This is a genomic window from Ruegeria sp. BC5, assembly GCF_056539205.1.
Genome location: NZ_JBQFUN010000009.1, coordinates 55,360 through 161,396, shown reverse-complemented (window position 1 = coordinate 161,396; position 106,037 = coordinate 55,360). Strand labels below are relative to the sequence as shown.

Genomic DNA, 106,037 nt, shown 5'->3' with positions numbered 1-106,037 from the left:
ACGCGCCGGAGCGATCACACCCGTGCCCGGTGGCGTCGGACCGATGACCATCGCCTGCCTGCTGGCCAACACACTGACCGCCTGCTGCCGCACCAATGCCTTGCCAGAGCCCGAAGGCCTGACAGCCTGATCTCAGGGAAAATAAATTTGAACAAATGGACCGAAGAGCAAACGCTTTTTGGTCCATTTGCTTTCTGAAGATTGAATTAAGTTTCAAGGGCCGGGTTTGAATGTCCGGTAAATTGGTGATAAGTAAGCTATTCCAGCCGGTTACGAGAGATTGGTGAAAGCCGTGTGGTGTTGGGCTGGAACCTGTAGTCTTGTTTGTTGAGTATGTATGACCGAAGTGCCCAGACCAATTCTGGCCGAATTCACGTTACGCCGAGTGATTGCAGGCGTTGGTTTCCCACCTTTGTTGGCCAGTGCGTTCCAGCCTTTTCCGGCCATCTACCTGACCTATCCCCAGCGGCTTGTTTTCTGGATCGGTGTACTGGGATTGGCCCTGTGCGTGACCTGGATTGTCACACGCGTGAGCCGGAAATTTTTCGCAGAAGCCCAATTCAGCTGGCGTGACATTGCGCTGGTTTTCTTCATTCTGGTTTTGTTCGTGCCATCTATGTGGCTTATGTCATATTTGCTGTTCTCTGCCGGGGGGCTACAGGCGCCGGATGTTCTGGCGGTGGCCCCTTATGGTGCCCTGTTTGCAACCGGGCTGGTCCTGGTGCGCGGGTATAGTCACGTTGATGAGCCGGTGCAGGATCAGATCGCGCCACCCTCGCCACGTCTGACCAAGCGTTTGCCAGAGTCGTTTTCCGGTCAGATCTATCGACTGACAGTCCGCGACCATGCGGTTGATGTTGTGACTTCAGCGGGGACATTCACCATCCGATCCCGCCTGACTGATGCGATCGCCGAGATGGAACCGGTACCCGGCCACTGTACGCATCGTTCCCATTGGGTGGCAGACGATGCCATTGTCGGGGTTGAAAAGCTGGACGGAAAAACCTTCTTGCGTCTGAAGAACACCGATCTGGTTCCGATTAGCCGAAAATACAAACCGGGGTTAGAGCTAGACGGCCTTATCTAAGCCACTCTATCTGGGCATTGGAATGACCCGAGGATGCGATCCGGTGAGTATGGCTATGGCCTGATCATCCATCAAAGCGTCCAGTGTATGATCCGTACTGTGTAACCCGCCAGTATATGTGCCGTAGGCCGGTAGGATCAGCCGCGTCTTGTCCACCAAAAAGGCGGGCCGGGTGATGGTTCGACCCCGCGCGTTCAGACGTGCTTTGGGGTGGTAGTGGCCTGACACCTCGGCTTGCGCTGGTGCCTGCGCGATATGGCGGAAAGTCAGCGGGGCAATCTTACACTCGGACAGATGCGTACCGCCCAGATCAATCGGGCCAGGGTCGTGATTACCCTCGATCCAGATCCAGCGCCGACCAGCCTGCAGGGCCGTGATATCACGCTGTTCAGCCGCTTGCATTGCAACCGAAGCTTCCAGATCGTCGAAGCTGTCGCCCAGGCAGATCACGGTGGCAGGATTGGTTCTGGCAATATCCACAGCAAGCCGGGTCAGGGTTTCTTGACTGTCATAAGGCGGCAGACTCGGGCCGCCCCGCCGAGCGATGCGCTCAGACTTGCCCAGATGCAGGTCGGATACGCACAGCAATTGCTGATCCGGCCACCACAGGGCCCCTGATCCTAATGCCTTCAGAGTCTGCCCCGCAAATGAAAACGCCACTTCGTTCATGATGCGTTCTTTGCGTGTTTCACCTCCGGACGCAAGCCGTATCAATCAGGTGTTAACCCCGCCGCCTTCAACAGACGTGCGCTTTCTTCTGCCAATAGCCGTTCTTCGGCCGCGCCCTTGACCGGAACCTTGCCGACCTCAAGAAACAAAGGGGCGGCAAGAGGCGATACGCGATCCAGCCGCAGCAGATCAATACGGTCTCCGATCCGGGCGATCATCGCTTCGATCCGCCCGAAATCCACCAGCCCGCGCATGGCCTCTTCGCGGGTGATCTGCATCAACAAATGATCCGGGTCGTATTTCAACAAGGTGTCATAAAGGATATCCGACGAGAACGTCGCCTGACGACCGCTTTTGCGCTGACCGCCCATGTTCCGTTCGATCAGCCCAGCAATCGTGGCCGAGGCGCGAAAGGTCCGTTTCATCACGGCATTTCCGGCCAACCAAGTCTCAAGCCCGTCACGCAGGGCATCCAGTTGAAACAGGGGCCGCGGGTCGGTCACTGCATCCAGCCCCCAGATTAGTGTGGCATAATCGGTTGCGACAAAACCCAGCGGGGCGAGTCCGGTTTCCTCCATACGTTTGGTCAGCAATAGGCCCAGCGTCTGCTGTGCGTTGCGGCCAGCGAAACCGTAGACGCACAGATTCTCGCGCCCGTCATTCGGAAAGCTTTCGATCAGCAGCCGGTCGCGTTGAGGCAGGCGAGACATGTCGCGCTGCAGAGACAGCCAGTCGGCAGTGTGTTTAGGCAGTTGCGGCCAATCCGGCTGGGCAAACATCCGCAGAATCCGGTCGCTTAACTGCGTCGAGGTGGCGAATTTCGTGCCCGCAAAAACAGCAACTTTTGGTTTTCTGTCCGCACGGCGGCTGACCTCAACCACCATCTCGCGCAGGCCCTCATAGCGGACAATCTGCCCCCCGATCAGAAAGGTATCTCCGGGCGTTAGCGAGGCGGCAAAGGCCTCTTCCACTTCACCCAGCGGTTTGCCTCCGCGGTTGCGTTTCAAACGTACCTTCAGCGTGTCGGTGTCCTGAATGGTGCCCAAGTTCATGCGGATACGCTGCGCTGCGCGCGGGTCGCGCAGCTGCATTTGTCTGTCTGCGCGCTGTTGCAAGCGCTGCCAGCGATCATAGGCGCGTAGGGCGTAACCTCCGGTCGCGCAGAATTCCAGACAGGCGTCGAATTCATCGCGTGACAGACGCGCGTATGGCCCCGCTGTGGTCATTTCCGTAAAAAGCGCGCTGGCGTCGAACGGGCCTGCCGAAGCCGCTATCAAGATATGCTGGCATAGCACATCGCGGGGGCCAGAGCCGCGCGGTTCACCGTCCAGATCATGCGCTCTGGCGGCCTCAAGTGCCGCGACGCATTCCACCACCTCAAAGCGGTTGGCAGGTACCAGCAGGGCCTTGGAGGGCGCGTTGTAGCGGTGGTTTGCCCGCCCGATCCGTTGCACCAATCGTTTGACATTTTTAGGCGCACCAATTTGGATCACAAGGTCCACGTCACCCCAATCGATGCCAAGGTCCAGGCTGCCGGTACATACTATGGCGCGCAGGTCGCCCCGCACCATGGCGGCCTCGACCCGCTCGCGTTGCTGCCGGTCCAGACTGCCGTGGTGAATGCCGATGGGCAGGCCGTCATCGTTGGCAAGCCACAGATTGTGAAAGAAAATTTCGGCCTGCGCGCGGGTGTTGTGGAAAATCAGCGTCGTCTTGTGTTGCTTGATCTGCTCGAGCACCGCCGGGATCGAATAAGCAGCGCCACCACCGGACCAGGGGGGCATTTCCTGCGTTTCCAGCATGCGGATATCCGGATCAGGTCCTGGGTCGGCCTGCACAATCTGACAAGGGTCCGGGTGCCGGGCCAGAAAGCGCGCGATGGCCTGCGGGTCCTCGACCGTAGCTGAAAGACCGACCCGGCGCAGGTCAGGGCACAGGGTTTGCAGCCGCGCCAAGGCCAGCATCAGCTGATCTCCTCGCTTGCTTTCGGCCAATGCGTGGATTTCGTCGACAATCACCCGTTGCACCCCCGCAAACATCCGAGGTGCGTCTTCGTATGAGGTCAGCAGGGCCAAGCTTTCAGGGGTGGTCAGCAAAATATGGGGTGGGTCTACACGCTGCCGCTTTTTCTGCGTGGCCGAGGTGTCGCCGGTGCGGTCTTCGATCCGAATGGGAAGGCCAATCTCATCGGCAGGGCCGCGCAGGTTGCGGCGGATATCAGCGGCCAGTGCCTTGAGCGGAGACACATAAATCGTGTGCAACCCCTCATGCGTGCCATCTGCAAGTTCCGCCAATGTCGGCAAAAACCCGGCCATTGTCTTGCCGCCCCCGGTCGGCGCGATCAGCAACGTGGCCGGGTCCAAGGCCCGGTTGAACATATCTTGTTGATGGGGGTGAATGGACCAGCCCTTGGCGGCAAACCAAGATGTGATCCGGGCGGGAATCTGCGTCATACGCGCAGATTACCCGGCCCTTTACCGAAATGGCACGGCGTTATTTGACGATGGTCTCGTCCTTGACGAACATGTTGGACCATGCGCGGTCGATCAGGTCAGGGCTCATCTGATAAGGGATGCCCTCAAACTCGCAGATCGAGATCATCTGGTCGATCAGGAAGATCGGCTGATAATTCGCATAGATATTGTTGATGGTCGGGTATTTAACCTTCAACAGATGGACCAGAGCAGCCTCGTCAAGCGGCATGCCGCGTTTGCGCGCCACCATGGCAAAGATTTTCAGGAAGTTCTCCTGGTTCGGGCCGTCGATCTTGATCTTGAAGAAGATCCGGCGCAGGGCCGCTTGGTCGAAGATTTCATTCGGGTGGAAGTTGGTCGAGAAGATGACCAGCGTGTCGAAGGGAACTTCGAACTTTTCACCCGACTGCAGGCCAAGGATATCCTTGTTCTCTTCCAGCGGAACAATCCAACGGTTAATCAGGGCCTGCGGTGGTTCCTGCTGACGGCCAAGGTCGTCCACGATGAAGATACCGCCGGTCGATTTCAACTGCAAAGGGGCCTGATAGGTTCGCGCTGTGGGGTTATAAACCAGATCCAGCATACCCAGCGTCAATTCACCACCTGTAACCACGGTTGGACGTTCGCACTGAACATAGCGTGTGTCGAACCGTTTGCGGCGGCGCAGGCTGTTGGGATCGTCTGGCTCCTGTTCAATCGCAGTATGAACGATCGGGTCATAAACCGTAATCACCTGACCGGCATATTCGATGGCGAAAGGCACATAGACATTATCGCCCAGTGCATCGCGAATCCCGTTTGAAATGGAGGATTTACCGTTGCCCGGAGGGCCATACATCAGGACCGAGCGACCGGCGCTGACCGCCGGGCCCAATTGATCCAGCAGGCTGTCGGGCAGAACCAAGTGGCCCATTGCGCCAATCAGCTGGTCGCGGGTCACCTGAATGTTGCGGATCGACTGGCGTTTCACCTGTTCGCGGTAGACGTCCAGCGGTACGGGCATGGCGCCGAAATATTCTGACTGGCTCAACGCGTCCAGTGCGCGGGCCTTGCCGGCATCAGTCAGCTGATAACCCATCTCATTGCCGCTGTTGGCATTCAGGGTGCCGGTGGCCTCGATCAGTTTTTGCTCGCGGGCCATGTCGATCAGTTCCTGCGTGACGGAGCCCGGCAGACAAATCGCCACGGCGATCTCGGACACGGTGTCTACATTCTTGCGAAAGATCGTTTTCAACATGATGTCGCGCATCATGACGATGGGCAGTCTCATTTCGCCCAAACCCTTTGGGGCAGGGGGGGCCATTACCGAAGTTGTCTGCATATTCATGAGCGTCGCCCGTCTATCCAGTATTCACGCCAATGGCCCCAAAAAGGGCCGCTTAGGGGAAATCTGGCCCGGCTTTGTGGCAGTACCAAGGCGGCGACAAGGCGCGTTAATGATAGTTTACGAGCCGTAAACAGTGCCTAAGATCAGGTAAATAGCCAGGCTGCCACCAAGAGGCAGGCCCATTGGAAAGTGCTTCTTCCTGTTCCAGCTTTCCCAATTTGGCGCAACGTTGCGCAACGCGGTATGCATGGCCAGTCGATGCGTGACAAAGGCAGCAAGCGTGGTGGCTGCCAGAATAAAAATCACCAGAACCCAATCCCCAGACCAGACAAAAGGTGAGGCGGCGGCCATGAACTTGGCATCCCCGGCACCCAAAACGCCAGCGGCATTAAACAGAATACCCAAGATCAGCACGGTCACAATATGCAGCAAGTGCCAGACATAAGGGGGAAGTGTCACCGAGAACGACCAGATCGTTAGTGAGGTCCACTGGGTGGACCACGGGGGCAGCACAAACAACCCGACAATGGCGAAAATGACGGCCAGCGCAACAACGGCGTGGTTCTTGATCAGCATGTCCCGCAAGTCTGTGAACGCCACGTAAAAGCAGATCGGCAGAACAAACGGAAGAAACCACAGCGCAGCAAACGCGGGAATACTCATCAATCAGGCATCCTCAAGCGCGCGCAGCGAGCGGACAGCCTCGTCAAAATGCTGTGGATGGGTGGCAATGGCTTCGCGGAACAGGTTTTTGGCTGTCGCCACATCCCCTTGCTTGACCGCAGAGATACCCATCGTGTTCAGCAGCCTGGCGCGTTCCACCTGTGTCATGGGAACAACCGGCAGGCTGTAATTTCCTTGCGCAGCCCGGGCCAGAACCAGATTGTTCTTGGCGGTGAACAGGGATTTGTCCTGACGGATCGCCTCGGTAAACAGGCGTTCGGCTTCGGCAAACTGGCCGCGTGTCAGCTTGGAATAACCCCAATTGTTCATGACACCACCGGGGCGCGTGGTCAGGCCGACCGCGGTTTCATAAAAGTGGTCTGCGCGTTTCCAATCCTGTTTGGAGTCTGCGACCACCGCTTCAAGCCGATACCGTTTGAAGGTTTCATAAGTGGGTGGAATGGTATCCAGAACCGATCTGGCCTGCCCCCAATTGCCGGCACGGACAAGCGCGTCAGCATATTCGAGCTTGTCGACGCTTCCGGCGCCTTTCATCGTCGTCACCTTTTTCCAGGCGGCGACGGCTTCGGTCGACCGTTTCGCACGAGACAAGGAAATCGCCAGTCCCCGCTGCAGGTCGATCCGACCCGGATTTTTGGCGGCGGCGCCTTGAAAGTAGGTGACCGCCTCATTTGGATCGGCGGCGGTCAGCAAGACCTCGTTCAGGTTGGTCTCGTCAATGACGTTGACCTCCTGATAGGTACGCTCGACCTTTTCTTCCTCGGTTTCTTTTTCGCAGGCAGAAAGGATCAGCCCGCACATCACGATTGGCGCAATCAAGAATTGTTGGCGCATTTTTTGCGTCCCTTACTGCTCTTGCCTGTTTTACGGGAGCTTGCGCAGCTTGAATTGCCCGTCGCCTTGCTGCTCCAACGTATATTCTTGTTCTTCTGCCGTAGTATTAACAGGATTTTCCATTTTTGCGAGCGCTAAGCGCAGATTGTCCCGGATTGCGTCACTTTCGCCATTGTCCAGCGCAAAGGCCCGCTTGAAAACCTGCGCGGCCTCGGGATATTCGCCCTTTTCGACCAGCACCACGCCTAGATTGTTCCAAGCAACTGGCCAGTCAGGATTGTCCTTGACGGCCCGTCGCAGTAGGGTTTCGGCCTGTCCTAGACGTCTGAGTCCCAGATTGGCCGTGCCCATCGCCGTCAGGATTTGTGTTGTCATCCCCTGATCCAATGCGGCGCGGGCAAAAGAATCCAGCGCCAGCTCGTATTCCCCGGCGGCCATCAACCGGTTTCCCACCGTAATTTCGTCCGCCCTTTGACCTTTAGGGTCAATTCCGGGGACGTCCAGATCATCTGACGACCCTGTCTCAGTGCAAGAGGCCACCATGGCGATCACCATGGCGGCCTTTAGCATGTGGCGTATACCGTCGTGGATGCGCCTGAAGCCTACTAAATTTGGGTTATTAATTACCCGCCGCAAAATCAGCGATTCCTTTTGCCGAAGGTCCGACCAGAATAACCAGCAAAGGCGGCACCGTCAGGATCATTGTGGCAAGAGTCATCTTGGTTGGCAACTTGTTAGCGGCTTCTTCGGCGCGCATGACCCGTTTGTCGCGCATTTCGCCAGCGTAGACCCGAAGCGCTTCGGCGATCGAGGTGCCGAACGTCGCGGACTGGATCATGACGGTCACGAATGAGCTGACATCTTGCACGCCGCAGCGGGTTCCGAAGTCACGCAAAACCGTGTCCTTGTCCTTACCAGCCTTCAATTCATAAGCGACAATTTCGAACTCTTGCGCGATATCGGGGTAGGAGGCCTTCATCTCACGTGCAACCCGTACAATGGCTTGATCCAGAGATTGTCCGGCCTCGACGCAGACCAGCATAAGGTCCAGGGTATCGGGAAAACCGGCGACAATTGCTTCATTACGTTCGGCAACACGCCGGGTGATCCAGTAGCGCGGCAGAAAATATCCTGCACCTGCCGGAATCAGAACCCTAAGAGCCATCTGTTGACCGGTGAATTCCTGGCCACCCGACAGTACGGTAACCAACATGACGCCGACCAGAATGCCGATAATACCCAGCGCAAATTGTGCAAAGTGGAAGAAACGCACAGCATCCTTTGAATGATATCCGGCTTGCCGCAGCTTTAGCTGCATTGCCGACAGTTCGGCTTCGTTTTGCGGCTCAAGGAATGTTGCGAACTTTTCAAGCTGCTCGTTGCGACTGGTGTTGCGAAGCTTGTCCTTTTTGGATTTCTTATCGTGTTTTGGTGCGGCAGTGGATTTTTGCAGCTTTTTCAGAGGGTCCTCTGGTTGGTTCAGCATCAGAGTGACAGCGATTAAGATCATCGCCAGACCCAAAACGCCGATCACGATAAGTGGACCGAATTCGCCAAGGTACTGTTTGATCAGGTCGTTGATTGGGGCCAGAACTTCCATTGCAATTCCCTCAGACCTTGATGTTGGTAAGAACGCGCATCACGATCAGGTTCAGCGTCAGCATGATGCCCACGAAGAAACAGGCCGGGATGAACAGGGGATGATCAACCACGTCGTCATAGTAATTGGGATCTGTCACCATGATGAACAGCAGGCAGAAAAGGGGAAACCCTGACAGAAACTTGCCGGACCATTTTGCCTCGGCGGTGATCGCCTTTACACGCCGGAACAGGCGGAAACGGGCGCGGATCACCTTGGCCAGACCAGCCAGAATTTCAGCAAGGTTACCGCCTGACTGTTGTTGAATACCCACGGCCACCGCCAGAAAGCGAAGGTCCTGCATGTCCAGACGTTCAGCCAGATCACTCAGCGCCTCACCCACGTCCCGGCCATATGCGCATTCGTCGGCAATTACACCGAACTCGGTTCCCAGTGGGTCCTGTACTTCGTTTGCGACAATCTGAATAGACGACACAAATGGGTTGCCCACGCGCAGGGATCGGACCATCAATTCAACCGCGTCAGGCAGTTGCTCTTCCATCATGCCCATGCGTTTACCGGCCTTCCGGCTCACCCAGGTGTAGACACCGCCAACACCGATAAAGACCGACAATGCCACCCGCAGAACCATTTCCGTTGCGGTGCCGACGCTCAGGCCGACGAAAGCAAAGCCTGACAAAAGGATCATGACCATGATCAGTTGTTTCGGGGTGAAGGCAATAGCTGCCTTCTGCGCTTTGTCAGCCAACAGCGAATAGAGCGGGATGCTCTGCGTTTTCATATGCTGCTGCATTTCCTTGCGCAGCTGTTCCAGCACTTGTTCCCGCCCGACACCTTTGTCGAGCATGTCCAGACGCCGGTTTACACGGCTGTTCAGGCTGATGGATTTGCCGAAAGCCACCAGATAGATGCCTTCGACTAGGGCGAACACCGCGACGAAGATCACGACATAGATGAGCGCCTCAACAGGCAGTTGCATTGCCAGATCTCCTACATATTCGTTGGTTCATAGACCGAAGCGGGCAGGTCAAAGCCCCACAGGCGGAAGCGCTCAGAATAGTGACTGCGCACGCCGGTCGCTGTGAAGTGACCGATGATTTTGTTGTCCGGTGTTAGTCCAACACGTTGAAATTTAAAGATTTCCTGCATCGAGATCACATCGCCTTCCATGCCCGTAATCTCGGTGATTGAGGTCATCCGACGCGAACCATCCTGCAAACGGCTGGCCTGCACGATCAGGTTCACAGCAGACGAAATCTGGCTTCTTACCGCTTTGATTGGCATTTCGATACCGGCCATTGCGATCATGTTTTCCAGGCGCGAAATCCCGTCGCGCGCCGAGTTGGCGTGGATCGTAGTCATCGAACCGTCGTGGCCGGTGTTCATGGCCTGCAACATGTCGATCACCTCGGCGCCACGCGTCTCACCCACGATAATGCGGTCAGGACGCATACGCAGGGCGTTTTTCAAACAGTCGCGCGGGCTGACCTCACCTTTGCCTTCGACGTTGGGCGGACGGCTTTCCATCCGACCCACATGGGTCTGTTGCAGCTGAAGTTCCGCCGTATCCTCGATTGTCAGGATGCGTTCTGCGTCATCGATGAAACTGGACAAGGCGTTCAGTGTGGTGGTTTTACCCGAACCCGTACCACCAGAAACGATGATGTTCAGACGGGTTGACACGGCGGCCTGAAGATAAGCGGCCATCTCTTCGGTAAAGGCTCCGAAATTCACCAGGTCATCGATGCCCAGCTTGTCTTTTTTGAACTTACGAATTGAGACCAGCGATCCATCCACGGCAATCGGCGGCACCATCGCATTGAAACGCGAACCATCAGCCAAGCGAGCGTCAACGTAAGGGTTGGATTCATCGACACGACGTCCCACAGCGGACACGATCTTGTCGATGATCCGCATCAGATGCTTTTCGTCTTTAAAGGTGATGTCGCTGATTTCCAGCCTACCGTCGCGTTCCACAAAGATCTGTTGCGGACCGTTGACCAGAATATCGTTGACAGTATCGTCCTGCAGCAAGGTTTCAAGCGGGCCAAGACCCGTCACTTCGTCATACAGTTCCTTGTTCAACTGCGAGCGGTCCTCGCGGTTCAGAACAATATTCCGGGTTTCCAAAATTTCGCTGACAATCGAGCTGATTTCCGCGCGCAATTCAGATTCGCCTGCATTTTCGAGCGCCGCTAGGTTCAGGTTTTCCAACAGTTCGCGATGCAGTTCGATCTTGATCTCGCCAAGGCGTTCCTTGCGCTTGCGATCGCGATCTCCGGCCACCGGTTCGGCCGCCTTTTTCTGCACGGGCCGTCGAGCGACGGCATTAGCAGTGGGCTTTTTTTCCGCAACAGGTTCAGGTGTCGCGGCCGGAGTTTGAACCGGCTGCGCTTCGGGCTGTTTCTTGTAACGTGAAAACACGGCGGCTCTCTCCCTTTAGTACTGGTTACGCGGCCTCAGCGTCGCTGCTGCCCAAACTATGAAGCGATTTCGCAAGCTTCGCGATTTCGCGACGCAGCGGATTCTTGGCGGCTGCATTGGCCAGCGGTTGTCCGTGGTCGCCACTCTGCATGACCGGCTTGCCGCCATCCGGCAATTGCAGGTCAATGGAGATCCCCAGGCTTTCACCCATTCGTTTGACCCGGCTTTTGCCGTTCAGATCGGTAAATTTCGGCGCCCGATTCAGAGCAAAGCGCAATTTGTTGAAAGGCAATTCCTCGGCCTGCAGTGCACGTTTCAGGCGCAGCGCGTTCTGAGCCGAGCGCATGTCCAGTTCAATCATGGCGAAATACACATGTGCGGCCTGAAGAACGGTTTCAGACCAGTGAACCAGCGTCGAGGGCATGTCCACGATCACATAATCAAAGTTCCGACGAGCCGTTTCGATCACGCGCTGAATATCTTCGGGTGTGATCAGATCCAGCGGCACCATGTCCGATGGCGCTGTCAGAACCTGCAGTTTCTCTTCATAGGTTTGCAACGCTTGAGAAAATACGTCGTCATCCATCAGCGATGTGTCCGAAAGCATTTCAAAGACAGTTTCGCGCCGTGGTAAATCCAGATAGGTCGAAACTGTGCCGAATTGCAGATCCAGATCCAACAGACAGACTGATGGCGCGTCTTTGTCCGATACGGTGGCCAATTCCCAGGCCAGATTGACTGCCATAGTGGTGGAACCGACGCCTCCGGCAAGTCCGTGGACCACAAAGAGGGCCCCTTCTTTCGATTCACCTTGCGCCAAAGGTGCAGCGGCCTGCTGTACTGCAACTGGATCGGGCTGGTTCATCCTGGCGATAGCTTCCTGCAATTCGCCTTCGGGCAGAGGGTAGGGGACGAACTCGTCCGCGCCTTTGCGCAACAGTTGGTGCAGAGACGCCGGAGTGACGTCTTCGGCGATTAGGACGATTTTTATCTTCTTTTCTTTGGCTCGCGTGATGATCTCACCCATCAAGGACAAGTTGTCCTCATCTTCGCCGTCAATCGCCAAGGCGACAAACTCCAAAGAATCGGCATCAGGTTGGCTGAAGAATGCCAGAGCTTCGGCAAAACCGAGATCACCCCATCGTTCTCCCAGTGCAACCTCCATATCTTCGATCAGAAGGTCGAAATTCTGGACGTCACGGCTGATGGTGCAGGCCAGAATGGCGTTTTTATCATCTTGTGGCGATGCGCTCGTCATTAACACAATCCTTGTCGCGAGAGCCGACCAACCCAGAGAACCCGAGGATTCTGTCTGGTTCGCTCTTGCCCCGTCGCGGCCAGATTTGGCCGCAGGTCACCTAATTGTTGAAAATTTGGCTTGGAACTTAGGCAAGATTTAGGCGCAAAAGAACCAATTGTAGGGAAATGGGCGACGATGTCGCCCAAATCCGACTTATTGTTCGGTTGTATCGCCAACTCGTGTCTGGCTACGCAGTTGCGCCTCGTACGTCGCGCTTTGTACATATTCGCGATAGACGATGGCGGCATACTTGCCGTCCAGAACCAGCGGGTTGCGATCCACAAAGCCCGAAACCTCGGTCACGGTGCGGCGGTTTCGCCGATCGCGATTCGGGGTATCGATCAACGGGCGTGACTTGCCGAAGGAAACGACAGCCTCAAGACGTGAGCGCGAGATGCCCTGCTGTGTCAGGAAGGCAACCGCCGCATTGGCGCGTCGCTGGCCCAGTGCCTTGTTGTAACCAGTCGAACCGACGGCGTCGGTATGGCCATAGACCCGGAACCGCGCTTCGGGGAACTGTTTGATCCAAGCAGCCTGCCGCAACAGAACCCGCTGAGCCGTTTCGTCCAGCTTTGCGCTGTCAAAGGCAAAGTTGATCTGCGTCGGAACCTCGGCCGCGAACCGCTGACCCAGGATTTGGGCATAGGTCAGTTCGCCGTTCATGACCTGGGTGTTGTTCAGGGTCGCATTCCCGAAAGCACCTTGATCAACTTCATACCCGGCTTCACGCGTGCAAGCGGCGACAGCAACCGAAAGACCCAGTGTGATTATCCACTTCTGCATTGGTCCTATCCTCCTATCAATCCAGAACGTAGCCGTAGGAGCTGCCAAAGTCCTGCTTGGCCACTTCCGAGGCTGCGCCGGCACCCGGGCGCGTTGTACGACCGACTTTGCCGTTCACGAACAGATCAAATTCGCTGGGCGGCTTGACCCGATCTGTTGGCAATGCCAGCGCTTCACCACGTGTCGGCGAAACCAGATGCGCAGTGATTATGATAACCAGTTCGCTTTGTTGGCGCTGGTATTCCGCAGAGCGGAACAACGCTCCCAGCACCGGAATATCACCGACCCAGGGAACTTGGCTGTTCAGGTCTGCAAAGTCATCTTGAATCAACCCCGCGATTGCGAAGCTCTCACCATCTCGCAATTCAACCGTCGTGCTGGTCTGACGAGTGACAAAGCTAGGAACTGTATCGCCTTGGATAGTAAAGTCTGAACTGGTGTCAATGCTGGACACGGCGGCGGCAAGCTCAAGATTGATCAGATCGCCATCCACAACGCGTGGAATAAAGTCGATTTCAACGCCGAACGTCTTGTACTCAATGGCAATAACACCATCTTCTTGCGGCACCGGAATGGGAACTTCACCGCCGGCAAGGAAGGTTGCTTCCTGACCCGACAGGGCAGACAGGTTTGGCTCTGCCAGACTGCGGGCAAGACCTTTGGCCTCCAATGCTTCAAGCAGCAAACGCACCTGCGTCGATCCGGCCCCAAAGCCGAACAGGATGGCGCCTGTATTTGTTTGAAGTATGGGGATGTTGTCGTTCAGTGCGTTGGCCAGAGCACCCGCATTGTTGAGGGTGTTGAAACCACCTGTCACGTCACCGCCGCCGAAGCCCAGCGAAGCGGTCAGGCTTTTGGCCACCGAGCGGTTCATCTCGGCAAAGCGTACTTTCAGCATGACTTGCTGTACGCCCCCAACTGACATCAGGTTCGAGACACGCTCGGGCGCGTAACGCTCGGCCAGTTCCAGTGCCCGCGCCAGTTTTGCGCCGCTGGAAACCGTTCCCGAAAGGACGATGCCATCATTGGCTGTGCGCACTTCGATCTGTTCACCTGGCAAAATCTGAACCAAACGCTCTTTGAATTCAGATACATCCGGCGATACGCGAACCCGAACATTTGCCAGCAGGTTACCCGCGCCGTCAAACAGGGTCAGCGTAGTCAGACCCGGTGCCTTACCCAGCACATAAATAGTGCGATCCGAAAGCGACGAGATATCGGCGATGCCGGCATTAGCAATGCTAAGTTCGGCGAAAGGTTCTTCGCTTTCCACCACAATTGCGCGGTTCATCGGAACGTCCAGCGTTTCCGCTGAACCATTCTTTACCACGCGCAAAGTTTCAGCCCAGGCCGTATGGCCGACCGGACCAACTATAAGCGCCAACCCCATAAGGGTTGCGCTGATCCAAGTACGTATTGTCATGTGACCTGCCTCTCCGATCACGCCTCGTTTTTTGGGTCTATGCCCTATGTCAGGTAACACTGCGCGAATTACGAATTTATTGCAATAATCAAGGGTTTCTGGAATTTTCCTTATGTGGACAATGCGCAACATGCATAACGAAACAAGCCGCGCAGTTGGCGCGGCTTGTATTGGTAAATCTCTGATTTAACGTCAGTTTGTGCAAGGAATTTCGGTTTGCACAATTTCTCCGCTACGTCGAACTCTCGTGTAGCATTTCCGTTCTTCAGCCTGAACCGGGGCGGGGGCTGCTTCTTTGATTCCCAACAGTTTTCGCTGGTCCACTTCAACCGCACTTGCGATTGTGTCGTCCTGCACCCCAACTAAGGCCAATGACAAGCGACCTGTGTTCTGTGCTTGGGCCAAAGCCGCGATTTCTTCTGGGGTGGCGGCTACTGTCACAGTACGCGCAATTGTTGTGCCCGTCAGATCTGATCCCGCTGACTGGTCAATCGCGACCAATTCGATGTTGGTCTGAATCAGGCGGGTGATTTCGCCGACTCCAGCCTGAAGGTTGCTGTTAACGGTTCCGGTCCAATACACATCTACACTATCACCAGGGCGCAAAAAGCCAGAAACACCAGACGCAACATCAACGCTGATCGCAAAAGCGCGTTTACCTTTTTCTATCCGTGAGGTCAGACCTGCGGCCTCCCCAGGATTGGTAACTTTGACCTCCATGAGGGCCTCGTCTTTTTCCATCGCTCTCAGGACGAATCGGTCTCCCTTAGCGTCTTCAGGAAACAAAACGGCCATGTCCATGAAGCTGCCTTCCGGGATTGCTTCGTCAGGCCAGTTGACGACACGAACGTCTTCCTTGGTCAGGCGCTCTCCGTATTTCATGGCTCGGTTGGATACAAGAACGCCAGTGGTCCCTTCTAGGGCGGCATTTTCCAACGCTTGTTGCGCGGCCAGGCGTTCTCGGGCGAGTTGGTCCTGATGCTGTGCGATGTAGTCGCGCGCCAAATAGACGGCGCCTCCGGCCAAAGCCACCCCGACAATCAGGACAAGTCCAAATACTGCACGCATTCACGTCCCCTCGTATTGTTCTATATCGGTTTGTTCGCCGCGACATTACGACGAAGTCCATTTCTTCGTAATGTTAAATTGTGTCGAAAAGGGGGACAATCTCGATTAATTTCGTGATTGTAATTCCGCACTCATTCTGAGGCGTTTCCGCATCAGGGGCTGGTGGCGGAAAACTTTGTGCGTATGTCTTGAACCTCAACCGCAGAGACTGCGGCACCATTTTTTGCGTCCAGGTTTTGCACAGGATCTGCGATGTAAAGACCGATGAAAGAGCCAAAGCCAACCAGCATGGCTGTCAGCACGACCCAATCAACCGTTACGGCCCCATCCTCTTGGTGAGAAAATTTTGCAAGTCTCTTCAGCATAGGAGTACCACTTTAGGGATATTGCATAAAAAGAGGGGCCAAGCCTAAGCAAGCATGGCCCCACCATATAAATCTCTACCGGCGTTTCTATTAGCCGCCGGAGGTCGTCGTGCCGAACTTGGTTTTGATGTCTTCAACCGTGGTGCCGTTGATTTCGGTACCGATTTTGCCCGACAGAGCTGCGGTGCCATCACCGATCGCGCTGTAAGCAACTGCGGCCAGGCCAACGATAGCTGCAGTCAGAACGACCCAGTCAACTGTTACGGCGCCGTCTTCGTCTTTGCGGAAGTTCTTGATGAACTTGATCATGTTACGTCCCTCCTAAAGGATCAAAAGTCAAATAAACCTCGGGGTCTATCAGAGCTTTCTCTCTCAGTCCGCTCCCGACCGTCTCGGTATGGCACTATGATTGCCTGTCAGGCGTGGCAGGAATTGGGCTAAACACCATTTTTTTTCTTTTCCGCTTAACTTTTTGGTAGTTTTTTCTTCAACCTATTGAAAATAAACAAATAAAAGTTCGTTACCGATTGGGGTGTTCTGTGTTGCCGATGCAAAATTGCGCCAAATGAGGCGAAATTGCCCCATTTCGACGTGTTTCTCTGGCTTTACAACGGGATTCGCGGTTCAAATCCCGTAAAAGAAAAAACATGAGGCAGGCAAAATGAAACTCCGGGACGCAATGATCTGCGCCGGCACGTTGGCTTTGATGATGTCAGGGCCCTTGCCCGCTATCGCGAATGAAGTTGAACCCAGGGGCGTATATAAAAGAGTAAAGCCCCCCAAACCGGGGACGCGACCCAAGATAACTGTTCAGATTTCGCCCGAAGAACATGCATCGGCGCCCTTCGCGCCCAGCACCGGGGCCGAGCTCGTTATTCCTGAGATCGTCAAACGCGCCAAGGTTGTACCCCCAAGTGTTCCAGGGACTGGATCGCAAAACAAACCGGTCGGGTCTTACAAGGCTTTCTGGGATAAAATCTCACCTGCTTTGGCCGAAGCAGGAGCCTGGCGGTTGGATGCAGCCATAAACGCGCTGGCCGCGACCAATGTGGCCTCACCGCGTTTGCAGACGCTCCAGAACATTGCGCAACAACAAGGGATCGAGATTCTGCGCTCAACCGTAGGAACAAATGTATCGCCGGCTTTGGTGCTGGCCGTGATTTCGGTTGAATCTGCAGGTCGTGAGAATGCGGTCAGCTCAGCCGGGGCGCAGGGGTTGATGCAGTTGATGCCAGCCACCGCCAAACGATTTGGTGTTAAGGACAGCTTGCAGCCGTCTCAGAATATCTCGGGCGGTGTGAAATACCTGAACTGGTTGATGGAAGAATTTGGAAATGACCCGATCCTAGTGCTGGCAGGATATAATGCGGGTGAAGGTGCTGTGCGCAAGCACAGCGGAGTTCCCCCTTATGCCGAGACGCGGGATTACGTGCCCAAAGTCCTTGCGGCCTTTCAGATCGCCAAGGCCCTTTGTTCAACCCCGCCCGAGCTGATTTCGGATGGCTGTGTGTTCCAGACATTGAATTGAAAAGGCCCGCCAGAACTGGCGGGCCTTTTCAATCTAGTGGATTAGTTGACGATCTTGGCCTCGGTGGCGGCGCGAATCTCGTCTTCGGTTACACCTTCGGCAATTTCAACGATCTTCAGGCCGCCTTCAACCACGTCCAGAACACCCAGATTGGTAATGATGCGATCCACTACCTGTTTTCCGGTCAGGGGCAGGGTGCATTTCTTCAGCAGCTTGGACTTGCCGTGCTTGTTAGTGTGATCCATCACAACGATCACGCGGCCAACACCGGCCACAAGATCCATCGCGCCGCCCATGCCCTTGACCAAAACGCCGGGAATCATCCAGTTGGCCAGATCACCTTCCTCATCAACCTCCATAGCTCCCAGTACCGCTGCAGCAATCTTACCGCCCCGGATCATCGCAAAGGATGTGGCGCTGTCGAAATAGGACGTGCGCGACAATTCAGTGATCGTCTGTTTTCCCGCGTTGATCAGGTCGGGGTCTTCTTCACCTTCGAACGGGAAGGGGCCCATGCCCAGCATGCCGTTCTCGGATTGTAGAGTGATGTCCTTATCACCCACATAGTTCGCCACCAGCGTCGGAATCCCGATGCCTAGGTTCACATACATGCCGTCTTCCAGCTCTTGCGCCGCGCGGGCGGCCATTTGATTGCGGTCCCAGGGCATTATGCTTCCTCCTTCTTGCGGGTGGTGCGCTGTTCGATGCGTTTTTCGTGATCGCCCTGAATGATCCGGTTCACGTAGATGCCGGGCAAGTGGATCTGGTCGGGATCCAGCGAACCGCGTGGCACGATCTCTTCGACTTCGGCGATGCAGACCTTGCCGCAGGTCGCTGCGGGCACGTTAAAGTTGCGGGCGGTCTTGCGAAAGATCAGGTTGCCGGTGTCGTCGGCCTTCCATGCCTTGACGATGGCCAGATCGGCAAAGATGCCTTCTTCCATGATATAGGTTTCGCCGTTGAAGTCCTTATGCTCCTTACCCTCAGCGATCACGGTGCCCACACCTGTCTTGGTATAGAAGCCGGGAATACCGGCACCACCGGCACGCATACGCTCAGCCAGAGTGCCTTGCGGGTTGAATTCCAATTCCAACTCACCCGCCAGGTACTGACGCATGAATTCCGCGTTCTCGCCGACATATGAGCTGATCATCTTCTTGACCTGCTTGGTTTGCAGCAAGATGCCGATGCCGAAATCATCGACGCCCGCATTGTTCGAGGCAAAGGTCAGGTCCTGAGCGCCCGACTCCTTGATCGCCCCCAACAGCAATTCAGGAATACCGCACAGGCCGAACCCGCCTGCTGCGATCATCATGCCATCCGACAACACCCCATCAAGCGCTTCGGTGGCATTGGCATAGACTTTCTTCATGGAAAACTCCCCCAATGACATGGTGATGGGCAGGTTGTGCCGCCACGTCACGGGGAAGTCAACGAATCCAAGGGGGTGGTGGTATTTCTACCTAGCCACCCTTAGGTGGCTGCCTTCTTGGTCGTTTTCTTGGCTGCCGCTTTTTTCTTGGGTGCGGCCTTTTTCTTGGTACCCTTCTTGGCAGCCCGCTCATTGACCAGCTCAATGGCCATTTCCTGCGTCACGTCTCCGGGCTTGATATCCTTGGGAATGGTGGCATTGACCTTTTCCCACTTCACGTATGGCCCATACCGCCCATCAAGAACCTGCATTGTGCCGCCATCGGGGTGCTCGCCCAGTTCTTTGAGCGGTTTGGCAGCGGCCCCGCGTCCGCGCCCCGGATTGGCGCGCTTCTCGGCCAGCATTTCAACTGCGCGGTTCATACCGATCTCGAACACATCGTTGGGGTCTTTGAGGTTGGCATAGACCGGTTTTGCTTCCTCGGGCAATTGGTGCATCAGATACGGTCCAAACCGCCCAAAATTCGAGCTGATCATACCGCCCTCGGGGTGTTCGCCGATCTGGCGGGGCAGGGACAGCAACGTCAGCGCCTTGTCCAGATCCATGTCATCCTTGCTCCACCCGCGCGGCAGGGACGCGCGCGGCGGCTTCTTGTTCTCGGGCGTGGGTTCGCCGCGCTGAACGTAAGGACCGAACCGGCCGGATTTCAGCCAAATCTCATCGCCCGCATCCTCACCCAGCAGACGTTCGTCGCCTTCGGCCCCTTCGCCCGCGATGGGACGGGTATAGGTGCATTCGGGATAGTTGCCGCAACCCACAAACCCGCCCGTGCGCGAGGTCTTCAGGTGCAGTTGTCCCACGCCGCATTTCGGGCAGATACGCGGATCAGACCCATCCTCGCGCGGGGGGTACAGTTGCGGCGCCAGTGCCTCGTCCAACTTGTCCAACACCTCGGAAATACGCAATTCCGATGTCTCGCCAATGGCGGCCGAGAAATCGCGCCAGAACTTGCCCAACAAGTCCTTATAGTCGCGGTCCCCAGCACTGACATCATCCAGCTGTTCCTCCAGATTGGCGGTGAACTCATAGCCAACATATTGTCGGAAGAAATTCAGCAGAAAGATCGTTACGATCCGGCCTTTTTCTTCGGGGATCAGACGGTTCTTGTCCTTGCGTACATATTCCCTGTCCTGAATCGTGGTCACGATCGAGGCATAGGTCGAGGGGCGCCCGATCCCCAGCTCTTCCATCCGCTTGACCAAGGTGGCCTCGGTATAGCGCGGCGGCGGCTGGGTGTGGTGTTGCAGGGCCAGAACGGATTCGTTGTCGGACAGGATGGCGGCCTTGTCCTCAGCCTTGGTGAACTGATCCTTCAGCGATGTCTTGGCAAACGGTGCTGGATCACCCTGCATGATCTGCGGCAGGCGCTTTTCGTCGTCATCGGCCACATCATCGCGACCCTCTTCATACACGCGCATGAAGCCGTCAAACAGCACCACCTGACCGGTGGCACGCAGGCCAACCTGGCCGTCGGCGCTGCCAACCTCAACCGTTGTTCTTTCCAGACGCGCGGCGGCCATTTGACAGGCGATGGTGCGCTTCCAGATCAAGTCATACAGCTTGCGCTGATCCTCATCCGTCACCTTCAGTGCCTTGGCATCCCGCGCCATGTCCGTTGGGCGGATACACTCGTGCGCTTCCTGTGCGTTCTTGGCCTTGTTCTTATACATGCGTGGGCTGTCCGGCACATATTCCGCGCCATACCGGTCGGCAATTGTATCGCGGGTGGCGGCCACGGCTTCGGGCGCCATATCGATACCATCGGTCCGCATATAAGTGATGTAACCCGCCTCATACAGCCGCTGCGCCACCTGCATGGCATGGCGGGCACCCATGCCAAACTTGCGGCTGGCCTCTTGTTGCAGGGTCGAGGTCATGAACGGTGCGCTGGGGTTGCGCGCGGCGGGCTTGGCTTCGACCGAAGTAACGCTGAGCGCGCGGCTGGTGATCGCCTGAACCGCCAGTTCCGCCTGAGTGGCATTGGCCAATTCGTGCTTGTCCAGCTTTTTGCCCGCCAGAGTGACCAAGCGTGCCTCATAGGTCTGACCGCGTGGCGTTTCAAACAGGGCACGTACCGACCAGTATTCGACAGGTTTGAACGCTTCGATCTCCATCTCGCGCTCGACGATCAGGCGCAGACAGACCGATTGCACACGTCCTGCCGATTTCGCGCCGGGCAGTTTACGCCACAAAACCGGAGACAGGTTGAACCCGACCAGATAGTCCAGCGCGCGGCGGGCCAGATACGCCTCGACCAACGGCATATCGACCTCACGCGGGTTCTGCATCGCCTCGGTCACCGCGTCTTTGGTGATGGCGTTGAAGGTCACGCGGCTGACGGGCGTATCCTTTTTGATCGAACGGCGTTTGGTCAGCGCCTCTTGCAAGTGCCAGCTGATCGCCTCTCCCTCACGATCGGGGTCAGTGGCAAGGATCAGGGCATTGTCTTCCTTCAGCGCGTCGGCGATGGCTTTGACATGTTTACGGCTGTCGTTGCCGACCTCCCATTTCATCTCAAATTCATGCTCGGGGTCGACGGAACCGTCCTTGGGGGGCAGGTCGCGAACATGACCATAAGATGCCAGGACAGTGTAATCAGGGCCAAGGTATTTGTTGATTGTTTTGGCTTTGGCCGGGGATTCTACAACAACAACAGGCATTTAAGGGGAAACCTCGCTCGACGGATTGGGCGCCTTCTATGATCGTGCAAGATGTGTAGGGCAAGAGCGAATTGTCAATGCGTTCCTTTAAATACGTGAATTTTACGGCGATTTCAGCGCGATAGCCTTCAAAAAATCAGCGCGGGGCGTGAGACGCTTGCTCAGGCCGTTAGTGACAGCAACCCACCGGGCTGACGTTGGATGCGCCCGTCCAATTCCAGATCAACCAGCGCCGGACCAATCTCGCCTGCCGTGGCTGCGATGTCGCGGATCAACTGGTCCTCGGCGATGGGCGAAGGACCAAGCCGAGCCAGAATTTCGCGATGAAGGGCGGCACCCGAGGCGACGGGTTCGGGTGTCATTTCGGGAACTGTGGTCTCGAATAATTCGGACTGTTGTTCTGGCAACGCTTCGATAACGTCTTCGGCGGACCGCACCAGAGTGGCCCCGTCGCGGATCAGCAGATTGCAACCGGCGGCGCGGGCATCGAAAGGATGGCCGGGTACTGCCAGAACCTCGCGCCCTTGATCCAGCGCGTCGCGTGCGGTGATCAGGCTGCCGGATTTTGCTGCCGCTTCAACCACCACAACAGCCTGTGCCAGGCCCGAGATAATGCGGTTACGACGGGGAAAGTGCCGGGCTTGCGGTGTCACGCCCATGGGCTGTTCCGACAGGCGCAGGCCAGATTGGGCGATGTCCCTTGCCAGATCGGTGTTTTCCGCAGGATAAGTTACATCTACGCCGCCGGCCATGACCGCCACCGTGCCAGCATTCAGCGCCGCCAAATGCGCCGAGGTGTCAATCCCGCGGGCCAGGCCCGAGACCACGACATATCCCTGTTTTCCGAGGTCGGTTGCCAGGCCACGCGCCATCCGCGCCCCTAAAGACGAGCAATTGCGCGCACCGACCATCGCAATTGAGGGCTTGCGCAACACGGATACGTCGCCAATGGCCCAAAGCATCGGTGGGGCATCGGACAAATCGTTCAGGGCAGTGGGGAAATCAGCGGACCCAAGGCACAATAGCCGCGCGTTTGCGGCTTTTGCGGCCTTGAGCTCCGCCTCAATCACGCCAGGCGGGCAAATTTCATACCCTTTAATTCCGGCGGCACGTGCCATTTCAGGCAGCGCGGCCAGCGCATTCTGCGCTGAGCCATGTTCGCGCAGCAGCCGACGAAACGTCGCCGGGCCGACCTTGCGCGAGCGCAACAGACGAAGCCAGGAGAACCGGTCCTCTTCCGTGGTGGGTGGGAGTGTGGGGTGATAGGAAGAAAGCTGCTCTTCGGTCATCCGTTGCTCCGCCTGATTGCAGAACTGGTTTACGACTGAGGGGGTTAACAGCTTGTAAATCTTGTCAAATTATTCAGAAAATTTCCCAGAATTGATAGCGTGTTTGGTGTAACCGTCAGATAACAAACAGGAAAATAAACTGCCTGCCCGATGGAAATTCTCAGACAGGCATCAATATCGATTGATTGTTCACACGTGGCGTTAACCTTGCCGGTGACCGATTCTGTGTCAGGCAGCAGATCCGCCGACGGTCAGGCCGTCCATCAGAACGGTTGGCTGGCCGACACCTACCGGCACCCATTGGCCGTCTTTCCCACAGGTGCCCATACCCGGATCAAGCGCCATATCATTGCCCAATCCCCGGATGCGGTTCAGGGCGGAGGGTCCGTCGCCGATCAGGGTTGCACCCTTGACCGGGGCGCCAATCTTGCCGTTTTCAACGCGGTACGCCTCGGTGCAGGAAAACACGAACTTGCCGTTGGTGATATCCACCTGCCCACCACCAAAGCCCACGGCCCAGATACCGTCTTTGATATCGGCCACAAGCGAAGCAGGATCGGCGTTGCCGCCCAACATCACCGTATTGGTCATTCTTGGCATGGGCTTGTGCGCATAGCTTTGCCGCCGCCCGTTTCCGGTGGGCGCAACATTCATCAGACGCGCATTCTGACGGTCCTGCATATAACCAGTCAGAACGCCATCCTCGATCAGCACTGTCCGCGAACTGGGCGTGCCTTCGTCATCTACAGTGATTGATCCGCGTCGGTCGGCAATCGTGCCGTCATCCACGACGGTGACGCCTTTTGACGCGATCTGCTGTCCCATCAGGCCCGCGAAGGCCGAGCTGCCCTTGCGATTAAAGTCGCCTTCCAGCCCATGTCCGATGGCCTCGTGCAGCAAGATACCGGGCCAGCCGGGGCCCAGGGCCACCTCCATCACGCCCGCCGGGGCAGGGATGGCGTCCAGATTGACCAAAGCGATCCGCAGCGCCTCGCGTGCTTTGTCCTGCCAGTCTGTCGGGTCGATGAGGCCATCCAGACCAACGCGTCCGCCACCCCCGGCCGAGCCGCTTTCACGGCGGCCGTTCTGTTCGACAATGACCGAGATGTTCAGGCGGGTCATCGGACGCACATCGCGCACCAGAACCCCGTCGGGGCGCAGGATCTCGACCTCTTGCACAGCGGCGGCGATCGTGGCGCTGACTTGCACGACGCGAGGGTCGAGGTCGCGGGAAAAGGCGTCGATTTCGCGCAGTGTTTCAATTTTCACCGGGAAACTTGCCGATTCGATCGGATCCTCGTCCGTATAAAGCCGCGTGTTGGTGGCGCGGGGCGCCTCGGCCAAGGTGCCACCACCATCGCCTACCGCCAGACGCGCGGTTTCGGCGGCCCGTTTCAGCGCCGGGATCGAAACATCGGTGGAATGTGCATAGCCCGCCACCTCACCTTGCACAGCACGCAGGCCGAATCCTTCGGAAGCATCATAGGACGCCGTCTTCAAACGCCCGTCGTCAAAGACCAGAGACTCGGATTTTCGCCGCTCGACAAACAGCTCACCATCCACGGCCCCGGCGGTGGCCGACTGCAAAACTGCAAGCGCTTCGTCCTGCGGAAGAACGCTTTCAAACGGGCGAAACGGGTCGTTGGGCATCGGTTGGGACCTTTCCGGTTTGATCCAGATCAAAAATAGCGTCTGTTTGACGCAAGCATTTTGCTTTATCTACCCGCCGGAATATGGTTTTTAACGCGGCCAAAGACAACGGGAGAGGTGCGACTGATTCACACCTTTTCGCCAGAGAAGCTAAGATCAGACGATCAGGACAGAAAATGAAGAACGCTTTGATGCTTTCCGGGCTTGCAACAGCCCTCTCCAGCCTTCCCGCCATGGCTCAGGAGCTTGAGATTATTGGCAAGCCGGTTGCCGGCGGTGTAAATTTCCAGCCTGCAGCTACAGACCTTGCCGTGGGGATTCACAGACTGGACGCGATGATTCTGGTGATCATCACCGTCATCTGTCTGCTGGTCGCGGGTCTACTGGTCTACTGCATCATGCGTTACAATCAGCGCGCAAACCCGACACCGGCGCGATTCTCGCACTATACCCCGGTTGAAATTGCTTGGACCCTGGGGCCGATCCTGGTTCTGGTCTTTATCGGTGCGTTCTCACTTCCGGTTCTGTTCAAACAGCAGGAAATTCCCGAAGGTGACGTGGTAATCAAAGTGGTGGGCAACCAGTGGTACTGGACCTACGAATATGTTGATCACGATTTTGCGTTCGACAGCTATCTGCTGGGTCACCCCGCAACTCTGGACGAAGGTGCCCGCCCGGCGGATGCCGACGTAACGCCGTTCGTTCTGGATGATGCGATGCGCGCTAAGCTGGCCGATTCCGGTTACAGCGATGATGAGTGGCTGCTGGCCACCGATACGGCCGTTGTTGTGCCGGTCGGTAAGATCATCGTTATGCAGGTGACTGCGTCGGACGTGATCCACTCTTGGACCATCCCGTCCTTTGGCGTGAAGCAGGACGGCGTACCGGGTCGTCTGGCCGAGCTGTGGTTCCAGGCTGACAAGGAAGGCATCTATTTCGGTCAGTGTTCTGAACTGTGCGGAAAGGACCACGCTTACATGCCGATCACCGTCAAGGTTGTCAGCGAAGAAGCCTATGAGCAATGGCTGCAAGGCGCTCTGGAAGAGTACGCAGGTCAGCCTGCGGCCTATCAGGTTGCTTCGAACTGATCCGGGCATTGGCCGGATGAATACATGATGCAGGCTGCGCGGTGATCGCGCAGCTTTCGCCCCAAAAGGACCCGACATGAGCGACGCAAGCTTCAATGCCAGCACCGTGACCGCGCAGACCCGCGCGGACGAGGCCAGCTTTGGCGACTATTTCGCCCTGCTGAAGCCGCGGGTCATGTCGTTGGTGGTGTTCACGGCGCTTGTCGGTCTGCTGGCGGCACCTGTGCCGGTCCATCCCTTTGTCGGCTTCTGCGCCATCTTGTTCATTGCCATCGGTGGTGGTGCCTCGGGTGCGCTGAACATGTGGTGGGACGCTGACATTGACAAGGTGATGAAGCGCACCAAAGGCCGTCCGATTCCGTCCGGCAAGGTTGATGCTGGCGAGGCCATGGCCATTGGGCTGGCGCTGTCTGGCCTGTCGGTGATCATGCTGGGTCTGGCAACGAACTGGTTTGCCGGAGCCTTCCTGGGTTTCACCATCTTTTTCTATGTCGTGGTCTACACGATGTGGCTAAAGCGTTCGACGCCGCAGAACATCGTGATCGGTGGTGCGGCAGGGGCTTTCCCTCCGGTAATCGGTTGGGTCGCGGCCACGGGGTCGATGACGCTTGAGCCGTGGTTGATGTTTGCCTTGACCTTCATGTGGACTCCACCGCATTTCTGGGCTCTGGCGCTGTTCATGCGCTCGGATTACGACGATGCGGGTGTGCCGATGCTGACCGTGACACACGGCCGCCGCGCGACGCGCTGGCACATTCTTGTTTACACCGTACTGCTGGCGCTGCTGGCGGTTGGCACGTCCTTCTCGGGCATCGGTGGCCCGATCTATCTGACCGTTGCTGTTGTGATGAACGCCCTGTTCCTGCGCGGAGCGTGGCAGATCTCGCGTCGCACCGAGGATGACTCAGAGGCAGATAACTTCAAGGTCGAGCGCTCATTCTTTAAGCTGTCGCTGCTCTACCTGTTCCTGCACTTCGGCGCGATTCTGGCTGAGGCGTTGTTGAAACCCTATGGATTGGGAGGTTGGTCATGAGTCTGCGCAAAAGCCATGAGCTGCACCAGCGCCGGTTCAACCGCAATCTGGGGGTGGGTCTGACGCTGGCTGCCTTCATTGTGATCATCTTTGGGCTAACGATCGTAAAAGTCTCGGGCACTGGCCTGGGTCAGCCGACACAAGAGGTTCAGAACTGATGGCCTTGTCCGGTCCGCAAAAAACAGTGATGCAGACGGTCAGTGTGGTCGTGCTGATGGGCGGTTTGGCCTGGGCGGCGGTGCCGTTTTACGACTGGTTCTGCCGGGTCACTGGTTTTGGCGGTACGGTTGGTGTGGCCGAAACCGCGCCCGAGGATATTCTGGACCGCAAGGTCACTGTCCGCTTTGACGCCTCGAAAGCCAAAGGCATGGCGTGGGAGTTCAAACCGGTCGAGCGTGAGATGGAAGTGCGCATCGGTGAGACCGGATTGGCCTTTTACGAAGCCCACAACCCGACCGACCGTCCGATTGCCGGGCAGGCGTCTTACAACGTCGCGCCGTATTCGGCCGGTGGGTATTTTCAGAAAATCGCCTGTTTCTGTTTTGAAGAGCAGGTGCTGCAACCCGGTGAGCGGGTGCAGATGCCGGTAACCTTCTTCGTCGACCCGGAAATCGTCGAGGATCTGGAAGCCAAGTATGTGCATACGATTACTCTGTCGTATACATTCTACGAAATAGACCTGCCCGAGGGCTACGCAGCCCTGGATGAGCAGGCAGATACAAATACGAACTAACGCCTGTAGGTGAGGGACGCTGATGGCACACGCAAAAAACCATGATTATCACATTCTGGCCCCGTCGATCTGGCCGCTGATCGGCGCGATCGGTGGCTTTGTGATGCTGTTCGGGGCCGTCCTTTGGATGCACGGTGTTACACCGTTTGTGTTCTGGGCCGGTCTGGTGGCCGTTCTTTACACCATGTTCGCCTGGTGGTCCGAGGTTGTGGCCGAAAGCCGCGCCGGTGATCACACACCGGTGGTACGCATCGGTCTGCGTTATGGTTTCATCCTGTTCGTGATGTCCGAGGTGATGTTCTTCTTCGCCTGGTTCTGGTCGTTCTTCAAACACCGCATGTATCCGATGTACGACTATGCTGGCACCGAGTACATCCAGCCGGATATTCACGCGGTTGACCCCTTCCACCTGCCGCTGATCAACACGCTGGTTCTGCTGTTGTCGGGCTGTGCGATCACCTGGGCGCACCACGCGCTGGTGCATGACAATGACCGCAAGGCGCTGATCAACGGTCTGGCTATCGGTATCGTACTGGGTATCGCATTTACTGCCCTGCAGGGCTTTGAATATTATGAATTGCTGGCGCACGAAGGCTGGAAATTCGGCGACGATCAGTTCTATTCTAACTTCTTCATGGCCACCGGGTTCCACGGTTTCCACGTGATCATCGGTACCATCTTCCTTTCGGTCTGCCTGATCCGGGCGCTACGCGGTGACTTTACCCCTGAAAAACACGTCGGGTTTGAAGCGGCAGCCTGGTACTGGCACTTTGTGGATGTCGTCTGGCTGTTCCTGTTCTTCGCCGTCTACATCTGGGGTCAGGCCCCGCTGATTTAACGCCGGTCAGGCGATCCAATTGCAAAAGCCGCCCCAAGGGGCGGCTTTTTCTCTATCCAGGGCGCAAGATTGCGCCCGATACAATTGCGTGGTTGCAATCTTGCACGTGGCACCCTTAACAAGGCGCCGGTTCAACCCGAGCCTTTAGGTAACGAAATCTGGTCCCGATATGCGCCGCATCCTGTTCCTGCTGATATTTGGTATTGCCGGTGTGGCGATCCTGTTGTCTCTGGGCTTCTGGCAGATGCAGCGACTGACATGGAAACAGGGTGTTCTGTCCGAGATTGATACTCGCATCACGGCAGCACCGGTTGCCTTACCCGACAGCGTTTCTCCTGAGGATGACAAGTACTTGCCGGTAACGATTTCTGGTGAGATGGAGCCCGGGGAAATCCATGTTCTGGTTTCGGTCAAACTTGTTGGCGCAGGTTACCGCATTATTCAGCGTTTCAGCACTGAAGACCGAACAATTCTTGTAGACCGGGGGTTTGTTCCGACCACTGCCAAGCAGGCTGAACGGCAGGTGGGTCAGATGGAGGTAACGGGTAATCTGCATTGGCCCGATGAGGTCGACGGGTACACACCCGAACCGGACATGGAAAGCAATATCTGGTTTGCCCGCGACGTGCCCAATCTGGCCGCTGCTTTGGGGGCTGAACCGGTGTTTCTTATCGCCCGTTCACAAACTGACCCGGGCGTGACGCCCCTGCCTGTCGACACTGCGGGTATTCCCAATGACCACCTGCAATATGCAATCACATGGTTTGGTCTGGCTCTGGTCTGGGCCGCGATGACCGGTTATTTCCTGTGGCGCAATCGCGCCCCTTCTGAAAGTGAAGAGTAATGAAATACATCTCGACCCGTGGCCAAGCGCCTGAACTGACCTTTGAAGAGGCGATGCTGACCGGGCTGGCCCGCGATGGTGGCCTGTACCTGCCTGCCGAAATTCCGGTGATGAGCCAGGAAGAGATCGCAGCATTGGCAGGGTTGCCCTATGAGGAAATCGCGTTCAGCGTGATGTGGCCCTATGTCAGCGGGTCCTTTGCCGAGGATGAGTTCAAGGCGATCATCGCCCGCGCCTATGAAGGCTTTGGTCATGATGCCCGTGCGCCACTGAAGCAGCTGAACGAAAACCACTTCCTACTGGAGTTGTTCCACGGTCCGACACTGGCGTTCAAAGACTTTGCCATGCAACTGATCGGGCAACTGTTCCAGGTGGCCCTGAAGCGGCGCGGTGAACGTGTGACCATCGTGGGCGCAACCAGCGGCGATACGGGCTCGGCCGCGATTGAGGCGTTCCGGGGGCTGGATGCCGTGGACGTGTTCATTCTGTTCCCCCATGGTCGTGTGTCCGAGGTGCAACGCCGCCAGATGACCACGCCGGCAGACAGCAATGTGCATGCATTGGCCGTTGATGGCGACTTTGACGATTGTCAGGCTGCCGTAAAGGACATGTTCAACGATTTCGAATTTCGCGATGGGGTGAAACTGGCGGGTGTGAACTCGATCAACTTTGCCCGCGTGTTGGCGCAGGTGGTCTACTATTTCTCGGCTGCGGCCAGCCTGGGGGCACCGCATCGCAAGGTCAGCTTCACCGTGCCTACCGGCAATTTTGGTGACATCTTTGCCGGTTATATCGCCAAGTGCATGGGGCTGCCCATTGATCGGTTGGTTGTGGCCACAAATCAGAACGACATTCTGCATCGCTGCCTTTCGGGGCAGGGGTACTTCAAGGGCGACACCATTCCTTCGATCAGCCCGTCGATGGATATTCAGGTCAGCTCGAACTTTGAACGTGCGCTGTACTATGCCTATGGCGAGGATGGCAGCGCTGTATCGCAGTTGATGGATGAGCTGAAGAATGGCGGCTTCAACGTCAGTCAGGGCGCGATGGAAGCACTGCGCGAGAATTTCGACTCGGGCCGCGTGTCCGAGGATGAAACACTGGCCACCATCAAATCCGCATTGGCCCACAGCGCCGAGCTGGTTTGCCCGCACACCGCGGTCGGTATCAAGGTCGCCGAAGATCACCGTGCGGCTGACGTTCCGATGATCACTTTGGCCACCGCTCATCCGGCGAAATTCCCGGCGGCGGTTGAGAAGGCGAGTGACGTACATCCGCCTCTTCCCTCTCGCATGTCTGATCTATATGAACGTCCGGAACGGGTGACCCGCATCGCCAATGATCTGGGTGCCATTGAGGATCATATCAAAAGGCATATTGCTGAGTGACTGTCAGACAAGACCAATTGAAGAACGGCTTTCGTATCGTCAGTGAACATATGCCGGGGCTGCAATCGGCGGCCATCGGCATTTGGGTAACCGCCGGTGGGCGGCATGAACGGATCGAGCAGAACGGTATTGCCCATTTCCTTGAACATATGGCGTTCAAGGGAACTGAGCGCAGGTCTGCGCTGCAGATCGCCGAAGCGATCGAGGATGTGGGCGGGTATATCAACGCCTATACCTCGCGCGAGGTGACGGCCTATTACGCACGCGTTCTGAAAGACGATGTGGCGCTGGCGATGGACGTGATTGGTGACATCGTTCTGAACCCTATCTTTGACCCGCGCGAGATCGAGGTCGAGCGCGGCGTGATCCTGCAAGAGATCGGCCAGGCTTATGACACGCCGGACGACGTGATTTTTGACTGGTTGCAAGAGCAGAGCTATCACGATCAACCGCTGGGCCGCACCATTCTGGGCCCGACTGAGCGGGTCAGCGCCTTCTCGCGCGAGGACTTGTCGGGTTTTGTCGCTGAGCACTACGGGCCGGAACAGATGATCTTGTCTGCCGCGGGCGCGGTGGATCACGACGCGCTGATGAAAATGGCCGAAGAGATGTTTGGCCATCTGCAACCGCGCAAAGGGCTGGTTCCTGAAACGGCCCGCTTCACCGGTGGCGAAGCGCGACAAGAGAAAGAGCTGGAACAAGCCCATTTCGCACTCGCGCTGGAAAGCCCCGGCTACCGCGACGATGAGATCTATACGGCACAGATTTACTCCACCGCTTTGGGTGGCGGCATGTCCTCGCGCCTGTTTCAGGAGGTGCGCGAGATGCGTGGCCTATGCTACACGATCTTTGCGCAGACCGGGGCCTATGCTGATACCGGAACAACAACGATCTACGCAGGCACCTCGGCGGATCAGGTCGCAGAGCTGGCCACGATTACCATCGATGAGATGAAGCGTGCCGCCGAAGACATGAGCGCCGAAGAGGTTGCCCGCGCCCGCGCGCAGATGAAAGCCGGGATGCTGATGGGGCTGGAAAGCCCATCAAACCGGGCGGAACGTCTGGCGCGTCTGGTTCAGATTTGGGACCGGGTGCCGTCGCTTGAGGATACGGTCGCCAAGATCGATGCAGTCAGCACGGGGGATGTTCGTGCGTTTGCGGAAAAGATGGCGCTTCAGGCGCCGGCGGCCTTGGCGCTCTACGGTCCAGTTTCCGCCGCGCCCACGCTGTCAGAATTGCAGGAGAGGCGTGCGGCGTGATGCTGTTGGGCAGACGCAAGCTGAAACTCGAGACCGAGCGCCTAAGCCTGCGCCCGCCCGTTCACTCTGATTTCAACGATTGGGCGGCGCTGCGGCGAGCGTCCCAAGAATTCCTTACCCCGTGGGAGCCGATCTGGGCTAAGGATCATCTGACGCGCAAATCTTTCACCAATCGCGTCTACTGGGCGCAGCGTTCAGTGGCCAGTGGCACAGCGATTCCTTTGTTCCTATTCCGTCGATCCGATGATGTGCTTCTGGGGGCGATCACGCTGGACAACGTGCGACGCGGCCCGGCGCAGGCCGGGACGCTGGGATATTGGACCGGTCAAACCTTTGCCCGCAACGGGTATATGCGCGAGGCGATTGGCGCGATTGTCCACTATGCCTTCACCCGCTTGGATCTGAGCCGGATCGAGGCCGCCTGCCTGCCCGAAAACAAGCCCTCGCGCGGGTTGCTGGAAAGCTCGGGCTTTAAATATGAAGGCGTGGCGCAGTCTTATCTGCAGATCAACGGGCGGTGGCGGACGCATGTCCTGTATGCCAGCCTGCGGTCGGATCGGCGCGGCAAGACGGACGCGGGCTAGGGGCTCTGCCCCCGGCGCGGCCAGCCGCGCCTCCCCCGAGATATTTTTGGCCAGATGAACAAGGGGCATGACTTGTTGGCGTTCTGCGCTACACTTGCCCCATGCGCTGGATTGTTGCGGTATTGATGGTGATCTCGGGCGGGGCTGTGGCGCAGGAGCGGCGGCCGAGCCATTGTATCGCCATCGCGGATGCCGCGCCGGGGATCGAGTATATTCACAAGGCGGCGTGGCAGGACCCGATCCCGGAATTTTCCGTGCGGATCAGCTATATCGCCCATGCCTCTTTCCTGATCCAGACGCAGGGCGGGTTGAACGCAGTGACGGATTTCACCGGCTTTATCGGTAGTGCCGATTTGATCCCGGATGTGGTCACCATGAACCATGCGCACAGTACTCATTGGACCGCTCATCCCGATCCTGCAATCCCGCATGTGTTGCCGGGGTGGGGCGAGTTTGGGCTGGGGATCGATCATTACCTTGATCTGGGCGAGATGCTGGTGCGCAATGTCTCGACCGATATCCGATCTGCGTATGGCGGCGTTGAAGAGCGCGGCAATTCGATCTTTGTGTTCGAGGTGGAAGGGCTGTGCATCGGCCATCTGGGCCATTTGCACCATATACCATCCGATGAACAATTTGCGGCGTTGGGGCGGCTGGATGTTGTCATGGCGGCGGTGGATGGGGGAACGACGATGCCTCTGCCCGAGATGATCTCGGTCCTCAAGCGGCTGAAAAGTTCCGTTATCATCCCGATGCACTGGTTTTCCGGCTTTTCGCTGGACCGGTTTTTGGTCGATATCCGCAATGATTTTCCGGTTGAACGCAAGGGAGCGACCGAAATCACCGTGTCGCTGCGTACTCTGCCAAGTCAGCCAACAGTGGTCGTGCTGGAGCCGCAGTATCTGATCGAACTGGAATAGGGCTTGTCCGGGCGCGTTCGCTTGGGCAATGAGTTGGCATGACACTGAATCCTGCCGATGAGAAACTGGCCCGTCTGATCCGGGCTGATCTGGGTGAAGATATTATGCGCCCGGTCACGGAACGCTATCTGGAAGAGCCACGGGGGCGTTTTACCGGACATGCCGGTTTGTTGGCCTTACCGCGAACGGTTGATGAAGTAGCAGCGCTGGTTCGATTGGCCTTGGATAAGCGGGTACCGGTAGTGCCTTACGGTGGTGGCACAGGGCTGGTAGGCGGACAGGTAATGCCGGACGGGCCAGCGCCCCTCTTGATCTCGTTAGAGAGGATGACCGCGATCCGGGCGGTTTACCCGACCGAAAACATTCTGATTGCCGAGGCAGGTGCCATTCTGGCTGATGTACAAACCGCCGCGGAAGAGGCGAACCGGTTATTCCCTCTGGCTCTTGCAGCGCAGGGATCGTGCCGGATCGGGGGCAACCTTGCTACCAATGCGGGTGGGGTCAACGTGTTGCGCTATGGCAATGCGCGCGACCTTTGTTTGGGGCTTGAGGCGGTTCTGCCCAGCGGTGAAATCTGGAACGGGCTCAGCCGGTTGCGCAAGGACAACACCGGCTATGATCTTCGTAACCTGCTGATAGGTGCGGAGGGTACATTGGGGATCATCACCGCCGCCTCGTTGAAACTTTCTCCGCGGCCCGAGGCGGTCGGAACCGCGATGGTTCAGGTCGCTTCGCCCCAAGCGGCGATCGATTTACTATCATTGGCCCACGACCAACTGGGTGAAGCGGTCAGCACCTTTGAGCTGATCCACAAGCAGGGGCTGCAATTCCTGACCGAGGTTTTGCCAGATGTGCGCCAGCCATTTGAGACCCAGCCTGAATGGTGCGTTCTGATCGAGCTTGGATTGTTTGCGGGGCACTCGCCCGCCGACGCGCTGGAAACGCTGTATATCGAAGCGGACAAAGCTGGCCTCGTCGGGGAGGCGGTTATTGCGCAAAGCGAGGCGCAGCGTATGGACCTATGGGCCGTGCGCGAGCGTATCCCCGAGGCCAACCGGCTGATCGGGTCGGTGTCCAGTCACGATATCTCGGTCCCGATTTCCCGAATTCCCGAATTCATTCAACGCGGGGCCGAGGTCGTGGCCGCGCTTGGGTTGTTCCGCATCAACTGTTTTGGTCACGTTGGTGATGGCAATCTGCACTACAACGTGTTCCCGCCCTTGGGCCACAGCCGTTCGGAGTTTGATGACGAGAGACAGGCCGTCAAACACGCTGTGCATGATCTGGTGGAGGCCTTTGGTGGCTCGGTCAGTGCCGAACATGGGGTAGGGCGTCTGAAAGTCGATGATCTTGAGCGCTATGGCGGCGCGACAAAGCTGTCTGCAATGCGTGCCATCAAAGCTGCGCTGGACCCGCAGGGGATCATGAATCCGGGTGCGGTTTTGAGGGCGGATTGATCGTGCCGCTTCCCGCGCCTTGCCTTTGGGAAATTGAATGACGGGCGTTTACAGCCCTTCGAATTCGCACAGAACGTGCACATCCATACCCATGTCTTCCAACGCCTTGCGGCCGCCCAGTTCCGGCAGGTCGACAATGAACGAGCATGATACGATCTCACCCCCCAGCCGTTCAATCAGCTTGATCCCGGCAGCGGCGGTGCCGCCCGTTGCCAGCAGATCGTCGACGACAAGGATTTTCTCGCCCGGTTGAATGGCGTCATCGTGAATCTCGACGATGGCCTCACCATATTCCAGTTTGTAATCCTGGCTGATGGTGGTGCCGGGCAGTTTGCCCTTTTTGCGGATCGGCACGAAGCCAACACTCAGCTGATGGGCGATGGCACCGCCCAGTATGAAGCCGCGCGCCTCGAGGCCCACGACTTTGTCGATCTGCTCACCCGCGTAGGGGTGCAACATCTGGTCGATTGCCATACGAAAACCGCGCGGATCAGCGAACAGTGTGGTGACGTCGCGAAACATGATCCCCTCATGCGGGAAATCGACGATGGTTCGGATGTAATCCTTGACCGACTTGTTTCTGGACATTGCCAATCCCTCTGACGTCAAAACACGCGGGCGTATTTGGCCCATTGGGGACAGCCTTGCAAGGAAAGATTATCGCTGACTTCCCGACAGGGAGCGGAATTGAGCTTTGATAATACGAAATAGCGATGCTGTGCGGTAGGTGGCCACGATGGACGCGCCGGACTGGTAAATGGAATGCCTGAGTCGCGGGAAGGTTGATTGCCAAAACTCTGTTTTGTTGGTAGGTCGCCGGTACCTGAAATTGCTATGCATTGTATATGCAGTGTATCGCTTGTGGATTTAGGCATTGAACAGGGTGTGCGGGAAAGATGGACAGCAAGGTATCTGCCAAGAAAAACAGCCAGTTGGTCCTGCGCCTGGACAAGGATGAACGGGACGCATTTGTTGAATTGTGCAGGGAACTGGATACATCAGCCGCTCGCGAAATACGACGTTTTATCCGTGGGTTCATGAAAGAACACGAAGCGAGCTGAACCCTCAGGCCGGGCGGCGCAGCACAGCGGTTGCAACCCCCATTCCAATCAAAGTCAGCCCTCCGAACCGGGTCATCGCAGTGATTACCTCGGCGCGTCCGATCATCCGGCGCAGCCGGTCAGCCAGCAGCGCATAGGCCAGTGCGTTCAGCCAGGCCAGACCCACGAAAGTCGCGATCAGGATAGCGAATTGCGGGCCCAATGGGTCCGCCGGACGCAGGAATTGCGGTACGAAGGCGATGAAAAAGGCAATGGATTTCGGGTTCAGCGCCGTAACGGCGGCGGCATGGCCAAAGACACTTTGTGCGGTGACGTTTCGCCCGGTCGCTGGCGCCTCTAACCCGCCCGAGGGCGCACTGCGCAGCAGCTTGATTCCCAGCCACACAAGATAGGCCGCACCCACCCATTTCAGCACAGAAAACAAAGTAGCCGAGGCCAGCACCAGCGCCCCCAGCCCCAGTAGCGAAGCGGTCATTGCAACCAGATCCCCTACCGCCACCCCTGTGGCCGAGGCCACGGCGACGCTGCGCCCTTTTGATAAGGCATAGCTAAGCACCAGCAACACAGTCGGGCCGGGGATAAGCAGCAAGGCGGTCGATGCGGCCACGAAAGCCAGCCAAAGTTCAAAAGACATGGGGTTACCCGTTTGGTTTCGCCCTCACCAAGCCCCGCCGCGACGGTGAGGTCAAGCCTTTCGTGGCTCGGTGACGCGACGCATCAATGCCTCAAGTGGGCCGCGCTTGAACCGGCGGAACCACAATAGGGCAAAACCCGAGGACAAAGCGCAGAACCCGAGCGCGTAAACCACGATCTGTGTTGGTTTGAGTGTGCCATTTAGCAAACCAAGCTCCTCCAGCAATCCCATCCCGATCAGGATATGCGCCACATATAGGGTCAGGCTCTGCCGTCCCGGAGCGGTCAGGGCAGAGCCAAAGCGCAGTTTTTCGATCTTCGGCCATAGCTTCAGCAACAGTCCGATCACCACGCACGCCGATCCGGTGCTGGCCAGGATATAGAACGGCCCTGGCGGAATCGACGCAGTGCCTAGATAGGCAACCAATTCCGGTTCGGACATCAACCTTTGTGGAATAAGGGCCAACACGGCAGCGCCAAATCCCCACATGATCAGGCGGTGTTGAATGCAGATCGTTCGAAGCTGTGATCGCCCGATGGCCATGCCGATCAGCAGGAAAGCAGCCCAAGGTAAAACCGGGTGCCAACCGTTGAAAATTGCATTTCGTAAAAAGCCGGGCAGGGTCCAGAGGTCGGTATAGCTGAGCGTGGACCAATCCCAGCCCCGCTCATAGTCAAAGATAAGGTTGGCCAAAACGGCCAGCGCAACAATCCCCAACGCCCCCAGCCACAACAAACGTCCCGAGGCCGAAAGAAACACGGCCCCCACCACAAAATACAATGCATAGAAATGCAGAATGTCGGCGTCGAACACGGTCATGTTGATCAGGCCGAGAACGAACAGAAAGGCCGCGCGCCGTAGCAGCACACCAGCGGGGATGCTCGACAGACCCAATCCTACACCGGCCAGAATGACGAACAGTGCGGCGGCCCTCCCCTCCAATGCGTCGACAAAACCCGACGCCCAGTCTTGGCCCGGCGCAACTTGCGCCGCGATGCGGAAGTTCACCAGCACCATGCCGCAGAAAGCAAAAAAGCGGGCGGCGTCCAGGGCTTCGAGTCGTTTCATGGTGCTCCTCTGTTTGGGGTGTACTGAAATGATTTTGTGGCACAAATGCGGTTCTGTGGCGTGTTTAAGATAAACAAATTGCGAGGATCAGGGCGACCTTGCCACCTTCATCGGTCACAATGTGCCCGAGTTGAGTAAGTTAAAGATTGTGTTAAAGCGTGCGTACCGTCCTTGAAACGCCGGTCTGGCCCTACAACCTAGGGCATATCAAAGGATCGGAGGCGAAGGTGACGCAGACACATCCCGACTATACAAAAGCGTTCAAGGACATGTCCCGCTCAAACGACGGGCGGTTGAAACGTGTGCTGATCCTTCTGATCCTGATCAGCGTCGTGATTTACGCCGGGATCGTGGGGTACATGTACGCTAATCAGGATGAGCTGCTATACAAACCGTCCGGAGAATTGCCCGCCCCCAATGAGGTTGGGCTGGCGGATGTTGACTTGATCTCTCTGCCCATGTCTGACGGGGTTGTTCTGACAGCGTGGTCGGCGCCGCCGGCCACCGATGGCGCGCCGACGGTTTTGTTCTTTCACGGTCAAAGCGGCAATCTGGGTGACCGGGCAGACCGGCTGCGGGAAATCCTCAACAGCGGCTTTGGTCTGTTCGCCCCCAGCTATCGCGGTTTTCCGGGCAGCGGAGGTGAGCCCTCGGAACTGGCGCTAATCACGGATGGGATACAGATGTTCGACCGGTTGGATACCGAAGGCGAAGCTGTCGTCCTGCACGGTCAAAGCCTTGGAACCGGCGTCGCGGCTGCCGTCGCCGCCGAGCGCCCAAATGCGCAGCTTTTGGTGCTTGAGGCACCTTTCACTGCAACCGTGGATGTGGCGGCCGAGCGGTATCCGTTCTTGCCGGTCTCAGCCTTGATGAAGGATCAGTTCGCAACCCGCGACTTTATCGGCGACGTTACGGTGCCCATACTGATCTTCCACGGTACCCAGGATGAAACCGTCCCGCTGCATCATGGCCAGGCGCTGGCGGCGATGTCGGGCGACACCGCCGAGCTGCATGTCATCCCCGACGGCACCCATAACGACCTCTGGTCGCATGGGTTGTGGGATGAGGTGCAGCAGACCCTTGCGCAATAGCGTAGGTTAAAGAATTCGCCCAGCGACTGCATCCAGCTTGGCCAGCAGTGCTGGATCGCGTTTCTCGGGTGCGGTTAGGATTGCGAATTCCAGTGCCCGGTCACAGCCATGGGGGCAGGGCGCGCGCTCGGCCCCCAGCAGGTCAGGCAGGCCTTTTACCATTGCCCGGCCTTTTTCCGCATTCCCGGTAAGGGTGGCGATAATGGCGGTTACGTCGACTTCGCCGTGATCCGGGTGCCAGCTGTCATAATCTGTAACCATGGCGACTGAGGCATAGCAGAGCTCGGCCTCGCGGGCGAGTTTCGCCTCGGGCATATTGGTCATGCCGATCACGTCGCAGCCCCAATGTTCGCGATACATCTTGGATTCCGCCAGGGACGAGAATTGTGGCCCCTCCATCGCCAGGTAAGTACCGCCGCGATGAATGGTGATGCCAGCAGCTTTGCCTGCGGTTTCACAAGCGTCCGACAAGCGTGGGCAGGTCGGATGCGCCACGCTGACATGGGCAACGCAGCCCGTGCCGAAAAAGCTTTTTTCGCGCGCAAAGGTCCGGTCAATGAACTGGTCGACGATTACGAAATCCCCCGGCGCCATATGCTCGCGGAAAGATCCGCAGGCGGAAACCGAAATCACATCCGTCACACCCAATCGCTTCAGCGCGTCGATATTGGCGCGATAAGGCACTTCGGTCGGTGAATGTATGTGGCCGCGCCCATGGCGTGGTAAGAAGGCCATGCCGACGCCATTCAGAGATCCGGTCAGGATCTGGTCCGAGGGCGCACCCCAAGGCGTTTCAACCGTAACCCATTCTGCATTTTCCAGCCCGTCGATATCGTAGATACCTGATCCACCGATGATGGCGATTTTCGTCTGGGTCATGGTTGTGCTCCACTTGAAAAATACGTTGCAAACTGTCTGAGGGGCGGCAGAGGATTTGGCAAGTGGGTTCAACGGTTTGTGTTGGCTGATGGTCCGGTATGCGCGTGGTGCATATCTGGGTCCCACCTGACGCGGTATCTCAAGTGGGGCTTGGCCGCTAAAAGACCCCTTTCGCGCGAAACTCAAAAAACCCAACAGGACCGTCCCATGCCCCGAGCCATGCTGGCAAGCTTTGCCAATCGTATCGCCAAACCCGATCTTCGTTGGGTGCCGGACGAAGGGCTGACCGCCTCGCGCCTGCGGATCGAACTGCTGTCGGGTCTGACTGTGGCGCTGGCGTTGGTGCCCGAAGCGGTGGCCTTTGCCTTTGTGGCCGGTGTGCATCCGCTGGTTGGTTTGTACGCGGCCTTTATGGTTGGTCTTATTACGGCGTTGATTGGTGGCCGTCCGGGCATGATTTCGGGCGCGACCGGGGCGCTGGCCGTTGTAATGGTGGCGCTGGTAGCCCAACACGGGGTTGAATACTTGTTCGCGACCGTGGTGTTGATGGGTATCCTGCAAGTGATCGCTGGGGCCATGCATTGGGGCCGGTTCATCCGGCTGGTGCCGCATCCGGTGATGCTGGGCTTTGTGAATGGTCTGGCTATCGTGATTTTTCTGGCGCAGTTGGGTCAGTTCAAAGTGCCTGGCACCATGGAAAACACCGGCCATGGCGTAGGTGGCGGCGAATGGCTTTCGGGTCTGCAGCTTTACACGATGCTGGGCCTGGTCGCACTGACCATGGCGGTGATCTGGGTCATGCCGCGTATCACGCGCATCATTCCTGCGCCGCTAGCCGGTATTTTTGTCGTTGCCGCGCTGGTGATTGGCTTTGGTTTGGATGTGCCTCGCGTCGGTGACCTGGCGTCTATCGAGGGAGGTTTGCCGCCGTTCCACATCCCGATGGTGCCGCTGACCTGGGAAACTTTTGAAATTATCCTGCCCTATGCCGTCATTCTGGCAGCAATCGGCCTGATCGAATCCCTGCTGACGTTGAACCTTGTTGGAGAGATCACCGGTAAGCGCGGCGGGGCTTCGCAGGAATGTATCGCGCAAGGCGTTGCCAACGTCGCCACCGGTTTCTTCGGTGGCATGGGCGGCTGCGCAATGATTGGTCAGTCGATGATCAACGTGAAGTCCGGTGGCCGGACCCGTATCGCCGGTATCGCGGCGGCGCTATTCCTGCTGGTGTTCATCTTGTTTGCCTCACCGCTGATCGAGCAAATCCCGCTGGCCGCACTGGTCGGGGTGATGTTTATGGTGGTGATCGGTACATTCGCCTGGAACTCGTTCAAGATCATGCGCAAGGTGCCGTTGACGGACGCGTTCGTGATCGTTCTGGTGACTGTGGTGACGGTGATGGAAGACCTTGCGGTCGCGGTTGTGGTTGGTGTCATCGTCTCCGCGCTGGCCTACGCGTGGAACAACGCCAAGCGTATCCATGCCATCACGCGTGAATCGGAAACCGAAAAAGGCGCAAAAGTCTACGAAATCCAAGGGCCTCTGTTCTTTGGTTCCTCCGAGGGTTTTGTCGAGTTGTTCGATGTGCCAAGTGATCCTGACACGGTGATCGTGGATTTTGCAGAAAGCCGGGTTGTGGACCAGTCCGCGCTGCAGGCCATCGAAAACGTCGCGTCGAAGTACGAGGCCGCAGGCAAACGCGTCATGCTGCGCCACCTCAGCCGCGATTGCCACAAGCTGCTGAACAAAGCAGGGCATCTGATGGTCGACAGCGATGATGACCCCGATTACCAACTGGCGGTGGATTATTCTGTTCGCACCGGCATTCTGGGCGGCCACTGAGTATTTTGCGAGGCTCTGCCTCGCGCTCCGAGGTATTTGCGACCAGATGAATACAGGATCCCCTGCTTCATCTGGCTGAAAATACCTCGGGGGAGGCGCCCAAAGGGCGGCGGGGGCAGCGCCCCCCTGTAATTCCTAATCGTCTGGGCGACTAAGCGAGAACAACTCGGTTACGACTGAATAGTCCCGATATCCAAGCCGGGCGAGCGGGTTGAAGGTCGTCACGTCGAATATTCCATCCCTCAAACAATCGTCTCGCAGGTGGACACCGGTTACTTCTCCGAAAACAACCCGATTTGCCTCGCCCGGCAGATCGACAATCTTGGTCAATTTGCATTCCAGAGCAGCCGGGACGCCCTCGACTCGAGCGCAGGGGATGGTTTCGCATCCAACCGGTGTCAGGCCAGCATGTTCGAATTCATCGTGATGTTTGGGCAAGCCTGCGGAACTGGCGTTCATCGCATCGCGGTGTGCGTGTGCCACCACGTTCACGCAGAACACACCGGTTGCTTCGATGTTCGAAACACTGTCCTTACCGCCGTCCTGATCGTGTTTGGTGCCCGTTGAAGCGAACATCACCTGTGGGGGCGTGTAGGCGACCCCGTTGAAGAAGGAATAAGGTGCTAGATTGTTGATCCCATCGGGGCTGCGGGTGGAGATCCAACCGATCGGGCGGGGGGTAATAACAGCGTTGAATGGATTGTGCGGCAGACCATGGCCGTCTTCGGGTCGATAGAACATCTCTACTCCAAGCGTTTGCCCAAGGCGTAGCGAAGTGCTAGGGCGAATGCCAGCAAGGAAAAGAGGGCTGAGGTGCAGCAGTTCGGGATCAGGCCGGAAGAGCCGGATGATTGGTGGGAGGTCGAAGCCCTCTATGACCTGTGCTTTGCGCCCGGGCGCGAGGCGCTGTCTTCGTATCGTCTGCGCGATGATGTGCCGCCGGTTTCAGGCTTGTCTTTGGTTGCGCGTGACGGGCAGGGCATTCTGGCTGGGGCTATTCGGTTCTGGCCGGTGCATGTGGGTGATCACGATGCCTTGCTGCTGGGGCCGGTAGCCGTACACCCGACCCATCAAGGCGAGGGCCTTGGGGGCTTTCTGATCCACGAAGGTATCGAAGCTGGCCGGGCGATGGGCTGGGATCGGGTCATGTTGGTTGGTGATGCACCTTATTATGCCCGGTTCGGGTTTTCCCGTCTGAATGGGGTTGAAATGCCCCCTCCGACCAACCCGGACCGAATTCTGGGGCTGGAATTATTCTCGGGTGTATGGGACGGGGTGGACGGGCTTGTTACCCGTTGGACTCGCTGAACTATTGAAACCTTGGCCATAAATCCCGATGTCTAATGGGCAGGAGGGTATCTATGCAGGACGTGGTTCTTGTTGAAAAGCTGGATGCTGAGGCGGAACTGGACCGATTGGCGGGGTACTACCGAACGGCCGGAGGGCCGGGCGTCAAGCTGTTGAATAGCCTCGGAGGTTCGGCAGAATCCTTGTTGGAGCAATTGCCCGAACCGATCAGGCAGGGCCTTACGGGTGCGACGGAACAGGCCCTGTGGTTGGCAATGCATGCTGCCGAAGGGTCAAGACGGGCTGTGCCGGACCAGCATCCCTGGGTCAACACCGCGGTAACCACGGCCATGGGTGCAGCCGGAGGGGTGGGCGGAATGTCCACTGCATTGATGGAATTACCTGCGACGACCGCGATGCTGTTGCGTGCCATACAAGGGGCGGCTGCGCGCGAAGGGTTTGATCCGTCGGAAGATGGTGTGAAATTTGATTGCGTGCGTGTCCTATCCGCCGCCGGGCCTTTGTCCAATGACGACGGTGCCGATCTGGGGTTCTTCTCGGTCAGGTTGACCTTGACAGGACCTGCCATGCAGAAATTGATCGCAGCGGTCGCTCCGCGGCTGTCAGTTGTGTTGGGGCAGAAATTGGCGGCGCAATCCGTGCCGGTATTGGGGGCCATTGCCGGAGGCGGCACCAACTATGTCTACACGCGGTATTACCAGCAGATTGCCCGCGTGCATTTCGGCCTGCGCCGTTTGGCGGTCGATGCCGATATTCCCCACGATGAACTGGTGCGCAAACTTGCCGCCCGAATGTGATTTTTCTTCAAAGGCTTGGAGAATTTCACCGCATATGGTATTGATGATTTGAGCGTCCGCTAAATAAACCAAAACAACGCGGGAAAACAGGCAAATATCCATATGAAAGGCGGCTCGGCGTGATTGACGCAAGGCTTTCGCCTCATGTTTCCAACATTGCCCGGCACCTGCCGGTGCTGCAGCAATCGGCGGCTTTGTGCTATCGTGTTGAGCAAGGGCAACCCGAAGTGCTGTTGATTACAACGCGCAAATCACGCCGTTGGATCATTCCCAAAGGGTGGCTGATTGATGGGCTGACTGCGTCTCAGACCGCAGGCCAGGAGGCGTGGGAAGAGGCCGGCATTCGAGGAGAGTGCGACACGCAGGCAATGGGGCAGTTTTGCTATCGAAAACGTCATCAGAAAAAAGGCGCAGTATTGTGCGTTGTGGATGTCTTTCCGTTATTGGTGACATCGGTTGCTGCGTGTTTTCCCGAATTCAAACAGCGGCAGAGACAATGGTTTGTGCCGAAAAAAGCCGCAGTTCACGTCAATTTCCCCGAACTTGGGCAAATGTTTCAAAAACTTGAGCCAATCATGCGCTAAGATGCCTCTGGTAGGGCTTGATATTGCCATGTCTGTGGTTATCAATTCGACAACCGACATTTGGACGGATCATGATTCAATACGCATTGAAGTGCAGCAACGGCCATACATTTGACAGTTGGTTCCAATCGGCCGCCGCTTACGACAAACTGGCATCCACGGGCATGGTCACATGCGCTGTGTGTGGATGTGCGGATGTTGAAAAGGCTATCATGACCCCACGTGTTCGCCCGGCCCGTGAGGCCGTGGCAAAGACCATCGCCCCCATGCCCGAGGCTGAAACGATAGATGTGGCCGCCCCTGCGCCAGACATTGAAAAGGTGCTGGCCGAGCTGCGCCGCAAGGTCGAAGAGAACTCGGACTATGTGGGTAAGGATTTTGCCAGCGAAGCGCGCAAAATCCATCTTGGTGATGCGCCCGAGCGTGCGATCTATGGTGAGGCCAAGCCGGACGAAGCGCAGGCCCTGATCGACGATGGGGTTCCAGTGGCACCTTTGCCTTTTGTTCCCAGCAGAAAGACAAATTAAGCTGTGCATGTAGTTATTACGGGGGTCAATCGTGGCATTGGCCGAACGCTGGCCGACAATTACCGGGCCCGCGGGGACAAGCTGACCGGCACCGCGCGGGATGGCAGTGCGCAGGTGGTTCTGGATGTTACCGACCCTTCGCAACATTCCGACGTGGCCACGTATCTGGCAGATCAACCCGTCGATTTGCTGATCTGCAACGCCGGGGTCTATCTGGACAAAGGGCAGAGCATTGACGGTTATCCCGCTGACATGTGGGCGCAAAGCTTTGCCATCAACGTGACAGGCGTGTTTCTAACCATTCAGGCATTGTTGCCGAACTTGCGGGCCGCACGGGGAAAGATTGCAATTATTTCATCGACGATGGCCTCGCACACCCGCGCGCCGGGGGGCAGCTATATCTACCGCGCATCAAAGGCCGCAGCCTTGAGTCTGGGACGCAATCTGGCCACGGATTTGCGCGATGATGGAATCGCCGTAGGTATCTATCACCCGGGCTGGGTGCGGACCGATATGGGCGGGCCCGAAGCCGATATCACCCTGGATCAGGCCGCAGAGGGCCTGATTGAAAGGTTCGATGCGTTGTCACTGGAAACAACGGGTTGTTTCGAAAACTGGGACGGTCGCCCCCACGCTTACTGACGTATCAACGCTGCAGTGGGGATTTCGTAGACCTCATCCGGGTCGATGAAGATCACGGTCAGGTCACCACGTGTTTCATGGCTGATCTTGGCGGGTGAACTGCTGGAATTCGGCACGCCATCGGTGAAATAGATGCTGCGCACTTCACCGCCGCCCAATGACACAGCCAACGTCGTCGTGCCGTCGTCATGGTGGCGCAATTCGGCATGGCAGCTATCGAGCGGTGCGCCGCCCGAGGCGCAGGGCACAGTGCCCAAAGCATTCTTGCCGTCAGTTGCGGCCAGAGTTGAAACCTGTGCAAGGGCAGGGGAAGACAGCAGGACAACTGCGAGGGCAAGGCGGAACATGGAAAACCTCTTGGAAAATTCGATGACTAAGGCTGACAGCCTCGCTGCCGGATGTAAAGCAGCCCCATGCGGCATTCGGGGCGGTTTTGAACCCTTGCCCTTGCGGCCCCCCTCGCATAAGACGCACGGAACCTGAATTCCAAGGCGCGGAGAGACCACCCCCATGCCCGTACTCGTAATGAAATTCGGTGGCACGTCGGTTGCCAACCTTGACCGTATCCGCCGCGCGGCGAAACGCATCGGTGTTGAGGTGGCCAAGGGCTATGACGTGATCGTCATTGTCTCGGCAATGTCGGGCAAGACCAATGAGCTGGTGGGATGGGTCAACGAAACCTCGCCCCTGTTTGATGCGCGTGAATATGACGCCGTGGTCTCCTCGGGCGAGAACGTGACCGCCGGTCTGATGGCGCTGACATTGCAGGAAATGGATATTCCCGCGCGCAGCTGGCAGGGCTGGCAGGTGCCGCTGATGACCACCAGTGCCCACAGTCAGGCCCGGATCGAAGAAATTCCGACCGAAAACCTGACCCAAAAATTCGACGAAGGCATGAAAGTGGCCGTTGTCGCAGGCTTTCAGGGCATCAGCCCCGAAGGGCGCATCACCACGCTGGGCCGGGGCGGGTCGGACACCACCGCCGTGGCCTTTGCCGCCGCGTTCGGCGCCGAGCGTTGCGATATTTATACGGATGTAGACGGCGTCTATACCACCGACCCGCGCATCTGTGAAAAAGCGCGCAAACTGGACCGTATTTCGTTCGAAGAGATGCTCGAACTGGCCTCGTTGGGGGCCAAGGTGCTGCAAACCCGCTCGGTCGAGCTGGCGATGCGGTATAAGGTGAAACTGCGCGTTCTCTCAAGTTTCGAGGAACAATCCGACGAGGCCGGTACGCTGGTCGTTGACGAGGAGGATATCATGGAATCCAATGTTGTGGCCGGTGTGGCCTATTCCCGTGACGAGGCTAAGATGACCGTCGTTTCGGTGGCGGACCGACCCGGTATCGCCTCGATCATCTTTACCGCGCTCAGCGATGAGGGCGTGAACGTGGACATGATCGTTCAGAATATTTCGGACGAGGGGCGCACCGACATGACCTTCTCGTGCCCGACCGATCAGGTCGCGCGTGCCGAGAAAGCGTTGTTGGCGATCAAGGACGCGGGTGAGCTGAACTATGCCGAACTGGTTGCGGATGAAGATGTCTGCAAGGTCTCGGTGGTGGGCATCGGAATGCGTTCTCAGTCGGGTGTTGCGGCCAAAATGTTCAAGATACTCTCGGATGAGGGGATCAACATTAAGGTCATTACAACCTCTGAGATAAAAATTTCCGTCCTTGTGGATCGGAAATACATGGAACTTGCGGTTCAGGCACTGCATGATGCCTTTGAACTGGACAAGGCGGCCTGAGCATTTCAGCCAAGGATTTCGCCTGACACAATAATTTGGTTGGGCCATGGCGGACGGCACCGAAACAGAATCCCGCAAGCTGCTTGGGCGGCTGCGCGAAGAAATGGCGAGCGAAGCCGCCGGTCAGGAACGTCTTGACCGGATTACGCATCTGATCGCCGACAGCATCCGGGCCGAGGTCTGCTCGGTCTATCTGTTTCGCGACGAAGACACGTTGGAGCTGTGCGCCACCGAAGGCTTGGCACCCGAAGCGGTGCACAAGACCCGGATGCGTATGGGCGAAGGTCTGGTTGGCCGCGTCGCCCAATCTGGCAAGGTCGTGAATACCCCTGACGCGCCGTCGGCCAAAGGCTTCCGCTATATGCCGGAAACAGGCGAAGAACGGTTTTCGTCCTTTCTGGGCGTGCCGGTTCAACGGCTGGGTGAAAAACTGGGCGTTCTGGTGGTGCAATCCCGCGAGGCGCGCCGGTTTTCGGCGGATGAGGTTTATGCGCTGGAGGTCGTCGCCATGGTTCTGGCCGAGATGGCCGAGCTGGGCGCCTTTGTCGGCGAGGGTGCGGCCCTGTCGCCCCTGCATCAGCAATCAGTACAGCTGAGCGGTGGTCCCGCACAGGAAGGATACGCCGAAGGTCATGTCTGGCTGCATGAGCCCCGCGTCGTGGTCACCAACCCGATTGCCGATGATCCACATCGCGAACGTGAACGTCTGAATGAAGCGGTCGAAGAGCTGCGCGTTGGCGTCGACAAGATGCTTGAAATCTCGCAGGGCGGCGACAAGGAACAGCTTCAAGTCCTTGAGGCTTATCGCATGTTTGCCAATTCCAAAGGCTGGATGCGCCGGATGGAAGAGGACATCGCCCTGGGCCTAAGCGCCGAGGCAGCGGTTGAAAAAGAACAATCGCAGGCCCGCGCGCGGATGGGGCAGGTAACCGATCCGTATTTGCGTGAACGGCTGGCTGATCTGGATGACCTGTCCAACCGGTTGCTGCGCATTCTGACAGGCCAAGGCAATACAAATGGCGCTGACCTGCCACCTGATCCGATCCTGATCGCCCGCAATATCGGTCCCGGAGACCTGCTGGAATACGGACGATCACTGAAAGGCATCGTGCTTGAGGAAGGCTCGGTCGGCAGTCATGCCACTATCGTGGCACGTGCGTTGGCTATTCCGTTGGTGGTACATGTGGGCCGGATCACGACCGAGGCGCTGAACGGCGACCATATCCTGGTAGATGGGGATCAGGGCATTGTCCATCTGCGTCCCGAAGACACCGTGGCAAACGCTGTGCGAGATAAAATCGCGATGCAGGCCAAGGCGCAGGAACGCTATGCCTCAATCCGTGAAACCCCGACAGTGACGCGGGATGGGGAGCGGATCAATCTGGTAATGAATGCAGGGCTGATGGCCGATCTACCCTCATTGAATAATTCCGGGGCCGAGGGCGTGGGCCTGTTCCGAACCGAGCTGCAGTTCCTGATCCGCAACCAGATGCCCAAGCGGTCAGAATTGGTGACACAATATCAACGGGTTCTGGACGCTGCTGAAGGCAAGCGCGTGATCTTTCGCACGTTGGATATCGGGTCCGACAAGGTTTTGCCCTACATGAAGCACGTGGCGGAACCGAACCCGGCGCTGGGCTGGCGCGCAATCCGCGTCGGTCTGGACAAACGCGGCGTGATGCGTATGCAGTTGCAGGCCCTCTTGCGTGCCGCCAATGGCCGCCCCTTGTCGATCATGTTCCCCTTCGTGGCGCAAGCCGACGAGTTTTACGAGGCCCGCTGGGAGGTCAATAAAACCATCGAGCGTGAAAAGCGTCTGGGTCATATCCTGCCCGAAACGCTTGAGGTTGGGGCGATGCTGGAAACCCCATCGCTGGCCTTTGCGCCGCAAAAGTTCTTTGACGAGGTCGATTTTGTCTCGGTCGGAGGCAATGATCTGAAGCAGTTCTTCTTTGCTGCTGACCGTGAAAATGAACTGGTACGTCGTCGCTATGACACGCTGAATGTCAGCTTTCTGAGTTTCATCGCGCAGATCGTTGAGCGCTGCAACTCCTCCAATACGCCGCTTTCGTTCTGCGGCGAGGATGCCGGTCGCCCGGTTGAGGCGCTGTGCCTGGCCGCGATGGGTATTCGGACACTATCCATGCGTCCGGCCTCGATCGGTCCGGTCAAAAGCGTGTTGCTGCGGGCCGATCTGCAATCTTTGCGCAAGATCATCGCGGATGCGCGGCACCGGGGTGAGCAATCGGTGCGCCCCGCTGTCATGGAGTGGCTGCGCAATCAGGGCTGACATCCCAAATCCGGGCTTGCTTTCTGCATCTGCATTGCCTATGCAATTTGCAAATGTTAGCGTTAACATCACTCAAACCACAAGTGCTGCAACTTTCTGGTGCTATGTTGGCAGAGGTAGAACTGAAGGAGCCCGTCGATGGTTTCACGCGTAATTCCGGTTAACCCGTTCGATCTGGTGTTGTTCGGTGCGACCGGCGATCTGGCGCAACGTAAAATCCTGCCGGGCCTGTATCACCGCTTTGAGGTCGGGCAGATGCCCGAAGACGCCTGCATCATCGGCTCGGCGCGATCGGACATGGACAGTGATGCGTTTCGCGATCAGATACGCGCCTCGATGGCGGAGTTTGCGCCGGAATTCGAAAAGGACGTTCTGGATCGCTTTCTAAGCCGGGTTTCGTATGTCCCTGTTGATGCGTCAGGCGATGCCGGCTGGTCGAATTTGGCCAAAGCATTGCGCCCTGACGTCGTGCGTGCGTTCTATTTGTCGGTGGGGCCTGGCTTGTTTTCGGGCATTGCGCACCGGCTGAACCAACACGGGTTGGCCACATCAGACAGCCGCATCGTGGTGGAAAAACCCTTTGGTCATGATCTGGCATCCGCAAAAGCGTTGAACGAGGGGCTGCGTACCTGCTTCGAAGAACACCAGATTTACCGGATCGACCACTATCTGGGTAAAGAGACGGTTCAGAACCTGATGGCCCTGCGTTTTGCCAATTCCCTGTTCGAACCGCTATGGAACTCGACCCATATTGACCACGTACAGATCACGGTTGCTGAAACTGTGGGCGTTGAAGGGCGCGGCGCTTATTATGACCAGTCCGGTGCCATGCGGGACATGATTCAGAACCACTTGGTACAGCTTTTGTGTCTGACGGCGATGGAGCCGCCGTCGAAATTTGCGCCCAACGCTGTGCGCGATGAAAAGGTCAAGGTGATCGAAGCGTTAGAGCCTGTTGAGCAGAAAGATATCGCGCGCGGCCAATACCGCGCCGAACACGGGCAGGGTGGTTATGTCGATCACGTTGGCAACCCCGGCAGTCGTACGGAAAGCTTCATCGCGCTGAAGGTACATCTGGGCAACTGGCGGTGGGCGGGTGTTCCGTTCTATCTGCGCACCGGCAAGCGGCTGCGGGCGCGGGAATCCGAGATTGCCGTGTTCTTTCGTGACCCACCGCATACGATCTTTCCGAATGTTGGCCCGCTGCACGGGAACGTGCTGGTGATCCGCCTGCAACCGGACGAGGGCATCACCCTGCGCACCACCATTAAAGATCCAGGCCCAGGCGGGTTCCGCCTGTCTGATGTGGCGCTGGACATGAGTTTTGCCGACGCTTTGGGCGTCGAGGCCAGCGCGCCGGATGCCTATGAGCGGCTGATTATGGACGTCATACGTGGCGACCAGACCCTGTTCATGCGCGGAGACGAGGCCGAGGCCGCCTGGGCTTGGGTCGATCCCATCATTCAAGGCTGGGAAGATCGCGGCGATCGCCCGGCACGCTATGATCAGGGCAGTTCGGGCCCCGAAGAAGCATTGATGCTGATGCACCGCGACGGACGTCGCTGGCGTCAGATCGGAGGTTAACCATGGTTCATTCTGTTATCACTGACGTCACCCAGCGGATCATCGACCGCAGCGCCGACCTGCGTGGCCCGCATCTGGAACGGATGGAACAGGCCAAATCCAAAGGCCCGGCTCGCGCGCATCTGTCCTGCAGCGGTCAGGCCCATGCTTATGCTGGGGCGGGGACAGATCAACAGGCGATGGCGACCGGCGCCGCCGGAAACCTTGGTATTGTGACCGCTTATAACGACATGCTTTCAGCTCACCAGCCGTTTGAACGCTACCCTGGCCTGATCCGCGATGCGATCCGCACTGCCGGTGGCACTGCGCAAGTTGCAGGTGGTGTACCTGCCATGTGCGACGGCGTCACCCAAGGCGAGGCCGGGATGGAGCTGTCGCTGTTTTCGCGCGATGTGATTGCATTGGCCACGGGCGTCGCGCTGAGCCACAATACCTACGACGCAGCTGTTTTCCTTGGCGTTTGCGACAAGATTGTTCCCGGTCTGATAATTGGGGCGCAGGCCTTCGGCCATTTGCCCGCCGTGTTCCTGCCCGCAGGCCCGATGACCAGCGGCCTGCCCAATGATGAAAAGGCCAAGGTGCGCCAGAAATTCGCTGCCGGAGAAATTGGCCGCGATGAGCTTATGGCCGCCGAAATGGCTGCTTATCACGGCCCTGGCACCTGTACCTTCTACGGTACTGCCAACACCAACCAGATGCTGATGGAGTTCATGGGGCTGCACCTGCCGGGCTCTAGCTTCATCAATCCGAACACGCCGCTGCGGGATGCCTTGACCGAAGAGGGTGCGCGCCGTGCCCTGTCACTCAGCGCGTTGGGCAATAACTACACGCCGGTTTATCAGGTGTTGGATGAGCGAGCCTTCGTGAATGGCATCGTCGGGCTGATGGCTACCGGTGGCTCGACCAACTTGCTGATCCACCTGATCGCAATGGCACGGGCGGGTGGTATCGTTTTGGATTGGCAGGATTTTTCCGATATTTCCGCCGTCGTCCCACTGGTCGCGCGGGTCTATCCCAACGGTTTGGCGGATGTGAACCATTTCCATGCAGCTGGTGGTTTGGGGTATTGCATCGGCACGCTGCTCGACGATGGGCTTTTGCACCCGGACACCCTGACAGTCGCAGGGCAGGGCCTGCACAATTACACCAAGGAACCCAAGCTGAAAGACGGCGATCTGGTCTGGGAAGAGGGCGCGGGCCACAGCCTGAACGACAAGATTGTCCGCCCCGCCAAAGATCCTTTCCAGCCCACCGGTGGACTGTCACGCCTGACTGGCAATCTGGGCACCGCCGTTATGAAGGTTTCCGCAGTCGCGCCCGAACATCAGATCGTCGAAGCGCCCGTGCGTGTTTTCCATGATCAGGCCGAGGTCAAGGCGGCCTTCAAGGCGGGCGACTTCACCGGGGACGTGATCGTTGTGGTCCGCTTCCAGGGACCAAAGGCCAATGGCATGCCCGAATTGCATTCACTGACGCCAATCCTGGCGATCCTCCAGGGCAGGGGCCAAAAGGTGGCGTTGGTCACGGATGGCCGTATGTCAGGTGCCTCGGGCAAGGTTCCCGCCGCGATCCATGTCTGCCCCGAGGCGCTGGAGGGCGGTGCAATTGCCTATCTCCAGGATGGTGATGTGCTGCGCGTTGACGCAGTGAAAGGCGAATTGGAAATCCTCACTCCGGGTGTGCTGGATCGCACCCCGGTCACTGCGGATCTGTCCGCCAATCAGCACGGGGTCGGACGGGATCTGTTCGCCGTATTTCGCAACAACGTCGGGTCTGCCGACGCGGGTGCTAGCATTTTCGGAGTGTAATCTTCATGTCAAAAACCCAACGAACCCGCGAAATCTGCGAGCTGGCACCTATCGTTCCGGTTCTGGTCGTCGACGATGCCGCGCAAGCCCGGCCTTTGGCCGAAGCATTGGTGGCAGGTGGCTTACCCGCCCTGGAGGTGACCTTGCGCACTCCGGCGGCACTGGATGCCATCCGGGCTATGGCGCAGGTGCCCGGTGGGGTGGTGGGCGCTGGCACGCTGGTCACCCCCGAAGACGTACGCGCCGCAAAAGAGGCAGGCGCGCAGTTCGGTGTTTCGCCCGGCGCAACAGACGTATTGATTGCAGCGTGTGAGGCCGAAGGCCTGCCTCTGCTGCCCGGCGCGGCCACGGCCAGCGAGGCGATGCGCCTGCTGGAAAAAGGCTATGACATGCTGAAGTTCTTCCCCGCTGAGGCCTCTGGCGGCGCGCCCGCGTTGAAAGCCATCGGCGCGCCGCTGCCGCAGATCACGTTCTGTCCGACGGGTGGTGTTTCGCCAGCCAATGCCAGCGATTACCTGTCGTTGACGAATGTCGCCTGCGCTGGCGGCAGCTGGGTTGCGCCCAAACAGATGGTGCAGAGCGGTGATTGGGCCGGGATCGAAGCCCTTGCGCGTGACGCCTCAAAGCTGATGGATTGACGCGGCTTTTTGCTGCGCTAGGTTGGGCGTCAATTCAAACAGGTTGATCCCATGACAAACCATCTCTCTCTTGCGCAGGGGCGCGAATATCTGGCGATTCCCGGACCCTCGGTCATGCCTGACGCTGTGCTTCAGGCCATGCACCGCCCGTCACCCAACATCTATGACGGCGAGCTGATCGAGATGGTGCCGACCCTGACACGCGATCTGAAACGCGTGGCGGGCACGGATCACAACGTCGCCATCTATATTGCCAACGGCCATGGCACTTGGGAAGCAGCCCTGTCCAACGTTATTGCAGCGGGGGAAACGGTGCTTGCCCCGGCCTCGGGCCTGTTCACCCACGGATGGGCCGAGATGGCGCGCGGAGTTGGCGCCGAGGTCGAGCTGATCGATTTCGGTGCATCCTCGCCTTGGGATATGGATCGCATCGCCGATAGCCTGCGTGCTGACACGGCTCATCAAATCAAGGCCGTGCTGGCGGTTCACGTGGACACGTCCAGTTCGATCCGCAACGATATCCCGGCGTTGCGGGCGTTGCTGGACGATCTGAACCACCCGGCGTTGTTGATGGCGGACTGTATCGCCTCGCTGGGCTGTGATCGATTCGAGATGGATGCCTGGGGCGTCGATGTCATGGTGTCGGCCTGCCAAAAGGGGTTGATGACCCCGGCGGGCGTGGGATTTGTGTTCTTCAATGACAAAGCACAGGCCAAACGGGCAACGATGCCGCGCGTCTCGCAATACTGGGACTGGCAGCCGCGTGTGAACCCGCAGGTGTTTTACCAATACTTCAACGGCACCGCGCCGACGCATCATCTGTATGGTCTGCGGGCAGCGCTCGACATGATCCATGCTGAAGGGATCGAGAATGTCTGGGCTCGCCATGATCACCTCGCCAAGGCCATCTGGGCGGCATGCGAGGTCTGGGCAGAAGGTGGCGCGCTTGAGATAAACGTATCCAACCCCGGCCATCGCAGCCACGCGGTTACCGCCTTGCGTCTGACCGATGGGCGGGGAACACCACTGCGCCAGTATACCGAGCGCCAGCTGGGCCTGACCCTTGGCATTGGGCTGGGCATGGAGGATCAGAACAGCTGTTTCCGTCTGGGGCATATGGGCCACGTGAACGGCCAGATGGTCATGGCGATGCTGGGAGGGGTGGAAACCGCCATGGCCGCCCTGAACATCCCGCGCGGCTCGGGTGCGCTTGAGGCCGCAGCTGCCGCGTTGGCCGCTGAACCCTCCAAAGCCCGGGTCAAATCGTGGCCTTCGCAGTGGCCAGCGCCTTTGGCAGAGCTGCAGCAAAGGCATCCAGATCCGTAACCGTACCACAGCTGACGCGGATACAACGGTTCTGTGGGGCGGCAAAGGGCATGCGCACAAATATCCCTTGTGCCACTAACCCCTCAAGCACCGCTTTGGCAAACGCTCCATCGCCACCGCAATCAATCGCCACGAAATTGGTGGCCGAGGGCAAGGGTACCAAGCCGTTTTCCCGTGCGATCTGGCCGATCCGGTCGCGTGCCTTAGCGATCTGTGCCTGAACTTGCGACAGCCAGTTGGCATCCTGCAAGGCCGCCAAGGCCCCCGCTTGTGCAGCCCGGTTCATTCCGAAATGGTTGCGGACCTTGTTGAAAGCTTCGATCAATCCCGGCGCGCCGATCGCATAGCCAACCCGCGCCCCGGCCATGCCATACACCTTGGAAAATGTGCGCATCCGGATCACACGCGGATCATCGGCTGAAACCGGGGCTGCGGTGCCTTCTGGCGCGCATTCCACATAGGCTTCGTCCAGCACCAGCAGGCATCCTGCAGGCAGGGCCTCCATCGCGGCCAGGATATCCGCGCCTTGATGCCAACTGCCCATTGGGTTGTCGGGGTTCGCCAGATAGACCAGTTTTGCGTCCACCTCGACGGCTTTGGCAAACAGCGCCGCGGGGTCCTCGTGATCGTCACGATAGGGCACCTTGTGCAACGCGCCGCCAAACCCGGCCACGTGGTAGTTGAAGGTCGGATACGCCCCGTCCGAGGTCACAACTGTATCGCCGGGGCCAACCAGCAACCGCACGAGATAACCCAGCAGGCCATCAATGCCTTCTCCGACCACGATGTTTTCCGGCTTTACACCGTGATGATCGGCCAGTGCATGTCGCAGGTCGTGGCTTTCGGGGTCACCATATTTCCAGATGTCCGTTGCTGCCATCGCCTCGATAGCGCGGGGGGAAGGGCCAAAGATGCTTTCATTCGCCCCCAGCCGGGCGACAAAGGGCGCGCCGCGCTGACGTTCCTGCGTTTCCGGCCCGACAAAGGGCACGGTTGCAGGCAGTGACAGGGCAAGCGGAGTATAGCGTGGGTCAGTCATGGTGCGAGATAACCCCATACCCACTCGTCAGACAACCATCTGCGACGCGCAGCCAGAAGTGCCCCAACGTTGAGGTGGAACTTGGCAGACCTTCCGGGCATGGTTGGGTCAACAAGATCAGGAGGCCCGCATGACCCGCGTATCCGTCGAGTACAAAGACCACATCGCCCATGTCACGCTGACGCGCGGCGACAAGATGAACGCGCTGGACGACGCGATGATCAAGGCGTTGCTGTCTGCCGGGCAAGAGGTCGCAGCCTCGGACGCACGCGCCGTGGTCCTGTCGGGCGAGGGCAAGAGTTTTTGCGCCGGGCTTGATATGGCCAGCTTTGCCAAGATGGCGCATATGGACCCGACTGAGTGGCTGATGACCCGCAGCCACGGGGATGCGAATGAAATGCAAGAACTTGCCCTGATCTGGCGGCGTGTTCCAGTTCCGGTGATCTGCGCCATTCAGGGCGTTGCTTATGGTGGCGGGCTGCAAATCGCGCTGGGCGCGGATATTCGCATCGCACACCCCGACGCCAAGCTGGCGGTGATGGAGATGAAGTGGGGCATTATTCCCGACATGGGTGGGATGGTTTTACTGCCACATCTGGTGCGCTCGGACGTACTGCGCCTGCTGACCTACACCGCGCGTCCCATCGGCGCGCAGCAGGCGGCGGACTGGGGGTTGGTGACGAAACTGTCAGACGATCCACTGACCGAGGCATTGGCGCTGGCCGAAGACATCGCGGGCAAAAGTCCCTCGGCCATTCGCGCCGCCAAGCGCCTGATCGAAGTGGCCGAAACCAAGACCCGCGCCGAGGTTCTGTTGGAAGAATCCGCCGAACAGGTCGAACTGATCGGAAAACCTGATCAGATGGAGGTTGTGATGGCGCAGATGCAGGGGCGAAAACCTGAATTCAAGTAGCTAGCGCATAAAGGCCCGTCGCGCATCTCGGGCCATGTTGTACCGCATCTCCAAATCGGCGATGCGCGCCATGGCAGCTTTACGTGCATCTGCATCGGTCAACTCGGCGTAATCCTTTCGGGCGGCATCAAGCTTTTTCCTGATCTCGAACTCTTCCGGCAGCACACCGGCCTGCGCCATGATCCGGTGCCCGGCGGCGATGGCCGGATCACTCTGCGCCTCACCCGACCGATCCGGCAATGGTTTGCCTTCACCCTCGAGCCCCTGCAACTGGCCCTCGGCCTGTGCCTTTTTGATCTGGCGTTCGATCAGTTTTCCAAGCGATCCGAGCATGGTCAAACTATATCCCAAGCCGAGTGAGCACCGCTAGCGAATTCGCTTCGTGACCAGATACGCAATGCCACCAGCCAGCAAACCCCAGACTGCCGCGCCCAGACCAAAGACCGAGATACCTGAAGCAGTGATGGCAAATGTCAAAATAGCGGCTTCCCTCTCCGCTGGAACATCAAGCGCTGCGTGGGTGGCGTTGGCAAGCACTCCGATCAACGCAATCCCTGTCAGGGTGCCCATCAGCAGCGGATCAGCATGTACGGCAAACCCGGTGATGGCCACCGCGAATACACCAAACAGGCAATAGAATACGCCTGCCATCACCGCCGACCAATACCGTTGGGCCGGGTTTGGGTGGCTGTCTTCGTTGGAACACATGGCGGCGGTGATCGCTGCAAGGCAGGTGGCCGGCGCCCCAAACGGGGCCGACAGGATGCTGGCCGAACCGACCGAAGAGAACAACCTGCCGGGGGCGGGTGTGTAGCCAAAGCTGCGCATCACCGCGATACCGGGGATGTTCTGCGTGGCCATGGTGACAATGAACAGCGGCAGGCCAATACCGACGGCAGAGGCCAGCGAGAAGGTTGGCATTGTCCAGACCGGTGCGGCGACAAGATGGGTTGGCGTGACGGGCGTGTCGCCCGCATTCAGAACCACAACAATTGCTGCGGCGACAACCGCTGCCGGAACCGCAAACAAGCGGTTCACCCGCCCTGCGATGAACCAAGTCAGGATCACCGGCAAAGCCTGCCAGGGCAGTTCAACAGCGGCCTTGAAGGGCAAGATGCACAGGGGCAACAGAACACCACCCAGCATTGCCTGCGCCAATGTTGTCGGGATGGCCGCCGCCAACCGTCCCAAAGGTCGCCACAGCCCGGCCAGCACGGTCAGCGCTCCCGCGCACAGGAACGCGCCGACCGCGTCAGAAAACCCTGCTGCAGGCATCGCGGACACGGCCAACAGCGCAACGCCCGGAGTGGACCACGCAACGCTGATGGGTTGCCGGTACCACAAGCTGAGACCGATGGCCGTCACTCCCATGGCAATGGCCGCCATCATCAGGCCCGACGCGGAGTCCTGCGCCGAGGCCCCCATGGCCGCCAGTCCCTGCAACACGATAGGGAAAGAGCTGAAGAACCCGACAATGGCGACCACCAGCCCGGTTGAGATGGTTTGGATCGGGGGGAATGCGCGTGCCATCTGAGACCTCGGGGTTATATCCGCCTTTGCTAGCAAGGGCTTGCAAGTGGGGGCAAGGGCCGTGTGTGCAAAAGTAAACCCCACCGTGGCAAACGCGGCGGGGTTTGGGATTTGAGTATTTTTGAAAAGATGAATATTAGGCGATTTCGGCTAGGCGGGCCAGCGCCTCGTTCAGCTTTTCTTCTTCCTCTTCGCGGGCGGCGAGATTGGCCTTGGCTTCGGCAACAACCTCCTCCGGGGCCGAGGCCACGAATTTCGGGTTGTTCAGACGTCCACGCAGACCGCCCAGTTCTTTAGCCAACTTGCCCTTGGCTTTTTCCAGCCGTTCCTTTTCAGCACCGATGTCGATGATATCCGCCAGTGGCAGGCCGAAAGTGGCGCCCGGTGCGGCAATGGAAATCGTTCCTTTGGGTAGGTCGTCGACCTTGGTCAGGCTGTCGATCCGTGCGAGACGCTTGATCAGCGCCTCGTTGCGGTCCCACGCTGCCTGTCCGTGGGCGTCGATCTCGGTCACCAACATCGGCACATAGAGCCCTGCGGGAACCCGCATCTGCGCACGGGCCGAGCGAGTATTTTCAATCACCGAAATTACCCAGTTCATCTCACGATCCGCATCAGCGTCGATCAGGTCGGCGGCGGCGTAAGTCGGCCAGTCGGCGTGGACGACCATCTTGGCGCGGTTGCCGGTTAGACCCCACAGTTCTTCGGTGATGAAAGGCATAATCGGGTGCAGCAGGACCATGCACTGATCCAGAACCCAGCGCATTGTGGCGCGGGTTTCGGCTTGCGCCTTGGCGTCATCGCCTTGCAACAAAGGTTTAGAGAGTTCCACATACCAGTCGCAGACCTTGCCCCAGACAAAGGCATAGAGCCCATTGGCCGCGTCGTTGAAGCGGTAGCTTTCCAGCGCCGCGTCGACCTCGGCCCGCACACGGGCGGTTTCGCCGATGATCCAGCGGTTGACGGCGGCTTTGGGTTTCAAGTCGGCTACGTCCAGTTGCGGCACGGCGTCGGTGAAGACCTCGTTCATCTCGGCAAAGCGGACGGCGTTCCACAGTTTGGTGCCAAAGTTGCGATAACCGGTGATGCGCTCGCGGGACAGTTTCAGCACGCCGCCAATCGCCGCCATCGAGGCGTTGGTGAAACGCAGCGCGTCAGCGCCGAATTCGTCGACGATCTCCAACGGGTCGATGACGTTGCCGGTGGTTTTGGACATCTTCTTGCCCTTCTCGTCACGGACGAGCTGGTGCAGGTAGACGGTGTGGAACGGAATCTGATCGACCACGGCCAGCTGCATCATCATCATCCGGGCGACCCAGAAGAACAAGATATCGAAGCCGGTGATCAGCACATCCGTGGGGAAGTAGCGCTCCAGTTCCTCGGTCTGCTCGGGCCAGCCCAGGGTGCCGATGGGCCAGAGACCTGATGAGAACCAGGTGTCGAGGACGTCGGGGTCGCGCCACACCGGATAGACAAGCTTGGTCGGGTCTTGGTCGACAGCGTATTGAGCAAGGCTTTCAGCGAACTGATGGATCGCTTCCTGTTTGTCTGCGACTTCGATAACGGTCGCGTGGCTCAACGGGCTGGGGATGTTGGCATTGTCGTCGAGGAATTTTTCTGTAACGGCCTCAAGGCTCGCCGCGCATTCCATGACATTTCCACGGTGCAGCATGCCGCCTTCGTTCAGCAAACGGCCTAACTCGACCAGATCAAGATCGCCGTCGTTTTCGTCGTCTTTGAACCCTTCTGCGGACAGGTCGATCCCATACCAAACCGGAATCTGGTGCCCCCACCACAGCTGACGCGAGATGCACCAGGGCTCGATGTTTTCCAACCAGTGATAATAAGTCTTCTCGCCTGACTCGGGGATGATCTTGACCGTGCCGTCTTTGACCGCGTCCAGCGCGGGGCAGACAACCTTTTCGGCGTCGACGAACCACTGGTCGGTGAACATCGGCTCGATGACAACTTTCGAGCGGTCGCCGAAGGGCTGCATGATTGGTTTGCTCTCGACCAGCGGGACCAGCTTGTCGGCACCTTCATGCTCGGGCTTCAGCGCGGTCGAACCCAGACGTGCGTCATCGGCGCGGCACAAGACGGCCAGTCCATCGGCGGTGATTTCTTCGACCACTTTCGCGCGCGCCTCAAACCGGTCGAGGCCACGCAGGTGATCAGGGACAAGGTTGATTGCGTCGATTTCGTTCTCGGTAAATTTACGCCCACGCGCGTATTCCTGCGCTTTCCCTGCTTCGTCTGCATAAGGGGCGCCATCGGCCCGCATCGCGCCTTTGGTGTCCATCAGACGGTACATCGGAATGCCGCCGCGCTTGGCAACCATGTTGTCGTTGAAGTCATGCGCACCGGTGATCTTCACCGCGCCCGAGCCGAAATCAGGATCAGGGTAGTCGTCGGTGATGATCGGGATCTGACGGCGATGTTCTTTCGGACCAACCGGGATTTCGCAAAGTTTCCCAACGATTGGCGCGTAACGCTCATCCGACGGGTGAACCGCAACCGCGCCGTCCCCCAGCATGGTCTCAGGGCGCGTTGTGGCGATTGAGATGTAGTCGCGCTTTTCCTCAAAGACGATATTCCCGTCCTCATCCTTCTCGACGTAGGTATAGGTCTCGCCACCAGCCAGCGGGTATTTGAAGTGCCACATATGACCCGCGACCTCGATATTCTCGACTTCAAGGTCCGAGATCGCGGTCTCGAAATGCGGGTCCCAGTTGACCAGTCGCTTGCCGCGATAGATCAGGCCCTTTTCGTACATGTCGACGAAGACCTTGATGACTGCATCATGGAAATTGGCGGAGTTCTCGTGCCCCGTACGTGGATCGCCCGCCGCACCGGCCATAGTGAAGGCATTGCGCGACCAGTCGCAGGATGAGCCCAGACGCTTTAGCTGCTCGATGATCGTGCCGCCGTATTCGCCTTTCCATTCCCAGACTTTCTCAAGGAACTTCTCACGGCCCAACTCGCGCCGTCCGGGCTGTTGGGTCGCAGCCAGCATCTTTTCCACCTGCATCTGGGTGGCGATACCGGCGTGGTCCTGACCCGGTTGCCACAGCGTGTCGAAGCCACGCATACGGTGCCAGCGGATCAGAATGTCCTGCAGCGTGTTGTTGAAGGCGTGGCCCACGTGTAGCGCGCCCGTCACGTTGGGCGGCGGGATCATGATGGTAAAGCTTTCGTCGCGCGATTTGTTTGCGCCTGCCTTGAAGGCTCCGGCCTGTTCCCAGGTCTCGTAAATGCGGGCCTCAGCCTCGGCCGCGTTGAATGTCTTTTCCATCGCCATGGGGTGCGTCCTGCGTCATCAATCTTGGGTCAGCGCCTGCAATAACGAATGCGCAGGGGAAGGGGAAGGGTCTGCGGGTACTCTGGACAACGAACCGGTGCAGCCTAAAGTCGCCCCTACAGGCCGAGGCAGGAGCATCCAATGGACAAGTTCGGAAAAAGTCAGCCGGTCAAACGGACCGAGGATCAGCGGTTTCTAACCGGGAAGGGGCAGTACATCGACGATGCTGTGCCCGGCGACGCCCTGTTTGCGGCGTTTTTTCGCAGCCAGGTTGCGCATGGGCGGATCACCGCGCTGGATCTGGATGCCGCGCGTGAGGCGAATGGCGTGCGGCTGGTCATGGCGCTGGACGAACTGACTGAGGCCGGGATCGACACGGTTTTAAACGCGGCGCTTGTGTCGAACCGGGACGGCTCGAAAGCGGCGGCGCCGGATCGCCACATGCTGGCTAAGGACCGCGTGCGTTTTGTCGGTGAGCCGGTCGCGGTGGTCATCGCCGAAACGCAGATACAGGCCCGTGATGCGGCCGAGTTGATCTGGATGGAAACCGAGGATCTGCCCGCCAAGCTTGACCTGGAGATGGGAGGCGAACCGCTGCACATCGAAGCTCCTGACAACCGTGCCTTTGACTGGGGCATGGGGGATGAGGCAGCGACCGAGGCGGCCTTTCAGGACGCCGCGCACAGAGTGCAACTGAACGTTGCGGATAACCGGGTGATCGTTACATCGATTGAGCCGCGCGGCTGTCAGGCTGCTTGGTCCGACGGGCGGCTGCACTTTGCCTATAGCGGGCAGGGCGTCTGGGCGATGCGCGGGCAATTGGCGCAGAAGCTGAAGCTGGAACCTGAATTCATTAGGGTCACCACGCCCGACGTGGGCGGTGGGTTTGGCATGAAGGTGATGCCGTATTCCGAGTACTTCTGTGTCGCCGTCGCCGCGATGAAACTGGGCCAACCCGTTCACTGGATGTCGGACCGATCTGAGGCGATGCTGTCTGATCACCATGGGCGCGACCTGACTTCGCTGGCTGAGCTGGCTTTTGATGAAGACCACCGAATTACCGCTTACCGCGTGCATAGCAAGGTCAATCTTGGGGCCTATAACAGCCATTTCGGTCAGGCAATCCAGACAAATCTGTTCAGCAAAGTTCTGATGGGGGCCTATGATGTGCAGACCTCTTATCTGCGGGTCGAAGGGTTCTTTACCAACACAACGCAGGTGGACGCTTATCGCGGCGCTGGTCGGCCCGAGGCTATCTATGTGCTTGAACGGGCTATGGACCGCGCCGCGCGTGAATTGGGCGTCGATCCGTGGGAGTTGCGGCGCAAAAACTTCATCCGGCCTGAAGCTTTCCCTTACAAAACGACGACTGGTGAGGTCTATGACGTCGGCGATTTCGACATGGTCCTGAGCTGCGCGAGTGAACAGACATTAGGTTTTGCTGCCCGTAAGGCGGCTGATGCCGAACGCGGCCAGATCCGGGGGCAGGGCATCTGTTACTATATCGAAAGTATCTTGGGCGACCCTTCCGAGAACGCAAAGATCGCATTCTTCGAGGATGGCACCGTGAACCTCTATGTGGGGACGCAATCAAACGGCCAGGGCCATGAGACGGCCTATACCCAGTTTTTGTCGGATCAGATCGGTGTTCCGTTGGAACAGATCAATGTCATCCAGGGGGACAGCGATCAGTTACCTGCCGGAGGAGGGACAGGAGGATCGCGGTCCGTTACAGTCCAAAACACGGCCACCCTGGCCACAATCGACGTCATGATCGCCGCATTCGCGCCTTATCTGGCCGATAAGATGGGCGTCGAGGAGGCTGACGTGAATTTTGATCACGAAACATTCCGCGCACCAGGGTCGAACCTGACGCCTACATTGATCGAAGCGGCCGAGATGGCCCGCGCCGATGGCCGAACCGATCTTTTGCAACATGAGGCGCGCATTACGCTGGACGCACGCAGTTATCCGAATGGCGCACATGTTGCCGAAATCGTTATTGATTGTTTCACCGGTGAAACATGGGTCGACCGCTACACCGTAGTTGACGATTTCGGCAATCTTATCAACCCGATGTTGGCCGAGGGGCAGGTGCATGGCGGCGTGGCGCAGGGCATTGGTCAAGCCCTGTCCGAGCGTGTTGAGCATGATGCGCAGGGGCAACTGCTCACGGCTTCGTTGATGGACTACGCCTTGCCCCGTGCGTCTGAGATACCCATGATAAAGTTTACCTCGGCGCCGGTTCCGTCAACTTCGAACCCAATGGGTATGAAAGGATGCGGAGAGGCCGGCACCGTGGGCGCGCTGGCCGCTGTGGCGAACGCGGTGCAGGACGCGCTTTGGGAACATGGGGTACGGCAGGCGGATATGCCATTCACACCCCTAAGAGTTTGGGAATTGCTGACGCATGGTTCTGTCACGGCTAAGTAAAAAGATACTTGGATGGCTCGGACGGCCTTTGCGGTCCGAACATTCGGCCGAGGCGCTGCACCGTGAACCTATTAGTCATGTCATTATCCTTGACGGCACCATGTCGACGTTGGAGCCGGGGTTTGAAACTCATGCGGGTCAGACCTACCATCTGTGCCGCGAGATGGGCGGCAAGGTCTCAGTCTTTTACGAATCCGGTGTGCAGTGGGAAAGCTGGAAAACCTCTCTGGACGTGATGATGGGGCGCGGCATCAACCGGCAAATCCGGCGGGCCTATGGCTATCTGGCGTCACGCTACAAACCTGGTGATAAGATATTTTTCATCGGCTATTCGCGCGGCGCTTACGGCGTGCGCAGCCTTGCGGGCGTGATCGACATGATCGGTCTGCTCAAGGCCGAACACGCGACCGAGCGCAACATCAAGCAGGCCTATCGCCACTATGAATGTACGCCTAGCGGCGAGGCAGCCTGTGAGTTCCGCCAAAAATTCTGTCATGACGAGCTCGCAATTGAAATGATCGGTGTCTGGGACACTGTCAAGGCGTTGGGCTTGCGTCTTCCGCTGCTGTGGCGCTGGGCCGAAGATAAGCACGCGTTTCACAACCATGAGCTTGGCCCCGCCACCCGCCATGGCTATCACGCTATGGCGCTGGACGAGACGCGCGAGGTGTACGAGCCGGTTCTGTGGAAATGTACGCCCGAGTTTAAAGGCCACGTTGAACAGGTCTGGTTCCGTGGAACACATGGTGACGTGGGCGGGCAATTGAATGGGTTTGAAGAGGCGCGTCCCCTTAGCAATATTTCCCTGATCTGGATGCTGGACAAGGCCGAGCAGCATGGATTGCCGCTGCCCGAAGACTGGCGCGACCGGTTCCCAACTTCAACTACTGCAACTTCGGTCGGGACCTGGCGGGGGTGGGGCAAGGTTTTCCTGCTGCGCAAGCATCGCAAAGTCGGGATGGACCAGTCCGAGCAACTGCATGTCTCGGTCGCCCCCGATGAACTGCCGGGTTGGGTACCGATGCCGGATTCGTCCTCGCACCCGGCGCAATAGGTCAATCGAACAGAGTTTGGGATTGGTCTGTTGAATGGGCGCGGAACGCTGCTGTGACATCCGCGTGAATATTTCGTGCCAAAGATAGTGCAGGTATTTTGTCCGGGGGAAAGAAGGCCGCGTCGCTGGTCTCGGCACCCGGCTGCGGGGCGTCCGTGCCATCCTCATCGCACAGGAAGAAAAGTTTATAAAAATCTCGCGAATCCGGCGGGTAGGGATGCCGTGCCTTGTGGCGCAGAGCATAGAGGTGTCTGGCACGGACCTGCAGCCCAGCCTCTTCCCAGACTTCACGTTCCATATTTTCCGCTGGAGAGCTGCCAATGTCTGCAAAACCACCCGGCATGGCCCACAGCCCGTCTAGTCGTTCGCGGACCAGCAGAATGCGGCCATCACGGATTACAGCGCCGCGAATGTCGATGCTGGGCGTGGCATAACCACCGGCATGATCCGAGATCAGCCCCTCGATCCGCGATAGGGGCACCCGGCCCAAATCGGCCAGCATGGCGCGGGCCATGGCTGCGATCTCGTCATAGCGTTCGCGATCAAATGGGTCTTTGGTGAAATGCTGGCCGGTTTCGGCCAGCGCCAGCAAGCGTTTTGCCCGGGTCAGCCAGGTATCCTCCAATGCAGTCGGATCCTGGCGCATCTGCTTTACCGCCGACGGTCGCGGCGCGAGCTCATGGGTTGGAAGGCCACGCCCACATGCGCTTCGCAATAGGGTTTACCGGCTTCAACTGGCAAGCCGCAGAACCAGAAATCTTCGGTCGCGGGGTCGCCGACGGGCCATTTGCAGGTCTTCTCGGTCAGTTCCATCAACGTCAGTTTCTTAGCCTTCTTCTCGATCTCATTGACCTTGGCCAAAGCCTCGGGGCTGATTTCGTTGGCCGAAGGCTGTGGCGGCAGCGGCTGACCAGCCGGAATGATCTGGCGGCGGGCAGGCACAGCGGGCTTGGCCTCGGCCGCAGGCGCGGGGGCAGGGCGGGCCGGTTCGGTTTTGGGTGCCGGTTTCGGCTTGGCCTCGGCCTTAGGCGCGGGGGCCGGTTTTTCCTTGGGCTCGGCCTTGGCCGGGGATGCACCGGTGGCACGGTTCGACAGGCCCAGACGGTGCACCTTGCCGATTACGGCGTTGCGGGTCACCCCACCCAGTTCCTTGGCGATCTGGCTGGCCGACTGGCCTTCGCCCCACATTTTCTTCAGCAGCTCTACACGCTCGTCAGTCCAGGACATCATTTGCCTTTCAAAAGCGGAAAGCGGCCCCGGATTCGGGCCGCCTTGGGAAATCGTCTCAGCCCCCTATTCTAATCACTGCGCCCCGAGTTACAAGCAGTCTTCGAATCAGGTTGAGGTCAGATGATGCAGATACCCCTTGAGCAGAACGAACACCGTTTCGGAGCGGTCAATTGGATGGGTCTTTATACGTTGGCTCAGCGCGAAACATTGCGTTTTCTGGCGGTCTGGACCCAGACCCTGTTGGCGCCGCTGGTGACCGCAGGTCTGTTTCTGCTGATCTTCAACATCGCTATTGGCCCCAGCCGACCCGACGTGATGGGGGTGCCGTTCCTGACATTTCTGGCGCCAGGTATCATGATGATGACCGTGATTCAGAATGCTTTTGCCAACACCTCGTCTTCGATGGTGATTGCCAAGGTACAGGGCAACATTGTTGATACGTTGATGCCACCACTGTCTCCGTTGGAAATTCTGTTGGGCTATCTGGCGGGAGGCATCGTGCGTGGTGTTCTTATCGCCTGTGTGGTTGCCGTTGCGCTGGCGCTGGTGCTGGGGCTGGTGCCGCGAAACCCGTTGATTGCGCTGCTGTTTGTTGTTCTCGGCGGTGCTTTCATGGGGGCGTTGGGCCTGTTTGCGGGAATATTCGCCAACAAGTTCGATCAAATGGCGGCGATTACCAATTTCATCGTCACGCCGCTGGCCTTCCTGTCGGGTACATTCTATTCGGTCGAGGCATTGCCACCTGTTCTCAACCGCCTCAGCCACGTGAACCCGGTATTCTACCTGATTGATGGGTTGCGAAATGGCATGATCGGGGTGTCTGACAGCTCACCCGCACTGGGTTTCGCGGTTTGCAGTGGCGCAACGTTGATTGTCTGCGCCATTACCTGGCAGATGCTGCGAAAGGGATACAGGCTGAAAGCATGACGGTGCAGGTTTTGGATCCCGAAATCCCAAAAAACGCCGAGCTAGGCGATTCTGACGCGTGCCTCGCACCAGACAAGGATTAGTCCGCCCGTCAGAATGATTGCAGAACCGATTTGGCTAACCACATCCGGGATAACGCCAAACACCGCAAAGTCATAGAGGGCGGCAAAGATCAGTGTGGCATAGCTGATTGGCGCCACAAAGGATGCATCCGCGCGCGCCATCCCGTTGACGAAACAGGCTTGGGCACAGGCCATCAGCACCCCGATTGCCACCAGCGCGATCCATTGTTCGGGCGTTGGCATCTGGAACACAAAGCTGACCGCGACCGAGGCGATGGTCAGCCCCATCGCATTGTTGATCAACAGAATCTGGATGGGAATTTCACGGCCCGAAAGCTTTTTGATAAAGATTAGCTCCATCCCGATCACAGCCGCCGCCGTCAGGGCAAGCAACGCCGCAGGTTGGAAGCTGGCCGGTGTCGGACGTAGCAGGATCAATGCACCGGTCAGAGCAACAGCAGCGGCCAGCCAGCGCCACGGCCCAACGCCCTCTTTCAACAGCGGGATGGCCAGGACCATGCCAAAGACGGGGTTCAAAAAGGAAATCGCAGTGGCATCCGAGATCGGGATGAACGCGACCGAGGCGAACATCAGCGTAATCCCCACCCAGCCAAAGCTCGTCCGCCCAATATGCAACCCCCAATGCGGGCGGCTTAACCGTGGGCGCAACACGCCCACCGCGCTGACGATCACCAGAAAAGCGAACAGGAACCGCCCGTGGCTGATCTGCAACGGATGCAACGCCGGGCCTAAGGTATTCGTCCCCAACGCTTTGGCCAGAAGTGTGGTGGCGGCCAGAAAGGCGCTGGCGGTGAAGATCAGCAAAGCCGCAAGGGTAGGGTTCTGGCGCGCGGGTGTCATGACCCAGCGGTGCGTCACTGCGCCCTAAATGGCAAGCGATAAAAGCTGAGTTTCAAAGTGAAGTTTCTGATTTTGGAAATTCGGGGTTTTCAGAGGTCAAACACCCGGCTATACGGCCCCGCATGATCAAACACGCACATATCCTGCGACTTCGACGCCGACGCATTACTGCGTAACCGGCCTGTTTGATCCATTGCGCGCTGTAAATCCGCGCAAATCCCACCAAATCTGTTGACGAATCCGGCCTTCGTGTATCACTCACGGGGCTTAACCTAACGAAAAGGATGATCCGATGATCCCGTCCGTTCTGCCGACCTATAATCGCGCGCCCCTGACTTTCGTGAAGGGCGAAGGCGCCTGGCTGACCGAGGCGGATGGCCGACGTTTCCTTGACCTAGGTGCCGGGATTGCGGTGAACGCGCTTGGCCACGCACATCCGGCGCTGGTCAACGCGCTGACTGAACAAGCGCACGCACTTTGGCATGTCTCGAACCTGTACAACATCCCGCAGCAGCAAGCGTTGGCGGATAAGTTGGTTGAACATACCTTCGCCGATACGGTTTTCTTCACAAACTCGGGCACGGAATCCTGTGAGCTGGCCGTGAAAATGGCCCGCAAGTATTTCTATGACAAGGGGCAACCCGAACGGGTCGAGATCATTACCTTTGACGGCTCGTTCCATGGCCGGTCGTCGGCTGGTATCGCGGCGGCTGGATCTGAAAAGATGACCAAGGGCTTTGGCCCGCTGTTGCCCGGGTTCGTGCATGTCACATTCGGCGATCTTGACGGCGTGACCAATGCGATCACGGACAAGACCGCCGCGATCCTGATCGAACCGATTCAGGGTGAGGGCGGCATTCGTCCGGTGCCCGACGCGGAACTCAAAGCCCTGCGTCAGATATGCGACGACAATGGCCTCTTGTTGATTTTGGATGAGGTGCAATGCGGCGTTGGCCGCACCGGCAAGTTGTTTGCCCACGAATGGGCGGGTATTATCCCCGATATTATGATGGTAGCCAAAGGGATCGGCGGCGGCTTCCCCTTGGGCGCGGTGCTGGCCACCGAAGACGCGGCCAGCGGTATGACCGTGGGTACCCATGGCTCGACTTATGGGGGCAACCCTCTGGGCTGCGCCGTGGGTTGCGCGGTAATCGATCAGGTGGCAACGCCTGCTTTCCTTGAAGGCGTGAACCGCAAGGCGGGGATGCTGCGCCAGAAGCTCGAAGGCCTGATCGCCGATCACCCGGACGTTTTCGAAGAGGTGCGCGGTACGGGCCTGATGCTGGGCTTGAAATGCAAGGCGACCAATACCGATGTGGTTAACGCGGGCTATGACAATGAGGTCATCACCGTTCCCGCTGCCAACAATGTCATCCGCCTGTTGCCGCCCCTGACGCTGACCGAGGATGACATTGCTCAAACCATGATCCGCCTCGACAAGGCTGCCGCACAAGTCGAAGCCAGCCTCGAATCCGCGTAATCCTCATCTTTTTCTAAATACTCCGGGGGGCCGGGGGCAGCGCCCCCGGCGACCGACAGCCAAAAGCGAAACGATATGAACCATTTCCTCGATATCCACAAAACCGATGCAGGCGATCTGCGGACGATGATCGATCAGGCCGGCGAAATGAAACAGGCCCGTCTGGGTCGCCCCAAAGCCGCGCAGGATGATGATCAGCCGCTCAAGGACCGCATGGTCGCACTGATCTTTGAGAAACCCTCGACCCGAACGCGCGTGTCCTTCGATGTGGGCGTACGGCAGATGGGCGGGCAGACCATGGTGTTGTCGGGTAAGGACATGCAACTGGGCCACGGCGAAACCATCGCCGACACGGCCCGTGTCCTTTCGCGTTATGTCGACATGATCATGATCCGGACGTTCGATGAAACCATCCTGACCGAGATGGCTGAATATTCCGACGTGCCGGTGATCAACGGCCTGACCGACCGTACGCATCCCTGCCAAATCATGGCTGACGTGCTGACTTTTGAAGAACATCGCGGGCCGATCAAAGGAAAAAAAGTGGTCTGGACCGGAGACGGCAACAACGTCTGCGCCTCGTTCCTGCATGCGGCGGGCCAGTTCGGATTCGATCTGACCTTCACCGGTCCCGCTCAGTTCGACCCCGAGGAAGAATTCATGGGGTTCGCCCGTAAGAAGGGTTCGAAAATCGTGGTCGAGCGTGACCCTTACAAAGCGGTGGAAGATGCCGATCTGATCGTGGCCGATACTTGGGTCTCGATGCACGATTCCCAATCGGCTAAAGAGCGTCGTCACAACCTGCTGCGCCCCTATCAGGTGAATACCGAGTTGATGTCTCATGCCAAGCCGGATGCGCTGTTCATGCATTGCCTGCCTGCGCACCGCGAGGAAGAGGCGACATCCGTGGTCATGGACGGACCGAACTCGGTAATCTTTGACGAAGCTGAAAACCGTCTGCATGCCCAAAAGGCGGTCATGCGCTGGTGTCTGGGCGTTTAACTGCGCCGCCGGATATCCCACACACGCAATCTGGCGAGCGTTCGGACGCTCGCCAACAGAACCAGAACGCAGAGGGCGGTTTTGGTCATGATCTCCATCGTCCCTTCAATCAGCATCGCATGCACGACACTACCGACAATGGTTATGGCGGCTAACCCTGTGTGACCCAGCCTCCAGATACGGTACCGCAGGGCCAGACGCTGCCGAAAGATGCCCAGACAGGCGGCAGCGAAGGCGGCCCACATCGCAACGACGCCCCAGGCTGAAAACGGGGTGGGTGAGACGAGCAGCAACGCATCCACAACATCCGGGGGGCTGGTGATCCACAAGCCGCCCACATGCACCACAAGGGCGATGATCAGAGTGATGCCAACCCGTCGATGCCAGCGCCGACTGGCCAAAGGCAGTAATCCAGGCAAGTCGCGACCGGCCAGCAAGGGTTGCAGCAACAACAGCCCCATACTCAGCACTCCGGCAAACCCGGCAACGATGTAGACTGGGTCGCGCCACGCCAATAAAGGGCTATGCGCCGCCGCAATCAGCGGCACAGCTATGGCGGCGATCACTGCCGCCCAGATCAAAAGGCTGCGGATCACGTAAATCAGGCGGGTTGTAGGACGAAATGCGCGGCAAGGGTCTGGTCTTTTGAACTTGCCATGATCGGACGCAGGAATACCGTCTCAAACTCGCCGCTGTCATAGGCCAGATGCCCGTGCGGCTGGCCAAAGGCGGGCACGATCTGCGGCATCTCCAACCGGAACTCACCATTGGCGTCGGTCAGTGTAGCACCATGGCTTTGCGGATCCCGCTCATGCCCTTCGGTTGTATGAGCCCAGATTTGGATGCGCTGGCCGGGCAGGGGGGCACCATCCCCCGCGCGTCGTACCGTACCGGTCATCCAGAACCCGCCGCCGCCGATCCGGTCGACGATGGCTGCGCCGGGGCGGTAGTTGTTCGACCCGCCGCGCATAGACGGTGTCGGTGCTAGCCCAGCAGCGCGCGCGGGCATCCGCAAGCCCGAACCGCCAGTGACCAGAGCAGCCCCGCCCAGCGCCATTACGGATCTACGAGACAAGTGTGAATTCGTCATGTCGGGACCTCCTGCAAGGTAACATCCATAGCAACCTGAGCGCGCCACAGCGCAAAGATAGCACGGTTCAGATCAATTCCGAGGCGATCTTCACCACTCTGTGATCACCCCAAGCCCCAGCGAATTTCTTTGACCCTGTGCTGGTTGCGGTGCCATCGTCGGTATAACGATGCGAAAGGCTGAAAAATGGACAAGACACAATCGGTTTCGCCCGACGAAATTGCAGCCTTCAAGCGGGACGGTGCCGTTGTGCTGCGCTCGAAATTCTCGGAACATTGGTTGGACTTGTTGCGCGAAGGTATCAGTGCGGACCTGGCCAACCCGACCGACAATTTCACTCGTCACACCAAGGACCCAGACGCCCCTGCTTATTTCGAGGATTTCTGGGCGTGGAACAAGATTCCGCAATTTAGGGATTTCGTGCATCACTCGCCGTGCGCCCCACTGGCTGCGGGTTTATTGGATGCGCCGTCGATCAACCTTGTGATGGATAACTGGTTCCTGCGTGAGGCCGGATCGACCTCGCGCCCACCCTTTCATCAGGACCTGTCCTATTTCGATTTCGAAGGCACTATGTGCGTCCTTTGGCTGCCTCTTGAACCGGTGACTAAAGAAAACGGCATTGCCTTCGTCAAAGGCTCGCATCTGTGGGACAAGCTGTTCATGCGGGTTCGGTTTGCGGATGGTCATCCCAGTCTTGGGGCCACTGAGGTCGCAGGCCGAACGTATCACCAGCCCCCGGATATCAACGCCGATCCCGGCGCCTATGACTTGTTGCAGTGGGATATGGAATTAGGGGATTGCATCTATTTCGATATGCGAACACTGCATGGTGGTCTGTCCTCGGTCACGCCGACGGAAACAGTGCGTCGGTTTAGCCTGCGGATGACAGCGCCGGACGGGATTATCCGATATCGCGGAGATTGGGCGAAAGACGAACGTGCGCAGTTCGAGGCCGCCGGTTACAGCGAAGGCGACCGCATCGACGGGCCGTTTTTCCCCCGGCTTTGGCCAAGAGAGGCACTTTGAGCAATGGGATGAAATAACATAACATCGAAATTGCACTTAATCTGTGCGAAATGGCGAATACTCAAGCTGAAAATACCGTGTATTCTGCGATGGTGAACGCAACTACATGATCGCAGGAGCGCAGCAATGAGTTGGAACCCGACCCAAAGCCTCGAATCTCTGTCACACAACACGGCGCTGGACACATTGATCATTCCGCGCGCTCGTGATCTGGGCGGGTTCGAAGTACGTAGGGCGCTGCCCTCGAGTAAACGGCAGCTGGTTGGGCCATTCATCTTTTTTGACCAAGTAGGTCCAGCCGAATTCCTGACTGGTGACGGCATCGACGTCCGACCACACCCGCATATCGGTCTTGGGACGGTGACGTATCTCTATCAAGGAGAGTTCGAGCATCGCGACAGTCTTGGCACGCATCAAATGATTTACCCCGGCGAGGTCAACTGGATGGTTGCCGGGCGCGGGGTGACTCATTCCGAAAGGACCAGTCAGAAGACACGAGACAAGAAACACAGCCTGTTCGGCATCCAGACCTGGATAGCATTGCCCGAAGCGCATGAGGATATGGCTCCGGATTTCGAGCATCACAAGCAAGGTGCGCTGCCACATATTCAGGACCAAGGTGTCAGCGCCCGTTTAATCCTGGGGTCAGCTTATGGTGAAACCAGCCCGGTTACGATGCTGTCCGAGACCTTCTATCTGGACGTGCGACTTGATCCCGGCGCGTCGTTTCCTTTGCCGGATGACCATGAAGACCGGGGTGTTTATGTCACCCAAGGTTCCGTCGAGATCGCAGGCGATACGTTCACACAGGGCCGTATGATGGTGTTCCGCCCCGGCGATCCCCTTTCAGTCAAGGCTGGGCCGCAAGGCGCGCGGTTGATGCTGCTGGGCGGGGCGACATTGAACGAAGAGCGCTATATCTGGTGGAATTTTGTGTCATCCTCGAAGGAAAAGATCGAGGCCGCCACGCGTGAATGGAAAACCGCCGATTGGGCGAAAGGTGCGTTCCACCTGCCGCCGGGTGATGATCAAGAGTTCATACCGATCTCGGATGAACTGGAGCGGACACGGCCAAGGCGCGCACGCTGACCAGACGTCAGGGGGTCTTGTCCGTGCCCTCGTTCCCGGCGATCCTTTGCGCCGGGAGGGATGCCATGAAAATCGTGATCGCGGGTGCAGGCAGTATCGGATGCTATTGCGGGGCATTGTTGGCGCACTCAGGGCATGTCGTTACCCTTTTGGGCCGTGCACGCATATTAGATCCGATCCAAGAAAGAGGACTGACGATTTCGGATTTTTCGGGCCTGACCCGGCATGTGGCCGCGCAAGATTTGACCCTGACCGAAGATGCAACCTGCCTGGCCGGTGCCCAGGTCGTCATCGTGACCGTTAAATCAGGTGCCACAGCGGAAATGGCTGCGCAGATCGCGGAATACACGCCCATCTCAATTCCGGTGGTATCGTGGCAAAACGGTATGGAAAACGCCCGTACTTTGCGCATGGTTCTGTCAGAGCATGACGTGCGCGCCGGAATGGTGCCGTTCAATGTGGTGCCGACTGAACCGGCCAGCTTTCATCGCGCCACCTCTGGTGAGATCGCCATCCAAAGCGGTCCCGGTGCGCTGGGTCAGAAGCTGAGTAGCGCTGACATGCCGGTTGTGGAAAGCGATGATATCGAAGCGGTCCAATGGGGTAAGCTGGTGATCAACCTCAACAACGCGCTGAATGCGCTGTCAGGGCTGGCGTTGAAAGATCAACTGCTGGACCGGAACTGGCGACGCCTGATGGCGGATCAGATGACCGAGGCTCTGATGGTGTTGAACGCCGCGAACCATCCGGTCGCTTCGACTACTCCGCTGCCTGCGTGGATGACGCCGCATATCCTGCGCCTGCCAACGCCGATCTTTTCCAGGATCGCTGCGCGAATGCTGACCATTGACCCCAGCGCGCGCACCTCGATGGCCTTTGATCTGATGGCAGGTCGCCCGACCGAAATCGACAGTCTTCAGGGTGAGATCATTCGCCTGGGCGCGCAAATTGGCGTCGAAACCCCGATCTGCGCCAAGATACGAGATTTGATCGAGGACGCGCCTGAAACCGCGATTTCTGTGGATCAAATTGCGTCTTAGGCCGGATTAGGCGAAGGCCGTCAGGATTAGAAATATTGTCGCTGACATCGCCGCGGCTGCGGGGACCGTGATCACCCAGGCCGCCACGATGGTCATGAAATGTGAACGCCGCACCAGCTTGCGGCGCTGATGCTCTTCCCGGGCCAGCCGCTGTTCGACCGGACGCTGGCGGTTGGAGTGTTTCCACCGGCGATCTGAATGCCATTCGCGATAGAAACCAACCCCAAAAACGCCGCCTACAGCAATATGAGTTGAGCTGACCGGCAGGCCAAGCCAGCTGGCCACGATAACGGTAATGGCTGCGGACAGCGCCACGCAGAAGGCCCGCATTGGGTTCAGTTTGGTGATCTGACTACCGACCATGCGGATCAATTTGGGCCCGAATAGAAACAGGCCGAACGAAATTCCAAAGGCTCCGATCACCATGACCCAGTTGGGGATCGCAACTTTTGCGGCAAAGTCGCCGAATTCCGCTGCGTGTACGATAGCGGCCAGGGGGCCGACCGCGTTGGCCACGTCATTGGCGCCATGCGCAAAGCTGAGGAATGTGGCCGAGATGACCAGCGGCAGGCCAAACAGAGTTTTCAGTGATTTGGTGCGGTTTTCCATCCCCTCGGATTTGTGCCGTACCCAGGGCACCGTGACCGACCAGACCAGGAACCCCGTTGCAAGGCCGATCAGCAGCGCCACCTCAAGCTCAATCTTAACGATCCGCTTAAGACCCTTAACGGCCAGATAGGTGGCAAACGCCGCAGCCATTACGGCCACAAGGATTGGAAGCCAGCGCCGTGCTGCCGCTATTTTATCGTCCTGATATTGAATCTTGGCTTTGATCAGTGCCAGAAACCCAGCCGCGATCAAGCCACCCAATACTGGCGAGATTACCCAGCTTGCGGCAATCGCGCTCATTGTGCTCCAGTTGACGGCGCTCAGGCCCGCTGCGGCGATGCCGGCCCCCATCACGCCGCCGACAACCGAGTGCGTCGTTGACACCGGTGCCCCGACCCATGTGGCCAGGTTAACCCATAAGGCCGACGAAATCAGCGCAGCCATCATTGCCCAGATGAATACATTGCTGGTTTGAACCGAGGCCGGATCGATGATCCCCTTAGAGATGGTCGAAACGACATCTCCGCCTGCCAACAGGGCACCGGCGCTTTCGGCAATGGCGGCGATGACGATGGCGCCGCCCATAGTCAGGGCGTTTGCACCAACCGCGGGCCCCATGTTGTTAGCCACGTCATTGGCACCGATATTGATCGCCATATAGGCCCCAAAGGCGGCTGCCGCAGCAACGATCAGACCGCCATCCGCCAGCCCGAACACTATCGCCGCCGACAACCCGGCCAGCGCAATAAAGGCCAGCGAAATACCAGGGGCCAACAGCGGGCGCGCCACATGGGCGTTGGCATTCTCAACGCGCGAGATACGGTGAAGGTCGCTGTCCAGAGCCTGCCAGCGGGATTTCGAGGTCAAATTCGACATGATCTTTTTTCAAGCAGCCAGTGCATTTCGGCACGCGGCTAGACGGTTTCCCCCCTCGGGACAACAGTTATGTTATCAATTTTTTGCGAAACTATCACACTTGCAGCAGTAAATCGCGCAATTCCGGCTCGTTAACACGATCAGCCGCAGTTGAGGGCGAAACCCAGACCCGCTCGCGTTTGCCAGCTTCGGGAAAGTCATCTTCCAGATCCTGAACATCAACCCGGTAGACACTGGTCAGAACGGGATAGGCCGTGCCATCGTTCAGGATTTTATCGTAAGTATAGTGCCCGATCGGTTCCTTGGAGGGGTTCGGCGCCCGCACGCCTGCTTCCTCCCACGCCTCCTGCAGTGCAGTTTCGGCACCGTCCATGCCATCAACCGGCCAACCTTTGGGAATGATCCAGCGCCCGGTGTCGCGACTTGTGATCAATAGAACCTCTGGTCCGCTTGGGGTTTCACGGGTGCAAAGGGCTGCAAACTGCACCCGTTGCGGGCGCAGGAAAATTGGTCGGGCGACCTCGTCCCAGATTTTTCGCAGCCATTTCGTCATTGGTCGATCGATCCTGTGCTTTTCTTGCCTGAAACGTCGGCACATAACAGTGAAATAGGGCTGATACAAACAATTGCCTGAACCAACTCTATCACGAATGTCGGGGTCGTGGTTATTTCCGCCGTTTGGCGCGCAGGGTTGGGTCGGCCAGTGTCGGGTCTTCGGGCCAGGGATGCTTGGGGTATTGCGCGCGCATATCCTTGCGAACATCGGCGTAAGAGCCCGCCCAGAATCCCGGTAGATCACGGGTGATCTGGATCGGTCGTTGCGCAGGAGAAAGCAGGGTGATTTTCAACGCCTCGCCCCCCACAACCGGATGCTGCGTGACGCCAAACAACTCTTGCAGGCGCACGGAAATCTCAGGCACCGCGCCGCCATAATCAATCGGCACCTTTCGGCCCAGCGGTGTTTCGAACGATCCGGGCGCGCGGCGATCCAGTTCTTGCGTCTGGATCCAGTCTAGCCGGGCGCGCAGAGCGGGCAGCAGGTCAAACCGCTTCCACTCTTCGGCGTTGCGTACGCCCGAGAGCATGGGCAGCAGCCAGTCCTCAAGCGACTCTGTTAGCCCTTCGATGGTAAAGTCAGGCAGATCAGCCCCTTCGGTCCGCACCAATTCAACGCGCGCCGCCAACCGCGCCGCCGCCCCGTCCAGACGCAATCCAAGATCGCGCACGCCATCCAGCATGGCCTGCGCCACGGCATCGTCCGGCACGTCCTTCCACAGACGGTCGCTCAGCGTTATCGCGCCGAACCTTTCCTGTTTGCGCGCCACCACCCGGCGGTCGCGTTTTGACCAGGCGCAGCTGTCGACCCAGCTGATTTGACCGGAAAACAGATCGCGAATTTCGCCTTCGCTGATCTGGGCGGCCATGCGCACCCGTGCTTCGCGCGGATTACCGTCGGTGTCCGTGACCACCAGATAAGGTGCCGCGGCCAGCGTATCGCCGCTGTCCAGCACCACCCCTTTGCCGCCTGACAGAACATAGCGGGGAACGTCACCCTTGCGGCGCTGTCCGATGCGGTCGGGATAGGCCGACGCGGCCATGGCGGCGGGGCTCAGATCACTGGCCTGGCCCTTGGTACGCAGACGTTTGGTTTCGGCTTTGATCCGATCCACTGCGCCCGAATTCACTTGCCAGACGCGGTTGCGTTGAAACGCGCGGATGTCGCGCAGCGCCTCTAGCCGCAGCAAAAGGTCTGACGGCGCGCCCTTTAGCGGATCGCGTTCGGCCATCAATGCGGCCAAAGTGGCGGCACCGGAACCGGCAGACACCAACATATGACCCAGACGCGGATGCAGGGGCAGGGCAGCCAGGGCGCGCCCGTGTTCGGTAATCCGCCCCTTGGCATCCAGCGCGCCCAGCATCGTCAGCAGAGCCTTTGACTCGGCCATCGTGCCTTCGGGCGGCGGTGTCAGAAAGGCCAGATCGCCCGGTTCGGCACCCCACAGCGCCAGTTCCAATGCCAAACCTGTCAGGTCCGCGGCCTCGATCTCGGCCGGAGGATAAGCAGACAACGCACCTTCTTCACCCTTGGACCACAACCGATAGCACTTGCCCTCGGCCACGCGGCCTGCGCGACCGGCGCGCTGGGTGGCTTCGGCGCGGGTTACACGCTCGGTTACCAAACGGGACATGCCCGAACCGGGATCGAACCGCGCCCGTCGCGCTTGCCCCATATCAACCACGACCCGAATGTCGGGAATGGTCAGTGAGGTTTCGGCAATCGACGTGGCCAACACCACTTTGCGCCCTTGATCCACCGGCGCAATCGCAGCGCGCTGGGCGGCAAAAGGCATGGCCCCGAATAGGGGGCGCAGCACGCAGTTCTCCGGCAGGCGCGCGGACAAGGCGGCCTCGGCCCGGCGAATTTCACCCTCACCTGGCAAGAACACCAACACCCCGCTGCCGGTTTTGCGCGTGTCCCTTTCAGCCTGAACAACCAGATCGACCAGAGCGTCCAGCCGCCGTGCCTGCGCCCCCAAAGGGCGGTCCAGCCAGTGTGTTTCGACCGGAAAACTGCGCCCTTCGGAGGTGACCATTGGCGCGCCCATCAACCGTCCAACCGGCTCGGCATCCAACGTTGCCGACATGGCCAGTAGCATCAGGTCATCCCGCAGAGCGCCGGTGACTTCCAAACAAAGGGCCAATCCCAGATCGGCGTTCAGGGATCGTTCGTGGAATTCGTCGAAAATCACGGCGTCCACACCCGGTAAGTCGGGATTGGATTGCAACATCCGGGTCAGAATGCCTTCGGTCACGACCTCGACCCGGGTTGATTTTGAAACCTTGGCTTCGCCCCGCACCCGATAACCTACGGTCTCACCCGCGCGTTGGCCCAAAGTGTCGGCCATCCTTTCGGCAGCAGCGCGCGCGGCCAATCTGCGCGGCTCCAACATCACGATCTTGCCTTCGCACAAGCCCGCCTCGAGTATCGCCAGGGGAACTCGTGTTGTTTTACCTGCCCCCGGAGGGGCCTGAAGAACAGCGCGGCCTGAATCCTGGAGGGCCGCAAGCAGGTCTGGGATGGCGTCTTCAATGGGCAGTCGTGTCATGCGGGCTTTATCCGCCAACGAAACGGCAAGGTCCAGTTCCGCCATGTGCGCGGCGCGAACAGGAGTAGCGCAACCGCTAACAGCGGAGGAACGGCAACACATGGGTGCGAATAATTGGTGTGCGGCGTATTTCCGCAGCGGTCCAGTCTGGACAAACAGTTTGTCGGGGCGGCAAGTAGTCGTGCCGCAACACATCGAGGATGAAATGGACATAGACAGCCTGAGCGACAGGATTTTGAACGGTGAGCGGCGCGCACTTGCCCGCGCCATCACTCTGGTCGAAAGCGGCCGTGAGGATCACCGGGCACAGGCGACCGAATTGCTGGCGCATCTGGCTAAATCCAAACGGCAATCGCTGCGTATCGGCCTGTCAGGGACGCCAGGGGTTGGCAAATCCACCTTTATCGAAAGCTTTGGCATGATGCTGATCGCCCAGGGGCTGCGGGTGGCGGTGCTGGCGGTTGACCCTAGCTCGTCCCGCTCCGGAGGCTCGATTCTGGGCGACAAAACCCGGATGGAACGTCTGAGCCGCGAGAGAAACGCCTTTATCCGCCCATCCCCCAGCCAGTCGCATCTGGGTGGTGTGGCCCGACGTACGCGCGAGGCGATTGCCCTGTGCGAGGCCGCCGCTTTCGATGTGGTGCTGATCGAAACCGTGGGTGTGGGCCAGTCGGAAACCGTTGTGTCCGAAATGTCCGACCTGTTCCTGTTGCTGCTGGCCCCAGCAGGCGGAGACGAATTGCAAGGTGTCAAGCGCGGCATCATGGAAATGGCCGACATGATTCTGATCAACAAGGCTGACGGAGATCTGAAGCCTACTGCCATCCGCACCTGCGCTGACTATGCCGGAGCGCTGCGCCTGTTGCGAAAGCGCCCGCAGGACCCCGAGACCTTTCCCAAGGCTATGACAGTGTCGGCGGTGGAAGAACACGGCTTGGAAGACGCGTGGTCCGAAATGCAATCGCTGACTGATTGGCGGCGTGAAGCTGGCCATTGGGAGGCCAATCGAACCAATCAAGCGCGATATTGGTTCGATCAAGAGGTCCGGCATGCCCTGTTGGCCCGGCTCGAAACACCACAGGCGCGTGCGATGATGGATCGTTTCAGCACTCAGGTAGGTGAAGGTGTCCTTAGCCCATCGATCGCGGCCAAACAAATGCTGACTGAATTGGCGGCAGACTAACCGGCCGGGCAGAGTGGCGCGTTCATCATTTGTCGTGTAAGATCGACGCGAATGCAATTTTGAGTTGTGCGATTGGCTCAGGCGACAGGAACCGTCGAACATGCCCGATATCAACGGGACGAATAACGACGACGACATTGAAGTCACCGACAATACCGGTTCTTTAAACGGGACAACGGTACCCGGACCAATTGACAATATTCGCGCCAGACAGGGCGATGACGACGTAACCATTACCAACAGTACGATTTCCGGTTCCGTGCGGGGCAATCGCGGAGACGACGATATCGTTATCACCGGCAGTACTGTGGTCGGGCAAGTGAATGCCGGAATTGATGATGATACGGTCAACCTTCAGGGATCTACCGTTGGTGATGTTCGGCTGGGGCAGGGCAACGACACCCTGAACATCAACAGCACAAACGTAACGGGCGACGTTCGCGGTGGCGGCGGAACGGACAGCTTGAACCTGCCCGTCGGTACGGTCGTCACCGACGATACGTTTGGAACTTTCACCGTTGCCGAAGGTGTTTCCTACTCGGTCTCAAGCGGCACTTTTATCCTGCCGTCGAACCTACCGTCTGGGCCGTCCGTCTCTTATCAGGCATTCGAGAACGGAACAGGGGTTCCATGCTTCACACGCGACACTGAGATTTTGACACGATCCGGCCCGGTGCTTATCCAAGATCTCTGCACCGGTGACATGATTGAGACACTGGGTAAGGGGTTGCAAAAGATTCGCTGGATCGGGAGGCGACGCTTTGATCTAGACGGATTGAAGGGGAACCCCAAACTTTATCCCATTCGAATTCTGGCAGGGGCGCTGGGCGGCGGTTTTCCAAGTCGGGACTTATTGGTCTCGCGACAGCATCGGATGCTGGTCCAGTCCCCCATTGCCCAACGCATGTTCGACGAACGCGAAGTGCTGATTCCCGCCATCAAGCTAACAGCCTTGCCCGGTATATTCGTGGACAAAGACGTCACATCGGTTGAGTACTACCATCTGCTTTTCGATCAACATCAGGTCATCTTTGCCGAAGGCGCGCCGACAGAAAGCCTGTTTACAGGGCCCGAGGCGCTGAAAACTCTGAGTTCAGAGGCCCGCCGCGAGATTTTTGAGATATTTCCTGAGCTGATCGAAAAGAAACTGACACCGCGGCCCGCCCGCTATATTCCGCGCGGACGGCAGCAGTCGCATCTGTTGGAACGCCATCGCAAGAACAAAAAACCGCTTTTGCAGGCGTGTATCCAACCGCCCGGTGATGCCTGAGCAAAGATTTCGCGCGATCTGTCTTGACCCTTCTGGCGATTCCCACTACACGCATCCAACCAGTTTTCGGGCGCGACTTCGGGTTGCGCCCCTTGTGATTTGGCCGCTGGCATCATGCCCGGCCTCCAGAAACAAAGGAAGAAACCATGTCGCGCCGTTGCGAACTGACCGGAAAAGGCCCGATGACTGGCAACAATGTCAGCCACGCCAAAAACAGAACTCGTCGTCGTTTTCTGCCGAACCTGAACGACGTTACCCTTCAGTCCGAGACCCTGGGTCGTGGCGTCAAGCTGCGCATCTCGGCGGCTGCACTGCGCTCGGTCGACCACCGTGGTGGTCTGGACGCGTTCCTGGCCAAAGCCAAGGACGAAGAGCTGTCGGCAAACGCACTGAAAGTGAAAAAGGAAATTGCCAAGGCGCAAGCCACGGCCTAAGCCCTTTTTCCTTGAAAGAATTCAACCCTGTACCGCAAGGTGCAGGGTTTTTTCTTGCGCGGCCTGCTCCTGAACTGGAATTAAATTTTCAGCCACGGTGATATTGTTCACATACCATGCGCCAGGACTGTTTTATGTTTAGTCATATTCATCTGGCGGAGTTTACCCCCATGTCTTTTAAATTGTCTGATTTCCTCTCCCTGTTGGCTGCCTTTTTTGGCAAGACGTTTGGGACATGCTTTCGGATGCAACGACAGGTGAACAGGTTGCATACGAGCCTGACCAAAGGGTCCGTCAAACGTCCGGGCGTGGACAGCTGACACGAACCCAGTGGTTGCGGGTTTCAGGCGTATTCGATTGCGCTTGAAGCCCGCTTTGAGTCCGGCCTATATCAGGCGCAGGATGAAACCCGTTCTGAACAGATTTCTGCCTTTGGCGCTTTCGCTGCTTGTCATTCTGACAGGGCAGGGGGTGGCTGCATCGCGCGGTATGGACAGGGCGGTGGGGCAGATGGTGCTTTGCACTGGTACAGGCCCGGTGGTGGTCTATATGGACGCCGAAGGCCAGCCGACTGAGCCCCCTCATTTCTGCCCTGAATACGCGCTGACCCTCTTGGGGGCGGTCGTTGTCCCGGCAGCCGCCATGCCCGTTGCGCCAGAACAGGTTCAGCCCGCGCCTTTGCGCAAGGCGGGTAATCTGGTTGCCCTGCCGGTTCCCTTCAGACCGGCGCGCGCGCCTCCGGTTGTGATCTGAAGACACATTTTCTTTCAGACACTTATACAAGGAGAGGTGCAATGTCCCTCAAATCCAAACTTCTGATCACTCTGGTCGCTGCAACGCTGGCAACATCTGCTTTTGCTCAGGATACGATTGCCATTGATAACGCCTATGCGCGCTCCGCAGGCAAAGCAGCCAAGGCCGGTGCTGCCTTTATGATGATCAAAAACACGGGCGAGGCTGACGACCGGTTGATTGGCGTGGAATCCGATGCGTCTGCACGTGTTGAGCTGCATACCCACAAGATTGATGACAACGGCGTAGCTAAGATGATGCACGTCGAAGAAGGTTTTGTCATTCCAGCCGGTGAAACCCACATGCTGAAGCGCGGTGGCGACCATGTGATGTTCATGGGGCTGACTGCCCCATTCGAGCAAGGCGCGACCGTACCGGTGACGCTGATTTTTGAGAAGGCCGGAGAGATCGAGATCGAGGTGCCGGTTGATCTGGAACGTCAGGACGCCGGCGGCCACGGGACACATTCGAACTGAGGCTACGCCTGTCTTCAGGCCGCGCTGCGGCCCTCATCCATGCGTCAGGTCGGGCTTTGCCCGGCCTGTTGCCGTTTCCGGAGGTGGTTAGCGATTGACCACGCGCATGGCGACCCGGTCATGGGCGCGTTTGAACCGGGCGGTCAGCCAGAACATCACCGCCGAGAAGGCCAGGGCCCCGAAGGCAATGGCCCATCCCAGCGCCACCATTCCGCTGCCGGGCCAGAAGATCAGCACCAACCCGATCAGCAGCGCTATGACCCCGGAATTGCGCACTGAGGGCGCATCGGGGTGTTGATCCGACATTTGCCGCCATGCCATCAGCGAGCCAACGCCGATGATCAGGGCCCACGCCCCCAACAAGAAGAAGGTCAGCCGCGCCACGCCTTCGGGCCACAGGAGAAGTACCAGACCGATCAACAGGGCGCCGACCCCTACGCCCCCTATCAATCCACGCCGACCAAAGCCCAGCAAGGTCAGGCCACCATCCACGATCAGAAGCAGACCGACCAGACGCAACAGCAGTGAAATGCTGCCTGTCGGCCAGAACAGCGCAGCGATGCCCAGTGCCCCAGCGAAGATGCCGCGCAACAGGAACGTCCACCACAGTCCCGCGAGTTGATCGCCCAAAGCGTCGCGGCCGTCCAAAGTGCCATCCTCGAGGATTTCCTCGTGCGGGGATTGAGGGTCTGACATGATGCTCTCCCAGCTGGTTAGGCCTTCACTATAAACGGAAAATTCTGCCGGTGTCTGCTGTCATCTCGGGCTGAGCAAGCCATCTACCCAAGATGGGACTGTTTCCGTAGCGGGGCCGAGAATGACCTCATCAAAACTGGAGGCTCCGGTTGAAGGTTCGAGGTTCAGTTCGACCGTGCGGGCGCCGGATTGCAAGGCTTCATGAACGAAGGCGGCGGCTGGATAAACCTGACCCGAGGTGCCGATGGCAGCAAACAGGGTCGCTTCGGCCAGATGGTCGTAGATTGCGTCCATGTAATAGGGCATCTCGCCAAACCAGACCACATCCGGTCGCGCGGTGGCGGCACCGCAGGCAGGGCAGGGTTCGCCCACGGCCATCTCGGGTGGTGATGCCCAGCGGTGGTTGCATGCTGGGCAAAACGCTCCGGCCAACGTGCCATGCATGTGGATCACATGCTCGGCGCCGCCAGATTCGTGCAGGCTGTCGACGTTCTGAGTGACGATCACCACCTCGCCGGGAAAGTCCATTTGCAGCCGTGCCAGCGCGGCATGCGCAGCGTTAGACTTGGCCTTGGCAGCCTGCACGCGCCGGGCGTTGTAGAACCGGTGAACCAGAGCGGGATCGCGGGCGAAACCTTCGGGAGTGGCGACGTCCTCAATCCGGTGTTGTGCCCATAATCCGCCTTCATCGCGGAAGGTGCCCAACCCGCTTTCGGCAGAAATACCGGCCCCTGTCAGTATGACGATCTTTTCCATCTTTGCCCTTCGCGTTACACCTTGGCCCATGACCCACCGTATCCTCTTTGTCTGTCTCGGCAATATCTGCCGTTCTCCTGCTGCCGAAGGCGTGTTTCGCGCCCGCGCGCCGCATCACACTACCGATAGCGCCGGAACCTCGGGTTGGCATATTGGTAATCCGCCTTATGGGCCGATGCAGGCAGCGGCACAGGCCCGCGAAATTGACCTTAGCGACCTGCGAGCCCGGCTGTTTGTAGCCGAGGATTTCGAACGGTTCGATTTGATCATCGGTATGGACGCCGAGAACATTGCAAATATCGAGGCGTTGCGCCCCGCTGGGAGCACTACCCCTGTACAGTTGCTCACCGATTTTGCACCCGAAACGGGTGCCGATCATGTACCCGATCCGTATTACACCCGTGATTTCGACGGGGCGCTGGACCTAATCGAAGCTGCCGTTGAAGGGCTTCACGCGCATCTGCGGGCCTAGCCCATTACTTTCAGTTTATCCGTCAGCCATGGCAGTTGCGCCAACGCCGGGTCGACGATCTGATTGCGCATAAGGCGGCGCATCATGCCCGCGACCTCTTGTGGAACCTGATCGGACCAATCGGTGCGCGTGAACAGGGATATTGTGCGCGAAAACTCTCCGAATGGTACCGGATGGACCGCCAGCGCGTCGTGGAAACGCGCTGCCCGCATATAGCCCAGCGGTGTTGTGATCGCCCAGCCCAACCCGCGTGCGACCATGGCCATTAAGGCAAGATGCGAACCGATCTCGAACCGTTCCTCATATTTCTGTTGCTGCCGCGCCAGATGCGACTCGATCTGGCGGCTGATCAGCTGTTCACGGGCATAGCGCAGAAAGGGCAGGTCCTGCGTGGCATTGTCGACCCCCTTGGGGGTCACCAGAATAAATGGGTCGCGGACCAAGGGATATTCGACCACACCTTCAAGCACTTCGCCGGAATGGGCCGAGACCATCAGGTGCAGGCGTTGCGCTTCCAACTCGGCGAACAGATCCAGGCTGGGCAGGGTAATGAGCTTGAAATTCGACCGTGTCAGGCTGTCGGCCAATAGGGTCGCCAATCGAGGCGTCAGGTCATTGTCAAAGTCGTCGATCAGCCCGATGGACAAAGTGGTGAGGTGCCCCAGGTCCATCACGGTCAACTCGCTTTGTGCTATTTGCAGCTCGGCCAGAACTGACTCGGTTCGTGCCAGAAAGCTGTGCCCGGCCTGGGTAAGCCGCATCGGGCGTCGCCCGTGATCCACCAATTCGGTGCCAAGAGCGTTTTCCAGATTACGCAATTGCTGTGACACTGAAGGCTGGCTGAGCCCGGTGATCTCGGCCGCCTGCGCCACCGATCCCGTCCGCGCCAAGGCTTCGAACACTTCGAGCCCACGCAGGGTCAGCCCTTTCATTACCATTGGATACACCTTTCGCTGCGCCTTTTCTGGGGCGCAGGACGGATCAGGTCAAGGATTCAGAATGCCTTAGCTGCAGATCGCCTGTGCCATCTGGCCAAAGTTCTGATACCGATCCCACAGCGCATCATCGCGCGCAGTTTGCGACATCTTCAACTCTTGCGCCTGGTGGGGGTCGGTGAACCACTTCGCGACGGTTTTCTGATCGCTGCGGGTCAATGCCTGATTGGCCACGCGTTGAATGCAGTTGCATCGATCCCGTGTCGCGGCTGTACGATCAGACGCCAGACACGCCCGTTTGATCTGCGCAGCTTCGACCGGTGCTATCGCCGTCAGAGATGTGGCACAAAGTGCGATTAGGAGGAACTTTTTCATGCTCTTGCCTCGTTTTTGCCTGCCCGGAGTGATCTGACGCCCCTCTCGGTCTGCGGCGGAGTATGAATCAATCGGGTTTGCGGATCAATGGACAACAGCGATTGGAGCAAAAATGCGGCCTCACGGCGTTTTAAGGCCAGTCTTGCCGTGTCTGTTGTTTCCATAACACGCCCCGTGAGTTCGGGAAAAAATAGCCTGTCCGGGTTTGGCTGATCCGCCAAACATGCGGCCAGCAGACTTTCGGAGGCTGCGCCGTTCGCCCGGACGACGTTATGCCGTTCCAGTAAAAAGTGATGAAAGCGCGCCGTTCGATCTGTAGTCAGATATGCGATACCGGCATCCACAAGGCTTATGGCGGGGACAAAAACTTCATTCTCTGCGAACAACAACTCGGCCAATGGATGTGAAATCAATATCCTATGTTGCTGGGAGACTTTGAGCGGGGCAAAGTTGGATAGAACGCCAACGGGAATTTTCACTAGTTTGAAGCGGCCTGCAGCAATGACATCCTGGACACCCGTCCATTGCACCGAAACAAACCCATCATCCTGTGTCCAAACCCTGTCACCCGGCTTCAATGCTTCGATTGGCAGGTGACCCTGTTCCGTTTCAATTAAAGTTCCGGCATCATAGCAGATCGGTGTAACATATTCGCTTTCATCAAAGCTCGGGCCTTCCTGCGTGCTGACAACGGTCAAGGGCACGCCAGCGGGGGGAAACTGACCGGGCCCTCCGATAAAGGCAATCCCCTCAACGGTTCCGTATGCCGGAGAAGAGTTGGTTACGTTGAACGCAACCGCCTGCCAAGTGTTCACTCCATCTGTTAAGGTGATGCCGTACTCAGCCTCAACTCGCGTGCCGTCGGTGAATAGCGTGCCGTCTATCGTCTGGTCGCCATCCAAACGCTGATTTCCATCGTTGTCGGCAAAATTGGTGTCGCTTCCCGCGTCGGTGATGAAGACCTCGGTCGCCGCGCGAGAGTCAATCGTGATCGTCTGACCGATCAAATGTATGCCCGTGCCCTGAGTGATGCCGTCCAACCCCTGAGGCACCGTGATCGACAGTTGGCTTTCACCAAGAACGAAAATCGAATAGTCGGCCAACGTTTAAACTGCTTTCTTGTTAGTGTTCGGGCCAATCAACGGCATAATCCTATCCGTTCGCAAATACTGGGTAAATGCATTTAGGTAGAAAGACCCACTGCGCGCCTATGCTGCAACGCTTCACGGCTTGACGAGACCCAAATCTCCGGACATATCCCAACCCATGACAGACCTCGCTCATATCCGCAATTTCTCCATCGTCGCGCATATCGACCATGGCAAATCCACTCTTGCTGACCGGCTCATCCAAGAGACCGGAACGGTCAAGGATCGCGACATGAAGGAACAGCTGCTCGACAGCATGGATATCGAACGCGAGCGTGGCATCACCATCAAGGCCAACACGGTCCGCATCGACTATACCGCCGACAATGGCGAGCAATACGTGCTGAACCTGATCGACACCCCCGGCCACGTGGACTTCGCCTATGAGGTCAGCCGGTCCATGCGCGCGGTCGAGGGCTCGCTACTGGTTGTGGACTCGACTCAAGGGGTCGAGGCGCAGACGCTGGCGAACGTCTATCAGGCCATCGACGCCGATCATGAGATCGTGCCGGTGCTGAACAAGATCGATCTGCCCGCGTCCGATTGTGACCGCGTGGCCGAACAGATCGAAGACGTCATCGGCATCGACGCGACCGACGCCATTCAGGTCAGCGCCAAGACGGGGCAGGGCATCCACGAGACGCTGGAAGCCATCGTGCAGCAACTGCCCGCACCGCAGGGCAATCTGGATGCACCGCTCAAGGCGATGCTGGTGGATTCCTGGTACGACGCCTATCTGGGCGTCATCGTTCTGGTCCGTATCATGGACGGCACGCTGAAAAAGGGCATGCGGGTCAAGTTCATGTCGAACAACACCCTGCACCATGTCGACCGCGTCGGTGTCTTCCGCCCCGAGATGGAGATGGTCGACAGCCTCGGCCCCGGTGAGATCGGCTTCCTGACCGCTTCGATCAAACAGGTCCGCGACACCCGCGTCGGTGACACCATCACCAATGACCGTAACGGCACCGAAGAGGCCCTGACAGGCTTCAAACCCGCGCAGCCGGTGGTGTTCTGTGGTCTTTTCCCCGTCGACAGTTCCGAATTCGAAGACCTGCGCGACGCGATCGACAAACTGGCCCTGAACGATGCCAGCTTTAGCTTCGAAATGGAAACCTCGGCAGCCCTTGGTTTTGGCTTCCGCTGCGGCTTCCTGGGCCTTCTGCACCTTGAGGTCATCCGCGACCGTATCGAGCGCGAATATGATATCGAGCTCATCACCACCGCGCCGTCGGTGATCTATCACGTCTATATGAAAGACGGCGAGATGATCGAGCTGCACAACCCCGCCGACATGCCCGACCCATCCAAGGTCGACCATATCGAGGAACCGCGCATCAAGGCGACCATTCTGGTGCCTGACGAATACCTCGGCGATGTGCTGAAACTCTGCCAGGACCGCCGCGGCATCCAGCTGGACCTGACCTATGCGGGTTCCCGCGCCATGGTCGTCTATGACCTGCCGCTGAACGAGGTTGTCTTTGACTTCTACGACCGCCTGAAATCGGTGACCAAGGGCTATGCCAGCTTCGACTATCAGATGACCGGCTATACCGAGGATAATCTGGTCAAGATGTCGGTGCTGGTGAATGACGAACCGGTCGACGCGCTGTCGACCATGGTTCACCGCGACCGGGCCGAGATGCGGGGCCGGGCAATGTGCGAAAAGCTCAAGGACCTGATCCCGCGCCACATGTTCAAAATCCCGATCCAGGCCGCCATCGGAGGCAAGGTCATCGCCCGCGAGACCCTCTCGGCGCTGCGCAAGGACGTGACCGCGAAGTGTTACGGAGGCGACGCCACGCGGAAACGCAAACTGCTGGATAAGCAGAAGGCGGGTAAGAAAAAGATGCGCCAGTTCGGGAAGGTGGATATCCCGCAAGAGGCATTCATCTCTGCGTTGAAGATGGATGGATAATTCTGGTTATCCGCCAAATGTAATGTATCGGCATCGCGGTTACACAGATCGCGATTTGGAAGACCCAGAAAAGCGTGCTCGGTTAGAGGATGAATTGGAGGCCGCCCAAAATGGGTGTGTTTGGTTTTCGTCCTTAAATAGCCAAAATGATCCATTTGACACTTTGCCTGTGCTCGTCGATTCTAGGCGAGTGGAGATACAACAGTTATTGAAGGCGTTTCAAAGGGAATACGGTAGAAACGCAATGATTTCTGGAGGAAATCTCGCAGTTGGAGCCAATAATTTAGGTTTCCAGAAAAATAAAGTTAGAGATGCATACTTTGATGCAGAGCGCTTCAAAACCAATATTCGTGAGCTTTTGGGCGAGGCGCGGGAACGGCAAACGATCTGTTGTTTTACGGCCAATCCTTTTAGTTCTCTGATGTGGGCGTACTATTCTGCATCTCATCAGTCCTTTTGTTATGAGTTTTCTTGCGAAAATGAGGATTTGGCTGCGGCTAGGAAAGTCGTTGCCAAAGTAGAATACTTGGAAAGCCGCCCAACCTTGACGACAGTTCAAGCTATCCGTTGGTTGATCAATAGTAGTCGCCGAGCGAATCCACCAAAGCATCGAACTCTAGCCGTTTCGAGTAAAGAAGCAACTATGGTTAATGATGCTCTGGTGCTGTCAAAGTCTAAAGAGTGGGATCGTGAATGCGAGTGGAGGGCTTTGAAAACACAAGGTGATTCCGCGGGTTACAATTCGATTGCACCTTACCAACTAAAGTCCATTGTGCTTGGTGCCAATGCCAGCGAACGACTCAAAGTGTTTTTGATGTCTCGCATTGGCTCAGATGTAGAAATCAGGAATTTAGCGCTCTCAAAACATTCGTATGATCTTGAGTTTGCTTGACCAACCATCTTGGATGAACTCACTTCAGTGGGCTAATTAACAAAAACCGCAGGTGATTGACGTTCCACCCGGCGGCACAGCCGGGCCGCGCTGACCCGCCCCCTTCAAACCGTAGGTTTGCCTCCGGCAAAACGGGCGGCGCGTTTGCGCCTCCCCTTGGGCCGGCGCTGCCCTCAGCTCTGCTGATTGGCCGTCTACACTACCGGTTGCAATTCCAGACAAAGAGATCGAACGTTTCGCGAGTATGTTCAGGAATAACCCCAAAATCGAATTCGCTCTCGTGTGCCTTTGGGTGGTTGGCGTCGTTGCCTACCGCTGGACACGTTATGAACCGTGGTACATCGCCGATACAATTTGTTCTGCCGTAATTGTAGGTGCATCCTACCTGTATCTCTTCAAACGGAAACCGTAGGGCGGGCTTCAGCCCGCCATTCGCCTGGCCGAACCAACGCGCATTAATCGGATGGAGATGGCGAGCTGAAACCCGCTCTACGGGTGGATTGGTGGGTTGAAAACCCACCCTACGTAGGATGGGTTTTCAACCCATCACCCACACTGTGACCCACCTCACAGCCCCAACCGCACCCTCCTGCTACACTTGACCCAACGGAACCCTCTGCAGGAGGCCCAAATGTCCGCATCCATGATCCCCCTTATCGCCCTCGGGTCGGCGGGTCTCTATTCCGTGGCCATGATCGCGATGAAGTTCTGGTGGAAACTCCCCGGCGTGGGCCTCGGCCTGCTGATTGTGGCAACCCTGCTGGCTGGAGCAACGCTGGAGCTTGCCGCGCTGCGTAACGAACGGCTGGGCATCATCTATACCGGCATTCTGGGGGCCGAGGTCATCCTGATCGCCATCGCCTCTTACTTCCTGTTCGGCGAAAACTTCTCTGGTCGCGAAGTCGCCGGGATTGGTCTTGTCCTGGTCGGCACGGCCTTGGCATGGGCCTGATCGCGCCTCGAACTTGCACTTATTCTGACCCAGATCAAGGATCACCCTCAAGCTTGGTTTTAAGGTGCGCGCAAACAGACTGGAAAAACGAGGCACCCTATGCTGACCCTGATGCTGATCCTTCACATCTTTCTTGGTTCCACCTTTGCCGGGTCCGCAGTAATTGCGGTTTTGGCAATGGGTTACACGTCGGCGACGCATATTCTGGTCGCAGCTGTCGTGGGGTTTGTCGCGGCGTTCCCGGTTTCGTATCTGGTGGCTCGCAAGCTCGAAAGCTGATCCGTGGTGCATAGTTCCCCGTTTTAGACGCACACATCTCAATCTGTTATTGTGTCCGCGGGGGACCGCGTTTGGGCGGCTTTATTCTTCGGGTGCCTGCAACGCATGACCCTCAGAAATGAGAGGTTATTATGCACAAATTCTTAACGACGACCGCAGCCACAGTTCTGACCCTAGGCTTGTCCGCAGGTTTGGCCCAGGCCGAGACCTATGACGCCGCAGCCAAGGGCATGGGGACGAACGCGAACCAGGTCTATGGCATCTCGGACGGGAACGCCGTGGTCAAAACGCAGACCGACTATGACAGTTTCGAAGTCACCGCCGGGCACCCGCTGGAGGGGGCAACGGGTTCGTGCTTCGGTGCGCTGCTGGTCAACGGGGCTGCGGTCTCGGGCACCGGGAATTGTGTGTTCGATACCACCTCGGGCGATAAGGCGGTGATGACCTGGACGGCCACGGGCCTTGGTGCGGATGGGGCTTTGACGGGCGACTGGACCGTCTCGGGCGGTTCGGGCAGTTGGGCCAGCGCAACCGGGGGCGGGAGTTTTTCGTCGCTGACCGATCCTGACACGAAGAAGTTTGTGAATACGATCACAGGTAGTATCACAATCGAATAGATCAATCTTCACAAAGGCTTGCGACAGGGGTGCGGGGTTTGACGTGCCCCCGTTCGCTGTGGATGTCTAAGGGGTCCATGAACCAATCATGAAGTTTCCCTCAGGTAAGTTGTAACTGGATCGCGCCCTTCCAATCTGTTGAGCAGGCCAGCATCGGCCCGACAGAAGGAGAGAGCCAATGACCAGATACATGACTGCCGGAGCAGCCGCTCTGGCCACGACCCTCACCCTTGGTACGGCCGCGCTGGCTGATACCGCGCCGGATCTGCGCGGTACCTGGTTGGGCTCGTACACAACCGTTTCACCAAGCCATTATCAACGCGGCGATGAGCCCAGGTTCAATCAGGCTGAATGGATGTTGGATGTCCAGATTCAGGAAGACAACGTGTTCTGGGGTCCCAGCAAATGGCGTCGCGAAGGCGATGCCGAGTGGAACGAAAATGAGGCCACTGGCACCATCAGCCTGGACGGTTCGGGAAGTATCGGGATCATCGAAACCTCGCCCATGATCATCGGCGCAAACGCGTTGATCGACGCCCGGTACGAAGATGGAAAGATCTATGCGGATTTCCGTAGCCTGCGTAACGGAACGACTTACAGCACCGTTCTGGAACGTCAGGTGAACTGAAGCGTTTCTGGCCCGATCGGTCTGTAGGGGGTACTGGCTGCGGTTTGTTGCAGCACGTAATAGGTAATCCTGATCGGGTCGGAGCGCTTCTCAAAAAGCGGAACTATGATCCCCTCGGTGAGGGGGCGGGTCGGGCGGTGATGGTGCCACCTGCGACAGGGCTCGGATTGGTCTATGCCCAAAAGCGGCGTTCCTCGGTACAGGCCAGCCGGGTTTCGCGATCCTTCAGCGCGGTATTGCAGAAAGTGGGCAATGGCGCTCGACCCAAAACTCACATTATGTCCGCTGCGAAAAGTGGGATCGATTCTTGGAAACTTGCCTCTGGGGATCGGTGAATCTCACGGTTGTTACTAATTTGACCGATTAATGGCCTTTGCACTCGCAGAAAGACTGCAAAATTGCGTTATTGTCGGATGATTTTATTTTTCCACCGCCAAGCCAGTGGCACTTCGAAGTTTCCAGAGTTATCCACATAAGCTTCCCGGCACATATCAACATCTTATCCCCGTCTAATTTTCATGCTGCAGTGCTATTTTCTTGTTCGAGACAGGTCCGAATGTAACAGTCTGATTACTGCAACGGTTCTTCGGAACCTAAGCGGGGCGCAAAGGCCAGGGGGTCAGAGCGATGAGAGCGGATTTTAGGATTTGTTTTTCGTTGCAATGATTTACCGGTGGGCAAATGGCTGATCTAGGTTTCGAATTTGGATCAGGCGATTACCCTCTCAGAAGGTCGGCGCGTGCTGTGTGGTGCCAGCAGGTACGACGCAGCGGCTTTGGCCCTTTAGGGGGCCGGGGCAACTGGCTCGGGACGTTCCTCGGACGTGTCGACCCGGCAAGGCGTCAGGAGTATCCGCAAGGATGCATGCATGGACCGCGTCTGCGCACCTGACGCCTTTTCCTTTTGCCGGACATTGGCTTGAAACAGACTGCCACTCTATCCCCTTTAAAAAAGGGAACGGGGTTCTTGTGTGTACACAAGAACCCCGTCGTGTTGTCAGAAATGCAATACCGCGTCTATGCACCTGTGATCCGCAGTTTACTGTGGATCGTGGCCGGTATCAACTATATGTTGCGGTTCCTGCCTCGACCCAGCAATAAATGGAGTGGTTTACAGGTTTTCCTGCACGTCCGTGGCCGCGCCTTGAATCGCGTCGCCTGCTTTCTCGATGTCTTTGCCAGCGCCCTTTGCGGTTTCACAAGCGGTGAGGGTGAACAGGGCCAGGCCAATCAGAATTGCACGGGTCATCGGTGTCTCCATTTGTGTCAGTTATGTGTTGCGTAGCAGTTTTTCCCGAACGGAACCAGAGCTTTGGGTCCCGTATTATTCCTTGCGGATCAACGGACCAAGCAGCGCGGTTGCAACAAAGATCAAAGCCGCCGCACAAACGATGCTGGGCCCGGCTGGCGTGTCGGCCAGATACGCGCCCCACAGCCCGCCCAATGCGGCCACAGAGCCTATGATCGCGGCGTAGAACGCCATGGCTTCGGGTGTTCTGACCAAAGACCGCGCACCCGCCGCAGGGATTACCAGCAAGGCTGCGATCAAAAGAACGCCAACCACCTTGATTGCAACGGCCACGACCAGAGCCATGGCAACGGTCAGCCACATTTCTTCGCGCTTTGGGTCGATATCTGAGGCGTAGGCCAGGTCCGGGTTGAGCGTGGCCACCAACAAGGCTGACCACCTCCAGATCATTAGGGCAAGGATCAATGTGCCGCCAACCCAGATTGTCGTCAAATCGGTTTTGGTGACGGCTAGGATGTCGCCGAACAAAAAGGCGTTCAGATCCAGTCGGACATCCGCCAACAAGGCTACGGTGACCAATCCGGCTGCCAGTGCAGTATGGGCGATGACGCCCAGCAACGTGTCCATGGCAAAACCCTTACCACGCAGCAGCGTCACGGTCAGACCCATGGCCAAAGCGGCAGCGACAATAGCTGGCAGGAAGGGCAGCGAAAACGCAAGCGCCAGCGCAACCCCCAAAACCGAGGCATGCGCGGTCGCCTCGCCCAGATAAGCCATGCGACGCCAAACCACGAAACAACCCAGAGGGGCCGCCGCAATTGCAACGCCAACCCCTGCAAGGGCGGCGCGTACCATAAAATCGTCCAGCATCAGTTGGTATTGTCCTGTGCGTGATGGTGATCGTGATGGTGGGAATGGCTGTGCTTATGTTGATACAAAGCCATGGTGCCCTTGGTGCCGCTGCCGAACAATGCCCGGTATTCAGGTGCGTCAGCGACAGTGTTGGGCGAACCTTCACAGCAAATATGTCCGTTCAGACACAGCACTCGGTCCGAGGCCGCCATGACCACATGCAGGTCGTGGCTGACCATCACGACCGCGCAGCCCAATTCGCGGCGAACCTGCTCAATCCGTTGGTAGAACGCAGCCGCACCGGGTTGATCAAGCCCTTGTGTCGCCTCGTCCAATAGCAGCAGTTGCGGATTTTCCAGCAAAGCACGCGCCAGAAGAACGCGTTGAAACTGGCCGCCGGACAGTTTCGTCATTTGCCTGCTGCGAAGGTCGGGGACCCCGGCAATGTCTAATGCATTGACGGCGTCGCGGGCCGAGATGCGCTTGGGAAGACCTAGAAACCGCTGGACTGTCATCGGCAGGGCCGCATCAAGCGCCAGTTTCTGGGGTACATAACCGATACGCAGGCCTGGCGCGCGTTGCACGGTGCCTTGGGCAGGAGAGACCGCACCAATCATCGCGCGCAGAAGGGTCGATTTGCCCGATCCGTTTGGTCCGACAATCGTGACAATCTCGCCTTCGGAAACCGAGGCGTTCACATGTTCAAGAATGGTTCGGCCATCCACGCGAATGGACATGTCCTTCAGAGAGATCAGCGTTTTTGTCACGGTTGATCCCCAATGCATTCTGGGCACAGACCTTCGGCTTCGACCACAACCCGCTCGATGCGAAACCCCGAGGTGCTGGCCGCAGCGCCCAAACGCCCCTGCGTCAGCTCGGTTTCAGTTTCGGCTACAGCTTTGCAGGATCGGCAGATCAGGAAGGCCGGAACATGGTCATGGGTCGGGTGGGCGCAGGCGGTATAGGCGTTCAGTTGTTCGATCCGGTGGACAAACCCGTTCTGCACCAGAAAATCCAGTGCGCGATAAGCCACGGGCGGTTGCGAACCCATCCCCTCGGCGGACAGGACGCTGAGGATGTCGTAGGCACCCATTGCCCGATGTTTTTCCAGCAGAATCTCAAGTACGCGGCGCCTGACCGGTGTGAATTGCAGGCGCTGCGCTTTGCACTTTGCGTCGGCCTGAGCCAGAGCTGTATGAACGCAATGCGTGTGGTCGTGTTGTCTGAAGCCAACTGTACTCATGGTGACGCGCTCCGGGTATTTTCTGCTTGATATGTTATAACACCAGGCTTATCAAGCGCCCAAAGAATGTGATAACATATCATCTTGGAGTGCGCATGATCCGTTTTTCCCTTTATGTAATTGGTGCCGGATTGGCAGGTCAAGCTGCAGCCGAAGCCCCAAAGGTCGCCACTGATATTGCTCCGGTTCATTCCTTGGTGGCACGCGTCATGGATGGGGTAGGATCGCCAGATCTGATCATCCCGCCGGGTGCTTCGCCGCACAGTAACGCGATGCGGCCTTCTCAGGCGCGTGCATTGCAATCGGCGGATGTGGTGTTCTGGGTCGGCGAAGAGCTGACTCCCTGGATGGCCAAGCCACTGAGTGCATTGTCCGAGGATGCGCAGCTTGTGACTTTGCTGGATACAGATGGAACAGTTCTGTACGATTTTCGCGATGTTACCGAAGAGGGTCATGAAGAGGATCATCATGATGATCACGATGATCACGATGACCACGCCAAGCATGACGACCATTCTGATCATGACGACCACGACGATCATGATGGTCATGACGATCATGCCGAAGACAAACATGAAGGCCACGACGACCACGAAGAAGGGCACGCAGGCCACGACGATCACGGTCATGACCATGACGGAATTGATCCGCATGCCTGGTTGGACCCTGAAAATGCGCGGGTTTGGATTCAGGTAATCGCGGAATCTCTGGCGACCGCTGATCCGGAAAACGCGCAACAGTATCGAGACAATGCACAGGCCGCCGATGCCGAACTGGCTGGCTTGCAGGATGAAATAGCTGCTGATTTAAGCGGCATGCAGGCACGCAGCTTCATCACATTCCATGATGCCTATCAGTATTTCGAAAAGCGCTTTGGCTTGGAAACCTCTGGATCCGTCAGCTTGGGCGACGCCTCGGCGCCGGGACCCGCGCGTCTGGCCGCCCTGCAGGAAAAAGTTACCGAAGATCAGATCGTCTGCGCCTTTGCGGAACCGCAATACGACACTCGTTTGGTGAAAACTGCGATTGAGGGAACGGGCGCCGCAATCTATCATCTGGATCCGATCGGCGTGGCCCTTAACCCTGGCGCAGATCAATATACGGATTTGCTGCGCGCATTGGTCGACGGTTATCAGGCCTGTGCCAACGGATCGTAAAAAGCTGAAAGTTCAGCCTTTTTCCTCGCCACAGAACATGTCGTAGACAAGTTCCAGCATGCGGCGCGGGCGGTCATCCGCCAGACGATAATAGATCGCCTTGCCCTCGCGGCGGGGCGTCACCAGCCCCTCAAGGCGCAGGCGCGACAATTGCTGGGACACGGCAGCCTGACGCGCCGATAACAATTCTTCCAATTCGGTCACGGATTTTTCGCCAGACACCAGGTGGCACAGGATCATCAGGCGACCCTCATGGCTGATGGCTTTCAGAAAATTCGACGCGCGCGTCGCGTTGTTGACCATCTTGTCGAACGACTCGGGAGGCATATTTTGCGAAAGCTGGGGAAGGGCCATCGTTTGTTTCCTTTTCTACGCGTAAGCGGGGTGGGTGTTGTTTTGAGCGGATCCGATACGCGTTATGTTTGGTTACATATTATGATCATGTATTTCCATATGCACGGATCAAAATGATGTGATGTGACAGCGATGAGATTTGATGGACATCACCGCGATAACTTTGGCGACAGCGGGATTGGGCCTTAAAACACGGCGATAGGGGGTGAAGTATCCGGTCCCCCTTGCAGCCCCCCGATGGCGACACTAAGACTCGGGTAACGTTTCTTCGGGTAATGTCCCGATCCATAGCAAAGCAGGCAGGTTCAGAATGTTCGATCCAGTTGATACCTATATGAATACGCTCGTCCCAATGGTGGTCGAGCAGACCAGCCGGGGCGAACGGGCCTACGATATTTTCTCGCGCCTTTTGAAAGAGCGGATCATTTTCATCAACGGCCCGATCCATGACGGGATGAGCCATCTTGTCGTGGCGCAGCTGCTGCATCTTGAGGCGGAAAACCCCAGCAAAGAGATCTCGATCTACATCAACTCGCCAGGTGGAGTGGTGACCTCGGGTTTGTCGATTTACGACACAATGCAGTATATCAAGCCGAAATGTTCGACATTGGTAATCGGTCAGGCGGCCTCGATGGGGTCGGTTTTGCTGGCTGGTGGCGAAAAAGGCATGCGGTTTTCGCTGCCCAACAGCCGCATCATGGTCCACCAGCCCAGCGGCGGGTATCAGGGTCAGGCCAGCGACATCATGATTCACGCAGCCGAGACACAGAAACTGAAGGATCGCCTTTATGACATATACGTGCGTCATACGGGCCAGACCAAAAAGGCAGTTGAAAAAGCACTTGATCGTGACAATTTCATGAGCCCGGAAGAGGCGAAAGATTGGGGTCACATCGACGAAATCGTTGAAAACCGCGCCAAATTGGACGGCGACGAGGCCTGAGTTTAAGCCCCCGGGCCGGTGGTGCGGGGGCGCATTTTGAGATTGTAGCCGTCTCGGTGCTGGCCTAAGCTGCACCAACAGGTGGCAAGCGCGGTTCAGGATGGGCCGCAGGGACGAAGCCCGAAAGGTAGAACATGGCGACGAATTCAGGCGGTGACGGCAAGAACACGCTCTACTGTAGCTTCTGCGGCAAGAGCCAGCATGAGGTGCGCAAGCTGATTGCCGGACCGACCGTGTTTATCTGCGATGAATGCGTCGAACTGTGCATGGACATCATCCGCGAGGAAACCAAGGCCAGCGGTCTGAAGTCCTCGGACGGGGTTCCGACACCGAAAGATATCTGCGAGGTTTTGGACGACTATGTGATCGGTCAGGCGACGGCCAAACGGGTTCTGTCGGTTGCGGTTCACAACCACTACAAGCGTTTGAACCACGCCCAAAAGGCGGGTGGCGATATTGAGTTGGCGAAATCCAACATCCTTCTGATCGGCCCAACCGGTTGCGGTAAAACCTTGCTGGCGCAGACATTGGCTCGAATTCTGGACGTACCGTTCACCATGGCAGATGCCACCACGCTGACCGAAGCCGGTTACGTGGGTGAGGATGTCGAGAATATCATTCTCAAACTGCTGCAAGCCAGCGAATACAATGTCGAACGCGCGCAGCGCGGCATCGTATATATCGATGAAGTCGACAAGATTACACGCAAGTCCGAAAACCCGTCGATCACGCGCGATGTGTCGGGCGAAGGCGTTCAGCAGGCGCTGCTGAAACTGATGGAAGGCACCGTGGCCAGTGTTCCGCCGCAAGGTGGTCGTAAGCATCCGCAGCAGGAATTCCTGCAGGTGGACACGACGAATATCCTGTTCATTTGCGGTGGTGCGTTTGCGGGTCTGGACAAGATCATCGCGCAACGTGGCAAGGGCTCGGCCATGGGCTTTGGTGCTGACGTACGTGACAATGATGAACGCGGTGTGGGCGAAATTTTCAAAGATCTGGAGCCCGAAGATCTGCTGAAATTCGGTCTGATCCCGGAATTTGTCGGTCGTCTGCCGGTTTTGGCAACGCTGGAAGATCTGGATGAGGACGCGCTGGTTACCATTCTGACCAAGCCCAAGAACGCTCTGGTCAAACAATATCAGCGCCTGTTCGAACTGGAAGATGCCGAGCTGGCGTTTACCGACGACGCGCTGAAGGCGATTGCCAAGAAGGCCATCGAACGTAAGACCGGCGCGCGCGGGCTGCGCTCGATCCTCGAGGACATCCTGCTGGATACGATGTTCGAACTGCCCGGCATGAAAAACGTGACCGAGGTTGTGGTCAACGAAGAGGCTGTGTCGTCCGACAAGCAGCCGCTGATTATCTACGCGGACGCGGCGGAATCTGCCTCGGCCGGTTAAGTTCAAAACGAATTAGCAAACACGGCGCGGCATGGACCGCGCCGTTTTCTTTTGGAGGCATCATGACGATCAAACGTATCTCCTCGGGCGGAGAATTCGAAGCCAAAATAGGCTACTGCCGTGCGGTGGTAGCCGGTGACTGGGTTCATGTGGCTGGGACGGTCGGGCAGGGCGATGATGTGACCCAACAATGTCGTGCAGCACTGGTGACAATCGAAAAAGCCCTGAGCGAGGCTGGGGCCAGCTTTGCTGATGTTGTTCGCGTAACATACATGCTGCCGGACCGTGCCGAATTTGAACCCTGCTGGCCGATTTTGCGAGAGTATTTCGGAGAAAACCCTCCGGCCACATCCATGATCGAATGCGGTTTGATTGATCCGAAGTTCCGGATCGAAATCGAAGTAACGGCTTATTTGCCGGAATAGTGAGTGCAACCTTTGTGACACTGGACCTTGGCGTGCCTTTGGTCCATATCTGCGGGGGACAGAAATGCCGGAGGCAGCCGATGGGAATCCTGAACACGCTATTGCGGGCCGTAACCTGGTGGAACGGGGCCACTCTGAACACGCAGATTTATACCGCGCGCAAGGGCGTCATGGTCGGTGAGGACAACGAAGGCAACGTGTTCTACCAAAACGCCGATGACAGTAAGCGCTGGGTGATTTTCAACGGCGAAGCCGAGGCAAGCCGGATCGATCCGGATTGGCACGGTTGGCTGCACCGTACCTGGGACGAGCCGCCAACCGACAAACCGTTACAGCACAAATCCTGGGAAAAGCCCCATCAAGAAAACCTGACGGGTACCGCACTGGCTTATGCACCCGCGGGATCTCTGCGTCGGCAAGATCCGATCGAGCGCAAAGATTACGAGGCCTGGAGCCCGGAATAAACGAGGCGAGCAATGTCTACTTACAATGTGACCGAAGTTCTTGTCGGCGGGGCCGTATTGGCCTGTGCCGTTGCCTTTGGCGTCTATGCGAGCCAATCCACCGGTCTGTCGCAAGGCGGTGAAGGGTATCAACTGGGGGCCTCCTTCCGGTCGCTGGAAGGTGTCGGTGTCGGCACGGATGTACGTCTGGCCGGGGTCAAGATCGGCACGGTAACCGGTGTTACCCTAAACGCAGACACCTATCGTGCGGACACGACATTCACGATCCGGGACGGTATTCTGGTGCCTGATGACAGCGCCATCGTGATCTCTTCCGAAGGGCTGCTGGGCGGCAATTTCGTTGAGGTGATGCCCGGTGGTTCGCCTTTCTATTTCGAGCCGGGCGATCAGGTCGAAGATACCCAAGGCGCGGTGAGCCTGATCTCACTACTGGTCAAATTCGTGGCCGGGGATAGCGGCGAATGAGGCGTTTCGCCCTGATCGCTGCGCTGCTGGTCGCCTCTGGCGCATCAGCTCAGGAAAAGGTTCAATCCGCCCCCGGAGCAATCCTGCGGGGCCTGGACAAAGTCAGCGGCCAAACCGTCGATGTCGAAATGCAAAACGGTCAGACCGGAGAGGTATTCGGTCTGGATGTTGCATTGGGGGATTGCCGCTATCCTGTCGAAAACCCGACAGGTGATGCGTTCGCCTATCTGACGATCTGGGAAAAAGGTAAGTCGGATCAATTGTTTGACGGCTGGATGATTGCAACGTCTCCAGCCCTGAACGCACTGGATCATGCACGCTATGACGTCTGGGTGATCCGCTGTATTACACCCTCGGGCGACTGAACCAAAGGCGTGGTAAAATCTGCGTTGGCGTTCAATGCCTCGTCCAATTCCTGACGGTATTGCGAGCGCGGAATTTCGATTGCACCCAAGGACGCCAGATGAGTTGTCAGAAACTGCGTATCAAACAGCCGAAACCCGGTTTGGCGCAGTCGGTCCACCAGATAGGCCAGCGCGATTTTTGACGCATCTGTTCGGCGTGAGAACATGCTTTCCCCAAAGAATGCAGCCCCCAATGTAACGCCGTAAACACCGCCAACCAATTGATCCTTTTCCCAAATCTCCAGAGAATGCGCATAGCCTGACTGATGAACTTGTATGTACAGCTCGCGAAGTTCGGTATTGATCCAGGTGTCGGCGCGATCTGCGCAGCCGTCGACCACCCCGGTAAAATCCTGATCTATGGTGACAGAGAACCCGCAATTTCGGATGCGGCGTGTCAGACTGCGCGAGACGTGGAATCCATCCAAGGGAAAGACTCCGCGGAACTTGGGATCAACCCAGAACAATTCTGGTGCGTCGCGGTTTTCAGCCATCGGAAAAATACCGATGGAATAGCCGTGTAGTAAGAGTTCCGGGGAAAGGCTCATGCGGAATGCTCGAAGGGCGAAGGATTGCAGCCCTTCGCCCCCAGTAGGTTAGTCAGGCATATTCTCAGCAAGCCAGCGTTCCAACCAGTGGATGTTGTAGGTGCCGCTGTGAATATCGGGTTCCTGTAGGAGGTCGTGAAACAGCGGCACAGTGGTATCAATGCCGTCCACGATCAGTTCGCCCAATGCGCGTTCCAGACGCGCCAGCGCCTCGGCCCGGTCGCGGCCCTGTACGATCAGTTTGGCAATCAGTGAGTCGTAATAGGGCGGGATTGAGTAACCATCATAAAGCGCTGAATCCATCCGCACGCCCAATCCGCCGGGCGCATGATAGGCCGTGATCTTGCCCGGGCAGGGTGAGAAGTTGGGCAGTTTTTCAGCATTGATCCGAACTTCGATGGCGTGGCCATTGATTTCCAGATCGTCCTGACCGAACGACATGTCTTCACCGGCAGCCACGAGAATCTGTTCCCGCACCAGGTCGACGCCAAAGATCCCTTCGGTTACCGGGTGTTCAACCTGAAGACGGGTGTTCATCTCGATGAAATAGAACTCACCGTTTTCGTACAGGAACTCGATGGTACCCGCGCCGATATAGTTGATTTTGGCCACGGCGTCGGCACAGACCTTGCCGATCTTGGCGCGTTCCTCTGGCGTGATGCAGGGGCCAGGGGCCTCTTCAAACACCTTCTGGTGGCGACGCTGCAGCGAACAGTCGCGTTCGCCCAGATGAACCGCTTTGCCTTTGCCATCGCCAAACACCTGAATTTCGATGTGGCGCGGCGTGGTCAGGTATTTCTCAATATAGACCTCGTCATTGCCAAAGGCGGCTTTGCCCTCGGCCCGTGCGGTCATGAATGCGCTTTCCATCTCATCGGCGTTCATCGCGACTTTCATGCCGCGCCCACCGCCACCTGCGGTGGCCTTGATGATAACGGGATAGCCGAAATCTTCGCCGATCTTTTTAGCGGTTGCCAGGTCAGGCACACCACCATCCGAACCGGGAACGCAGGGCACACCCAGTTGTTTCATCGTGTCTTTGGCGGTGATCTTGTCGCCCATGATGCGGATATGTTCCGCGGTGGGGCCAATAAAGGTGATGCCGTGATCTTCGACGATCTGCACGAACTCGGCATTCTCGGACAGGAAGCCGTAACCGGGGTGGATCGCCTGTGCGCCGGTGATTTCACAGGCCGAGATGATCGCGGGCATCGAAAGATAGCTCTGCGGGCTGGGCGGAGGGCCGATACATACCGATTCGTCCGCCATGCGCACATGCATCGCGTCGCTGTCAGCGGTTGAATGCACGGCGACCGTCTTAATCCCCATCTCGCGCGCTGCGCGGATGACGCGCAGGGCGATCTCGCCTCGGTTGGCAATCAGGATTTTATCGAACATGGGCCCGCCTTACTCAACGATGACCAGAGGGGTGCCGAATTCTACAGCGTCACCATCACCAACCAGAATACGCTTGATGGTGCCTGCTTTGGGCGCGTGGATATGGTTCATGGTTTTCATCGCTTCGACGATCAGCAGCGTGTCGCCTTCGGACACCGACGCGCCGACCGAAATGAACGCAGGTGCGCCCGGTTCAGCTTGCATATACACGGTGCCGACCATGGGCGAGGTTACGGCGCCGGGGTGGCTGGCCGGATCTTCCTGTGCGGCGGGGGCTTCGGCTGCTGCAGGCGCGGCGGCAGGGGCAGCAACGGGCGCGGCCGGGGCTGCGGCAGGAACGGCAACCTGAACCGGAGCAGCGGCGACCTGGTTCATGCGGCTGACGCGCACGTTCAGGCTGTCTTCTTCGCCATATTCGCGTTTGACCTGCAATTCGGTCAGATCGTTTTCGCGCAGCAATTCAGCCAGTGCCTTGATGAATGCCACATCCGCTTCGTGTTTGGTGTCTGTCATGAGTGTCCTCGACGGTTCCCCTTTGGCCCGTCTGTTCCTGCGGGCTTTGGTCTAATTACGCAGCGTTATAAGCCAAGCGCCCGGCCATGAAAAGCGCAGTCTCGGCCTGACAGATAAGGGTTTTACCCAAGTTTCCCCGGGGGGAAAGGGGCTACAGTGGCATTCCTGAAAGTTTCGCCACCAATTCGGGTAGTTTGCGTGCCCCGAATTTCTCAAGCAGGCGCGCGCGATAGGCTTCGATCGTCCGATAACTAAGGCCCAATTCAACCCCGATTTCCTTTGCGGACAGGCCACGGCAAGACATGATGGCAACCTCACGCTCGCGAACAGTCAGTTCGACCAGGGGACGTTCTTCCGAGATGTCGGAAAAGCTCCAGATGCCATGTCGGAACGGATCGTCCGGTGTTAACGAGCGCCCGCGGGCACGGCACCAGAACAGATCGCTGTTGCGCCTCCGCATGACCCGCTCATCCGTGTAATACCCGGTGTCGCGCATCACCTGCAGGCTGCGTGCGCCTATGCGCTCCCAATCGGCGACCGAGGGGTACAGATGCAACAGAGGCATGTTCCGATAATCCGCAACCTCGCCGCCAAAGGTGCGGGCGAACTGCAGGTTGCAGCGCCGGATAATCCGGTTTTCTAATTCGACTAATCCGATTGGTGCATATTCAAAGGCGGGGTCGCTCATCCAGCTATCGTGCCGGGAATTGGGTGAAATGAGAAGGGGCTGTACGCAGATTCTGATCATAGCTGGTGAACGATGCGGCGTGCAGGTGTGTTAAATTTGTAAAGTGGTTTTGAAAATTTGCGCATAACTAATAGAAAAGAACAACAAGTTTTGAAAATATCCTCAAGAAATGACTTAATAAGTTCGTATAAGATAGGGGTAAGGGTATGCGCGATACGCTGACAGGCAGTCGCATTCGGGAAAGGCGTCAGATCGCCGGGATGCGCCAGGCTGAGCTGGCGCGGCGGGTCGGGATATCGGCATCTTACCTTAATCTTATCGAACACAACCGCCGCCGGATCGGTGGCAAGTTGCTGGTCAATATAGCGACGGTGCTGGCGGTGGAACCTTCGGTGCTGACACAGGGGATCGAAGCCACATTGATTGCCGCGCTACGCGAGGCGGCGGCTGATGCCGTTGGTCAACAGGCTGAACTGGACGGGTTAGAAGAATTCGCGGGCCGGTTCCCTGGATGGGCGGGTGTACTGGCCCAGATGCATCGGCGTGTGGTGTCGTTGGAGCGCACAGTCGAAACCTTATCTGACAGGTTGACTCATGATCCCCATCTGGCGGCGTCCATGCACGAGGTCTTGTCAACCGCTGCTGCGATTCGTTCAACCGCGGCTATTCTGGCAGACACGCAGGAAATCGAACCAGAATGGCGGGACCGGTTTCACAGCAACCTGCATCAGGATGCGGAACGCTTGGCGGATAGCTCGAAATCGCTTGTGGCTTACCTTGATGAAAGCGATTCCGCCGGGGATCATCGGGGCGTTCCGCTGGAGGATGTCGAGGCGTTTTTCGACGCCAACGGGCATCATTTCCCGCAGATCGA

The 106,037-nt window shown here is 57.9% G+C and carries 108 protein-coding genes and 1 pseudogene (1 of these 109 running past the window's edge); 57 read left to right on the top strand and 52 right to left on the bottom strand.

Annotation, left to right across the window (positions count from 1 at the left end; genetic code table 11):
- Positions 1-130, top strand: a pseudogene (locus ACR0LY_RS17980) (bifunctional methylenetetrahydrofolate dehydrogenase/methenyltetrahydrofolate cyclohydrolase); the annotation flags it as partial.
- Between the two features lie 207 nt (positions 131-337).
- Positions 338-1,087, top strand: coding sequence for a LytTR family DNA-binding domain-containing protein (locus ACR0LY_RS17975; protein WP_170351472.1), 750 nt, complete (start codon positions 338-340; stop codon positions 1,085-1,087).
- 6 nt (positions 1,088-1,093) lie between these two features.
- On the opposite strand, the gene pdeM is transcribed toward ACR0LY_RS17975, so the two are convergent.
- From pdeM to ACR0LY_RS17900, 15 genes are all read right to left on the bottom strand, one after another.
- Complete coding sequence (gene pdeM / locus ACR0LY_RS17970; protein WP_170351470.1) at positions 1,094-1,756, bottom strand: ligase-associated DNA damage response endonuclease PdeM; 663 nt, start codon at positions 1,754-1,756, stop codon at positions 1,094-1,096.
- Positions 1,757-1,797: 41 nt separating this feature from the next.
- A complete protein-coding gene (locus ACR0LY_RS17965; RefSeq protein WP_170351468.1) occupies positions 1,798-4,209 on the bottom strand; it encodes a ligase-associated DNA damage response DEXH box helicase in 2,412 nt (803 codons plus the stop codon).
- A gap of 40 nt (positions 4,210-4,249) precedes the next feature.
- Complete coding sequence (locus tag ACR0LY_RS17960; RefSeq protein ID WP_170351466.1) at positions 4,250-5,557, bottom strand: P-loop NTPase family protein; 1,308 nt, start codon at positions 5,555-5,557, stop codon at positions 4,250-4,252.
- Positions 5,558-5,674: 117 nt separating this feature from the next.
- Positions 5,675-6,220 carry a prepilin peptidase gene (locus ACR0LY_RS17955; protein ID WP_170351464.1) on the bottom strand — a complete coding sequence of 182 codons (546 nt, stop codon included), beginning with the start codon at positions 6,218-6,220 and terminating at the stop codon, positions 5,675-5,677.
- Between the two features lie 3 nt (positions 6,221-6,223).
- Positions 6,224-7,075 carry a tetratricopeptide repeat protein gene (locus ACR0LY_RS17950; protein ID WP_170351463.1) on the bottom strand — a complete coding sequence of 284 codons (852 nt, stop codon included), beginning with the start codon at positions 7,073-7,075 and terminating at the stop codon, positions 6,224-6,226.
- 30 nt (positions 7,076-7,105) lie between these two features.
- Positions 7,106-7,645 carry a tetratricopeptide repeat protein gene (locus tag ACR0LY_RS17945; protein WP_226689821.1) on the bottom strand — a complete coding sequence of 180 codons (540 nt, stop codon included), beginning with the start codon at positions 7,643-7,645 and terminating at the stop codon, positions 7,106-7,108.
- 49 nt (positions 7,646-7,694) lie between these two features.
- Positions 7,695-8,675, bottom strand: a complete 981-nt coding sequence (locus ACR0LY_RS17940) for a type II secretion system F family protein (RefSeq protein WP_170351461.1) — start codon at positions 8,673-8,675, stop codon at positions 7,695-7,697.
- Positions 8,676-8,685: 10 nt separating this feature from the next.
- The gene (locus ACR0LY_RS17935; protein ID WP_170351459.1) at positions 8,686-9,654 is read right to left on the bottom strand and encodes a type II secretion system F family protein; all 969 of its coding nucleotides are present in this window, start codon (positions 9,652-9,654) and stop codon (positions 8,686-8,688) included.
- An 11-nt stretch (positions 9,655-9,665) separates the two neighbouring features.
- Positions 9,666-11,099 carry a TadA family conjugal transfer-associated ATPase gene (locus tag ACR0LY_RS17930; protein ID WP_170351457.1) on the bottom strand — a complete coding sequence of 478 codons (1,434 nt, stop codon included), beginning with the start codon at positions 11,097-11,099 and terminating at the stop codon, positions 9,666-9,668.
- 25 nt (positions 11,100-11,124) lie between these two features.
- Positions 11,125-12,357, bottom strand: a complete 1,233-nt coding sequence (locus tag ACR0LY_RS17925) for a CpaE/TadZ family protein (RefSeq protein WP_170351455.1) — start codon at positions 12,355-12,357, stop codon at positions 11,125-11,127.
- A gap of 195 nt (positions 12,358-12,552) precedes the next feature.
- Positions 12,553-13,182 (bottom strand): OmpA family protein, encoded by a 630-nt coding sequence (locus ACR0LY_RS17920; protein WP_170351453.1) that lies wholly within the window; start codon positions 13,180-13,182, stop codon positions 12,553-12,555.
- A gap of 16 nt (positions 13,183-13,198) precedes the next feature.
- A complete protein-coding gene (locus ACR0LY_RS17915) occupies positions 13,199-14,605 on the bottom strand; it encodes a type II and III secretion system protein family protein (RefSeq protein WP_170351452.1) in 1,407 nt (468 codons plus the stop codon).
- 192 nt (positions 14,606-14,797) lie between these two features.
- Positions 14,798-15,673: a Flp pilus assembly protein CpaB gene (gene cpaB / locus ACR0LY_RS17910; RefSeq protein WP_170351449.1), complete on the bottom strand. Its 876-nt coding sequence runs from the start codon at positions 15,671-15,673 to the stop codon at positions 14,798-14,800.
- A gap of 152 nt (positions 15,674-15,825) precedes the next feature.
- Positions 15,826-16,038 carry a hypothetical protein gene (locus tag ACR0LY_RS17905; RefSeq protein WP_170351447.1) on the bottom strand — a complete coding sequence of 71 codons (213 nt, stop codon included), beginning with the start codon at positions 16,036-16,038 and terminating at the stop codon, positions 15,826-15,828.
- Positions 16,039-16,128: 90 nt separating this feature from the next.
- Positions 16,129-16,347: a Flp family type IVb pilin gene (locus ACR0LY_RS17900; RefSeq protein WP_170351445.1), complete on the bottom strand. Its 219-nt coding sequence runs from the start codon at positions 16,345-16,347 to the stop codon at positions 16,129-16,131.
- Between the two features lie 352 nt (positions 16,348-16,699).
- On the opposite strand from ACR0LY_RS17900, the gene ACR0LY_RS17895 reads away from it, so the two are divergent.
- Complete coding sequence (locus ACR0LY_RS17895) at positions 16,700-17,566, top strand: lytic transglycosylase domain-containing protein (RefSeq protein WP_170351443.1); 867 nt, start codon at positions 16,700-16,702, stop codon at positions 17,564-17,566.
- 41 nt (positions 17,567-17,607) lie between these two features.
- Here the strand turns inward: ACR0LY_RS17895 and ACR0LY_RS17890 are convergent, their stop codons facing one another.
- From ACR0LY_RS17890 to tldD, 5 genes are all read right to left on the bottom strand, one after another.
- The gene (locus tag ACR0LY_RS17890; protein ID WP_170351441.1) at positions 17,608-18,234 is read right to left on the bottom strand and encodes a CoA transferase subunit B; all 627 of its coding nucleotides are present in this window, start codon (positions 18,232-18,234) and stop codon (positions 17,608-17,610) included.
- Complete coding sequence (locus tag ACR0LY_RS17885) at positions 18,234-18,938, bottom strand: CoA transferase subunit A (protein ID WP_170351439.1); 705 nt, start codon at positions 18,936-18,938, stop codon at positions 18,234-18,236. Before ACR0LY_RS17885 ends, ACR0LY_RS17890 begins: the two co-directional genes overlap by 1 nt.
- A 101-nt stretch (positions 18,939-19,039) precedes the next feature.
- The gene (gene topA, locus ACR0LY_RS17880; protein WP_170351437.1) at positions 19,040-21,658 is read right to left on the bottom strand and encodes a type I DNA topoisomerase; all 2,619 of its coding nucleotides are present in this window, start codon (positions 21,656-21,658) and stop codon (positions 19,040-19,042) included.
- Between the two features lie 161 nt (positions 21,659-21,819).
- Positions 21,820-22,947, bottom strand: a complete 1,128-nt coding sequence (dprA, locus tag ACR0LY_RS17875) for a DNA-processing protein DprA (RefSeq protein ID WP_170351435.1) — start codon at positions 22,945-22,947, stop codon at positions 21,820-21,822.
- A 228-nt stretch (positions 22,948-23,175) separates the two neighbouring features.
- Entirely contained in the window at positions 23,176-24,597 is a 1,422-nt protein-coding gene (tldD, locus tag ACR0LY_RS17870) for a metalloprotease TldD (RefSeq protein WP_170351433.1), read from the bottom strand.
- A 176-nt stretch (positions 24,598-24,773) separates the two neighbouring features.
- Between tldD and coxB the strand changes: the two genes are divergently transcribed.
- The 11 genes from coxB (at position 24,774) to ACR0LY_RS17815 (ending at position 34,741) form a co-directional block, all read left to right on the top strand.
- Complete coding sequence (coxB, locus tag ACR0LY_RS17865; protein ID WP_170351431.1) at positions 24,774-25,685, top strand: cytochrome c oxidase subunit II; 912 nt, start codon at positions 24,774-24,776, stop codon at positions 25,683-25,685.
- A gap of 76 nt (positions 25,686-25,761) precedes the next feature.
- Positions 25,762-26,718 (top strand): heme o synthase, encoded by a 957-nt coding sequence (gene cyoE, locus ACR0LY_RS17860; protein ID WP_170351429.1) that lies wholly within the window; start codon positions 25,762-25,764, stop codon positions 26,716-26,718.
- Complete coding sequence (locus ACR0LY_RS17855; protein WP_170351427.1) at positions 26,715-26,876, top strand: hypothetical protein; 162 nt, start codon at positions 26,715-26,717, stop codon at positions 26,874-26,876. Before cyoE ends, ACR0LY_RS17855 begins: the two co-directional genes overlap by 4 nt.
- Positions 26,876-27,451 (top strand): cytochrome c oxidase assembly protein, encoded by a 576-nt coding sequence (locus tag ACR0LY_RS17850; RefSeq protein WP_170351425.1) that lies wholly within the window; start codon positions 26,876-26,878, stop codon positions 27,449-27,451. The genes ACR0LY_RS17855 and ACR0LY_RS17850 overlap by 1 nt, the downstream gene beginning before the upstream one ends.
- Before the next feature lie 22 nt (positions 27,452-27,473).
- Positions 27,474-28,289, top strand: a complete 816-nt coding sequence (locus tag ACR0LY_RS17845; protein WP_170351424.1) for a cytochrome c oxidase subunit 3 — start codon at positions 27,474-27,476, stop codon at positions 28,287-28,289.
- Positions 28,290-28,458: 169 nt separating this feature from the next.
- A complete protein-coding gene (locus ACR0LY_RS17840) occupies positions 28,459-29,133 on the top strand; it encodes an SURF1 family protein (protein WP_170351422.1) in 675 nt (224 codons plus the stop codon).
- Positions 29,133-30,521 carry a threonine synthase gene (gene thrC, locus ACR0LY_RS17835; RefSeq protein WP_170351420.1) on the top strand — a complete coding sequence of 463 codons (1,389 nt, stop codon included), beginning with the start codon at positions 29,133-29,135 and terminating at the stop codon, positions 30,519-30,521. The genes ACR0LY_RS17840 and thrC overlap by 1 nt, the downstream gene beginning before the upstream one ends.
- Positions 30,518-31,780 (top strand): M16 family metallopeptidase, encoded by a 1,263-nt coding sequence (locus ACR0LY_RS17830; protein ID WP_170351418.1) that lies wholly within the window; start codon positions 30,518-30,520, stop codon positions 31,778-31,780. The genes thrC and ACR0LY_RS17830 overlap by 4 nt, the downstream gene beginning before the upstream one ends.
- On the top strand, positions 31,780-32,364 hold the full coding sequence (locus ACR0LY_RS17825; protein ID WP_170351416.1) for a GNAT family N-acetyltransferase: 585 nt from the start codon (positions 31,780-31,782) through the stop codon (positions 32,362-32,364). The genes ACR0LY_RS17830 and ACR0LY_RS17825 overlap by 1 nt, the downstream gene beginning before the upstream one ends.
- 101 nt (positions 32,365-32,465) lie before the next feature.
- On the top strand, positions 32,466-33,284 hold the full coding sequence (locus ACR0LY_RS17820) for an MBL fold metallo-hydrolase (protein ID WP_170351414.1): 819 nt from the start codon (positions 32,466-32,468) through the stop codon (positions 33,282-33,284).
- A 38-nt stretch (positions 33,285-33,322) separates the two neighbouring features.
- On the top strand, positions 33,323-34,741 hold the full coding sequence (locus ACR0LY_RS17815) for an FAD-binding oxidoreductase (protein WP_170351412.1): 1,419 nt from the start codon (positions 33,323-33,325) through the stop codon (positions 34,739-34,741).
- Positions 34,742-34,789: 48 nt separating this feature from the next.
- Here ACR0LY_RS17815 and ACR0LY_RS17810 read toward each other — a convergent pair whose 3' ends face one another.
- Complete coding sequence (locus ACR0LY_RS17810) at positions 34,790-35,329, bottom strand: adenine phosphoribosyltransferase (RefSeq protein WP_170351410.1); 540 nt, start codon at positions 35,327-35,329, stop codon at positions 34,790-34,792.
- A gap of 308 nt (positions 35,330-35,637) precedes the next feature.
- Here ACR0LY_RS17810 and ACR0LY_RS17805 point away from each other — a divergent pair, with 308 nt between their 5' ends.
- Positions 35,638-35,802 (top strand): hypothetical protein, encoded by a 165-nt coding sequence (locus ACR0LY_RS17805; protein WP_170351409.1) that lies wholly within the window; start codon positions 35,638-35,640, stop codon positions 35,800-35,802.
- Positions 35,803-35,806: 4 nt separating this feature from the next.
- On the opposite strand, the gene ACR0LY_RS17800 is transcribed toward ACR0LY_RS17805, so the two are convergent.
- Both ACR0LY_RS17800 and ACR0LY_RS17795 read right to left on the bottom strand, forming a co-directional pair.
- The gene (locus tag ACR0LY_RS17800; protein WP_170351407.1) at positions 35,807-36,436 is read right to left on the bottom strand and encodes a LysE family translocator; all 630 of its coding nucleotides are present in this window, start codon (positions 36,434-36,436) and stop codon (positions 35,807-35,809) included.
- 51 nt (positions 36,437-36,487) lie between these two features.
- Positions 36,488-37,504 carry a DUF418 domain-containing protein gene (locus ACR0LY_RS17795; protein ID WP_170351405.1) on the bottom strand — a complete coding sequence of 339 codons (1,017 nt, stop codon included), beginning with the start codon at positions 37,502-37,504 and terminating at the stop codon, positions 36,488-36,490.
- A gap of 227 nt (positions 37,505-37,731) precedes the next feature.
- Between ACR0LY_RS17795 and ACR0LY_RS17790 the strand changes: the two genes are divergently transcribed.
- Positions 37,732-38,595, top strand: a complete 864-nt coding sequence (locus tag ACR0LY_RS17790) for an alpha/beta hydrolase (protein WP_368040153.1) — start codon at positions 37,732-37,734, stop codon at positions 38,593-38,595.
- Between the two features lie 6 nt (positions 38,596-38,601).
- On the opposite strand, the gene ACR0LY_RS17785 is transcribed toward ACR0LY_RS17790, so the two are convergent.
- Positions 38,602-39,474 carry an S-methyl-5'-thioadenosine phosphorylase gene (locus tag ACR0LY_RS17785; protein ID WP_170351403.1) on the bottom strand — a complete coding sequence of 291 codons (873 nt, stop codon included), beginning with the start codon at positions 39,472-39,474 and terminating at the stop codon, positions 38,602-38,604.
- Positions 39,475-39,681: 207 nt separating this feature from the next.
- Here ACR0LY_RS17785 and ACR0LY_RS17780 point away from each other — a divergent pair, with 207 nt between their 5' ends.
- Complete coding sequence (locus tag ACR0LY_RS17780) at positions 39,682-41,316, top strand: SulP family inorganic anion transporter (protein WP_170351401.1); 1,635 nt, start codon at positions 39,682-39,684, stop codon at positions 41,314-41,316.
- Positions 41,317-41,451: 135 nt separating this feature from the next.
- Here ACR0LY_RS17780 and ACR0LY_RS17775 read toward each other — a convergent pair whose 3' ends face one another.
- Positions 41,452-42,057: a flavin reductase family protein gene (locus ACR0LY_RS17775; RefSeq protein WP_170351399.1), complete on the bottom strand. Its 606-nt coding sequence runs from the start codon at positions 42,055-42,057 to the stop codon at positions 41,452-41,454.
- Between the two features lie 72 nt (positions 42,058-42,129).
- On the opposite strand from ACR0LY_RS17775, the gene ACR0LY_RS17770 reads away from it, so the two are divergent.
- From ACR0LY_RS17770 to ACR0LY_RS17750, 5 genes are all read left to right on the top strand, one after another.
- On the top strand, positions 42,130-42,624 hold the full coding sequence (locus ACR0LY_RS17770; protein WP_170351397.1) for a GNAT family N-acetyltransferase: 495 nt from the start codon (positions 42,130-42,132) through the stop codon (positions 42,622-42,624).
- A gap of 53 nt (positions 42,625-42,677) precedes the next feature.
- Entirely contained in the window at positions 42,678-43,421 is a 744-nt protein-coding gene (locus ACR0LY_RS17765) for an EcsC family protein (RefSeq protein ID WP_170351395.1), read from the top strand.
- Positions 43,422-43,540: 119 nt separating this feature from the next.
- Positions 43,541-44,005: an NUDIX hydrolase gene (locus ACR0LY_RS17760; RefSeq protein WP_170351393.1), complete on the top strand. Its 465-nt coding sequence runs from the start codon at positions 43,541-43,543 to the stop codon at positions 44,003-44,005.
- 71 nt (positions 44,006-44,076) lie between these two features.
- Positions 44,077-44,532 (top strand): DUF1178 family protein, encoded by a 456-nt coding sequence (locus ACR0LY_RS17755; protein ID WP_170351392.1) that lies wholly within the window; start codon positions 44,077-44,079, stop codon positions 44,530-44,532.
- 3 nt (positions 44,533-44,535) lie between these two features.
- Positions 44,536-45,174: an SDR family oxidoreductase gene (locus tag ACR0LY_RS17750; RefSeq protein ID WP_170351391.1), complete on the top strand. Its 639-nt coding sequence runs from the start codon at positions 44,536-44,538 to the stop codon at positions 45,172-45,174.
- On the opposite strand, the gene ACR0LY_RS17745 is transcribed toward ACR0LY_RS17750, so the two are convergent.
- Positions 45,168-45,521 (bottom strand): hypothetical protein, encoded by a 354-nt coding sequence (locus ACR0LY_RS17745; protein WP_170351390.1) that lies wholly within the window; start codon positions 45,519-45,521, stop codon positions 45,168-45,170. The genes ACR0LY_RS17750 and ACR0LY_RS17745 overlap by 7 nt on opposite strands.
- Positions 45,522-45,684: 163 nt before the next feature.
- Here ACR0LY_RS17745 and ACR0LY_RS17740 point away from each other — a divergent pair, with 163 nt between their 5' ends.
- The 6 genes from ACR0LY_RS17740 (at position 45,685) to ACR0LY_RS17715 (ending at position 54,569) form a co-directional block, all read left to right on the top strand.
- Entirely contained in the window at positions 45,685-46,923 is a 1,239-nt protein-coding gene (locus tag ACR0LY_RS17740; protein ID WP_170351389.1) for an aspartate kinase, read from the top strand.
- A 46-nt stretch (positions 46,924-46,969) separates the two neighbouring features.
- Positions 46,970-49,213, top strand: coding sequence for a phosphoenolpyruvate--protein phosphotransferase (ptsP, locus tag ACR0LY_RS17735; RefSeq protein ID WP_170351388.1), 2,244 nt, complete (start codon positions 46,970-46,972; stop codon positions 49,211-49,213).
- Positions 49,214-49,351: 138 nt separating this feature from the next.
- Positions 49,352-50,797 (top strand): glucose-6-phosphate dehydrogenase, encoded by a 1,446-nt coding sequence (gene zwf, locus ACR0LY_RS17730; protein WP_170351387.1) that lies wholly within the window; start codon positions 49,352-49,354, stop codon positions 50,795-50,797.
- Between the two features lie 2 nt (positions 50,798-50,799).
- Positions 50,800-52,605 (top strand): phosphogluconate dehydratase, encoded by a 1,806-nt coding sequence (gene edd, locus ACR0LY_RS17725; RefSeq protein ID WP_170351385.1) that lies wholly within the window; start codon positions 50,800-50,802, stop codon positions 52,603-52,605.
- 5 nt (positions 52,606-52,610) lie between these two features.
- The gene (locus ACR0LY_RS17720; protein ID WP_170351383.1) at positions 52,611-53,243 is read left to right on the top strand and encodes a bifunctional 4-hydroxy-2-oxoglutarate aldolase/2-dehydro-3-deoxy-phosphogluconate aldolase; all 633 of its coding nucleotides are present in this window, start codon (positions 52,611-52,613) and stop codon (positions 53,241-53,243) included.
- A gap of 51 nt (positions 53,244-53,294) precedes the next feature.
- Positions 53,295-54,569 carry a pyridoxal-phosphate-dependent aminotransferase family protein gene (locus ACR0LY_RS17715; protein ID WP_170351381.1) on the top strand — a complete coding sequence of 425 codons (1,275 nt, stop codon included), beginning with the start codon at positions 53,295-53,297 and terminating at the stop codon, positions 54,567-54,569.
- Here the strand turns inward: ACR0LY_RS17715 and ACR0LY_RS17710 are convergent.
- Complete coding sequence (locus ACR0LY_RS17710) at positions 54,502-55,608, bottom strand: pyridoxal phosphate-dependent aminotransferase (RefSeq protein WP_170351379.1); 1,107 nt, start codon at positions 55,606-55,608, stop codon at positions 54,502-54,504. The two genes, ACR0LY_RS17715 and ACR0LY_RS17710, sit on opposite strands and share 68 nt — an antisense overlap.
- 130 nt (positions 55,609-55,738) lie before the next feature.
- Here ACR0LY_RS17710 and ACR0LY_RS17705 point away from each other — a divergent pair, with 130 nt between their 5' ends.
- A complete protein-coding gene (locus ACR0LY_RS17705) occupies positions 55,739-56,521 on the top strand; it encodes a crotonase/enoyl-CoA hydratase family protein (RefSeq protein ID WP_170351378.1) in 783 nt (260 codons plus the stop codon).
- Here the strand turns inward: ACR0LY_RS17705 and ACR0LY_RS17700 are convergent, their stop codons facing one another.
- The 3 genes from ACR0LY_RS17700 to ACR0LY_RS17690 form a co-directional block, all read right to left on the bottom strand.
- Entirely contained in the window at positions 56,522-56,854 is a 333-nt protein-coding gene (locus ACR0LY_RS17700) for a DnaJ family domain-containing protein (RefSeq protein WP_170351377.1), read from the bottom strand.
- Positions 56,855-56,887: 33 nt separating this feature from the next.
- On the bottom strand, positions 56,888-58,051 hold the full coding sequence (locus tag ACR0LY_RS17695; RefSeq protein WP_170351376.1) for a benzoate/H(+) symporter BenE family transporter: 1,164 nt from the start codon (positions 58,049-58,051) through the stop codon (positions 56,888-56,890).
- 136 nt (positions 58,052-58,187) lie between these two features.
- Positions 58,188-61,349 carry a valine--tRNA ligase gene (locus tag ACR0LY_RS17690; RefSeq protein WP_170351375.1) on the bottom strand — a complete coding sequence of 1,054 codons (3,162 nt, stop codon included), beginning with the start codon at positions 61,347-61,349 and terminating at the stop codon, positions 58,188-58,190.
- Between the two features lie 141 nt (positions 61,350-61,490).
- Here ACR0LY_RS17690 and ACR0LY_RS17685 point away from each other — a divergent pair, with 141 nt between their 5' ends.
- Positions 61,491-63,782: a xanthine dehydrogenase family protein molybdopterin-binding subunit gene (locus ACR0LY_RS17685; protein WP_170351374.1), complete on the top strand. Its 2,292-nt coding sequence runs from the start codon at positions 61,491-61,493 to the stop codon at positions 63,780-63,782.
- On the top strand, positions 63,760-64,836 hold the full coding sequence (locus ACR0LY_RS17680; protein WP_170351373.1) for a DUF2235 domain-containing protein: 1,077 nt from the start codon (positions 63,760-63,762) through the stop codon (positions 64,834-64,836). The genes ACR0LY_RS17685 and ACR0LY_RS17680 overlap by 23 nt, the downstream gene beginning before the upstream one ends.
- 1 nt (position 64,837) lies before the next feature.
- On the opposite strand, the gene ACR0LY_RS17675 is transcribed toward ACR0LY_RS17680, so the two are convergent.
- Together ACR0LY_RS17675 and ACR0LY_RS17670 are read right to left on the bottom strand one after the other, a co-directional pair.
- Positions 64,838-65,482, bottom strand: coding sequence for an NUDIX hydrolase (locus ACR0LY_RS17675; protein ID WP_217360550.1), 645 nt, complete (start codon positions 65,480-65,482; stop codon positions 64,838-64,840).
- A gap of 5 nt (positions 65,483-65,487) precedes the next feature.
- Complete coding sequence (locus ACR0LY_RS17670; protein ID WP_170351487.1) at positions 65,488-66,063, bottom strand: GcrA family cell cycle regulator; 576 nt, start codon at positions 66,061-66,063, stop codon at positions 65,488-65,490.
- Positions 66,064-66,189: 126 nt separating this feature from the next.
- Here ACR0LY_RS17670 and ACR0LY_RS17665 point away from each other — a divergent pair, with 126 nt between their 5' ends.
- The gene (locus ACR0LY_RS17665; protein WP_170351485.1) at positions 66,190-66,993 is read left to right on the top strand and encodes an ABC transporter permease; all 804 of its coding nucleotides are present in this window, start codon (positions 66,190-66,192) and stop codon (positions 66,991-66,993) included.
- Between the two features lie 41 nt (positions 66,994-67,034).
- Here the strand turns inward: ACR0LY_RS17665 and ACR0LY_RS17660 are convergent, their stop codons facing one another.
- Positions 67,035-67,916, bottom strand: coding sequence for a DMT family transporter (locus ACR0LY_RS17660; RefSeq protein ID WP_170351372.1), 882 nt, complete (start codon positions 67,914-67,916; stop codon positions 67,035-67,037).
- A gap of 292 nt (positions 67,917-68,208) precedes the next feature.
- Between ACR0LY_RS17660 and ACR0LY_RS17655 the strand changes: the two genes are divergently transcribed.
- Together ACR0LY_RS17655 and argF are read left to right on the top strand one after the other, a co-directional pair.
- Positions 68,209-69,396 (top strand): aspartate aminotransferase family protein, encoded by a 1,188-nt coding sequence (locus ACR0LY_RS17655; protein WP_170351371.1) that lies wholly within the window; start codon positions 68,209-68,211, stop codon positions 69,394-69,396.
- 75 nt (positions 69,397-69,471) lie between these two features.
- On the top strand, positions 69,472-70,398 hold the full coding sequence (gene argF, locus ACR0LY_RS17650) for an ornithine carbamoyltransferase (protein WP_170351370.1): 927 nt from the start codon (positions 69,472-69,474) through the stop codon (positions 70,396-70,398).
- Here the strand turns inward: argF and ACR0LY_RS17645 are convergent.
- The gene (locus tag ACR0LY_RS17645; RefSeq protein ID WP_425082214.1) at positions 70,395-70,991 is read right to left on the bottom strand and encodes a ferric reductase-like transmembrane domain-containing protein; all 597 of its coding nucleotides are present in this window, start codon (positions 70,989-70,991) and stop codon (positions 70,395-70,397) included. The genes argF and ACR0LY_RS17645 overlap by 4 nt on opposite strands.
- An 8-nt stretch (positions 70,992-70,999) precedes the next feature.
- Positions 71,000-71,488 carry a peptidase associated/transthyretin-like domain-containing protein gene (locus tag ACR0LY_RS17640; protein ID WP_170351369.1) on the bottom strand — a complete coding sequence of 163 codons (489 nt, stop codon included), beginning with the start codon at positions 71,486-71,488 and terminating at the stop codon, positions 71,000-71,002.
- Between the two features lie 186 nt (positions 71,489-71,674).
- Here ACR0LY_RS17640 and ACR0LY_RS17635 point away from each other — a divergent pair, with 186 nt between their 5' ends.
- The 3 genes from ACR0LY_RS17635 (at position 71,675) to ACR0LY_RS17625 (ending at position 74,646) form a co-directional block, all read left to right on the top strand.
- Positions 71,675-72,517: a phytanoyl-CoA dioxygenase family protein gene (locus ACR0LY_RS17635; protein WP_170351368.1), complete on the top strand. Its 843-nt coding sequence runs from the start codon at positions 71,675-71,677 to the stop codon at positions 72,515-72,517.
- Positions 72,518-72,643: 126 nt separating this feature from the next.
- Entirely contained in the window at positions 72,644-73,606 is a 963-nt protein-coding gene (locus ACR0LY_RS17630) for a pirin family protein (protein WP_170351367.1), read from the top strand.
- A 65-nt stretch (positions 73,607-73,671) separates the two neighbouring features.
- The gene (locus tag ACR0LY_RS17625) at positions 73,672-74,646 is read left to right on the top strand and encodes a 2-dehydropantoate 2-reductase (protein WP_170351366.1); all 975 of its coding nucleotides are present in this window, start codon (positions 73,672-73,674) and stop codon (positions 74,644-74,646) included.
- A 6-nt stretch (positions 74,647-74,652) separates the two neighbouring features.
- On the opposite strand, the gene ACR0LY_RS17620 is transcribed toward ACR0LY_RS17625, so the two are convergent.
- The 3 genes from ACR0LY_RS17620 to hrpB all read right to left on the bottom strand — a co-directional run bounded on the left by ACR0LY_RS17620 (position 74,653) and on the right by hrpB (position 79,238).
- The gene (locus tag ACR0LY_RS17620) at positions 74,653-76,131 is read right to left on the bottom strand and encodes an inorganic phosphate transporter (protein WP_170351365.1); all 1,479 of its coding nucleotides are present in this window, start codon (positions 76,129-76,131) and stop codon (positions 74,653-74,655) included.
- A 94-nt stretch (positions 76,132-76,225) separates the two neighbouring features.
- Positions 76,226-76,684 carry an NUDIX hydrolase gene (locus tag ACR0LY_RS17615; RefSeq protein WP_170351364.1) on the bottom strand — a complete coding sequence of 153 codons (459 nt, stop codon included), beginning with the start codon at positions 76,682-76,684 and terminating at the stop codon, positions 76,226-76,228.
- A gap of 112 nt (positions 76,685-76,796) precedes the next feature.
- Entirely contained in the window at positions 76,797-79,238 is a 2,442-nt protein-coding gene (hrpB, locus tag ACR0LY_RS17610; protein ID WP_170351363.1) for an ATP-dependent helicase HrpB, read from the bottom strand.
- A gap of 205 nt (positions 79,239-79,443) precedes the next feature.
- Here hrpB and meaB point away from each other — a divergent pair, with 205 nt between their 5' ends.
- The 5 genes from meaB (at position 79,444) to ACR0LY_RS17585 (ending at position 83,393) form a co-directional block, all read left to right on the top strand.
- Entirely contained in the window at positions 79,444-80,421 is a 978-nt protein-coding gene (meaB, locus tag ACR0LY_RS17605; RefSeq protein ID WP_170351482.1) for a methylmalonyl Co-A mutase-associated GTPase MeaB, read from the top strand.
- 100 nt (positions 80,422-80,521) lie between these two features.
- Positions 80,522-81,691 carry a Hint domain-containing protein gene (locus ACR0LY_RS17600; protein WP_170351362.1) on the top strand — a complete coding sequence of 390 codons (1,170 nt, stop codon included), beginning with the start codon at positions 80,522-80,524 and terminating at the stop codon, positions 81,689-81,691.
- 146 nt (positions 81,692-81,837) lie between these two features.
- Entirely contained in the window at positions 81,838-82,125 is a 288-nt protein-coding gene (rpmB, locus tag ACR0LY_RS17595) for a 50S ribosomal protein L28 (RefSeq protein WP_050603240.1), read from the top strand.
- Positions 82,126-82,527: 402 nt separating this feature from the next.
- Complete coding sequence (locus tag ACR0LY_RS17590) at positions 82,528-82,878, top strand: hypothetical protein (protein ID WP_170351361.1); 351 nt, start codon at positions 82,528-82,530, stop codon at positions 82,876-82,878.
- A 41-nt stretch (positions 82,879-82,919) separates the two neighbouring features.
- The gene (locus ACR0LY_RS17585) at positions 82,920-83,393 is read left to right on the top strand and encodes a copper chaperone PCu(A)C (protein WP_170351360.1); all 474 of its coding nucleotides are present in this window, start codon (positions 82,920-82,922) and stop codon (positions 83,391-83,393) included.
- A gap of 87 nt (positions 83,394-83,480) precedes the next feature.
- On the opposite strand, the gene ACR0LY_RS17580 is transcribed toward ACR0LY_RS17585, so the two are convergent.
- Entirely contained in the window at positions 83,481-84,089 is a 609-nt protein-coding gene (locus ACR0LY_RS17580; RefSeq protein WP_170351359.1) for an HdeD family acid-resistance protein, read from the bottom strand.
- Positions 84,090-84,149: 60 nt separating this feature from the next.
- Positions 84,150-84,845, bottom strand: a complete 696-nt coding sequence (locus ACR0LY_RS17575; RefSeq protein ID WP_170351358.1) for an NAD-dependent deacylase — start codon at positions 84,843-84,845, stop codon at positions 84,150-84,152.
- Positions 84,846-84,873: 28 nt separating this feature from the next.
- Here ACR0LY_RS17575 and ACR0LY_RS17570 point away from each other — a divergent pair, with 28 nt between their 5' ends.
- A complete protein-coding gene (locus ACR0LY_RS17570) occupies positions 84,874-85,317 on the top strand; it encodes a low molecular weight protein-tyrosine-phosphatase (RefSeq protein WP_170351480.1) in 444 nt (147 codons plus the stop codon).
- On the opposite strand, the gene ACR0LY_RS17565 is transcribed toward ACR0LY_RS17570, so the two are convergent.
- The 3 genes from ACR0LY_RS17565 to ACR0LY_RS17555 all read right to left on the bottom strand — a co-directional run bounded on the left by ACR0LY_RS17565 (position 85,314) and on the right by ACR0LY_RS17555 (position 87,730).
- A complete protein-coding gene (locus tag ACR0LY_RS17565; RefSeq protein ID WP_170351357.1) occupies positions 85,314-86,255 on the bottom strand; it encodes a LysR family transcriptional regulator in 942 nt (313 codons plus the stop codon). The genes ACR0LY_RS17570 and ACR0LY_RS17565 overlap by 4 nt on opposite strands.
- Positions 86,256-86,321: 66 nt before the next feature.
- Entirely contained in the window at positions 86,322-86,627 is a 306-nt protein-coding gene (locus tag ACR0LY_RS17560) for a hypothetical protein (RefSeq protein WP_170351356.1), read from the bottom strand.
- Complete coding sequence (locus ACR0LY_RS17555; RefSeq protein WP_480641196.1) at positions 86,624-87,730, bottom strand: Hint domain-containing protein; 1,107 nt, start codon at positions 87,728-87,730, stop codon at positions 86,624-86,626. The genes ACR0LY_RS17560 and ACR0LY_RS17555 overlap by 4 nt, the downstream gene beginning before the upstream one ends.
- 163 nt (positions 87,731-87,893) lie before the next feature.
- Between ACR0LY_RS17555 and lepA the strand changes: the two genes are divergently transcribed.
- The 6 genes from lepA to ACR0LY_RS17525 all read left to right on the top strand — a co-directional run bounded on the left by lepA (position 87,894) and on the right by ACR0LY_RS17525 (position 93,061).
- On the top strand, positions 87,894-89,693 hold the full coding sequence (gene lepA, locus ACR0LY_RS17550) for a translation elongation factor 4 (protein WP_170351354.1): 1,800 nt from the start codon (positions 87,894-87,896) through the stop codon (positions 89,691-89,693).
- Positions 89,686-90,585, top strand: a complete 900-nt coding sequence (locus ACR0LY_RS17545) for a DUF2971 domain-containing protein (RefSeq protein ID WP_170351353.1) — start codon at positions 89,686-89,688, stop codon at positions 90,583-90,585. The genes lepA and ACR0LY_RS17545 overlap by 8 nt, the downstream gene beginning before the upstream one ends.
- A 631-nt stretch (positions 90,586-91,216) precedes the next feature.
- The gene (locus tag ACR0LY_RS17540; protein ID WP_170351352.1) at positions 91,217-91,537 is read left to right on the top strand and encodes a hypothetical protein; all 321 of its coding nucleotides are present in this window, start codon (positions 91,217-91,219) and stop codon (positions 91,535-91,537) included.
- A 99-nt stretch (positions 91,538-91,636) separates the two neighbouring features.
- Positions 91,637-91,816, top strand: coding sequence for a CTP synthetase (locus ACR0LY_RS17535; RefSeq protein WP_170351351.1), 180 nt, complete (start codon positions 91,637-91,639; stop codon positions 91,814-91,816).
- A gap of 131 nt (positions 91,817-91,947) precedes the next feature.
- Complete coding sequence (locus ACR0LY_RS17530) at positions 91,948-92,433, top strand: hypothetical protein (RefSeq protein WP_170351350.1); 486 nt, start codon at positions 91,948-91,950, stop codon at positions 92,431-92,433.
- Between the two features lie 178 nt (positions 92,434-92,611).
- Complete coding sequence (locus tag ACR0LY_RS17525) at positions 92,612-93,061, top strand: hypothetical protein (RefSeq protein ID WP_170351349.1); 450 nt, start codon at positions 92,612-92,614, stop codon at positions 93,059-93,061.
- Between the two features lie 1,110 nt (positions 93,062-94,171).
- Here the strand turns inward: ACR0LY_RS17525 and ACR0LY_RS17520 are convergent.
- The 4 genes from ACR0LY_RS17520 to ACR0LY_RS17505 all read right to left on the bottom strand — a co-directional run bounded on the left by ACR0LY_RS17520 (position 94,172) and on the right by ACR0LY_RS17505 (position 96,404).
- The gene (locus ACR0LY_RS17520; protein ID WP_082643663.1) at positions 94,172-94,309 is read right to left on the bottom strand and encodes an entericidin A/B family lipoprotein; all 138 of its coding nucleotides are present in this window, start codon (positions 94,307-94,309) and stop codon (positions 94,172-94,174) included.
- A gap of 75 nt (positions 94,310-94,384) precedes the next feature.
- On the bottom strand, positions 94,385-95,179 hold the full coding sequence (locus ACR0LY_RS17515; protein ID WP_170351348.1) for a metal ABC transporter permease: 795 nt from the start codon (positions 95,177-95,179) through the stop codon (positions 94,385-94,387).
- Entirely contained in the window at positions 95,179-95,898 is a 720-nt protein-coding gene (locus ACR0LY_RS17510) for an ATP-binding cassette domain-containing protein (protein WP_254428622.1), read from the bottom strand. The genes ACR0LY_RS17515 and ACR0LY_RS17510 overlap by 1 nt, the downstream gene beginning before the upstream one ends.
- A 26-nt stretch (positions 95,899-95,924) precedes the next feature.
- Entirely contained in the window at positions 95,925-96,404 is a 480-nt protein-coding gene (locus ACR0LY_RS17505; protein WP_170351346.1) for a Fur family transcriptional regulator, read from the bottom strand.
- A gap of 95 nt (positions 96,405-96,499) precedes the next feature.
- On the opposite strand from ACR0LY_RS17505, the gene ACR0LY_RS17500 reads away from it, so the two are divergent.
- On the top strand, positions 96,500-97,561 hold the full coding sequence (locus tag ACR0LY_RS17500) for a zinc ABC transporter substrate-binding protein (RefSeq protein WP_170351345.1): 1,062 nt from the start codon (positions 96,500-96,502) through the stop codon (positions 97,559-97,561).
- A 12-nt stretch (positions 97,562-97,573) separates the two neighbouring features.
- Here the strand turns inward: ACR0LY_RS17500 and ACR0LY_RS17495 are convergent, their stop codons facing one another.
- On the bottom strand, positions 97,574-97,915 hold the full coding sequence (locus ACR0LY_RS17495; RefSeq protein WP_170351344.1) for an ArsR/SmtB family transcription factor: 342 nt from the start codon (positions 97,913-97,915) through the stop codon (positions 97,574-97,576).
- A 310-nt stretch (positions 97,916-98,225) separates the two neighbouring features.
- Between ACR0LY_RS17495 and ACR0LY_RS17490 the strand changes: the two genes are divergently transcribed.
- The 6 genes from ACR0LY_RS17490 (at position 98,226) to ACR0LY_RS17465 (ending at position 101,977) form a co-directional block, all read left to right on the top strand.
- The gene (locus ACR0LY_RS17490; protein ID WP_170326811.1) at positions 98,226-98,858 is read left to right on the top strand and encodes an ATP-dependent Clp protease proteolytic subunit; all 633 of its coding nucleotides are present in this window, start codon (positions 98,226-98,228) and stop codon (positions 98,856-98,858) included.
- Positions 98,859-98,992: 134 nt separating this feature from the next.
- Positions 98,993-100,258: an ATP-dependent Clp protease ATP-binding subunit ClpX gene (clpX, locus tag ACR0LY_RS17485; RefSeq protein ID WP_170351343.1), complete on the top strand. Its 1,266-nt coding sequence runs from the start codon at positions 98,993-98,995 to the stop codon at positions 100,256-100,258.
- A gap of 62 nt (positions 100,259-100,320) precedes the next feature.
- Positions 100,321-100,683, top strand: coding sequence for a RidA family protein (locus ACR0LY_RS17480; RefSeq protein WP_170351342.1), 363 nt, complete (start codon positions 100,321-100,323; stop codon positions 100,681-100,683).
- Positions 100,684-100,763: 80 nt separating this feature from the next.
- Complete coding sequence (locus ACR0LY_RS17475; RefSeq protein WP_170351341.1) at positions 100,764-101,147, top strand: NADH:ubiquinone oxidoreductase subunit NDUFA12; 384 nt, start codon at positions 100,764-100,766, stop codon at positions 101,145-101,147.
- Positions 101,148-101,159: 12 nt separating this feature from the next.
- Positions 101,160-101,612: an outer membrane lipid asymmetry maintenance protein MlaD gene (mlaD, locus tag ACR0LY_RS17470; RefSeq protein WP_170351340.1), complete on the top strand. Its 453-nt coding sequence runs from the start codon at positions 101,160-101,162 to the stop codon at positions 101,610-101,612.
- Positions 101,609-101,977, top strand: coding sequence for a DUF2155 domain-containing protein (locus ACR0LY_RS17465; protein ID WP_170351339.1), 369 nt, complete (start codon positions 101,609-101,611; stop codon positions 101,975-101,977). The genes mlaD and ACR0LY_RS17465 overlap by 4 nt, the downstream gene beginning before the upstream one ends.
- Here ACR0LY_RS17465 and aat read toward each other — a convergent pair.
- The 4 genes from aat to ACR0LY_RS17445 form a co-directional block, all read right to left on the bottom strand.
- Positions 101,932-102,564: a leucyl/phenylalanyl-tRNA--protein transferase gene (gene aat / locus ACR0LY_RS17460; protein ID WP_170351338.1), complete on the bottom strand. Its 633-nt coding sequence runs from the start codon at positions 102,562-102,564 to the stop codon at positions 101,932-101,934. The two genes, ACR0LY_RS17465 and aat, sit on opposite strands and share 46 nt — an antisense overlap.
- 48 nt (positions 102,565-102,612) lie before the next feature.
- Positions 102,613-103,962 (bottom strand): acetyl-CoA carboxylase biotin carboxylase subunit, encoded by a 1,350-nt coding sequence (gene accC, locus ACR0LY_RS17455; RefSeq protein WP_170351337.1) that lies wholly within the window; start codon positions 103,960-103,962, stop codon positions 102,613-102,615.
- A gap of 9 nt (positions 103,963-103,971) precedes the next feature.
- Entirely contained in the window at positions 103,972-104,475 is a 504-nt protein-coding gene (gene accB / locus ACR0LY_RS17450) for an acetyl-CoA carboxylase biotin carboxyl carrier protein (RefSeq protein WP_170351336.1), read from the bottom strand.
- A gap of 151 nt (positions 104,476-104,626) precedes the next feature.
- Positions 104,627-105,163 (bottom strand): LuxR C-terminal-related transcriptional regulator, encoded by a 537-nt coding sequence (locus ACR0LY_RS17445; RefSeq protein WP_170351335.1) that lies wholly within the window; start codon positions 105,161-105,163, stop codon positions 104,627-104,629.
- Between the two features lie 206 nt (positions 105,164-105,369).
- Between ACR0LY_RS17445 and ACR0LY_RS17440 the strand changes: the two genes are divergently transcribed.
- Positions 105,370-106,037, top strand: partial view of a helix-turn-helix transcriptional regulator gene (locus ACR0LY_RS17440; protein ID WP_170351334.1) — the 5' portion only. The gene runs 628 nt beyond the window's last position; 668 of the gene's 1,296 nt are visible here — the first part of the coding sequence; its start codon is at positions 105,370-105,372; its stop codon lies off the right edge, out of view.

Excerpts from the sequence above, each read along its gene's own strand:
- ACR0LY_RS17975 (WP_170351472.1), top strand. The coding sequence starts at position 338 with ATGACCGAAGTGCCCAGACCAATTCTGGCCGAATTCACGTTACGCCGA.
- pdeM (WP_170351470.1), bottom strand. The coding sequence starts at position 1,756 with ATGAACGAAGTGGCGTTTTCATTTGCGGGGCAGACTCTGAAGGCATTA.
- ACR0LY_RS17965 (WP_170351468.1), bottom strand. The coding sequence starts at position 4,209 with ATGACGCAGATTCCCGCCCGGATCACATCTTGGTTTGCCGCCAAGGGC.
- ACR0LY_RS17960 (WP_170351466.1), bottom strand. The coding sequence starts at position 5,557 with ATGAATATGCAGACAACTTCGGTAATGGCCCCCCCTGCCCCAAAGGGT.
- ACR0LY_RS17955 (WP_170351464.1), bottom strand. The coding sequence starts at position 6,220 with ATGAGTATTCCCGCGTTTGCTGCGCTGTGGTTTCTTCCGTTTGTTCTG.
- ACR0LY_RS17950 (WP_170351463.1), bottom strand. The coding sequence starts at position 7,075 with ATGCGCCAACAATTCTTGATTGCGCCAATCGTGATGTGCGGGCTGATC.
- ACR0LY_RS17945 (WP_226689821.1), bottom strand. The coding sequence starts at position 7,645 with ATGCTAAAGGCCGCCATGGTGATCGCCATGGTGGCCTCTTGCACTGAG.
- ACR0LY_RS17940 (WP_170351461.1), bottom strand. The coding sequence starts at position 8,675 with ATGGAAGTTCTGGCCCCAATCAACGACCTGATCAAACAGTACCTTGGC.
- ACR0LY_RS17935 (WP_170351459.1), bottom strand. The coding sequence starts at position 9,654 with ATGCAACTGCCTGTTGAGGCGCTCATCTATGTCGTGATCTTCGTCGCG.
- ACR0LY_RS17925 (WP_170351455.1), bottom strand. The coding sequence starts at position 12,357 with ATGACGAGCGCATCGCCACAAGATGATAAAAACGCCATTCTGGCCTGC.
- ACR0LY_RS17920 (WP_170351453.1), bottom strand. The coding sequence starts at position 13,182 with ATGCAGAAGTGGATAATCACACTGGGTCTTTCGGTTGCTGTCGCCGCT.
- ACR0LY_RS17915 (WP_170351452.1), bottom strand. The coding sequence starts at position 14,605 with ATGACAATACGTACTTGGATCAGCGCAACCCTTATGGGGTTGGCGCTT.
- cpaB (WP_170351449.1), bottom strand. The coding sequence starts at position 15,673 with ATGCGTGCAGTATTTGGACTTGTCCTGATTGTCGGGGTGGCTTTGGCC.
- ACR0LY_RS17905 (WP_170351447.1), bottom strand. The coding sequence starts at position 16,038 with ATGCTGAAGAGACTTGCAAAATTTTCTCACCAAGAGGATGGGGCCGTA.
- ACR0LY_RS17900 (WP_170351445.1), bottom strand. The coding sequence starts at position 16,347 with ATGATCAAGTTCATCAAGAACTTCCGCAAAGACGAAGACGGCGCCGTA.
- ACR0LY_RS17895 (WP_170351443.1), top strand. The coding sequence starts at position 16,700 with ATGAAACTCCGGGACGCAATGATCTGCGCCGGCACGTTGGCTTTGATG.
- ACR0LY_RS17890 (WP_170351441.1), bottom strand. The coding sequence starts at position 18,234 with ATGCCCTGGGACCGCAATCAAATGGCCGCCCGCGCGGCGCAAGAGCTG.
- ACR0LY_RS17885 (WP_170351439.1), bottom strand. The coding sequence starts at position 18,938 with ATGAAGAAAGTCTATGCCAATGCCACCGAAGCGCTTGATGGGGTGTTG.
- topA (WP_170351437.1), bottom strand. The coding sequence starts at position 21,658 with ATGCCTGTTGTTGTTGTAGAATCCCCGGCCAAAGCCAAAACAATCAAC.
- dprA (WP_170351435.1), bottom strand. The coding sequence starts at position 22,947 with ATGACCGAAGAGCAGCTTTCTTCCTATCACCCCACACTCCCACCCACC.
- tldD (WP_170351433.1), bottom strand. The coding sequence starts at position 24,597 with ATGCCCAACGACCCGTTTCGCCCGTTTGAAAGCGTTCTTCCGCAGGAC.
- coxB (WP_170351431.1), top strand. The coding sequence starts at position 24,774 with ATGAAGAACGCTTTGATGCTTTCCGGGCTTGCAACAGCCCTCTCCAGC.
- cyoE (WP_170351429.1), top strand. The coding sequence starts at position 25,762 with ATGAGCGACGCAAGCTTCAATGCCAGCACCGTGACCGCGCAGACCCGC.
- ACR0LY_RS17855 (WP_170351427.1), top strand. The coding sequence starts at position 26,715 with ATGAGTCTGCGCAAAAGCCATGAGCTGCACCAGCGCCGGTTCAACCGC.
- ACR0LY_RS17850 (WP_170351425.1), top strand. The coding sequence starts at position 26,876 with ATGGCCTTGTCCGGTCCGCAAAAAACAGTGATGCAGACGGTCAGTGTG.
- ACR0LY_RS17845 (WP_170351424.1), top strand. The coding sequence starts at position 27,474 with ATGGCACACGCAAAAAACCATGATTATCACATTCTGGCCCCGTCGATC.
- ACR0LY_RS17840 (WP_170351422.1), top strand. The coding sequence starts at position 28,459 with ATGCGCCGCATCCTGTTCCTGCTGATATTTGGTATTGCCGGTGTGGCG.
- thrC (WP_170351420.1), top strand. The coding sequence starts at position 29,133 with ATGAAATACATCTCGACCCGTGGCCAAGCGCCTGAACTGACCTTTGAA.
- ACR0LY_RS17825 (WP_170351416.1), top strand. The coding sequence starts at position 31,780 with ATGCTGTTGGGCAGACGCAAGCTGAAACTCGAGACCGAGCGCCTAAGC.
- ACR0LY_RS17820 (WP_170351414.1), top strand. The coding sequence starts at position 32,466 with ATGCGCTGGATTGTTGCGGTATTGATGGTGATCTCGGGCGGGGCTGTG.
- ACR0LY_RS17815 (WP_170351412.1), top strand. The coding sequence starts at position 33,323 with ATGACACTGAATCCTGCCGATGAGAAACTGGCCCGTCTGATCCGGGCT.
- ACR0LY_RS17810 (WP_170351410.1), bottom strand. The coding sequence starts at position 35,329 with ATGTCCAGAAACAAGTCGGTCAAGGATTACATCCGAACCATCGTCGAT.
- ACR0LY_RS17805 (WP_170351409.1), top strand. The coding sequence starts at position 35,638 with ATGGACAGCAAGGTATCTGCCAAGAAAAACAGCCAGTTGGTCCTGCGC.
- ACR0LY_RS17800 (WP_170351407.1), bottom strand. The coding sequence starts at position 36,436 with ATGTCTTTTGAACTTTGGCTGGCTTTCGTGGCCGCATCGACCGCCTTG.
- ACR0LY_RS17795 (WP_170351405.1), bottom strand. The coding sequence starts at position 37,504 with ATGAAACGACTCGAAGCCCTGGACGCCGCCCGCTTTTTTGCTTTCTGC.
- ACR0LY_RS17785 (WP_170351403.1), bottom strand. The coding sequence starts at position 39,474 with ATGACCCAGACGAAAATCGCCATCATCGGTGGATCAGGTATCTACGAT.
- ACR0LY_RS17780 (WP_170351401.1), top strand. The coding sequence starts at position 39,682 with ATGCCCCGAGCCATGCTGGCAAGCTTTGCCAATCGTATCGCCAAACCC.
- ACR0LY_RS17775 (WP_170351399.1), bottom strand. The coding sequence starts at position 42,057 with ATGTTCTATCGACCCGAAGACGGCCATGGTCTGCCGCACAATCCATTC.
- ACR0LY_RS17765 (WP_170351395.1), top strand. The coding sequence starts at position 42,678 with ATGCAGGACGTGGTTCTTGTTGAAAAGCTGGATGCTGAGGCGGAACTG.
- ACR0LY_RS17755 (WP_170351392.1), top strand. The coding sequence starts at position 44,077 with ATGATTCAATACGCATTGAAGTGCAGCAACGGCCATACATTTGACAGT.
- ACR0LY_RS17745 (WP_170351390.1), bottom strand. The coding sequence starts at position 45,521 with ATGTTCCGCCTTGCCCTCGCAGTTGTCCTGCTGTCTTCCCCTGCCCTT.
- ACR0LY_RS17740 (WP_170351389.1), top strand. The coding sequence starts at position 45,685 with ATGCCCGTACTCGTAATGAAATTCGGTGGCACGTCGGTTGCCAACCTT.
- ptsP (WP_170351388.1), top strand. The coding sequence starts at position 46,970 with ATGGCGGACGGCACCGAAACAGAATCCCGCAAGCTGCTTGGGCGGCTG.
- zwf (WP_170351387.1), top strand. The coding sequence starts at position 49,352 with ATGGTTTCACGCGTAATTCCGGTTAACCCGTTCGATCTGGTGTTGTTC.
- edd (WP_170351385.1), top strand. The coding sequence starts at position 50,800 with ATGGTTCATTCTGTTATCACTGACGTCACCCAGCGGATCATCGACCGC.
- ACR0LY_RS17720 (WP_170351383.1), top strand. The coding sequence starts at position 52,611 with ATGTCAAAAACCCAACGAACCCGCGAAATCTGCGAGCTGGCACCTATC.
- ACR0LY_RS17715 (WP_170351381.1), top strand. The coding sequence starts at position 53,295 with ATGACAAACCATCTCTCTCTTGCGCAGGGGCGCGAATATCTGGCGATT.
- ACR0LY_RS17710 (WP_170351379.1), bottom strand. The coding sequence starts at position 55,608 with ATGACTGACCCACGCTATACTCCGCTTGCCCTGTCACTGCCTGCAACC.
- ACR0LY_RS17705 (WP_170351378.1), top strand. The coding sequence starts at position 55,739 with ATGACCCGCGTATCCGTCGAGTACAAAGACCACATCGCCCATGTCACG.
- ACR0LY_RS17700 (WP_170351377.1), bottom strand. The coding sequence starts at position 56,854 with ATGCTCGGATCGCTTGGAAAACTGATCGAACGCCAGATCAAAAAGGCA.
- ACR0LY_RS17695 (WP_170351376.1), bottom strand. The coding sequence starts at position 58,051 with ATGGCACGCGCATTCCCCCCGATCCAAACCATCTCAACCGGGCTGGTG.
- ACR0LY_RS17690 (WP_170351375.1), bottom strand. The coding sequence starts at position 61,349 with ATGGCGATGGAAAAGACATTCAACGCGGCCGAGGCTGAGGCCCGCATT.
- ACR0LY_RS17685 (WP_170351374.1), top strand. The coding sequence starts at position 61,491 with ATGGACAAGTTCGGAAAAAGTCAGCCGGTCAAACGGACCGAGGATCAG.
- ACR0LY_RS17680 (WP_170351373.1), top strand. The coding sequence starts at position 63,760 with ATGGTTCTGTCACGGCTAAGTAAAAAGATACTTGGATGGCTCGGACGG.
- ACR0LY_RS17675 (WP_217360550.1), bottom strand. The coding sequence starts at position 65,482 with ATGCGCCAGGATCCGACTGCATTGGAGGATACCTGGCTGACCCGGGCA.
- ACR0LY_RS17670 (WP_170351487.1), bottom strand. The coding sequence starts at position 66,063 with ATGTCCTGGACTGACGAGCGTGTAGAGCTGCTGAAGAAAATGTGGGGC.
- ACR0LY_RS17665 (WP_170351485.1), top strand. The coding sequence starts at position 66,190 with ATGCAGATACCCCTTGAGCAGAACGAACACCGTTTCGGAGCGGTCAAT.
- ACR0LY_RS17660 (WP_170351372.1), bottom strand. The coding sequence starts at position 67,916 with ATGACACCCGCGCGCCAGAACCCTACCCTTGCGGCTTTGCTGATCTTC.
- ACR0LY_RS17655 (WP_170351371.1), top strand. The coding sequence starts at position 68,209 with ATGATCCCGTCCGTTCTGCCGACCTATAATCGCGCGCCCCTGACTTTC.
- argF (WP_170351370.1), top strand. The coding sequence starts at position 69,472 with ATGAACCATTTCCTCGATATCCACAAAACCGATGCAGGCGATCTGCGG.
- ACR0LY_RS17640 (WP_170351369.1), bottom strand. The coding sequence starts at position 71,488 with ATGACGAATTCACACTTGTCTCGTAGATCCGTAATGGCGCTGGGCGGG.
- ACR0LY_RS17635 (WP_170351368.1), top strand. The coding sequence starts at position 71,675 with ATGGACAAGACACAATCGGTTTCGCCCGACGAAATTGCAGCCTTCAAG.
- ACR0LY_RS17630 (WP_170351367.1), top strand. The coding sequence starts at position 72,644 with ATGAGTTGGAACCCGACCCAAAGCCTCGAATCTCTGTCACACAACACG.
- ACR0LY_RS17625 (WP_170351366.1), top strand. The coding sequence starts at position 73,672 with ATGAAAATCGTGATCGCGGGTGCAGGCAGTATCGGATGCTATTGCGGG.
- ACR0LY_RS17620 (WP_170351365.1), bottom strand. The coding sequence starts at position 76,131 with ATGTCGAATTTGACCTCGAAATCCCGCTGGCAGGCTCTGGACAGCGAC.
- ACR0LY_RS17615 (WP_170351364.1), bottom strand. The coding sequence starts at position 76,684 with ATGACGAAATGGCTGCGAAAAATCTGGGACGAGGTCGCCCGACCAATT.
- hrpB (WP_170351363.1), bottom strand. The coding sequence starts at position 79,238 with ATGACACGACTGCCCATTGAAGACGCCATCCCAGACCTGCTTGCGGCC.
- meaB (WP_170351482.1), top strand. The coding sequence starts at position 79,444 with ATGGACATAGACAGCCTGAGCGACAGGATTTTGAACGGTGAGCGGCGC.
- ACR0LY_RS17600 (WP_170351362.1), top strand. The coding sequence starts at position 80,522 with ATGCCCGATATCAACGGGACGAATAACGACGACGACATTGAAGTCACC.
- rpmB (WP_050603240.1), top strand. The coding sequence starts at position 81,838 with ATGTCGCGCCGTTGCGAACTGACCGGAAAAGGCCCGATGACTGGCAAC.
- ACR0LY_RS17590 (WP_170351361.1), top strand. The coding sequence starts at position 82,528 with ATGAAACCCGTTCTGAACAGATTTCTGCCTTTGGCGCTTTCGCTGCTT.
- ACR0LY_RS17585 (WP_170351360.1), top strand. The coding sequence starts at position 82,920 with ATGTCCCTCAAATCCAAACTTCTGATCACTCTGGTCGCTGCAACGCTG.
- ACR0LY_RS17580 (WP_170351359.1), bottom strand. The coding sequence starts at position 84,089 with ATGTCAGACCCTCAATCCCCGCACGAGGAAATCCTCGAGGATGGCACT.
- ACR0LY_RS17575 (WP_170351358.1), bottom strand. The coding sequence starts at position 84,845 with ATGGAAAAGATCGTCATACTGACAGGGGCCGGTATTTCTGCCGAAAGC.
- ACR0LY_RS17570 (WP_170351480.1), top strand. The coding sequence starts at position 84,874 with ATGACCCACCGTATCCTCTTTGTCTGTCTCGGCAATATCTGCCGTTCT.
- ACR0LY_RS17565 (WP_170351357.1), bottom strand. The coding sequence starts at position 86,255 with ATGGTAATGAAAGGGCTGACCCTGCGTGGGCTCGAAGTGTTCGAAGCC.
- ACR0LY_RS17560 (WP_170351356.1), bottom strand. The coding sequence starts at position 86,627 with ATGAAAAAGTTCCTCCTAATCGCACTTTGTGCCACATCTCTGACGGCG.
- lepA (WP_170351354.1), top strand. The coding sequence starts at position 87,894 with ATGACAGACCTCGCTCATATCCGCAATTTCTCCATCGTCGCGCATATC.
- ACR0LY_RS17545 (WP_170351353.1), top strand. The coding sequence starts at position 89,686 with ATGGATAATTCTGGTTATCCGCCAAATGTAATGTATCGGCATCGCGGT.
- ACR0LY_RS17540 (WP_170351352.1), top strand. The coding sequence starts at position 91,217 with ATGTCCGCATCCATGATCCCCCTTATCGCCCTCGGGTCGGCGGGTCTC.
- ACR0LY_RS17535 (WP_170351351.1), top strand. The coding sequence starts at position 91,637 with ATGCTGACCCTGATGCTGATCCTTCACATCTTTCTTGGTTCCACCTTT.
- ACR0LY_RS17530 (WP_170351350.1), top strand. The coding sequence starts at position 91,948 with ATGCACAAATTCTTAACGACGACCGCAGCCACAGTTCTGACCCTAGGC.
- ACR0LY_RS17525 (WP_170351349.1), top strand. The coding sequence starts at position 92,612 with ATGACCAGATACATGACTGCCGGAGCAGCCGCTCTGGCCACGACCCTC.
- ACR0LY_RS17520 (WP_082643663.1), bottom strand. The coding sequence starts at position 94,309 with ATGACCCGTGCAATTCTGATTGGCCTGGCCCTGTTCACCCTCACCGCT.
- ACR0LY_RS17515 (WP_170351348.1), bottom strand. The coding sequence starts at position 95,179 with ATGCTGGACGATTTTATGGTACGCGCCGCCCTTGCAGGGGTTGGCGTT.
- ACR0LY_RS17510 (WP_254428622.1), bottom strand. The coding sequence starts at position 95,898 with ATGTCCATTCGCGTGGATGGCCGAACCATTCTTGAACATGTGAACGCC.
- ACR0LY_RS17505 (WP_170351346.1), bottom strand. The coding sequence starts at position 96,404 with ATGAGTACAGTTGGCTTCAGACAACACGACCACACGCATTGCGTTCAT.
- ACR0LY_RS17500 (WP_170351345.1), top strand. The coding sequence starts at position 96,500 with ATGATCCGTTTTTCCCTTTATGTAATTGGTGCCGGATTGGCAGGTCAA.
- ACR0LY_RS17495 (WP_170351344.1), bottom strand. The coding sequence starts at position 97,915 with ATGGCCCTTCCCCAGCTTTCGCAAAATATGCCTCCCGAGTCGTTCGAC.
- ACR0LY_RS17490 (WP_170326811.1), top strand. The coding sequence starts at position 98,226 with ATGTTCGATCCAGTTGATACCTATATGAATACGCTCGTCCCAATGGTG.
- clpX (WP_170351343.1), top strand. The coding sequence starts at position 98,993 with ATGGCGACGAATTCAGGCGGTGACGGCAAGAACACGCTCTACTGTAGC.
- ACR0LY_RS17480 (WP_170351342.1), top strand. The coding sequence starts at position 100,321 with ATGACGATCAAACGTATCTCCTCGGGCGGAGAATTCGAAGCCAAAATA.
- ACR0LY_RS17475 (WP_170351341.1), top strand. The coding sequence starts at position 100,764 with ATGGGAATCCTGAACACGCTATTGCGGGCCGTAACCTGGTGGAACGGG.
- mlaD (WP_170351340.1), top strand. The coding sequence starts at position 101,160 with ATGTCTACTTACAATGTGACCGAAGTTCTTGTCGGCGGGGCCGTATTG.
- ACR0LY_RS17465 (WP_170351339.1), top strand. The coding sequence starts at position 101,609 with ATGAGGCGTTTCGCCCTGATCGCTGCGCTGCTGGTCGCCTCTGGCGCA.
- aat (WP_170351338.1), bottom strand. The coding sequence starts at position 102,564 with ATGAGCCTTTCCCCGGAACTCTTACTACACGGCTATTCCATCGGTATT.
- accC (WP_170351337.1), bottom strand. The coding sequence starts at position 103,962 with ATGTTCGATAAAATCCTGATTGCCAACCGAGGCGAGATCGCCCTGCGC.
- accB (WP_170351336.1), bottom strand. The coding sequence starts at position 104,475 with ATGACAGACACCAAACACGAAGCGGATGTGGCATTCATCAAGGCACTG.
- ACR0LY_RS17445 (WP_170351335.1), bottom strand. The coding sequence starts at position 105,163 with ATGAGCGACCCCGCCTTTGAATATGCACCAATCGGATTAGTCGAATTA.